Annotated in this window: 104 protein-coding genes, 1 tRNA gene and 1 pseudogene (1 of these 106 running past the window's edge); 71 read left to right on the top strand and 35 right to left on the bottom strand. The window is 44.0% G+C overall.

What is annotated here, in order from left to right:
• The 14 genes from VL525_RS02240 to VL525_RS02175 form a co-directional block, all read left to right on the top strand.
• Positions 1-737, top strand: partial view of a di-heme oxidoredictase family protein gene (locus VL525_RS02240; protein WP_325382858.1) — the 3' portion only. The gene continues 637 nt to the left of window position 1, outside the view; only the last 737 of its 1374 coding nucleotides appear in the window; its start codon lies off the left edge, out of view; the stop codon is at positions 735-737.
• Positions 738-844: 107 nt separating this feature from the next.
• A complete protein-coding gene (locus VL525_RS02235; RefSeq protein ID WP_325382857.1) occupies positions 845-2035 on the top strand; it encodes a carboxypeptidase-like regulatory domain-containing protein in 1191 nt (396 codons plus the stop codon).
• Positions 2036-2166: 131 nt separating this feature from the next.
• Positions 2167-2844, top strand: a complete 678-nt coding sequence (locus tag VL525_RS02230; RefSeq protein ID WP_414684720.1) for a cytochrome c biogenesis protein — start codon at positions 2167-2169, stop codon at positions 2842-2844.
• A 53-nt stretch (positions 2845-2897) separates the two neighbouring features.
• Complete coding sequence (locus VL525_RS02225; protein ID WP_325382855.1) at positions 2898-3107, top strand: CcmD family protein; 210 nt, start codon at positions 2898-2900, stop codon at positions 3105-3107.
• A gap of 156 nt (positions 3108-3263) precedes the next feature.
• Positions 3264-4700, top strand: a complete 1437-nt coding sequence (locus tag VL525_RS02220; RefSeq protein WP_325382853.1) for a Glu/Leu/Phe/Val dehydrogenase — start codon at positions 3264-3266, stop codon at positions 4698-4700.
• Positions 4701-4979: 279 nt separating this feature from the next.
• Positions 4980-5513: a hypothetical protein gene (locus VL525_RS02215; RefSeq protein WP_325382851.1), complete on the top strand. Its 534-nt coding sequence runs from the start codon at positions 4980-4982 to the stop codon at positions 5511-5513.
• Between the two features lie 159 nt (positions 5514-5672).
• The gene (locus tag VL525_RS02210) at positions 5673-6083 is read left to right on the top strand and encodes a cytochrome c maturation protein CcmE (RefSeq protein WP_325382849.1); all 411 of its coding nucleotides are present in this window, start codon (positions 5673-5675) and stop codon (positions 6081-6083) included.
• A gap of 3 nt (positions 6084-6086) precedes the next feature.
• Positions 6087-8543 carry a cytochrome c biogenesis protein CcsA gene (gene ccsA, locus VL525_RS02205; RefSeq protein WP_325382847.1) on the top strand — a complete coding sequence of 819 codons (2457 nt, stop codon included), beginning with the start codon at positions 6087-6089 and terminating at the stop codon, positions 8541-8543.
• A gap of 63 nt (positions 8544-8606) precedes the next feature.
• A complete protein-coding gene (locus VL525_RS02200; RefSeq protein WP_325382845.1) occupies positions 8607-9371 on the top strand; it encodes a Rossmann-like and DUF2520 domain-containing protein in 765 nt (254 codons plus the stop codon).
• A gap of 38 nt (positions 9372-9409) precedes the next feature.
• On the top strand, positions 9410-9742 hold the full coding sequence (locus tag VL525_RS02195) for a 2Fe-2S iron-sulfur cluster-binding protein (protein WP_325382843.1): 333 nt from the start codon (positions 9410-9412) through the stop codon (positions 9740-9742).
• A gap of 24 nt (positions 9743-9766) precedes the next feature.
• Positions 9767-10009, top strand: a complete 243-nt coding sequence (iscX, locus tag VL525_RS02190) for a Fe-S cluster assembly protein IscX (protein WP_325382841.1) — start codon at positions 9767-9769, stop codon at positions 10007-10009.
• Positions 10010-10116: 107 nt separating this feature from the next.
• Positions 10117-10638, top strand: coding sequence for an HAD-IIIA family hydrolase (locus tag VL525_RS02185; protein ID WP_325382839.1), 522 nt, complete (start codon positions 10117-10119; stop codon positions 10636-10638).
• Positions 10639-10713: 75 nt separating this feature from the next.
• Complete coding sequence (locus VL525_RS02180; RefSeq protein ID WP_325382837.1) at positions 10714-11286, top strand: Maf family nucleotide pyrophosphatase; 573 nt, start codon at positions 10714-10716, stop codon at positions 11284-11286.
• 46 nt (positions 11287-11332) lie between these two features.
• Positions 11333-11866 carry a DUF4337 domain-containing protein gene (locus VL525_RS02175; protein ID WP_325382835.1) on the top strand — a complete coding sequence of 178 codons (534 nt, stop codon included), beginning with the start codon at positions 11333-11335 and terminating at the stop codon, positions 11864-11866.
• Here VL525_RS02175 and VL525_RS02170 read toward each other — a convergent pair whose 3' ends face one another.
• A complete protein-coding gene (locus VL525_RS02170; protein WP_325382831.1) occupies positions 11867-13858 on the bottom strand; it encodes a M1 family metallopeptidase in 1992 nt (663 codons plus the stop codon).
• Between the two features lie 143 nt (positions 13859-14001).
• On the opposite strand from VL525_RS02170, the gene VL525_RS02165 reads away from it, so the two are divergent.
• Genes VL525_RS02165 through VL525_RS02150 form a run of 4 tightly spaced genes read left to right on the top strand, consistent with a single transcriptional unit; the run spans position 14002 to position 16769 of the window.
• Positions 14002-14829 carry a prolipoprotein diacylglyceryl transferase gene (locus VL525_RS02165; protein WP_325382829.1) on the top strand — a complete coding sequence of 276 codons (828 nt, stop codon included), beginning with the start codon at positions 14002-14004 and terminating at the stop codon, positions 14827-14829.
• Positions 14822-16222, top strand: coding sequence for a radical SAM protein (locus tag VL525_RS02160; protein WP_325382827.1), 1401 nt, complete (start codon positions 14822-14824; stop codon positions 16220-16222). The genes VL525_RS02165 and VL525_RS02160 overlap by 8 nt, the downstream gene beginning before the upstream one ends.
• Positions 16219-16494: a hypothetical protein gene (locus VL525_RS02155; protein ID WP_325382825.1), complete on the top strand. Its 276-nt coding sequence runs from the start codon at positions 16219-16221 to the stop codon at positions 16492-16494. Before VL525_RS02160 ends, VL525_RS02155 begins: the two co-directional genes overlap by 4 nt.
• 11 nt (positions 16495-16505) lie before the next feature.
• Positions 16506-16769: a hypothetical protein gene (locus VL525_RS02150; protein WP_325382823.1), complete on the top strand. Its 264-nt coding sequence runs from the start codon at positions 16506-16508 to the stop codon at positions 16767-16769.
• Here VL525_RS02150 and VL525_RS02145 read toward each other — a convergent pair.
• The 4 genes from VL525_RS02145 to VL525_RS02130 form a co-directional block, all read right to left on the bottom strand.
• Positions 16766-17692: an exopolyphosphatase gene (locus VL525_RS02145; RefSeq protein ID WP_325382821.1), complete on the bottom strand. Its 927-nt coding sequence runs from the start codon at positions 17690-17692 to the stop codon at positions 16766-16768. The two genes, VL525_RS02150 and VL525_RS02145, sit on opposite strands and share 4 nt — an antisense overlap.
• Positions 17693-17763: 71 nt before the next feature.
• Entirely contained in the window at positions 17764-18990 is a 1227-nt protein-coding gene (locus tag VL525_RS02140; protein ID WP_325382819.1) for an ABC transporter permease, read from the bottom strand.
• 2 nt (positions 18991-18992) lie between these two features.
• Positions 18993-19901, bottom strand: coding sequence for an ATP-binding cassette domain-containing protein (locus tag VL525_RS02135; protein WP_325382817.1), 909 nt, complete (start codon positions 19899-19901; stop codon positions 18993-18995).
• An 86-nt stretch (positions 19902-19987) separates the two neighbouring features.
• Positions 19988-21139: an exo-alpha-sialidase gene (locus tag VL525_RS02130; RefSeq protein WP_325382815.1), complete on the bottom strand. Its 1152-nt coding sequence runs from the start codon at positions 21137-21139 to the stop codon at positions 19988-19990.
• A 70-nt stretch (positions 21140-21209) separates the two neighbouring features.
• Here VL525_RS02130 and VL525_RS02125 point away from each other — a divergent pair, with 70 nt between their 5' ends.
• Positions 21210-22202, top strand: coding sequence for a nucleoside hydrolase (locus VL525_RS02125; RefSeq protein ID WP_325382813.1), 993 nt, complete (start codon positions 21210-21212; stop codon positions 22200-22202).
• Between the two features lie 88 nt (positions 22203-22290).
• On the opposite strand, the gene dnaJ is transcribed toward VL525_RS02125, so the two are convergent.
• The 5 genes from dnaJ to VL525_RS02100 all read right to left on the bottom strand — a co-directional run bounded on the left by dnaJ (position 22291) and on the right by VL525_RS02100 (position 27335).
• A complete protein-coding gene (gene dnaJ, locus VL525_RS02120; RefSeq protein ID WP_325382811.1) occupies positions 22291-23451 on the bottom strand; it encodes a molecular chaperone DnaJ in 1161 nt (386 codons plus the stop codon).
• A gap of 90 nt (positions 23452-23541) precedes the next feature.
• A complete protein-coding gene (locus tag VL525_RS02115; RefSeq protein ID WP_325382809.1) occupies positions 23542-24087 on the bottom strand; it encodes a nucleotide exchange factor GrpE in 546 nt (181 codons plus the stop codon).
• A gap of 150 nt (positions 24088-24237) precedes the next feature.
• The gene (locus VL525_RS02110) at positions 24238-25776 is read right to left on the bottom strand and encodes a GMC family oxidoreductase (RefSeq protein ID WP_325382807.1); all 1539 of its coding nucleotides are present in this window, start codon (positions 25774-25776) and stop codon (positions 24238-24240) included.
• Between the two features lie 3 nt (positions 25777-25779).
• Entirely contained in the window at positions 25780-26157 is a 378-nt protein-coding gene (locus VL525_RS02105) for a hypothetical protein (protein WP_325382805.1), read from the bottom strand.
• A gap of 26 nt (positions 26158-26183) precedes the next feature.
• Positions 26184-27335 carry a DUF5009 domain-containing protein gene (locus tag VL525_RS02100; RefSeq protein ID WP_325382803.1) on the bottom strand — a complete coding sequence of 384 codons (1152 nt, stop codon included), beginning with the start codon at positions 27333-27335 and terminating at the stop codon, positions 26184-26186.
• Positions 27336-27525: 190 nt separating this feature from the next.
• Here VL525_RS02100 and VL525_RS02095 point away from each other — a divergent pair, with 190 nt between their 5' ends.
• Positions 27526-29151, top strand: a complete 1626-nt coding sequence (locus VL525_RS02095; RefSeq protein ID WP_325382801.1) for a glycosyltransferase family 39 protein — start codon at positions 27526-27528, stop codon at positions 29149-29151.
• A gap of 24 nt (positions 29152-29175) precedes the next feature.
• Positions 29176-29667 carry a hypothetical protein gene (locus VL525_RS02090; RefSeq protein ID WP_325382799.1) on the top strand — a complete coding sequence of 164 codons (492 nt, stop codon included), beginning with the start codon at positions 29176-29178 and terminating at the stop codon, positions 29665-29667.
• A gap of 75 nt (positions 29668-29742) precedes the next feature.
• Here VL525_RS02090 and VL525_RS02085 read toward each other — a convergent pair whose 3' ends face one another.
• Positions 29743-29934, bottom strand: coding sequence for a hypothetical protein (locus VL525_RS02085; RefSeq protein WP_325382797.1), 192 nt, complete (start codon positions 29932-29934; stop codon positions 29743-29745).
• 303 nt (positions 29935-30237) lie between these two features.
• Between VL525_RS02085 and VL525_RS02080 the strand changes: the two genes are divergently transcribed.
• Complete coding sequence (locus VL525_RS02080) at positions 30238-30372, top strand: hypothetical protein (protein ID WP_325382795.1); 135 nt, start codon at positions 30238-30240, stop codon at positions 30370-30372.
• Between the two features lies 1 nt (position 30373).
• Positions 30374-30694: a hypothetical protein gene (locus tag VL525_RS02075; protein WP_325382793.1), complete on the top strand. Its 321-nt coding sequence runs from the start codon at positions 30374-30376 to the stop codon at positions 30692-30694.
• 197 nt (positions 30695-30891) lie between these two features.
• On the opposite strand, the gene VL525_RS02070 is transcribed toward VL525_RS02075, so the two are convergent.
• Together VL525_RS02070 and VL525_RS02065 are read right to left on the bottom strand one after the other, a co-directional pair.
• Positions 30892-31599 (bottom strand): DUF4397 domain-containing protein, encoded by a 708-nt coding sequence (locus VL525_RS02070; RefSeq protein WP_325382791.1) that lies wholly within the window; start codon positions 31597-31599, stop codon positions 30892-30894.
• Positions 31600-31678: 79 nt separating this feature from the next.
• Complete coding sequence (locus tag VL525_RS02065) at positions 31679-32194, bottom strand: hypothetical protein (RefSeq protein ID WP_325382789.1); 516 nt, start codon at positions 32192-32194, stop codon at positions 31679-31681.
• Positions 32195-32525: 331 nt separating this feature from the next.
• Between VL525_RS02065 and VL525_RS02060 the strand changes: the two genes are divergently transcribed.
• The 9 genes from VL525_RS02060 (at position 32526) to VL525_RS02020 (ending at position 44152) form a co-directional block, all read left to right on the top strand.
• Positions 32526-34877 carry a PAS domain S-box protein gene (locus tag VL525_RS02060; protein ID WP_325382787.1) on the top strand — a complete coding sequence of 784 codons (2352 nt, stop codon included), beginning with the start codon at positions 32526-32528 and terminating at the stop codon, positions 34875-34877.
• Positions 34874-35296 (top strand): response regulator, encoded by a 423-nt coding sequence (locus VL525_RS02055; RefSeq protein WP_325382785.1) that lies wholly within the window; start codon positions 34874-34876, stop codon positions 35294-35296. Before VL525_RS02060 ends, VL525_RS02055 begins: the two co-directional genes overlap by 4 nt.
• Positions 35297-35303: 7 nt before the next feature.
• Positions 35304-36293 (top strand): response regulator, encoded by a 990-nt coding sequence (locus tag VL525_RS02050; RefSeq protein WP_325382783.1) that lies wholly within the window; start codon positions 35304-35306, stop codon positions 36291-36293.
• Positions 36294-36327: 34 nt separating this feature from the next.
• Positions 36328-37416 (top strand): response regulator, encoded by a 1089-nt coding sequence (locus VL525_RS02045; protein ID WP_325382781.1) that lies wholly within the window; start codon positions 36328-36330, stop codon positions 37414-37416.
• The gene (locus tag VL525_RS02040) at positions 37388-38020 is read left to right on the top strand and encodes a response regulator transcription factor (RefSeq protein ID WP_325382779.1); all 633 of its coding nucleotides are present in this window, start codon (positions 37388-37390) and stop codon (positions 38018-38020) included. Before VL525_RS02045 ends, VL525_RS02040 begins: the two co-directional genes overlap by 29 nt.
• A gap of 359 nt (positions 38021-38379) precedes the next feature.
• Positions 38380-38937, top strand: coding sequence for a hypothetical protein (locus VL525_RS02035; protein WP_325382777.1), 558 nt, complete (start codon positions 38380-38382; stop codon positions 38935-38937).
• A 25-nt stretch (positions 38938-38962) separates the two neighbouring features.
• Complete coding sequence (locus VL525_RS02030; protein ID WP_325382774.1) at positions 38963-39994, top strand: response regulator; 1032 nt, start codon at positions 38963-38965, stop codon at positions 39992-39994.
• A 305-nt stretch (positions 39995-40299) separates the two neighbouring features.
• On the top strand, positions 40300-42954 hold the full coding sequence (locus VL525_RS02025; RefSeq protein ID WP_325382772.1) for a TonB-dependent receptor: 2655 nt from the start codon (positions 40300-40302) through the stop codon (positions 42952-42954).
• 19 nt (positions 42955-42973) lie between these two features.
• Complete coding sequence (locus VL525_RS02020; protein ID WP_325382770.1) at positions 42974-44152, top strand: hypothetical protein; 1179 nt, start codon at positions 42974-42976, stop codon at positions 44150-44152.
• 71 nt (positions 44153-44223) lie between these two features.
• On the opposite strand, the gene VL525_RS02015 is transcribed toward VL525_RS02020, so the two are convergent.
• Positions 44224-45405, bottom strand: a complete 1182-nt coding sequence (locus tag VL525_RS02015) for an AIR synthase related protein (RefSeq protein ID WP_325382768.1) — start codon at positions 45403-45405, stop codon at positions 44224-44226.
• Between the two features lie 62 nt (positions 45406-45467).
• Between VL525_RS02015 and VL525_RS02010 the strand changes: the two genes are divergently transcribed.
• Entirely contained in the window at positions 45468-46886 is a 1419-nt protein-coding gene (locus VL525_RS02010) for a chloride channel protein (RefSeq protein WP_325382766.1), read from the top strand.
• A 17-nt stretch (positions 46887-46903) separates the two neighbouring features.
• Here the strand turns inward: VL525_RS02010 and VL525_RS02005 are convergent, their stop codons facing one another.
• Positions 46904-49078 carry a glutamine synthetase III gene (locus VL525_RS02005; RefSeq protein WP_325382764.1) on the bottom strand — a complete coding sequence of 725 codons (2175 nt, stop codon included), beginning with the start codon at positions 49076-49078 and terminating at the stop codon, positions 46904-46906.
• A 546-nt stretch (positions 49079-49624) separates the two neighbouring features.
• On the opposite strand from VL525_RS02005, the gene VL525_RS02000 reads away from it, so the two are divergent.
• From VL525_RS02000 to fbp, 10 genes are all read left to right on the top strand, one after another.
• A complete protein-coding gene (locus VL525_RS02000; protein WP_325382762.1) occupies positions 49625-49762 on the top strand; it encodes a hypothetical protein in 138 nt (45 codons plus the stop codon).
• 79 nt (positions 49763-49841) lie between these two features.
• Positions 49842-50879 (top strand): porin, encoded by a 1038-nt coding sequence (locus VL525_RS01995; RefSeq protein WP_325382760.1) that lies wholly within the window; start codon positions 49842-49844, stop codon positions 50877-50879.
• Between the two features lie 68 nt (positions 50880-50947).
• Positions 50948-51526 (top strand): DUF4468 domain-containing protein, encoded by a 579-nt coding sequence (locus tag VL525_RS01990; protein WP_325382758.1) that lies wholly within the window; start codon positions 50948-50950, stop codon positions 51524-51526.
• A 117-nt stretch (positions 51527-51643) separates the two neighbouring features.
• The gene (locus tag VL525_RS01985) at positions 51644-52456 is read left to right on the top strand and encodes an energy transducer TonB (protein ID WP_325382756.1); all 813 of its coding nucleotides are present in this window, start codon (positions 51644-51646) and stop codon (positions 52454-52456) included.
• 154 nt (positions 52457-52610) lie between these two features.
• Complete coding sequence (gene purL / locus VL525_RS01980) at positions 52611-54833, top strand: phosphoribosylformylglycinamidine synthase subunit PurL (protein ID WP_325382754.1); 2223 nt, start codon at positions 52611-52613, stop codon at positions 54831-54833.
• Complete coding sequence (locus VL525_RS01975) at positions 54834-55223, top strand: VOC family protein (RefSeq protein WP_325382752.1); 390 nt, start codon at positions 54834-54836, stop codon at positions 55221-55223. It begins immediately after the preceding gene.
• Between the two features lie 3 nt (positions 55224-55226).
• Positions 55227-55940, top strand: coding sequence for a tRNA1(Val) (adenine(37)-N6)-methyltransferase (locus tag VL525_RS01970; protein WP_325382750.1), 714 nt, complete (start codon positions 55227-55229; stop codon positions 55938-55940).
• Between the two features lies 1 nt (position 55941).
• A complete protein-coding gene (locus VL525_RS01965; RefSeq protein WP_325382748.1) occupies positions 55942-56247 on the top strand; it encodes a hypothetical protein in 306 nt (101 codons plus the stop codon).
• Positions 56235-56726 (top strand): metallophosphoesterase family protein, encoded by a 492-nt coding sequence (locus tag VL525_RS01960; protein WP_325382746.1) that lies wholly within the window; start codon positions 56235-56237, stop codon positions 56724-56726. Before VL525_RS01965 ends, VL525_RS01960 begins: the two co-directional genes overlap by 13 nt.
• Before the next feature lie 24 nt (positions 56727-56750).
• Positions 56751-57800, top strand: coding sequence for a class 1 fructose-bisphosphatase (fbp, locus tag VL525_RS01955; RefSeq protein WP_325382744.1), 1050 nt, complete (start codon positions 56751-56753; stop codon positions 57798-57800).
• A 161-nt stretch (positions 57801-57961) separates the two neighbouring features.
• Here fbp and rnhA read toward each other — a convergent pair whose 3' ends face one another.
• Together rnhA and VL525_RS01945 are read right to left on the bottom strand one after the other, a co-directional pair.
• Positions 57962-58432: a ribonuclease HI gene (gene rnhA / locus VL525_RS01950; protein ID WP_325382742.1), complete on the bottom strand. Its 471-nt coding sequence runs from the start codon at positions 58430-58432 to the stop codon at positions 57962-57964.
• A 120-nt stretch (positions 58433-58552) separates the two neighbouring features.
• Complete coding sequence (locus VL525_RS01945; protein WP_325382740.1) at positions 58553-60646, bottom strand: cation-translocating P-type ATPase; 2094 nt, start codon at positions 60644-60646, stop codon at positions 58553-58555.
• Positions 60647-60753: 107 nt separating this feature from the next.
• Between VL525_RS01945 and VL525_RS01940 the strand changes: the two genes are divergently transcribed.
• Positions 60754-60827 (top strand) — tRNA-His (locus VL525_RS01940).
• Between the two features lie 685 nt (positions 60828-61512).
• On the opposite strand, the gene VL525_RS01935 is transcribed toward VL525_RS01940, so the two are convergent.
• A complete protein-coding gene (locus tag VL525_RS01935) occupies positions 61513-62496 on the bottom strand; it encodes a hypothetical protein (RefSeq protein WP_325382738.1) in 984 nt (327 codons plus the stop codon).
• A 669-nt stretch (positions 62497-63165) separates the two neighbouring features.
• On the opposite strand from VL525_RS01935, the gene VL525_RS01930 reads away from it, so the two are divergent.
• Entirely contained in the window at positions 63166-64263 is a 1098-nt protein-coding gene (locus tag VL525_RS01930; RefSeq protein WP_325382736.1) for a fatty acid desaturase, read from the top strand.
• Between the two features lie 80 nt (positions 64264-64343).
• Here VL525_RS01930 and VL525_RS01925 read toward each other — a convergent pair whose 3' ends face one another.
• Positions 64344-64568, bottom strand: a complete 225-nt coding sequence (locus tag VL525_RS01925) for a hypothetical protein (RefSeq protein WP_325382734.1) — start codon at positions 64566-64568, stop codon at positions 64344-64346.
• A 51-nt stretch (positions 64569-64619) separates the two neighbouring features.
• Positions 64620-65258 (bottom strand): RNA polymerase sigma factor, encoded by a 639-nt coding sequence (locus VL525_RS01920; RefSeq protein WP_325382732.1) that lies wholly within the window; start codon positions 65256-65258, stop codon positions 64620-64622.
• A 130-nt stretch (positions 65259-65388) separates the two neighbouring features.
• On the opposite strand from VL525_RS01920, the gene VL525_RS01915 reads away from it, so the two are divergent.
• From VL525_RS01915 to VL525_RS01905, 3 genes are read left to right on the top strand one after another with little or no spacing between them, the layout of a single operon-like run.
• A complete protein-coding gene (locus VL525_RS01915) occupies positions 65389-65775 on the top strand; it encodes a hypothetical protein (protein ID WP_325382730.1) in 387 nt (128 codons plus the stop codon).
• Position 65776: 1 nt separating this feature from the next.
• Positions 65777-66445: an FAD-binding oxidoreductase gene (locus VL525_RS01910; RefSeq protein WP_325382728.1), complete on the top strand. Its 669-nt coding sequence runs from the start codon at positions 65777-65779 to the stop codon at positions 66443-66445.
• Between the two features lie 33 nt (positions 66446-66478).
• On the top strand, positions 66479-67198 hold the full coding sequence (locus tag VL525_RS01905; protein ID WP_325382726.1) for a DUF92 domain-containing protein: 720 nt from the start codon (positions 66479-66481) through the stop codon (positions 67196-67198).
• Here the strand turns inward: VL525_RS01905 and VL525_RS01900 are convergent, their stop codons facing one another.
• The 4 genes from VL525_RS01900 to VL525_RS01885 all read right to left on the bottom strand — a co-directional run bounded on the left by VL525_RS01900 (position 67199) and on the right by VL525_RS01885 (position 70495).
• A complete protein-coding gene (locus VL525_RS01900; protein ID WP_325382724.1) occupies positions 67199-68455 on the bottom strand; it encodes an aspartate kinase in 1257 nt (418 codons plus the stop codon). It lies immediately after the preceding gene.
• Positions 68455-69255, bottom strand: a complete 801-nt coding sequence (locus tag VL525_RS01895; protein ID WP_325382722.1) for a DUF3298 and DUF4163 domain-containing protein — start codon at positions 69253-69255, stop codon at positions 68455-68457. The genes VL525_RS01900 and VL525_RS01895 overlap by 1 nt, the downstream gene beginning before the upstream one ends.
• Positions 69252-69734, bottom strand: coding sequence for a GNAT family N-acetyltransferase (locus VL525_RS01890; protein ID WP_325382720.1), 483 nt, complete (start codon positions 69732-69734; stop codon positions 69252-69254). Before VL525_RS01890 ends, VL525_RS01895 begins: the two co-directional genes overlap by 4 nt.
• A 71-nt stretch (positions 69735-69805) precedes the next feature.
• Positions 69806-70495, bottom strand: a complete 690-nt coding sequence (locus VL525_RS01885) for a YggS family pyridoxal phosphate-dependent enzyme (RefSeq protein ID WP_325382718.1) — start codon at positions 70493-70495, stop codon at positions 69806-69808.
• Positions 70496-70535: 40 nt separating this feature from the next.
• Between VL525_RS01885 and VL525_RS01880 the strand changes: the two genes are divergently transcribed.
• From VL525_RS01880 to VL525_RS01870, 3 genes are read left to right on the top strand one after another with little or no spacing between them, the layout of a single operon-like run.
• Positions 70536-71060, top strand: a complete 525-nt coding sequence (locus tag VL525_RS01880; RefSeq protein WP_325382716.1) for a DUF4296 domain-containing protein — start codon at positions 70536-70538, stop codon at positions 71058-71060.
• Positions 71041-73401 carry an endonuclease MutS2 gene (locus VL525_RS01875; RefSeq protein WP_325382714.1) on the top strand — a complete coding sequence of 787 codons (2361 nt, stop codon included), beginning with the start codon at positions 71041-71043 and terminating at the stop codon, positions 73399-73401. Before VL525_RS01880 ends, VL525_RS01875 begins: the two co-directional genes overlap by 20 nt.
• A 14-nt stretch (positions 73402-73415) precedes the next feature.
• On the top strand, positions 73416-74495 hold the full coding sequence (locus VL525_RS01870; protein ID WP_325382712.1) for an SGNH/GDSL hydrolase family protein: 1080 nt from the start codon (positions 73416-73418) through the stop codon (positions 74493-74495).
• Between the two features lie 60 nt (positions 74496-74555).
• Here the strand turns inward: VL525_RS01870 and VL525_RS01865 are convergent, their stop codons facing one another.
• Entirely contained in the window at positions 74556-75032 is a 477-nt protein-coding gene (locus VL525_RS01865) for a hypothetical protein (RefSeq protein WP_325382710.1), read from the bottom strand.
• Between the two features lie 188 nt (positions 75033-75220).
• Between VL525_RS01865 and VL525_RS01860 the strand changes: the two genes are divergently transcribed.
• On the top strand, positions 75221-75916 hold the full coding sequence (locus VL525_RS01860) for a CoA transferase subunit A (RefSeq protein WP_325382708.1): 696 nt from the start codon (positions 75221-75223) through the stop codon (positions 75914-75916).
• Between the two features lie 109 nt (positions 75917-76025).
• Positions 76026-76682, top strand: coding sequence for a 3-oxoacid CoA-transferase subunit B (locus tag VL525_RS01855; protein ID WP_325382706.1), 657 nt, complete (start codon positions 76026-76028; stop codon positions 76680-76682).
• Between the two features lie 51 nt (positions 76683-76733).
• Here the strand turns inward: VL525_RS01855 and VL525_RS01850 are convergent, their stop codons facing one another.
• From VL525_RS01850 to VL525_RS01840, 3 genes are read right to left on the bottom strand one after another with little or no spacing between them, the layout of a single operon-like run.
• On the bottom strand, positions 76734-77378 hold the full coding sequence (locus VL525_RS01850) for a uridine kinase (RefSeq protein WP_325382704.1): 645 nt from the start codon (positions 77376-77378) through the stop codon (positions 76734-76736).
• Positions 77379-77384: 6 nt separating this feature from the next.
• On the bottom strand, positions 77385-78410 hold the full coding sequence (locus VL525_RS01845; protein WP_325382702.1) for a LysM peptidoglycan-binding domain-containing protein: 1026 nt from the start codon (positions 78408-78410) through the stop codon (positions 77385-77387).
• A 16-nt stretch (positions 78411-78426) separates the two neighbouring features.
• Positions 78427-79179 carry a DUF4905 domain-containing protein gene (locus tag VL525_RS01840; RefSeq protein WP_325382700.1) on the bottom strand — a complete coding sequence of 251 codons (753 nt, stop codon included), beginning with the start codon at positions 79177-79179 and terminating at the stop codon, positions 78427-78429.
• Positions 79180-79317: 138 nt separating this feature from the next.
• On the opposite strand from VL525_RS01840, the gene proS reads away from it, so the two are divergent.
• The 5 genes from proS (at position 79318) to VL525_RS01815 (ending at position 83844) form a co-directional block, all read left to right on the top strand.
• Positions 79318-80790: a proline--tRNA ligase gene (gene proS / locus VL525_RS01835; RefSeq protein ID WP_325382698.1), complete on the top strand. Its 1473-nt coding sequence runs from the start codon at positions 79318-79320 to the stop codon at positions 80788-80790.
• A 92-nt stretch (positions 80791-80882) separates the two neighbouring features.
• Positions 80883-82022 carry a cystathionine gamma-synthase gene (locus VL525_RS01830; protein ID WP_325382925.1) on the top strand — a complete coding sequence of 380 codons (1140 nt, stop codon included), beginning with the start codon at positions 80883-80885 and terminating at the stop codon, positions 82020-82022.
• Positions 82023-82136: 114 nt separating this feature from the next.
• A complete protein-coding gene (locus VL525_RS01825) occupies positions 82137-82901 on the top strand; it encodes a TIGR02757 family protein (protein WP_325382696.1) in 765 nt (254 codons plus the stop codon).
• A gap of 18 nt (positions 82902-82919) precedes the next feature.
• Positions 82920-83459 (top strand): GrpB family protein, encoded by a 540-nt coding sequence (locus tag VL525_RS01820; protein ID WP_325382694.1) that lies wholly within the window; start codon positions 82920-82922, stop codon positions 83457-83459.
• A 22-nt stretch (positions 83460-83481) separates the two neighbouring features.
• Positions 83482-83844: a DUF5655 domain-containing protein gene (locus VL525_RS01815; RefSeq protein WP_325382692.1), complete on the top strand. Its 363-nt coding sequence runs from the start codon at positions 83482-83484 to the stop codon at positions 83842-83844.
• Positions 83845-83859: 15 nt separating this feature from the next.
• Here VL525_RS01815 and VL525_RS01810 read toward each other — a convergent pair whose 3' ends face one another.
• Together VL525_RS01810 and VL525_RS01805 are read right to left on the bottom strand one after the other, a co-directional pair.
• Complete coding sequence (locus VL525_RS01810; protein ID WP_325382690.1) at positions 83860-84918, bottom strand: nucleoid-associated protein; 1059 nt, start codon at positions 84916-84918, stop codon at positions 83860-83862.
• A 28-nt stretch (positions 84919-84946) separates the two neighbouring features.
• Complete coding sequence (locus VL525_RS01805) at positions 84947-85315, bottom strand: hypothetical protein (protein WP_325382688.1); 369 nt, start codon at positions 85313-85315, stop codon at positions 84947-84949.
• 136 nt (positions 85316-85451) lie between these two features.
• On the opposite strand from VL525_RS01805, the gene mnmE reads away from it, so the two are divergent.
• Positions 85452-86816 (top strand): tRNA uridine-5-carboxymethylaminomethyl(34) synthesis GTPase MnmE, encoded by a 1365-nt coding sequence (mnmE, locus tag VL525_RS01800; RefSeq protein WP_414684721.1) that lies wholly within the window; start codon positions 85452-85454, stop codon positions 86814-86816.
• Between the two features lie 17 nt (positions 86817-86833).
• Here mnmE and VL525_RS01795 read toward each other — a convergent pair whose 3' ends face one another.
• Together VL525_RS01795 and VL525_RS01790 are read right to left on the bottom strand one after the other, a co-directional pair.
• Positions 86834-89149: a family 20 glycosylhydrolase gene (locus tag VL525_RS01795; protein ID WP_325382684.1), complete on the bottom strand. Its 2316-nt coding sequence runs from the start codon at positions 89147-89149 to the stop codon at positions 86834-86836.
• A 45-nt stretch (positions 89150-89194) separates the two neighbouring features.
• Positions 89195-91852 (bottom strand): glycoside hydrolase family 2 protein, encoded by a 2658-nt coding sequence (locus VL525_RS01790; RefSeq protein WP_325382682.1) that lies wholly within the window; start codon positions 91850-91852, stop codon positions 89195-89197.
• Between the two features lie 457 nt (positions 91853-92309).
• Here VL525_RS01790 and VL525_RS01785 point away from each other — a divergent pair, with 457 nt between their 5' ends.
• The 6 genes from VL525_RS01785 (at position 92310) to VL525_RS01760 (ending at position 104030) form a co-directional block, all read left to right on the top strand.
• A complete protein-coding gene (locus tag VL525_RS01785; protein ID WP_325382680.1) occupies positions 92310-92927 on the top strand; it encodes an RNA polymerase sigma-70 factor in 618 nt (205 codons plus the stop codon).
• Positions 92928-93033: 106 nt separating this feature from the next.
• On the top strand, positions 93034-94110 hold the full coding sequence (locus VL525_RS01780; RefSeq protein ID WP_325382678.1) for a FecR family protein: 1077 nt from the start codon (positions 93034-93036) through the stop codon (positions 94108-94110).
• A 164-nt stretch (positions 94111-94274) separates the two neighbouring features.
• Entirely contained in the window at positions 94275-97658 is a 3384-nt protein-coding gene (locus VL525_RS01775; protein ID WP_325382676.1) for a SusC/RagA family TonB-linked outer membrane protein, read from the top strand.
• Positions 97659-97663: 5 nt separating this feature from the next.
• Complete coding sequence (locus VL525_RS01770; protein ID WP_325382674.1) at positions 97664-99268, top strand: SusD/RagB family nutrient-binding outer membrane lipoprotein; 1605 nt, start codon at positions 97664-97666, stop codon at positions 99266-99268.
• Between the two features lie 98 nt (positions 99269-99366).
• Positions 99367-102681 carry a VCBS repeat-containing protein gene (locus VL525_RS01765; RefSeq protein ID WP_325382672.1) on the top strand — a complete coding sequence of 1105 codons (3315 nt, stop codon included), beginning with the start codon at positions 99367-99369 and terminating at the stop codon, positions 102679-102681.
• Positions 102678-104030 (top strand): vanadium-dependent haloperoxidase, encoded by a 1353-nt coding sequence (locus VL525_RS01760; RefSeq protein WP_325382670.1) that lies wholly within the window; start codon positions 102678-102680, stop codon positions 104028-104030. The genes VL525_RS01765 and VL525_RS01760 overlap by 4 nt, the downstream gene beginning before the upstream one ends.
• Positions 104031-104139: 109 nt before the next feature.
• On the opposite strand, the gene VL525_RS01755 is transcribed toward VL525_RS01760, so the two are convergent.
• The 3 genes from VL525_RS01755 to VL525_RS01745 form a co-directional block, all read right to left on the bottom strand.
• Positions 104140-106275 carry a glycoside hydrolase family 97 protein gene (locus tag VL525_RS01755; protein WP_325382668.1) on the bottom strand — a complete coding sequence of 712 codons (2136 nt, stop codon included), beginning with the start codon at positions 106273-106275 and terminating at the stop codon, positions 104140-104142.
• A gap of 152 nt (positions 106276-106427) precedes the next feature.
• Positions 106428-106814, bottom strand: a complete 387-nt coding sequence (locus VL525_RS01750) for a response regulator (RefSeq protein WP_325382666.1) — start codon at positions 106812-106814, stop codon at positions 106428-106430.
• A gap of 221 nt (positions 106815-107035) precedes the next feature.
• Complete coding sequence (locus tag VL525_RS01745) at positions 107036-108427, bottom strand: Gfo/Idh/MocA family oxidoreductase (protein WP_325382664.1); 1392 nt, start codon at positions 108425-108427, stop codon at positions 107036-107038.
• Between the two features lie 189 nt (positions 108428-108616).
• Here VL525_RS01745 and VL525_RS01740 point away from each other — a divergent pair, with 189 nt between their 5' ends.
• The 6 genes and pseudogenes from VL525_RS01740 to VL525_RS01715 all read left to right on the top strand — a co-directional run.
• Complete coding sequence (locus VL525_RS01740) at positions 108617-110281, top strand: hypothetical protein (protein ID WP_325382662.1); 1665 nt, start codon at positions 108617-108619, stop codon at positions 110279-110281.
• A gap of 70 nt (positions 110282-110351) precedes the next feature.
• Positions 110352-111458 carry a DNA polymerase IV gene (gene dinB, locus VL525_RS01735; protein WP_325382660.1) on the top strand — a complete coding sequence of 369 codons (1107 nt, stop codon included), beginning with the start codon at positions 110352-110354 and terminating at the stop codon, positions 111456-111458.
• Between the two features lie 126 nt (positions 111459-111584).
• Complete coding sequence (locus VL525_RS01730) at positions 111585-112136, top strand: hypothetical protein (RefSeq protein WP_325382658.1); 552 nt, start codon at positions 111585-111587, stop codon at positions 112134-112136.
• 199 nt (positions 112137-112335) lie between these two features.
• On the top strand, positions 112336-113292 hold the full coding sequence (locus VL525_RS01725; protein WP_325382656.1) for a hypothetical protein: 957 nt from the start codon (positions 112336-112338) through the stop codon (positions 113290-113292).
• Between the two features lie 4 nt (positions 113293-113296).
• Positions 113297-114862 (top strand): phosphatase PAP2 family protein, encoded by a 1566-nt coding sequence (locus VL525_RS01720; RefSeq protein WP_325382654.1) that lies wholly within the window; start codon positions 113297-113299, stop codon positions 114860-114862.
• A gap of 13 nt (positions 114863-114875) precedes the next feature.
• A pseudogene (locus VL525_RS01715) lies at positions 114876-115343 on the top strand (phosphoesterase); the annotation flags it as partial.

Below are 115343 nucleotides of genomic sequence, written 5' to 3'. Positions count from 1 at the left end.
CGGAAAGCCAGATAGTTGCCTATGCCGACCCAAATGATGCTAATGGCGACGGGATCAAGGGCGTAGCCAACTATGTATGGGACGTCACCACAAAATCAATTCAGCTTGGCCGTTTTGGCTGGAAGGCGAATACAGCTTCAATCATTACACAAGTAGCAACAGCCTTTAACCAGGATATGGGGCTTACAAGCAAAATATTACCCGTCGAAAATAGTTACGGCCAGGCGCAGGACGATGGCATGAAAGATGATCCGGAATTACCGGATAGTACGTTGAACGCGGTCAAATTCTATGCACAAACGCTATCTGTCCCTGCGCGCCGCAATGTGACTGATGCGACGGTAAAACGCGGGCAGCAACTTTTCATGCTGGCTAAATGCGGCACTTGCCACCGGCAAACCTTAACCACCGGCATCAATGTAGCCTTCCCGGCCGTCTCCAACCAGGTAATACACCCGTATTCAGATCTGCTTGTGCATAACATGGGTGCTGGCCTGGCCGACAACCGTCCCGATTTTAAAGCCGACGGCCAAAGCTGGCGTACCGCGCCGTTATGGGGTCTTGGGCTGTATGAAAAGGTAAATAATCCCGGCTATTATTTACACGACGGACGCGCACGTACCCTAGTTGAAGCCATCATGTGGCATGGCGGCGAGGCGGAGCAATCCAAAGTTTACTATGCACACCTTTCCAAAGCCGACAGGGACGCTGTGTTGAAATTCCTGTACTCATTGTAAATGATTTATTACAGGCGCTGCATTAAATTGCGGCGCCTGCTTCATTATTTATTCACAATAAATACTTTTCTTCGCGTTATAAATGCCTGTTAAAGTATTTTTGTTAAATGAGCGTAAAAGGGCTTATTCTGATCTTATTTCTTTTCCCATTCATAAGCCGGGCGCAAACTACCACTATTTCAGGTAAAATAACTACCAATGTGTCGCATACCGGTATTGGTAATGTGAGTGTTTTCCTCAGCAACTCATCATTCGGTACAACTACTGCCGACGACGGCACTTTCAGGCTAACCGGGGTAAAGCCCGGGCAGTATACACTGGTTGCCAGTTCCATCGGCTTTGAGGAATTTACCAGGGCAGTTTTAGTGGGAAGCGATCCTATAAATCTTGATATCACGCTAAATCCCAAAGTTAACCAGCTAAGGGGAGTGGTTATCAGCACCCCTGCCGACTGGAAGCGAAATTATGAGATGTTCAGAAAGCAGTTTATTGGCGATGACGAGAACGCCAGGAAGTGCGACGTACAAAACCCCCACGAATTAAACCTGATATACCACGGCAAGAAACTGCAATTGGAGGCATGGACCAACGATTTCCTCGTGATCGAAAATAGGGCGCTGGGTTATCGCGTCAAATTCCTGGTCGACACATTTTCTTCATCCGGCATACAGGATATTACCCAGTGGCAGGGGCAGGTGGTTTTCCAGGAACTTCCGGGCAGCGCATCGCAGAAAAAAGCATGGAAGCAAAAACGTGCCGAAACCTATTATGGGTCATCGCGTCATTTTTTACGTTCGCTGTATAAGAACACATTGGGGCAGGAGGGGTTTATCGTGTATAAACTTAGCCGCGAGCTAAATCCCGACAGGCCGGATGAAGGCGTCATCTTAAACAATATCAAAAAATTTCAGCAAAGTTTCTATCGCGATTCGCTAAATTACTGGATATCCAAACAGAACATGTCCAGGTATTATCACGAAAACCTGGTCAGGCAGCCTTTGCAGCCTTATCAAATTTGTGCCACTACAAGCCAACCCGGTATATTTCTGCTGCATTTTACAGACTGTCTTTACGTGATCTATACCCGCCGGCACGAAGAAACGGATTTTAAGGATGTGTACAGGCCCCTGGATATGGAGAATTTTGAAACAAGCATCTTAACTCTGCACGGGCCTTATGCGGTGTTCGACATGAATGGTGTAATTTTTAAAGATGTTCCGTTAAGTGAGGGTACCTGGTCAAAATCCAAAATAGCCGATCTGCTTCCGTTTAACTACTCACCCGAGGACGATAAATAAGCTTCTGGGCGGAAAGCAGAAAGATCAAAGCTTTATATTTCATTTTACCATTATTTGCTTTCCGCTTACCTTTATCCTTTCACCTTTTACCTTTCGCCACAAAACAGTACCTTTACACCCTCAAATCAAGCATGAAGATCATTTATCAAACCTGGTGGAAAGTATTGGCGGTCGTGCTGATATTTTATACACTTATTGCCGGGTTCCTTATCCCAGTACCCGTATTGCCCATCCTGCACGAGACCATACGAAACTTATACTTCCACGTGCCAATGTGGATCGGGATGATGTCGGTGTTGACCATATCTGTTATCTTCAGTATTATGTACCTCAATACCGGCAAAGAAGAGTACGACCTGGCATCTGTTGAATGTGTAAACGTCGGCTTGTTATTTTTTACGTTGGGATTAATAACAGGAATGATGTGGGCCAGGTTTACCTGGGGCGAATTCTGGAGCGGCGACCCCAAGCAAAATAGCGCGGCTATAGCCTTCCTGCTGTATTGTGCCTACCTGGTGCTCCGCAACTCGATGGACGAGGAGCAAAAACGGGCCAAAATATCTGCCATTTACAATATTTTCGCCTTTCCGGTAATGATCGTGTTGATATTCATTTTACCAAGGCTGACGGATTCCCTGCATCCGGGCAATGGCGGAAACCCCGCTTTCGGTAAATACGACCTGGATAGCCGTATGCGGTTGGTGTTTTATCCGGCGATGGCGGGTTGGGCTATCTTTTCCGTCTGGATCGCAACTATCCGCTATCGTATACGTTTGATAGAGCATAAAAGAAATAACATAGACTTATGATCCTGTTATTGTACAAATAAGTTTTTTGAACCAAATTTGAACCAAGATACCTGATGAAAAAATTATTGATCCTTGTTTTGCTTACCTTATCAAACATTGTTGTTTTTGCGCAGGAAAAAGCCGGGACGGGTATGGCCGACGATTTTTACAAGTCGGGCAGGATTTACGTTGTTATCGCCACGGTTGCCATAATTTTCGCTGGTTTAGCCATTTACCTGTTCCTGATGGACAGGCGATTGAAAAAAATCGAAAAAGGGAATTAGGCAAAAAAATAAGCCAGTTTGATTTAAACACAGGTTTGTGGTAATTATTCAATGGTGTAGCTAAAACACTAATAATTTTAAATTTGCAATATTGGTAATTTTAGTACCAAATTTGTGCACTTTTTTAAGAATCTTATAATTATTCAATTCTAAATTATGGCAAATAATATTCTGCTCGCCGATGAGGAAACCCATTTTTTCGGCGACGTATGTAAGAATTTCGACTATGCGGCACAATTTACCAAACACGATGCCGGGCTATTAGATCAGATAAAATCATGTAACAGTGTTTACCGTTTTCGCTTCCCTATCCGTAAGGGCGATGGCTTCGAAGTGATAGATGCATGGCGTGTTGAACACTCCCAGCACCAGTCGCCAACCAAGGGGGGGATACGATATAGCGAGATGGTGAACGAGGATGAGGTAATGGCCCTTGCGGCTTTGATGACCTACAAGTGTGCTATTGTAAATGTTCCTTTCGGAGGGGCGAAGGGCGGTATTAAGATCAATCCTAAAAATTACACCGTACAGGAATTGGAAAATATCACCCGGCGTTACACGGTCGAATTGATCAGGAAAAACTTTATCGGTCCAAGCATCGACGTTCCGGCACCGGATTACGGTTCGGGCGAGCGCGAGATGAGCTGGATAGCCGATACTTATGCCACCATGAATCCAGGCCAGCTGGATGCGATGGGCGCTGTAACTGGCAAGCCGATTGCCCTGCATGGTATTGCTGGCCGCCGTGAGGCTACGGGCCGGGGCGTAGCTATAGCTATCCGCGAATGTGTGAGCGTGGCCGAGGATATGACCAGGATAGGCTTAACAACAGGCATATCCGGTAAACGGGTTATTGTACAAGGCTTGGGTAACGTTGGTTACCACTCTGCTAAGTTCCTTGCCGAATTTGGCGCTATCATAGTTGGTCTTTGCGAGTTTGAAGGCGCAATTTATAACGCCGATGGCCTGGATGTTGAAGCGGTATTCCAGCACCGCAAAAATACGGGGTCCATCCTGGGGTATGCTGGTGCGAAAAAGGAGTTCAAAAACTCGATGGAAGGGCTGGAGCAGGAGTGCGATATTTTAGTGCCGGCAGCATTGGAAAACCAGATAACGGATACCAATGTAAAAAAAATCAAGGCAAAAATTATTGCCGAAGGCGCTAACGGTCCAACATCCCCTGAAGCGGAAACTATTTTTTACAGTAAAGGCGGGCTTATCATCCCTGATATGTATGCCAATGCCGGCGGTGTTACCGTGTCGTACTTCGAGTGGCTTAAAAACCTTTCGCATGTTGCTTTCGGCCGCATGAACCGCCGTTTCGAGGAAACTGCCAATACCAACCTGGTGAATATGGTTGAAGGTATAACCGGCGTAGCTTTAACTCCTATGCAGCGCTCTACCATTATCAAAGGAGCATCAGAACTTGAGCTGGTAAATTCAGGATTGGAAGATACCATGATCAGATCGTATCACGAGATCAGGGAGACTTACAAAAATACAGAGAAAATTGATACACTGCGCACTGCGGCATTTGTAGGCGCTATCAATAAAATAGCGGTATCCTATAAAAACCTGGGCGTTTGGCCGTGATAATTTTCCACAATGAAACTGGAGGAGGCGGGTATTTATATCCGCCTTTTTTGTTGCGTGTCAATTTTAAGTTATTATAAAATTGATGGGAGATTTATTAAACCTAATTTAATATAGTTAAATTGCACAATGGTTTCCTTATCAACCGATAATGAAGAGCAACCAATTTATAAACTAAACATTATTTAATGGCTACACGTTCAATACGGTAATACGATGTCCGCTATAATTTTTGTGCGCATGTTTAATAAAATATTTATAGTTTGCATATAATTATATATGGAAAGACGTCGGCGAAGGTCAGGACGAACCAGCAGAAAGGTTAGAAAGGTTCTAAAAAAAATAAAGCCTGTCTGGATCATAAAAGCTATTCTTTACGGCCTTGGAGTTTATTGTTTTCTTTATTGTAAAAGGGAATATGCTGTTACGCTGATAAGCTTCCAGTCTGTTGTTGTCACCGGTATTATTTCGGGGCTTATACTTTCCTTTATTATCGAACGACAGTACAAATATTACCTTTTTTCCATCATATTATTCGGCAGCCTGTTTATGGCGGTATTGTTTAAAATTAACCGGAGTTTTGCCAGCAGTAAAGAAGAGAAAATAAAGGCCCAGATACTTAATAAGGCGGTTAAGTCGGCTAAAACCGAAGGCTCAAGGGTTAACATCGAATATAACGATTTTAGCAAGGATATTGATATTGAGCGCATACAGGAATACCTGATGGGCCCGTCTGATTTTATCATCCTGACCGCACACAAAGGCGGCCTCGGATATTATATCATCACCTATAAGGAGCTTGTCGGCCAATAAGTCGCTTTTTTTATATAATCCCCCTTTTATATTTAATTTTGCTTCTTTAAATTGATTCTAAATAAGATTAATGACTTGTAACAGTCATTTTAATGATTTGTATCAATCGTTATTAATATAACGTTTTGTATTTTTGCAGAAACATTTCGTAAACCGCAGATGAAGAAGAGTTCAATATTTGGTATAGTTGTAATTGCGGTGGCGATAGCTGTGATAATAAGCACCTACGCCAGCTCAAGTACTTATGCCTCTTTCCGCGAAGCAAAACAAACAAATAGCGAATTGCATGTAATAGGGCACCTGGATAAGCAAAAGGAACTGTATTACGATGCTACAAAGGACGCTAACTATTTTTCCTTTTATGTAAAGGATGATAAGGGAGACGAGTGCAAGGTTGTATTTACAGGTACCAAGCCCGAAGACTTTGAACGCTCGCAGCAAATTGTGCTTACCGGAAAAATGGTGAATGACGAATTTCACGCATCCAAAATATTGATGAAATGCCCGTCGAAGTACACCCAGGATAAATTAGAAACTACAGAGGTCTCAGCTAAAAAGGCCGATATATAATTAATGGCAATAGATTACAAAGGTGAACACCTTTTCCCGGGGCATTTAGGTCAGATTTTTGTTGTACTTTCTTTCGGAGCGGCACTGCTCTCGCTGATAAGCTATTATTACGCAACTACTGATAAAACAGGAAGCGATAAATCGTGGCATAAACTGGCCCGAATTGCGTTTTTTATCAACTCTGCATCCATCATTGGTGTAGGCAGTTGTCTTTTCTACATTCTGTATAACCATTATTTCGAATACCATTATGCCTGGAACTACACGTCGCGCTCGTTACCGGTTTACTATTTGGTATCGGGCTTTTGGAACGGACAGGAGGGCGGCTTCCTGCTCTGGACGTTCTGGCAGGCAGTTTTGGGTAACATTTTGATCTGGAAAGCCAAATCGTGGGAACGGCCCGTGATGACAGTTATCGCACTTTCGCAGGTTATACTGGCCACCATGATATTAGGGATCGATATTTTCGGGCAGCGCATAGGCAGTTCGCCGTTTTTACTGCTGCGAAACGCGATGGAAGCACCCATCTTTCAAAGCCCCGATTATCTTTCTTTTATAAAGGACGGCCAGGGCATGAATCCCTCGCTCCAAAACTACTGGATGGTAATTCACCCGCCAACGCTTTTTCTCGGTTTGGCATCTATGGTTGTGCCGTTCGCCTATGCAATAGCCGGCCTTTGGCAGCGAAAATATAAGGAATGGATAACGCAGGCTATCCCTTATGCATTATTTGCGGGTATGGTACTGGGTACCGGTATCATAATGGGGTCGTTTTGGGCGTATGAGTCATTAAACTTTGGTGGTTTCTGGGCATGGGACCCTATCGAAAATGCTTCCGTTTTTCCGTGGCTTACATTGGTTGGTGCACTGCACGTTATGATCGTGTACAAAAATACGGGCCATTCTTATATCATGGCTACATTTTTGGTGCTCATCAGCTTTGTATTAGTTTGGTATTCATCTTTCCTGGCACGCAGCGGCATACTGGGCGACACATCCGTACACGCATTTACCGACCTGGGGATGTTCTGGCATTTGGTCATCGGTATTTTGATCTTCCTGATCCTGTCAATTTATCTGCCGGTTATCCGCTGGAAGGAGCTTCCCCGCTCAACCAAAGATGAAGACACCTACTCGCGCGAATTCTGGATGTTCGTCGGTTCTGTTTTCCTGGCGCTTTCATGTTTGCAGTTGGTTGTGGTTACTTCGGTACCGGTGTGGAACGCCATATTCGGCACTAAAATAGCTCCGCCTTCAAACCAGGTGGCGCTATACAATGTTTTTCAGTCAGCTTTCGCTATCCTGGTTACCACACTTGCCGGGTTTACCCAGTTCCTGAAATATAAAAAGACAGATCGTGCCAAATTCCTGGCGCAGGCCATAACGTACCTCATCGTTGCAATATTGGTAGCTGTTATCGTAATATATTTCACGGGTATATACCGGCTCAAGGTCGTTTTCATGTTGCTGATGCTCGGCGCTGTTTATTCTGTTTTTGTAAACGGCAAAGTGCTGGTTGATGCTTTCAAGGGCAAATTCAAACTGGCCGGATCGGCGGTTGCGCATATTGGTTTTGGTTTGCTGATGGTAGGGGCGCTTATTGCAGCAGGTACAAGCAAGGTGATCTCTGAAAATACTACCGGAGAACAATTCAGCCCTGATTTTGCCAAAGAAAGTAATCCGAAGGAAAATGTTATCGTTTACCGTAATGAACCTGTAAAAATGGGCCCTTATACAGTAAGTTACGTAGGCGATTCCGTATCGGCGCCCGATCATTTCTTTAAGATATTATATCAACGGCTGGATAATGCCGGCAAGGTGCAGGAACAGTTTATGTTAAAACCCAAAGCACAGGTAAACAAGCAAATGGGAGGCTTTGCTGCTTCGCCTGATACCAAGCATTATCTTTTTCACGACTTGTACACACATATCACGATGTTTAACGCACTAACCCCTGATGAAAACTCGCAGGGAGACGAAAAACATGGCGAAGACGACGATAAAAATTATGATCCGCCTATACCGCACCAGGTTAAGGTGGGCGATACCATACGCTATCGCGACGGTTATATCGTGTTCAAAGGATTAGGCTTGGACAACAAAGTGGCCAACTTGCAGCTTGGCAAAAACGAAGCTGCCGTTGGCGCCGACCTGGAGGTAGTATCCCATGGTAAAACTTATGCGGCAAGGCCTTTGTATGTTATGAAAAGTAACGGGGTATTCGGTTTTCCTAAAAAGATAGACGAGGCTGGCTTAAAACTGGCCCTTACCAAAATTACACCTGCTACCAAACAAGCCGAGATAACTGTTTATCAGCAGCCGGAGGGCAAAAGGAAATTTATAGTAATGCGGGCTATCGAATTTCCGTATATCAATTTCTTCTGGTCGGGCACCATCATTATGGTCATCGGTTTCCTGATGTCAATATTCAGGAGGAATAAAGAGTTGAAGACAAGTTAAATTCGGCGTACATTTACGAAAGTATATCCGCTGTCTGTGTCTCTACAGACAGCAATTCAAAATATGCGCATCACCATCATCGGTTCGGGCAATGTAGCCACCCATTTAGGGGCAGCCTTCAGAAATGCGGGTCATACCATAGTGCAAGTCTACAGCCGGGATATACAACATGCATCGATACTTGCCTACCATATTAAAGCCGAAGCTATTAATGACTTCGGAAAAATCAACGGCGACACCGACCTGTTCATCATCTCGGTAAAAGATGACGCGATAGGAGGGCTGGCTAAAAAACTTGCCAGGTACGGTAAGCTGCTCGTCCATACCTCCGGTGCTACTTCATTGAACGAGTTGTCGCAATACACTTCAAACGCAGGAGTATTTTACCCCCTGCAAACCTTCAGCAAAACCAAAGAAGTAAATTTCAATACCGTTCCGCTTTGCATTGAAGGTGCCGATGAGCAAATAAGCCGGCAATTAGAAGCCTTGGCGCAATCCATTTCCCAAAGTGTTTACCGGGTTGATTCTGAAAAACGTAAAATATTACACCTGGCAGCGGTATTCGCCTGTAATTTCCCCAATTACCTGTATTACGCGGCCGGCTCCATTATGGAGCAAAATGGCCTTGATTTTGACATGCTAAGACCCCTGATAATGGAAACAGCCTTTAAGGTACAGGGACATTTACCCCAAAATGTTCAGACCGGCCCGGCTATCCGTAATGATGAAAAAACGATGGCCGAACACCTGAAACTATTGCAGGATAATGCCGGTTTACAGCAGGTGTATACCTTGTTAAGTCAGATGATTATCAAAATGGATAAATAGGGTAACCGGGCACAGGTAATTTTGTTACTTTTGCCCAAATGAACATCTATAAAGTTAAGATCAGCTTTGAGGAGAAGGGGCACGAACCGATTGAGTTGCCCATAGCCGAAGGTGAATCTGTGCTGGACGTTTGCCTCGAGAACGGCATTGAGCTTCAGCATAATTGCGGTGGGGTTTGCGGCTGCAGCACCTGCCATATTTACGTGAACAAAGGGATGGATAGCATCCAGGAAATATCGGATAAGGAAGAGGATTTTATAGACCGTGCTGTTAATCCCCGCATTAATTCCAGGTTGGGTTGCCAGTGTGTGGTGATAGACGGTGATATCGAAGTTACTTTGCCCGATCAGTCGAATTTCCTGGGACATTAAAGGTTTATACGTAACATAAATATAATGAACGACAATAAATTTGCACTGCCGATTCACTGGAACGACCACGAAGATATTGCCATGGAGCTTTATGAAAAGTTTGGCGATGACTTTGACGAATCCAAAATATATCGTATCCGTTTTACCGATCTGTTGGAATGGGTGTTGAGCCTGCCAAACTTTGCCGGTACACGCGAGCAATCAACCGAAGGCCATCTTGAGCAGATACAATCGGCCTGGGTGTACGAGTGGCGGGATAATCAATAATTTCAGTTGTCAGGTTGTACGGTTGGAAAGTTCGCAATAACGATTACCAAACGACAATCAAAATCGGTGTAATCATCTAAACCAATCAGTGTAATCGCATATAATCAGTGGAATCGTTCCTAAATAAATTAAAAGATATTTCAACCTTCATCTTCGACGTGGATGGGGTACTGACGGATGGCTCGGTTTACGTAACTGAAAACGGCGAACAATTCAGGCAGTTTAATATTAAAGACGGATATGCTATACAACTTGCCGTAAAAACTGGTTATAATGTTTGTGCCATATCAGGCAGTCGCTCCAAAATATCCATTCATCGTTTAAACAGCCTTGGTGTAAAAGACGTATATGTAGGGGCACATACTAAATCGGACAATTTCAGGCTGTACCTCGAAGAAAAGCATGTGTTGCCGGCAAGTGTGCTTTTTATGGGCGATGATATTCCCGACCTGGAGGTTATGCAGCTTGCGGGTCTTGCTGTCTGCCCTGCGGATGCAGCCGAAGAGATAAAGGCGATAAGCCGCTATATTTCCCCGTTTCCGGGGGGCAGGGGCGCTGTACGCGATGTGATAGAAAAAGTGCTTAAGGTGCAGGGCAAGTGGATGAGCGAACAGGCGTATAGCTGGTAACCAGTTTGCAGTTTTGAGTTTGTAGTTAGTAGCGTTGTAATGCGCAATAAGATCGGAGTAATCAAAAAGTAATCGGTGGAATTGATAAATAAAAAAGTAATTCTTGCATCCAAGTCGCCCCGCCGGCAGGAGCTTTTGCGGCTTATGGGTATTGATTTTCGCATAGTGCTGAAGGATGTAGATGAATCTTATCCCGAAAACCTTACTCCCGAAGAAATAGCTGTTTATATAGCTGAAAAGAAAGCAAGGGCTTTTGATGAATCTGTGGATGATGAGGTTGTACTAACTGCAGATACCATAGTAAACGTGGATGGCAAAATATTAGGCAAACCTGAAACTGTTGAACAGGCCGCTGAAATGTTGCGGATACTTTCCGGTAAAGTGCATAGGGTGGTAACCGGTGTTTGCCTGTTGTACAAGCACAAATACAATTTATTTCATGATGTGTCTGAAGTTTTCTTCCGCAAACTGACGGAGGAGGAGATCAATTTCTACGTTCATAAATATCAGCCGCTCGATAAGGCCGGGGCCTACGGCATACAGGAGTGGATCGGCCTTATCGGTATCGAACGTATAAATGGTTCTTATACCAATGTTGTCGGTTTGCCTACGGAAAAATTATATCAGCAGCTGAAAAGGCTGGGTTAACAGAAATATAATTTTTTAAATTTACGTCGTAACCCTTTATGACACAATGGAAGAGCCAGAAGTTCCAACCGAGCATTTACACGAACATATTCACGAAGCTGCGCACCAGGGCCACGATAAGTGGTCGATGAGGGTAGCTATTTCAACGGCGTTTATGGCTGCGTTTGCTGCTGTAAGCAGTTTGATGGCGGGGCATCAATCAAACGAAGCGCTTATTACCCAGGTACAGGCTTCTGACAAATGGGCCTACTATAACGCCAAGGGTATTAAGGCCGAGGTGGCCGATGCCGTGCTGCAATTGAAAGATGCAAAGCAGCCGGACGATGCTAAAGCCGCCGCTGAGCGGAAAGAAAAGCTAAAAAAGGACCAGGAAAAGATACAGGAAGAGGCCCGGGAACTGGAAAAAGAATCGCAGGAACACTTGGCCGATGACATGGTGCTGGCGCGCGCCGTAACTTTTTTTCAGATCGCCATATCCATATCCGCAATTTCGCTGTTATCCAAAAAGAAACCGCTGTGGTATATTAGCCTGGTGTTGTTCGCCATTGGGATTACACAGTTTATACTCGGCGTTATCTGATCATTTGAACACGAAACCGTTGTTCCCCCTGTTTACGTCCGGCAGCGCCGCGTCCGGGTCCACAACAACGCTTTTAACCTCGCCTGTTGTTGGTACTACAAAGGTTACCATGTTATTCTGCAGCCAGGCCTCAACAGGTATTTTTATGCGTTGCGAAGTTCCGTCCTTTAGTTTTACTTCAACGGTAAATGGCATGGCCATTTGCTCAAGATTGGCAACCGTAACACTAAGGCCCTGCTTCGGGTCGTTGTTTACATATCCGGCGCTAAGCAGTTCCAGATCCAGTTTCAGGTTATTATAAAACCACCCTTTCCAAAACCAGGAAAGGTCTTCGCCTGCGCCATTATCCATCGACCGGAAAAAATCATCAGGCTGAGGATGTTTGAATGCCCATTTGGCAATATAATTCCTAAAGGCATAGTCGAACCTGTCGGGGCCTAATATCTGTTCGCGCAGTAACACCAACCCAAATGCCGTTTTATAGTAGGTGATGGGGTGCCGGTATTTTTCAGGCACAGCATCAGCCGCGGTCATAATCGTGGGCGCATCCGGATCAAGTATGGTTGGAATGATCTCGTCTGCCGGATTACCACCGCCCGGCGCGTATTCGCTATCGCGTTTGGGGGCAAACTCACCGTTGTTAATTACATCAGAGGCATATACGTCAATAAATGTATTAAAACCCTCATCCATCCATGCATAACGGCGCTCGTTCGATCCAACGATCATCGGGAACCAATTATGGCCGATCTCGTGCGCGGTTACCCAAAACAAGTCTTTTCCCTTGTCAGTAATGCCGTCGAATACGATACCGGGATATTCCATGCCGCCCGCTACGCCGGCTTCGTTGACGGCTACAGGATAAGGATATACGAACCATTTTTCAGAAAAATATTCTATCGATTTTTTCAGGTACTCGGTAGCCCTGTTCCAGGCGCTGTCGCCAACACTTTCAACCGGGTAAACCGACATCGCCAGCGATTTCTTACCGCCCGGTAAATTAACCCGTGCAGCATCCCAAACATAAGCCCTTGATGCGCCGAAAGCCACATCGCGCGTATTATTCATTTTAAAGTGCCACATAAGTGTGCCTTTATGTACAGGTCGCGACGCAGGATCGTTCACCTCTTTAGCATCTCGAATCATAACAGTTTTATCGCTTTCACGGGCAGCCGCAAGCCGGTCTATTTGCCTTTGGGTCAATACTTCTTTCGGGTTCAACAATTCTCCCGAACCGGCTACGATCATATCCCACGGAACGGTTACCTGGTAATCTATATCACCGTATTCGCAATAAAACTCCCCGCTTCCCAGGAACGGCAATGTATCCCAACCCTCATTATCGTCATATACACACATGCGCGGAAACCATTGCGCTATTTCGTATATCTTCCCGTTTTTGGTGTCGTTATAGTCTGTCCGGTTACCAAATGTGCCCGGAATGGTGTACCGGTATGTGATGCGCAGCTTTATGCCGCCGCCGTTAGGCTTTATGGCATTCGGCAGGCGCACCTGCATACGGGTATCGGTAACAATGAAGTCAACTTTTCTTACTACATCTCCGTGATCGATAGCAACTGATTCTATCTCGTAACCATTGGTATGCTGTGTTGGTGCCGCATCGGTGTAATAATTAGACCGCGCATCCTTTTTATAAGTATTCTGATCCAGCTGAAGCCATAAATATTGCAGCGCATCCGGGCTGTTATTTACATAATCAAGCGTTTCTGTAGCGGTAAGGGTTTTGGTAGCGGTGTCGATAGCGGCTTTTATCTGGTAATTCACCCTGTTCTGCCAGTATTTAATACCCGGCTCCCCGTTGGCTGCGTGCTGGTCATTTCCGCGCTCCGGATAAAACATTGGCGAAAAAAGATCGGCAGGCTGGTAGTTGGATATAATAGTATCCACGGTTGCAGGCCTGTGTTTGCGTTGTGCCTGGGTTGAAAATATTGTTAATACGGTAAGGCAGGTTAATATAGATCTTAATTTCATAAAGGTGCCGCTATAAGGGTCGCAATATACAAAGGATAGCTGTGATTTGTATTTGATTTAATAACGGCCCAAAGGTTTAATTTTGATAAATCAAATGATATTTTTTAAAGAGTATTGTTTCAAAAAAAATCACATTTCTGCTTTTGTCAAATGAAGATGATGCGACGTCAAAAGGATTTTTTAAATTCGGCATTAATAAATCCACTATCGCCATTTTGCATTTCCCCGTAAATATTCCTTTCGGCCATTCATCTATCCCGCTGCATTTTATTTGCGAAACATTGGCGTATTTTTTAGGGTACCGTTATTATGTTTATCTCCGCCGAAACGAACATGACCTTATTAGCTCAAATGACAGGTTTATAATCTTTATCGGAGCGGCTTTTGGGGCTTTTTTAGGGTCGCACATTGTGGGAATATTTGAAAACCCGACACTTGTTCACCAAATGAGCTTTGTGTATTTTATGGGAAACAAAACGATTGTTGGGGGCATGCTCGGTGGGTTGGTCGGTGTAGAACTAGTCAAAAAGAAAATAGGTATCTCGGTGTCCTCCGGCGACCTGATGGTTTACCCGCTGATACTGGCTATGATTATCGGCCGAACAGGCTGTTTTTTTTCCGGACTGGAAGATGGCACGTATGGCACCCGTTCCGGCTTGCCCTGGGCTATTAACTTTGGTGACGGTATACGCAGGCACCCGACCAATCTTTATGAAATACTTTTCTGGATAGCGTTATGGATAACACTGATGCTTTACGAACGCCACCACCGGTTTACCAACGGCTCGAGATTCAAAATACTTATGGTAAACTATCTTATACTCAGGCTGCTCATCGAATTTATTAAGCCGGATTACTTTTTTAGCTTTGGATTATCAGTTATACAATTGGTTTGTATCGCGGGTATTTTGTATTATTATAAAGTATTTTTTTTCCCGTCAAAATTAACAGAACCTAAGTCGTATGCCTGAACGCCCTTATATCTACTATGACTTTACCCAAAGCATTTGTTCAACCTGCCTGAAAAGGGTCGACGCAAAAATTGTATTTGAGCATGACAAGGTATACATGCTTAAAAACTGTCGTGTACATGGTTTTGAGAAGGTTTTGATTGCTACAGACGTGGCATATTATAGAAACTGCCGTAACTATGCCAAACGCAGCGAAATGCCACTAAAGTTCAATACTAAAACTCATTTCGGATGCCCCTATGATTGCGGGCTTTGCCAGGATCATGAACAGCATTCCTGTCTCACCATAGTTGAGGTGACCGACCGCTGCAACCTGAGCTGTCCTACTTGTTATGCCATGTCGTCGCCGAACTATGGCAGGCACCGCACTCTTGCCGAAATTGAACAAATGCTGGATGTTATAGTAGCCAACGAAGGGGAGCCGGACGTTGTACAAATAAGCGGCGGCGAACCGACTGTACATCCTCAATTTTTTGAGATACTGGACATAGCTAAAAAGAAGCCCATCAGGCACCTGATGGTTAATACAAATGGTATCAGGATAGCCAGGGACGAAGCTTTTGTTGCCAGGCTGGCTACCTATATGCCCGATTTTGAAATATACCTGCAGTTTGATTCTTTCAAAAAAGAGGCACTTGAACAGTTAAGAGGTGAAGACCTGCGCGAAGTGCGGGTAAAAGCGATTGAGCACTTGAATAAATATAACCTGTCGACGACATTAGTGGCGACGCTTCAGAAAGGTTTGAATACAGATGAAATAGGAGCGATCATCGAATATGCGCTAAAGCAGCGCTGTGTAAGGGGCGTTACCTTTCAACCTACACAGCAGGCGGGACGGCTAAAAAACTTTGATACAAACACAGATAGATATACTTTAACCGAAGTTAGATCGGCAATTTTGGAACAAACCAATATTTTTAATGAACACGACCTGTTGCCAGTTCCTTGTAACCCGGATGCTTTAGTTATGGGGTACGCGCTCAAATTGGGCCCGATGGTTTTTCCGTTGACACGGTTCATCAATCCTGACGATCTGTTGGATAATTCCAAAAATACGATTGTATATGAGCAGGATGAAGAGTTGAAACTCCACTTATTGAATATGTTCAGTACGGGCAACTCAGTAGATAAGGCGAGCGACCATTTGAAGTCTATAATGTGCTGCCTACCGCAAATAGATGCCCCGGACCTGGGTTACGATAACCTTTTCCGCATTATAATTATGCAATTTATCGACGCCCACAATTTCGACGTGCGCGCCATAAAAAAATCGTGTGTACATATCGTCAACAAGGATATGAGTATTATCCCATTCGAGACAATGAACCTTTTTTACCGGGACGATAAGGTCAACTATCTTAAACAGATACAAAATGAAATGTCAATGACATGAACGAACCGGAAAAAAATGACGAAATAAAAGCCTCCAACCGGTGGAAGGTAGTGGGTTACAATATGCTCGCATTGGTGGGTTACACAATGATTTGCCGGTTTATAGATGGCGGTATGTTTCTTGACGCGTTTTTCATCGCAGTCCATTTCATGGCAAGCATCGTTACTTCAATAGTAGCGAAGCGATGGGAATGGGTGTTAAGCGCTTTTTTAGTTCTCGCAATAGGCTTTTCGAGTTGCGTTACTTTGCTCGATCTGGGAAATATGCATTAAATGCAATTTTTATGGATAATTCTGATCGCTCGTGGAATTCAAGGAAAATATTTGTTGTTGCCATTAATATGGCGGTAATGATAGCCTATACATTATACACCCGATATGTTGAATCGGGAGAATTAAATATTATTCTCAATGCATTTTTTGTTGGTATACATGCAGTGCTTTGTCTTATACTTGCGATATTTGTATGGCGCAAAGAATTTTTGCTTAGCGCACTGCTTGTGTTATTAATAGGATTTTCCACTTGCTGGGTGATTTTCACCCACTAACCCATCATCCCTGCTAAAACACCCTCCTTCAATGAGTAAGTACACAGCGCGACATGGTTTATCGCAAGCTTTTGCAGGATGTAACGGGTGATCAGCGATGCCACCACGATCATATCAACCCTGACAGGAATGATCAATGGGTTCGCCTCACGTTCGGCATGAGTGGATAATAGTAGTCTATCTGTCACGTCCAGCAATTCTTCGTAGTCAAATACGTAATTTTTGATTTTCTTCAGGTCGAATACATCACTTCTTTTAAAAGCGGCAAGTTCGGCGAATGTCTCAAAAGCGCCGGATGAACCTATAAGGTTGTAAATATTAGTATCCTTTACCGCCTTGAACAGATCGCTAAGGGCATGCTCAAGATAAAGTTCCAATGCTTCGATAGCTGCCGGCGGAATAGGGTCGGCGTGATGGAATTTTTCCATCAGCCGTGCCGCGCCGATCTCAAAACTCTGTTTCCATACCAGGTTTTTATCGTTACAGATAATAAATTCGACACTGCCGCCGCCAATATCCATGATCAGGGAACTTTCCGGCGTAAGGAGCCCCGCGGCTTTAACGCCTTCATAAATAAAGGTAGCTTCCCGCTCGCCGTCCACCACTTCTATTTCGATGCCGGTTTCTTTTTTTACCTCACGAATAAAGTCTTTTCCGTTTGAAGCATTTCTTAGTGCAGAAGTAGCTATTGCTCTGATTTGTTGAACTTTATTATCTCTTATCTGCCGCGTGAAATCTTTCATGGTGTTTATGCCCCGCTCAAACGCGGCACGAAGGATAATGTCTTTATTAATGCCACCTTCGCCCAATTTTACTGCAATGTGCTCATGAACAATTTCCCGGAAGTCATTAATGTTTCCCTCGGCAATAAGTAAATGAAAAGTATTGGTGCCGAGATCCATCACGGCAAAGCGTTTATCCATGCCTCTAAAATAAATAATCCCTCAAATTGTTTAGGAAATGAGGGACTATTAAAAAATTATTAGGATCAGTACTACTCTTTATAAAAGAACCATTTTGCCATTTCTTTAAAGCTGGCTTTTTTGCCATACATCAAAATCCCGACGCGATATATTCTTGCTGCAATGTAAGTGCAGAAAATGAAAGTCACTACCATAAGCCCCATCGATAGCCCCAACTGCCAGCCTGGCACATGAAAAGGCACCCTCACCATCATGGCTACAGGGGCAGTGAATGGTATTATAGATAACCATACCGCCAGGGTGCTGTCCGGTGCCTGGAACAGGTAAGATACCGATAAAATATAGGTAAATAATAAAGGCAATGTTATCGGGAACATAAACTGCTGTGTTTCGGTCTCGCTATCCACTGCCGAACCAACAGCGGCAAAAAGTGCGCTGTACAATAAGAAACCGGTGAGCCAGTAAAAGCCAAAGCAAGCCAGTTCATAACCAGCGCTGGAGGCCATTGTCTGTACAAACTTAAATGTGGAGCTTTGCGATGCCCCATTCTGACCTAACAGCTTGCCAACAAGGTAAGATAAAACGATCCATAAGGCAAATTGCGTAAGCCCTACAAGCCCCACGCCAATAATTTTACCCGCCATTAGCTGGAATGGCTTAACCGATGAGACAATTACCTCAATAATGCGGCTTGTTTTTTCTTCAATAACACCACGCATTACCTGTGCGCCGTAAATAAACAGGGACATATAGATAAGAATGGCCCCTGCAAATGCCAGCGCATAAGCCGAGCCAATATTGGCGCTTTTATCGCCTTCGGCTGTCATTTCGCGGGTTTTTAATACAATATTGCTTTTAACGCTATGCAGCCGGGCTGTATCTATACCCATTTTCACAAGGCTTTCGTTCGATGCGATATTATTCATTTGCTGCTGAATCTCATCAGAAAGAGCAAGTGTGTTCTTCTTTCGAGCAAACAATTCCGCAGTGTCGTTTTTCCCTTCCGGGATCATCAGGACAATGTCGTCATCATTAAGCGACGCCTTGATGGAATCGAGCGGCTTATTAGTGTTTTGAAATTTTAAAGTTTTCGTACTTTTAAATTTATCCTGAAACTGGTGACTGTTATCAATAACGTTGACGATATGAATCGTCTGGTTTTTGTTGTTAGCCAGGTACGAAATGGTGGCAAACATGCCGCCAAATAATGCAGGAACCAGCAAAGTCATGACAATGAATGCTCTTTTCCTCACGCGGGTGGTGTACTCACGCTGGATGATCAATAAAATTTTATTCATGGTCAGGCTGATTTTTTGTTTACAGTTTCAATAAATACCTCGTTCATGCTGGGAATCACCTCCTGCAGCATATTTATCTGGACCTTTGGCAGCAGGTACTTCAGCACATCATTAGCATCGCTGCCGGCTTTAAGGCTGATCTTCATCCGGTAGCGGTCATCGTCGGGCATTTCATCCAGCAACTCAAACGGTTGGGCGATGTTTGCATCGAGTTTCGTACCGGTATATTCAACCAGGTAAGTATTATTACGGTACGAATTGCGGATGGCTTTTACCTTCCCATCCAATATCTTATGCGAAAGGTGTATCAGGGCTATTGAATTGCAAAGTTCCTCAACCGATTCCATACGGTGGGTGGAAAACAGGATAGTGGCTCCCTTCCGGTTCAATTCCAGTATCTCATCTTTTATCAGTTCGGCATTTACCGGGTCGAACCCACTGAAAGGTTCATCCAATATGATCAGGTCGGGCTCGTGCAATACGGTCGCCACAAACTGGGCCTTTTGCTGCATGCCCTTGGACAGTTCTTCGATCTTCTTTTTCCACCAGCTTTCCATTCCCAGCTTTGCGAACCATACTTTCAGGCGGCGTGTGGCTTCCTCGCGGCTTAGGCCTTTAAGCCGCGCCAGGTAAATCATTTGCTCGCCTATCTCCATTTTCTTGTACAGGCCGCGTTCCTCTGGCAGATAGCCGATGCGGTTGATGTGCGATTGGTTCAGCTTTTCGCCGTTGAAATAGATCTCGCCTGAATCGGGAGCTGTGATTTGGTTGATAATGCGTATGAGTGAAGTTTTACCGGCGCCGTTCGGACCTAAAAGGCCGAATATCTGCCCGCTTTCAACTTCTAAACTCACATCGCTTAATGCCTTATGGCCGGCATATTGCTTTTCGATGTGTCGAATACTAAGCATATAAAGGTCAGTTATTTTTAATTATAAATAGGATTACATGAACCGTGATTTGTTACGAATTATCGTCGTTATTATTGGTATGTGGCTTATTTTAATTGATCTAAACTGAACCGGATAACTTCAATAGATTCCTTCTGTCTCGATATAATAACATAAAGATAATTGTTGTAAATGATACTATGCGGGTATCCATACTGCCCGCCTTTCCACAAGCCCTCCTTTTTCAAATGGTATAATTCATCGGCAATGATATAATTTTTGTCAAACAGAACACCATCTTTTGATATGGATAAAACCAGCGGGTTACGGTCATAATGATGCAGCGTGTCGGGAATACCAACATAGTAAAAACGTTTGTCGGGCAGGCGGCCAAAATGGAACTTACTGTCATTATCCGAAAACGCGGTTTCAACCGGGCGCGACCACTTTTTGCCGTTATCTGTGCTTTCGGTGAGCCACAAACGACCTTTCCATCCTTTGCCAGTAACCCTTAGCAGCATGTGAAGTACCTCGTCGTCGGTTTGGAAAAATGATCCCTCACATAGTGGCGGTAAGCCAAGTTTTGCCGCCGGAGCGTAAAAAGTGGCCGAGTTATCCTGCGTATAAAGCGAGTCGGGGTAAAAGCTGCTCATCTTCCAGCTTGATAACCCCGATGGGTCATCGGTATACGGGAATGTAAAGTTGCCGCTAATAATAAGCCTGCCTCTGCTTGTTGCTTCAGGGCCATGGTTGGGTATTAACGGAAGATGTTGGTCTATCGCCTTGCTCCAGTGCAGGCCATCGGTACTTGTTTTAGCCCAAAGGTGGGTATTGGTGCGGTTTTTTGTATATTCCCCGTAGTAAGCCACCAGTTTGCCATTGTGCTGGTATAATCCGGCGGCCGTAAGCACGGTCAATGTATCATGGTCAAGGTGGGGTGACGCCAAAACAGCTGGAGCCGACCAATGGACACAATCCGCGGAAACCGAAAAAACTACGCGCTGCCCCGGCGAATCTTCGTCGATCAGTCCGTTTGACCATATCGCAATAAAATTATTTTTAAAATGAATGACCGACGGGTGGTGATTGTATAGCCAGACTTTCTCTGGCGAATAGATCATCGTTCGCTCGATTTTTAAATGAGGGATGCCGTTTTCGGTTTGATAATTATTTCGGATCGTCGGTGTATTCTGAGCATTCACACGTTGCAATGTGAAAAGTAATAAGGCGATATATGGCAGTAATTTGGTTTTTGTCATTTCTGAGCGGGCGTTTTAAAATTCAACAGCAGGCGGTTAAAAATAATAATTTGATACCTTAGATGTTACGATGAGAAGTTTTATTATCCTGTTTTGCCTTGGCATATTTACTATAAATAGTGCTTGTGCGCAAAAAGTCGCCCCTAAACCCGTCAATATCATATTCGATAGCGATATGGGACCCGATTACGACGACGCCGGAGCCATAACCATCCTGCATGCGCTGGCTGATAAAGGTGAATGCAACATACTTGCTACCATAGCCAGCACAAAATACGAAGGCGTGGCAGGGGTATTCAGTGTATTCAATACCTATTTTAAAAGGCCTGGCATACCGGTAGGCGTACCAAAAGGCGATGCGCTTGAATTGCGCGACTGGCAGCATTGGACAGATACCTTATTGGCCAAGTACCCGCATAAACTTAAAAATAACGCAGATGCCTGGGATGCGGTGAAGCTTTACCGAAAGCTGCTTGCTGCACAACCCGATAAAGGTGTAACCATTGTAACAGTTGGCTTCCTTACCAATCTTTCCAACCTGCTGAATTCAAGCGCCGACAAATATTCAAATTTGGATGGCAAATCGCTGGTTGCCCGTAAGGTAAAACTGCTGGTTTGCATGGCCGGGAAGTTCCCATCCGGGTTCGAATTCAATGTGATGAAGGATGCCAAAGCATCCCAAAATGTTTATCAGAATTGGCCGGGCCAGGTGATATTAAGCGGCTTTGAAATAGGGGCGAAGATACATGTCGGTTTACCGCTCGTTCATAACGAGGCTATAAAAAATGACCCTGCAAAGGATGTGTTTAGTATTTCCATCCCGAAAGCAAAGGAAGACTCCGCTGGCCGGATGAGCTGGGATGAAACCGCTGTTTTAGTTGCCATTAAGGGCTATTCCCAATGGTATAGCCTGCATAGCGGCAGGATGAAAGTAGCGGACGATGGCAGTGATGTTTGGGATGATAACGGCAAAGGTCAGGCTTATTTAGTAGAAAAAGTGGACTATACCGAAGTACAAAAACTGATCGATGAGTTGATACAGCATCAACCGGTTTTGAGGTGAAAGCAGAAAGAAAAAGCCCGAAATCAAACTGATCCCGGGCTTCAATATCTTTCGGACTTATGCGGACTTTCCGCCCTCCGGACTTAACCTATTCAAAGTATTCCTTCATCCGCTCAAAGAAACTCTTTTCGTTCTTTCCCGGGCTTGGTTTGAAATTAGGCGAATCCTGTAGTTTTTCAAGCGCCTCGCGTTCTTCGCGACTAAGCGCTTTTGGCGTCCATATATTGATGTGCACTAACTGGTCGCCACGATGGTAGGAATTTACTTCAGGAACCCCTTTTGATTTCAGCCTTAATATTTTACCGCCCTGTGTTCCGGCGTCTATTTTGATCTTGGCTTTGCCGTCGATGGTCGGTACCTCTACACTGGTGCCAATCGCAGCATCTACAAAGCTGATGTGCAGGTCGTAGATGATATTGTTACCATCGCGCTTTAAGGTTTCGTGCGGTATTTCTTCTATCAGGATGATCAGGTCGCCCGGTACACCGCCGCGGGGGGCCGCGTTACCTTTCCCACTCATGCTCAGCTGCATGCCTTCGCTTACGCCCGCAGGTATGTTAATGCTGATAGTTTCTTCGTCACGCACAACACCATCGCCGTGGCAAACATTACATTTTGCAGTAATAACTGTGCCTTCGCCATTGCAAGTAGGGCAGGTGCTGGTAGTTTGCATCTGGCCCAATATAGTATTGGTCACCCGGCGTACTGCACCCTGCCCGCCGCAGGTTTTACAGGTTTGAACCGACGAGCGGTCCTTAGCGCCTGTGCCGTCGCAGGTTTTACACGCTACCTGCTTGTTCACTTTTATTTTCTTTTCGGTACCGTTGGCAATTTCTTCCAGCGTCAGGCGTACTTTGATACGCAGGTTGCTGCCGCGTTGTACCCTTCGGCCGCTACCGCTTTGACGTCCGCCGCCAAAGAAGCCGTCGAAAGGACTGCCACCACCAAAGATATCGCCAAACTGGCTGAATATGTCTTCCATATTCATACTGCCGCCGCCAAAGCCGCCGCCATTGGCCGAGTGCGCATTAGCCGCGTGGCCAAACTGGTCGTAGCGTTGTTTTTTTTCGGGGCTGCTCAACACCTCGTATGCTTCGGCAGCTTCCTTAAAGTTTTCTTCCGCCTGTTTATCGCCGGGATTTTTATCCGGGTGATATTTGATAGCCATCTTGCGGTAGGCTTTCTTTATCTCATCGGCATCGGCACCTTTCGGAACGCCTAAAACATCGTAATAATCTCTTTTAGCCATTTATATATTCTAATTGTTGAATCATTGATTTACTGAATTATTGAAAATATTGGACTTGATCAGCAATTTGATAATTCGATAAATCAATAATTAATTGCCTACAACCACCTTTGCGTGGCGGGCCACCTTATCATTCAGGTAATAGCCTTTTTCCACTTCGTCAATCACCTTACCTTTCTGATCGTCAGAAGGAGCGGGAATATTGGTTATAGCCTCGTGCAATTCAGGGTCGAAGGCAGTGCCTACGGCCTGCATTTCTTTTAAGCCCTTTTGCCCCAGGATATTTTTTAATTTTTGCTGGATCAATACAACGCCTTCTTTTACGGCATTTACATCGTTTGCGTTATCCATATAGCGTGTTGCACGGTCAAAATCATCTAACACCGGCAGCAGGGACACGATCACATCCAATCCTGCGGTTTGCAATAATTCACTTCTTTCCTTCATCGTGCGGCGACGGAAATTGTCAAACTCGGCGTAAAGGCGTAAATATTTGTCATTGGCCAGCGCTACTTCCTGTTTTAATAATTCTTCAGGGGTCGATTCTGATGTCATGACATCATTTCCTTCAGTAGCGACAGATTCATTGTTATGATCGGTGTTTTCGGTATTCTCCGTCTTTTTTTTCTTTAGCATATCATTAAAATTCATGATTCAACAGTGCAAATCAACTATCCTGCCATTGCAGAAAAAACGACAAGGTGTCAGCCGTTTTCAGTTTGTAGTCTTGAGTTGGCAGTTAGCAGTCGGGTTAATGACAGAAGGTGGTACAGTTGTCAGCAATTGTCATACAAATATGCCGGCTGATTTTTTCAGGTGATCCGATAGCCTTAAAGTGAGGGCTACTAAAGTTAAAGTAGGGTTCGGCGCGGCAGCTGTAACATAATTGGAGGCGCCGGCCGTGAACAAATTGGAAATTCCATGCACCTTACAATTGGCGTCAACCACGCTGGTTTTTAGGTCGGTGCCCATGCGGGTAGTGCCCATGTGGTGCCAGCCGCCGCCTGTAAATTCGGGCCAGCTATTGTCATGCTCGTCGCGCAGATATTCCATTAAACGCACGCGGCCTTTGCCGGCGATGCCTATCTGGCGGCCAATGATCTCGTAGATCGTCCGGATGCTTCGCTTTTCAAGCGGCGTCAGTTCCCAGTGCAGCGTGGCACGTCTCATCCCAAGGGCATCGGTTTCGCTTTCAAGGCTGATCCGGCTGTTTGGGTTGGGCGCCTGTTCCACGCGCGTAAAAAGCTGGTAAGAATTGTGCCCGTCTTTATTTTTTGATTTCTTTTCTGTTTCATCAAATTTTCCAAATGCCTTTTCCCGCTCCTTGGGGTCGCTTGATTTCCAGATATCAATAAATGCAGGCTGATTCCTTGCTGCTTCCAGCGGAGAGAAAGAGGCTGTGCCATTCAAAATGCGGTGTTCACGCTGTTTCCCGGCGGTAATGGCAAGTTCGGCCCGTACCTTCGTTTTGCCGTAATCTATCGAATATAATTTTAGCTGTTCGGGATCAGGAAACCACATTTCTGCTGATTTTATCTCAATATGCTCCATAAAATAGCGCCCAACCACGTCATGGTCATTCCCCAGGCCTTTCGGCGCCTGTTTGTTCGATGCCAGCAAAAGCCGCGCGTTTTGCATGGAACAACATGCAAGCACAAAACATTTGGCCTTTACAGTATGCTGTTTACCTGCCAGGTTTTTTATGGTTACCTGTTTAACAGTAGATGCGTGTTCGTTTGCCGTAATATCGGTAACGTTGGCATAGGTGTACAGGTAGATATTGGGAGCATTAACTATGGTATCTTTATATTTTGTGCCGAAACGTGTAGGGGGACTGAACTGCCACATTTTGTTAAAAACAGCATCCGAATCGAATGGCAGCGATACCAGCGATGGGTCATTTTCCCGCCAGTATTCATAACTATATTCGTATGGCCCAAGGTCGAGGTTTCTTTGTGCGCGAACGTAAAACGCATCCAGGTCGCCGCGTTTAATAGGCCAGCCGCTGTAGGGCACCCAATCGCGTTTTTCGAAATCTATAGGATCAAATACTGAACAGAAGCCCGCCCAATGCCCGGTGGTACCGCCAAAATAATGCAGCCTTGCAGATTCAAGCGGGTAATAGCGCTGACCGGTAGTTTTGCCACGGTACAGGTCTTGCATAGCTGGTTCATAATCAAAGCCGCCGCCTTCAAGCAAGATGACGTTATAGGGAGTATTGATCCATTCCAACGCCATGCTGATGCCTGCCGCGCCGGCACCAATAATGCATATATCGCCTTCAATTACGGAATTATCAGGTATTAGTTTAGCGTCAATATGCATGATTTATGTATTAAGTATTGAAAATAAAGCACATTGACGGGCCTCGGTTACCGACATTACCCAACCGGCTGCCATAACAGTTTTGGCTGACCGGAAATCGTCTTTTACCTGTTTGTTTAAAAGCGATGTTAATACTTTGGCATCTGTTGTCGGCTTGCCTTCAGACAGGATTTGCCGGAGTGCCGTTGCCTCATTTTCATGCGGCGCCAATTTGCGATAGGCCATACCCGCCTCGCGTATTGTTTTTACGTCGGCGATCCGTGAAAAAAGAAATGGCTGGCTCAACGGATCATTTGGATTTTTCTTGCATCCATCGGCTAATGGCATAGCAAGCGCCAATGCCGTGTAAGCCGATAAACGAACGAAAACTCTTCTCTCCATAGGTATTCAAATGTAACGACCGGTACTCAGACCCGCAAAAACACTTTCTTTTTATACATGAAATGCAAAAACAACCATTTAATCAACAACAGGCAAACGGCAAATACTACCGCCCCCCAGGGGGTCCCAACCCATTGTATCAGCCATTTGAAAAAAGCATTGGTGGTGTATTCCCACTTTATGAATTTCCCGGACATATAAATAAGGATGGAATTCATCCCGATCACCCGAAAAAAGAAAGCCCATTTCTGATAACCAAGCACGTCGATCACATAATAAAACAACGACATCAGCAATAAACTAATACCGCCGACCAATAACACAAATGAACTTGTCCAAAGGTTTTTATTGATAGGAAAATCAAAGTTCCAGATCAGGGCCAGTATAATAAAGATCACACCGACGATGGCCATTCTGCCCGTCTTCTGAATTTGCGTCAGGGTATGTTTCTTTAGCGTGATGCCTGTAAGGATACCGAGTAAACCAGTGCTGATAGCGGGAATGGTAGAAAAAAGACCTTCAGGATCGTGCATGTTAGGTCTCCCATCGGGAAAAGGCACATACAAATGACCCGGCAATATGGTACGGTCGATATAGGAAGCAAAATTACCCTCCGGCGTCAGGTCGCCTGGGTGAAAGCCCGGAGCTGACGTGAATTTAAGCAGAAGCCAATACCCAATAAGCAATGCCCAAAACCATATCATCTGCGCTATTTCCTTCGAGTACAGGTAAATAATGTTGGCAAGCATGTATGCAATACCTATCCGGCCTAATACTGAGGGGAAACGTATATCGGCAATAGACCTGAGCTGCAGCCCGTTGTTGGCGATCAAGCCAAGAATTACCAAAATCAATCCGCGTTTGACAACACGTAATAAAAGCTGGCTGCGGGTTTTGCCCTTTTCCAGTTCACGACCTACCGAAAATGGTGTGGATACACCGGCCATAAAAAGGAATAGCGGGAAGATAAGATCGTAAAAATGAAACCCGTTCCAAAGCGGGTGTTCCAGTTGATCGGCTATTGCTTTTAAGATGCCCGAATTTGGGGCAGCTTCGTGCAAACTCTGGAATAAAGCATCGGCCCCCATTATCCAGAACATATCAAATCCGCGCAGAGCGTCCAGTGAATAGAGCCGGGTAGGGGTCTGCTGAAAATCATCAGCCTGGGTTTGTGCCATGTTATTAAAAAATTGAAAAAAGTGTGTGAGGTTTATAAATAATAAAGCTAAGTATTTCCGTTAATAATCAAAGTAAAATTAATGTGGCAATTGTCTTGAACGCAAATGGATCAATTTGAACGAATCCATGCATTAGGAACTTTATAAAATAATTGCTCATTTTGCACATCAGAAACATCCACCACAGCTAATGAGAAAACTAACCGAGGCTAACGCAGCCTTTTACACCACCATCCTGATATTAATCACGTTTCTCATTCGCTTATGGCTTGCAGCTTACACCGGATTGGGCATAGGCGAAGCTTATTATTTTCGGGGCGCTGTGCATTTGGAGTGGAGTTATTTTGATCAGCCTCCCTTATTTTTCTGGCTGAGCGGCGCAAGTATTAAAATATTCGGGCTGACGAATCTCGGGTTGAGATTTCCCGCTGTTTTGCTTTTTGCAGGTACGAGCTGGCTTTTGTTTGTCATCACCAGGCGGTTGTTTACTGCAAGGGCCGGTTTTTGGGCGGTGGCAGTGATGAACCTGAGTGCTGTATTTACCGTAGCCATAGCCTGTTGGTTTCAGCCCGACGCGCCATTGATGTTCTTTTGGCTGGCAAGTGTTTATTTTATTGTTGAACTGATGTTTGCCCCGGGGGCAAAGGACACCCGGAGAATGAGAAGCAGCCGGCGCACCTGGCTGCTATGGATCATGACGGGTATTTGCCTTGGCCTGGCGACTTTAAGTAAGTACCATGTGTTGTTCATTTTTGTGGGTGTATTCCTGTTTATGGCGACCAATAAAGATCAGCGCCATTGGCTTTGGCACCCCGGCCCTTATATAGCGATACTGATCACAATCCTGTTTGCATTCCCTGTTTTGTGGTGGAACTACAATAACAATTGGGCATCATTTGTTTTCCAGGGCTCGAGAGCGGGTACAGGTTCAAAATTTCAACTGCATTTCGATTGGTTTTTCCGCAGCATCGGCGGGCAGGCCTTATGGCTGCTGCCGTGGATATGGTTCCCAACAGTGCGGCAGCTTTTTAAATCATTTTTACTCAGGAAAACCTCGGAAGTTTATAGTTTCTTTTTTTGGCTGGCGATATTGCCTATTGTTTTTTTTACCGTAGTTACCCTTTGGTCCGATCTGCAATACCATTTTCACTGGCAGGCGCCCGGCTATATGATGCTGTTTATGCCACTCGGTTTTGCCATTGACAAAAGCCTGGTGAACGACATAAAATGGACAAGGCTTACCCGGCGATGGCTCGTGTTTTCAACATGGTTTACCATTATTACCATCGGTGTGTTAAGCCTGCACATGGTTACCGGTTTTTGGACCTGGTATGGGCCTAAATGGATAGTTCACAGATTTCATGGCGATAATGTGGACCCGACCATACAGGGTGTGGATTATGACGACATTGGTACCCGCTTCGCTAAAGAGGGATGGACGCAAAACAAACACCTGTTTGCGGGTAGCACCCGTTGGTGGCTTACCGGTAAAGTTGACTGGGCATTGAAAGGACAGAAAGAAGTAATCAGCTTCACCAATGATCCACGCAACACCGCGTTCCTGATCGACCCTAAAACGGTTTTGGGTTATGATGCGGTTATCATAGCGCAGGATCAGCAGCAAAGCGTAATAGATGATGTTAAGCCATACTTTGATGACGTGAAACAGCTACCCGATATAGCGATCATGCGCAACGGTGTCGACGAGTTGCATTTGCAGGTTTACTACTGCAAAAATTTTCATCAATCCAGCAAGCCAAGGCCGGATATGCCCCTGTACCGCCAGTTGAACGGTTTGCCGCCATTCGGAAAATAGTTGTGAATTTTAAAACTGTAATCTATGAAAATGATCATCTTGCTTTCTTTTGCCATCCTGGTGGTTTCATGCGGCCAGGGAAATGATAATGATACAGCGAAACTTCAGCAACAGGTTGACAGTTTGCAAAAGCAGCTTAACGGCGCCTACAGACCGGGCCTGGGCGAATTTATGATGGGTGTGCAGGAGCATCATGCCAAACTTTGGTTTGCCGGTATTAATCAAAACTGGCCTTTGGCCGATTTCGAAGTTCATGAAATAGGCGAAACCGTGGACGATATTAAAAAGTATTGTACCGACAGGCCCGAAGTAAAGAGTATTGGTATCATCGATCCGGCTATTGGCAGCATAAATGCCGCTATCAAACAAAAGAGTACAGAACAATTTAAAAAAGCATTTACCGATCTTACCAATAGCTGCAATAATTGCCATAAAGATAATCAGCATGGCTTTAATGTGATCACAATACCGTCCGGGTTGCCGGTTGAAAATCAAAAGTTCAAACCGGGTAAATAATTGGACAATAATTCCCATTTACGACAAAGGCCCCGGTGTTTACCAAGGCCTTTGTCGTTTGTAAAGCAGTATCGTTTAGTGCCTGATCTTGATCGGGTGGCTATTGTGTTCTATTTCGGTATAGGTCTCTAATTCCCCCTTTTCATTTATAACCCAATCGCTTAAAGCTATATAACCGCGATTTTTCTTTTTCCTTGGGTCTTCAAATGGAAGTATCAGGCTTATAAGCACGGCACTTACTTTAAGCGCCCAATATATGGTTATCATTCGTTGCTGGTTTGAATAATAGATATGAAGCAATTTTGTTGCCAAAATTTTAAAATGGATAAAATAAACGCCGCAAAATGCTTTTTGCCAATATTTTATAGCTACCTTTAGAAAAACGCAAAATACTCCTGCGTACAATTCTCCTTCACTTGGGCATTGCCTGCCTCTATTACAGGTAATATTTGAGCAATAAGCAATACAATTACGGCTGAAAAGCAGCCTTACTGATCGTTAAACTATCCCGCCATTTTTTATGGTCAATAGTTTAGTATCTGAAAGAACAAACATTTAAAGAAACAAATCATGAGCAAAGACAAAGGCAGCAGAGAGAAAAAAAAATTACCCGACCCTGCGGGAAAAAAGGGACAATCAGACTACCAGGCCGGCAAAAAATCGGCATCACAAAGTGAAATATTTTCAAACGGAAAAAAGAAGTAAGATGACAAACAAAATAGTTGATTTCCAGGCTAAAGTTTATGTATACGATCTGAATAATTGTGCCAGGGAATTTGGTTTTAAAGACGACGAAGGATGGGAATTAAGTTTAGCTACCCAGGATGAAAGAAAAGCGCTCGAAAAGAAATATTATCCAATTGTTTCAACTAAAGTTTTACCTGAGATACTAGTCGAACTATTCGGACTTGTGAAAGACAAACTTGAGCAGGCGAGATCCAATATCCAAAATCAACTGGACGCAGGCAATAAGGCCGACAGTAACATGCAATATTTGGTTGCATTTAACCCTAAGCGGCACAGGTAATAAAAAAGCAGTGACCGGCAATTAGCGGGCCGCTGTTTAGTATGATCAGAAGCCTTACGTGATTTGCATCGCAATGCATGGTATTTATCAGATACTGGTAAATACAACCGGGGCAATACGGCACCACAGCTATTTGACCGACCTGGTTTAATAATCAATAAAGGCGGATAATTAATACTAACCGCCTTTATTCACCTTTAGTAATACCTGGCGTTCGTAACAATAAAAGCTTTTAATTTATCAGCATTTGTGGTGCCAGCCGAAAGCCCGGTAAAGATTATTGTATAAACTCCGCCGTTAGCTATACTAACATTGTCCAGTGTAGCCAGCACTGTGCTTGTACCTTTTTGCAGAATGGTAAAAGTGTAGTTTTTATCGCCCGGCATTGGTGTAAACGATGTGTATTGCTTGTAATTTTTATTTGTAATAAAAGCGGCACTGTCTTTTACGGCCACATCAACAGCAGGAGCATCAGGGCTTAGATCTATAAAACGAATGCTTGCTCTGCCGCTTGCAGGCTTCTCAACGGTATCATTTAGTAAAACAAGTTCCTGGTGAGTTTTTGGACCTGCCAAAAACAGGGAATATATATTTCCGTCTTTAAATGATAGCGTATCCGAAAACTGGCTGTCCATTGTCGAAGGCAGGTAAAAGTTGGCTGTGCGTTTACTTGCAAAAGCTCTGAAATAATCTACTCCGTCGCCATAGTTGATCGGCCCCCAGTTTACTTTATTGTTATCGAGGTAAAAATCCAAAGCAGGGTCATCGGGAGCCGCCTGGAAAAAAGATACCAAAGCAATGGGTGGATTGTAGTTGTTGTTTTTGTCTTTTAAACACGAAGATAAAGACAGCAGGCCCATCACACCGATAACTGCTGCTGCCGTTTTTAATAAATAGGTTTTCATAATCGTTTGCACTTTTCTACATATACGCAACAAAACAGGCAAGCGATACAGATAATGCAGTAAAATAAAGGGTACTGCTTTAAACGCCCGAAGGATTAACTTGAGGAGGCGCTTTTTTTCCACGCTTTTTGATCTTTACTACCTGGTAAATTACGCCGAAAAGGTAAAGCACAAACAAGACAGTCAGGCTGTTTTTTAAGATTGGATCGTCTGGTCCGGCGGCAATCGGGTGGCTGATTGGCAGCCTGGTTAATGTTTCCACTATAGCAGGTACCATTGATAGGAAAAGCGTAGTAGACATGGCAACTACCTGGACGTATTTGCCAGCTTTCCCAAAAAAACGGTTAGCATATATACCTATCGGTAAGAGTATCAATATAATGATAGCAACATAATGCCCCGGTGTTAAATGTCCTGTTTTCATAATGGGAAACCCTGTGACGCAGGTAAGTATCGTGAGGATGATATATGATTTTCCCGAACCTGATGTCGGGTCGATTTTGCCTGAACGATACAATGCATAGTAAGCAACCAGTAAAGCAATGATGCTGATGGCTGTGTGAATAATTCCGAGGGCTGACAGGTGATTGGGCATGGTTGAAGTTTAACGGGTGAAAAGCAAATATTACAACTAACTTAGTAAAATATTCTGCCTTATCAAACTTATTTGCTTCACTGTTAAGATTTTAATAGGCCAACCGGGCATAATGAAAGCATGCCTTTGGAAAATGAAAATTAACTTCAGCTTAAAAACGTATCGTTACGAATTAAATACAGGCCTTAATTATTGCGAAAATACCGTTAAAACACGGGTTGAATATTAACTATTAATTGGCAATATTTACAAAAAGCCTCATTTCTGTAAAGGTTAATTAACAACCGTCAGGAATGTCGCGAATTGATCCATTTCTAAACTTATATTCGTTATGCCAAAAATTCTCACAAAGGGCGATCCGGTTAAAAGGCCGACTGAAAAACCTGGTGAAGGTTGGGGAGTTAATGGCGACCGTCTCCACTCGCCAAACGACCAGGTTGTGCCCGGCATTGTGAAAATATTGATGATCGAAAACAACCCCGCCGACGTTGAATTCACGCAAAATGAATTGAAAAAAGGGGACATTTCTTACATAATTAAAGTTGTTCAAAACGAAAACGACTACCGGGTTGCAATTAGCGAGTTTATACCAGACATTATCCTTTCCGATTTCGCGCTTCCAAAATTTGACGGAGATACGGCGTTCAAAATCAGGAACGACTTAATACCTGATACCCCATTTATCTTTATTTCAGGGACAATCGGAGAAGAAAAGTCTGTTGATTATATGAAAGATGGATTAACAGATTATGTACTCAAAGATAAGCTGTATACGCTGGCTTTTAAAGTCAGGCGGGCGCTTGACGATGTTGCAGCAAGACGAGAAAAGCATAAAGTTGAAGAAGAGCTAATTCGGAGCGAAATGCGCTTTCGCGCCCTTATTGAAAAGAGCACAGAAATGAAAACGCTCAGCAGCCCCGATGGTAAATTTCTTTATGCCAGCCCGTCGGTCACAATTACGCTTGGTTATGACACGGACGAGTTATTACATAAATCTATTGTTGACCTTCTTCATGAAGATGACATGCCTACATTTCTTAACAACAGAAAGGGGGTAATGCATGTGCCGGGTAATTCGGTTTTCAATGAAGTTCGCCTGCGACATAAGAACGGAAATTGGATATGGTGCGAAGGTTTTACTACCAACATGCTGCATGAGCCGGCCATCAATGCTATGGTGTCGAATTTTATTGATATTTCTGATCGTAAGCTGATACAGGAAAGGATCAGTGAAAGTGAGCGTTTTATCAAAACTATAACAGACAATTTGCCGGCCATGATATCTTATTGGGATGCCGGTATGCGTTGCCTGTTCGCCAACAGAACATGTGTAGAATGGTTTGAAAAGCAACCGGCTGAAATGCTCGGCATTGGTAAGAAAGAACTTTTAGGTGACAGTGAATTCAAACTGCGCGAAGATCATATCAAGGAAGTTTTGAACGGAAAGGCTCAAAGATTCGAGCATACTTTTCATCGCGCAGACGGCAAAGTAATTAACACCGATACGCAATATCTACCCGATAAAGAAGGTGACAGCGTTAAAGGCTTTTATTCCCTTATCTATGACGTTACAGAAGTAAAAAAGGCTGAATTAGCGGGGATACGAGCCCTCGAAGAAAGAAATACGATACTTGAAAGCATCGATGATGCATTTTTTGCTGTTGACAAGGATTGGGTTGTTACTTATTGGAACAATACAGCGGAGGAAGTGCTGAAGACACCTAAAGCTGCCATTATAAATAAGAATTTATGGGACGTTTTTGCTACGGCCGTAGGCTCGCAATCGTACAAATGTTATCATGAGGCAATTCAAACACAACGTGCACTGCATTTCGAAGACTTCTACCCGCCTTTAGATAAATGGTACGAAATTAGTGCTTATCCTTCGGCCGCAGGGTTGTCGGTATATTTTAAAGATATTACCGAAAGAAAAACCTCAGAAGCCCGCCTGAAAGAACTGAATGAAAACCTAAAAAAGCGCACAAAGGACCTTGCCGTCTCCAACGCCGAATTGGAGCAATTTGCTTATGTGGCGTCGCATGATTTGCAGGAACCACTTAGAATGGTAACCAGTTTTCTTACCCAACTTGAAAGGAAATATGGTGATATAATAGATGATAAGGGACGCCAATACATACATTTTGCTGTGGATGGAGCCAAAAGGATGCGCCAGATCATACTCGATCTGCTTGATTTTTCCAGGGTAGGCAGAACGGAAGACGACCTGGAAACAGTAAATTTTAACAAGGTTATTGATGAATTACTGGCTCTTTACAGGCGGCATATAGAGGAACTGCAAGCGGTTATTGTTGCTGAAAAACTTCCAATACTTCAAACTTATAAAACCCCGGTAAGACAAGTGTTTCAAAATCTTATCAGTAACAGCTTAAAGTATCATAAGCCGGGTAGCGCACCTGTTATCAGGATATCGTGCAGTGAAAATAATACAAACTTTCAATTTTCGGTAATGGACAATGGAATAGGGATAGCCCCTGAGTATTTCGATAAGATATTCGTCATTTTTCAGCGGTTGCATAATAAAGATGAATATTCAGGTACCGGTATGGGGCTGGCCATTGCCAAAAAGATTATTGAAAACCTCGGTGGAAAGATATGGGTTGAATCGGCAGAGGGTGAAGGAAGTACATTTTACTTCACGCTCCCCAAAAATTTAAGAAAATGAAAGAAATAAGTATTCTGTTGGTGGAAGATAACGAAGGCGATATCTTACTTACAAAAGAGGCCCTTGAGGATAGCAAGATAATCAATAAGATCAGCGTGATTAAGGACGGAAAAGCGGCGATTAGTTTTTTTGAATCCATAACGGCTAAGGACGAAATACCTGACCTTGTGCTTTTGGATATAAATCTGCCAAAAATTAGCGGCCATGAGGTATTGATGTACATTAAAAACTCCGAAAAATATAGGGGGATACCTGTCATTGTACTCACCACTTCTTCATCGGAAAAGGACATTTTAAAAAGCTACGATAACCACGTAAACTGTTATATAACCAAACCTATAGATGCGAACGATTTTATGAATGCCATGATAAAAATTGAAGATTTTTGGATAAATATAGTTTCTATCCCTGTTAAATGACCTTGTTATGCCCAATAAAGGCAGTCATAATTTTTTGATCATCGAGGACAACCCAGGCGATTTTGCCCTGATTGAGGAATTCCTTTTTGAGCAAATTGAAGCCCCGGTGGTTGCACATGCATCAACTTTTAAACAGGCATGTGCAATTTTGTTTACAAACACGCCCCTTTTTGATATTATACTGCTTGATCTTTCATTACCTGATTGCACGGGTATTTCCTTAATAAAAGAAATAGTAGCAATTGCTTTGAATGCGCCAGTTATTGTTTTGACCGGTTATGCTGATCTGAATTTTGGGGTACGATCACTTTCATTAGGCGTTTCGGATTATTTGCTGAAGGATGAATTAACATCAATAACACTGTACCGGAGTATTGTTTATAACCTTGAACGAAAAAGAACAATTTTAGAGCTGGCAGAGTCGGAAAAGAAATATAGTCAGTTATTCCATCTGAGCCCATTGCCTATGTTCGTTTTTGACTGGGAGACATTGATTTTCTTAGATGTGAATGATGCATTTATAAAAAACTATGGTTACGCCAGGGAAGAAATTATCGGGCTGAATTTAGAAAAGATCAAGCCTTGTGAAGCGACAATAATGCCTGAAACCATGCCTTTGAATGGAGCTCAATATCAAGAAAACAGTTCGGGTATATTAAAGCATTTAAAAAAAAACGGAGATGTTATACAGGTAGATATCCAAAGCAATTTTATTCAATATAAAGGTAAAAGAGCAAAGATCACTATCGCGACCGATATTACGGAGAGATTGAATTACATACAAGCAATTGAACGACAGAATGAAAAACTGCTGGAAATATCCTGGATACAGTCGCACATAGTCAGAGCACCGCTTGCCCGGATTATGGGACTGGTACAAGTTATAAAAGAATTAAAGGATGATGACAAAGAAAAAGAGATGACGTTAGATTTTTTGTTGTCATCTGCAAATGAACTGGATGAGGTTATAAAAAAAATCACGGATAAAACACAGTAGATGATGGTTTTACACGTAGGCAACAATAACGGCAATGCCCAATAAAGGTGATTATAATATTTTAATTATTGAAGACAATCCGGGCGACCTTACCCTGGTTGAGGAGTTCCTTTTTGAACAAATTGAATCCCCGGTATTATCACATGCTTCGAGTTTTGTTGAGGCCAAAGACATCCTCACCAATACTGCCCTGCCATTTGATATTATACTTTTAGATCTTTCATTGCCAGATAAAACAGGAATTCCCCTCATCGAAGAAGTAATGGAAATCGGCTCAAATACGGCTGTGATTGTCTTAACCGGTTATTCGGATTTGAGTTTTGGCGTAAAATCGCTTTCACTTGGCGTATCTGATTATATTTTGAAAGATGAACTTACCGCTTTATCACTTTACAAAAGTATTGTTTACAGTACCGAACGCAAAAGGATCGCCCGGGCTCTTGAAACCTCAGAAAAGCGCGCCAGGCGATTTGCCAAACAATTAAATAGTGTGGTAGAAGAGGAACGATTACGAATTGCCAGGGAGATACATGATGAGTTTGGCCAGCAATTGTCGGGACTGAAAATGTCAATGTCCTCATTGAAAAAAAATAATGGGGTTAGTTCCGATTTACAACCGGTGATCGAAGCCATACTTAGCGACGTAGACAACAGCATACAAACCTTGAGACTGATCGCGAATGAATTGCGACCTGCATTATTGGATAAACTGGGGCTATTTGCAGCAATTGAATGGCTTGTAAGCGAATTTGAGCGAAAAACGGGTATTAAGAGTAAAATATACGCTGAGATAGATCAGCCTTTGATCGACAGGACCACAGGAGTTAGTATTTTCCGGATATGCCAGGAGGCTTTAACCAACATTGCTAAGCATGCAGCGGCTTCGCTCGTATCGATAAGATTAGAAAGCGGGCCGGAAATGATCAAAGTTTATATATCGGACAATGGGAAAGGAATTGACACCCGTACTTTACAAAATTCCTCGTCGATGGGGTTACTTAATATGCAGGAGAGAGCAAGCCTGATAGGGGCGGAACTTAATATAAATAGTGTGCCCGGTAAAGGCACCAATATCGAACTTAAAATAAAAACAAATGGCAACGAAGATATTAATAGCCGATGACCACTCAGCAATTAGAATTGGTGTCAGGCAAATTTGCACCGGCGAATTTCCGTTTGTTCAATTTGGCGAAGCAACCAACTATGCGGAAGTTTTTCAAAAATTAAAGGAATCAGACTGGGATATCGTGATACTCGATATCGATCTGCCCGGCCGCAACGGGCTGGATGTCTTGAAACAAATAAGAGCAGATAAACGCAAAGTGCCGGTTTTAATGTTCAGTTTCCATGGGGAGGAGCAAATTGCTCTTAGGGCGTTAAAAATGGGGGCTTCCGGTTACCTGTCAAAAGACACTGCAGACCAGGAGCTTATAAAAGCCATTAATAAGATACTGGATGGTAAAAAATATGTATCGCCGGCGGTTTCAGAGAAATTTCTTGAGATGATGGATGACGATGCTATGAAAGAACCACATGAATTATTGTCCGACAGAGAATACCAGACACTCCTGCTTATTGCTTCGGGAAAAACTGTTTCAGAAATTGCAGATATGCTTTATTTAAGTACCCCCACCATAAGTACCTATCGCGCCCGCATCCTGGCGAAAATGAAACTGAAAAATAATGCCGAGCTTACCAATTATGCCATCAGCCAAAGGTTGGTGTAAGTTATTTCCTGTCACCGAAACAACTACAAAGGTTTCATAATCACAACTATAAGTAGTCTGCGGCTTGTTTAACAACTTTGAATAGTTAAAATCAAAGCCGATGGATAGGTCTGTAGAATGTTATTCCCTGTATTGCATGAACCTGCAATGCCAAAATTCAATTTACCATAATATAATGGATGTTCAAATGCCATTATCAGAAGATAGCCTGTTATCAACGCATAACTGCACACACTGCAAACGGCCTCTTGTTTCTGCAATTGACCTCGAAATAAATTATACGCTGACGAATTTGAATATGATAAAACCTGAGTTGAAAATTAGATGAGAAATCAGGAAGCACTTAAACTATAAATATCATGAAAGCATTAAATTTAGTATTAATAGCCGCAATTTTACTTGCCGCATGTAAAAAGGAAGCGCGGGTAGCACCGGAACCTAAACCACTCGCAACAGCTACGGCAGCCGTTGCGGCTATGGACAAGGATACAATACCTGACAAATCTGGCTTGAAACTCAGACTATACCAGGACAGCACAATTTCTGACGAAACTTTTATAATATTCAATCATGTTTCGAGTCCGGATTATGTTTTTAATGAGGATGCCCCTTATTTAAATGGTTTTGGACATGTTAATATAGCAAATATCTCGCGCGACGGAACAGATCTGGCTATAAGCAGTTTGCCATATTCTACAGGGATGTCCATTGGTTTGGATATACACACTAAATCGAGCGGCTCGTTTTTTTTGAGGATAAGTGGATTATATAAGATGCCGGCCGATAAACAAATATGGTTGAAAGATAATTTGCAGAAGGATAGCATTGACCTTAGGTTAGGTAATTACGGTTTCAAAGTCGATGAAGCTGATATTAATTCATTTGGAAAAAAACGATTTGTGCTTATAATAAAATGATAAATGAATTTGGCCCTTTAAGCGCATGGAAATAGTGAATGAGAAAAAAGAGCTCAATATTTTAGTTGTAGAAGATAACCCTGGCGATTTTGCCCTTATTGAAGAATTTCTATTGGAGCAAATGAAGCAGTTAAATTTAACGCATGCCAAAAATTGCCGTGAAGCAAGAAGTATTTTAACGGGCAGGTGTGAACAATTTGATGTGATACTTCTTGATCTTTCATTACCTGATAAGACCGGGGTACCATTGATCAGCGACATAACGAAACTGTGTATGAATACTCCTGTTATCGTATTGACGAGTTATACCGATTTTGCTTTCGGAATAAAGTCTCTTTCCCTTGGCGTTTCGGATTATGTACTGAAAGAAGAGCTAACCCCCATATCATTATACAAAAGTATCGTTTACAGCCTCGAACGCAAAAAAGCAACATTGGAACTGGAAGATTCTGAAAAAAGATACAGTGACCTTTTTCATTTGAGTCCGCAACCGATGTGGGTTTTTGATATCAACACATTTTATTTTCTGAATGTTAACGATGCTGCCATAGTACAATATGGGTATAGCAGGGATGAGTTTCTGTCTCTTACAATAAAGGATATTAGGCCGGCCGGGGAATTTGCGAAAATAAAAAAGATAATCGATTCGGCCATGCTAACGGGCCGACTTGAGTGCCAATGCAATAACATACACAGAAAGAAGAACGGAGAGCTGATGCGGGTTGACACTAAAAGCAAACTGATAGAATACCAGGGAAAAAAAGCCGTGGTTACCCTGGCAATTGATGTTACTGAGAGACTGAATTATATCAAGGCTATTGAATTGCAAAATCAAAAATTGAAAGAAATATCATGGATACAATCTCATATAGTGCGCGCGCCGCTGGCCAGGATAATGGGGCTTATCAACGTATTTAATGATATGCCAACTGCTGATGAAAAGGAAAAGGCCCTGAGGTATATATTGCTTTCGGCAAATGAATTAGATATTGCTATAAAGGAAATCACCAATAAGTCAAATATAGATATCGAATCGAGCTCGTCCCAAAGCTGTTAGTCTTTTTGGTGACTTGTCTTACAGCTTGGTTGAAGCAGGCCGGGAACCTGTTCTGAAATTAAAAATGCCTGTGATTCACAGGCATTTTTAATTTCAGACTAGTTTAATTCATACTTGAATTTAAGGAAATTAAGACGAAAATAACGTAAAAGGACATGCTTTACTATAAGTTAAAAAAGCAACAATCCTGTTACGAAAGCCATTTTCAGGCCAGTCAGGCAGGGGTTAACAATAATTTAATATTAAGGAGCCTATCTTTGAAACACGTTTCTTAAGCAATAATTAACAAAAAAAAACTCCAAACTATGAGGAAGCATTTACTTATTTTTTTAATCGCAACATTTGCTATAAACTGCATTGCCCTTGCCCAAGGCAACGAGAAAACAGTTAAAGGTAAACTGATTGATGCGCAAAATAAGGAGCCATTGATAGGCGCCACTGTGCTGGTAAAAGGCACAACTAATGCGACATCTGTATCACTTGACGGTACTTTTAAGATAAAAGTACCTGCCGAAGGCACTACGACACTTGTGTTGTCCTACATCGGATATATTTCCAGGGAAATACCAGCCGACAAAGACGATTTAGGTACGATCACACTCGACCCAACCTCAGCTTCAATGAAGGAAGTCACCATCACCGCCAATCAGTCAATAGCTATTGCGCGGCAAACGCCTATCGCTGTTTCGTCGGTAGGGAAGGTGTATATAGAGGAAAAAGGCGCGGGAGCAGAATTTCCGGAATTACTAAAAGCCACACCGGGCGTGATGACCAGCCGTTTAGGTGGTGGCTACGGTGACTCAAGGATCAATATTCGCGGTTTTAGCAGCAATAACGTCGCTTTATTGATCAATGGCTTGCCTGTTAACGATGTGGAAGCCGGTAAAATATACTGGAACGACTGGGCCGGCCTGGCCGATGTTACAACATCTATGCAGGTGCAGCGTGGTATCGGCGCTTCAACTGCGGCGGTGCCTTCATTAGGTGGTACAATTAACATCACCACTATGAGCACTGAACCTACGCCAAGCGGCACAGTATTACAATCAGTAGGGAGTTATGGTTCCCTGAAAACACTGGTTTCGTACTCGACGGGTTTGAGCGATAAAGGCTGGGCTTCTACCTTTTTGTTATCAAAAAGTACAGGTGATGGTTATGCCGAAGGGTTGTATTACACAGGTTACAGCTATTTCGCCAATATTTCGAAAATTTTAAGTCCTTCGCAAACCTTGTCGTTCAGTATAATGGGCGCATCGCAAAATCACGGGCAGCGTTATACTTATAATACAATAGCAACATACAGAGCGGCACCACAGGGCATCCGTTATAATTCTGACTATGGTTACCTGAACGGTCAATTATACAGCGCCGAGCAGAACTTTTATAACAAGCCACTGGCTTCATTAAGCCATAACTGGAAGATCAATCAAACTTCATCTTTGTCAACGCAATTGTATGCCTCTTACGGAACAGGCGCCGCAGTTTATTTGGCCGCGCCTGCAGGCGGTTCGTCGCCGGTGCTAACTACCGGAAGCACCTCGGCAAGTGCCGTACCACGTACCGGCAACATTTACTCGCCGATAGATTTTAACCAAATAACTAAAAATAACCTGGCTAATGCCGATGCAAGTTCCAGTTTATTTATGCAGAATGCACAAAACGATCATAAACAATATGGTTTGTTAAGTACCTATAAAAAAGCTTTTGGGGATTTTCGTTTCCTTGCAGGCGCCGACTTAAGATACTACGAAGGTGAACATTATAATAAAGTAAACGACCTGTTAGGTGGCACCTATATAGTCGATGCCAGGAACAACAGTCTTACATCGCCTTACGGCAATATCAATAATCCCGGCGCCCATATTGCAACTGATGGGAAATTTAACAACGACTATCGTTATAAAATAGCCTCCGAAGGTTTATACGCCCAAACAGAATATGTAAAGGATGATCTTTCGGCCTTTGTTGCCCTGGCCGGAACTAATACCAGTAACCGCAGGGTCGATTATTTTAATTATTTAAATGATGACCCTAATCAGACAACCAAATGGGTCAACTTTTTAGGTTACCAGGCAAAAGGCGGTGTCAACTATAATTTAGATAATCAGAGCAATATTTTTGCCAATATCGGTTATATTCAGAGGGCGCCCCTGGTTGCCACTGTATTCCTTAATAAAAAGAACGACATTAATCCGGATGCCAAGCCCGAAAAATTGCTTAGCTATGAATTGGGTTATGGTTTCAGCAGCTCACTTTTCAGTGCTAACATAAATCTTTACAGGGCCTCGTATAAAGACCGTGCAAAAACAAACACGTTCTTAAATAACGACCAAACTCTTTCCACCGTTAATGTTTCGGGTATCGACGAACTGCACCAGGGTATAGAGCTTGATGCTAAATTCCGCCCGGTAAAGGATGTCGTATTGAGTGGTATGTTATCTATAGGTGATTATCATTATACTGCCAATACCGGCCCCGCGCAGGTGACATCTGATAACGGACAAACCCAAACTTACCCATCATTATTGCTTAAAGATAAGAAGGTGGGTGAATTTGGTACGGCCAGTACAGGCGCACAAACTACCGCCGCTTTAGGTTTGGATGTAAACGTATTGCCGCAGGTAAAGGTAGGCGCAAACTATAATTATTATACCCGTTACTATGCATCGTATGATCCTACTAAAATGCAGGTTTCGTCAACTTTCGATCCTACGGCTTACAAGCCCTACGAGATACCAAGTTTCTCAACAGTTGACATGAACGTTGTTTTCAGGTTTAAATTCGCAGGATTGGATGCGTCATTTATAGGAAATGTTTACAACGTATTTAACACAACCTACCTGGCAGATGCTTTTGAAAACGCACCGTCGAACGCTGATTTTGTGACGCGTACAAAAGCCCTTGGAGTTTGGTATGGTTCGGGCCGGCTTTATATGACAACACTGAAAGTTAAATTCTAATAAATTTAAAAAGGATTTCATGAAAAAGATATATTATTTATTCGCTTTTATTGCAGTGGCAACAGCGCTCAGCGCTTGTCATCCGCTTGACGAAACATACAAAAAATTGGGACCGGTGCCTGCGCCAACCGCGCCTATACCGGCACCTATTACAGTTGACCTGACATTGGCCCCTGCCGATTATACTTTACTACCTGCGGATAATTACGCACACACCTCATTATCGTTTAAAACAAGCGACGATGCTAAGGAAGACATCCCCACTATTTTGTCATCAAAATACCCTACAGCATCTGACAAATCGACGTTGAATGTGATCTACGCAAATTCGCCTGCAACTATCACCGTGGCCGATACGCTTTTTACAGATGTGGCGTACACCCTTACGGATGCTGATTATCTATTGTTGCCTAATAATAAGTATACCGATTTCAGTGCTTCGCAAATTTTGAGCTGGTTGCCCTATAAATACCCAACTCCGCTTGATAATCAGTTAGCCCTGCTTACTTTTACTTATTATGAAAGTGGCGTTACCAGTACCGCAACGCAATCATTTTTATACCTGAACGGTGCATGGAAAAAAATATATACCATATCCCAGGCCCAATATCAGTCAGTTGGTAAAGGCGGCACTTTTAATGATTTTAGTGCGGGTGATGCATCTAATCTGCCTAATTATTTTAATACCTTTTTAAAAGCCGACGCCGGTGTGGCGGCGACTGCTAAAAAGTATGATATACAATACGTTAGTTTTAAATATTTTGCAAGTAAAAACTGGCAGCGCGTTATTCCTGTAACGTTTGATGGTGCTAATTGGGTAACCACGCCCATCAATGTAGGCTCTCCGCTCACCTTTTTAAAGACTGATGGCATGTGGGTCGCCGATAACACGGTTTATTATACAGCGACCACTGCCGATTATAAATATATCGGAACCCAAACTACAGCAGGTTCGCAATCTGCAAGGGATAATGTGGCCCAGTACGGCGACTTTAACATCAGCGCAGCTACTGACGCAACTTACTGGAGCGATACGGATATTCAGAATGCATTTATTGCATTACTGGCGCATGATTTCCCAACAGCTGTGGCCAATCAGAAATTTGTAGTTACCTATGAAGCCTACAATAAAGGTGCTACTGTTAATGTAACCAAAACTTTCCAGTACAACGGATCTGTTTTTGTATTTGTACAGTAACATAAGCAAGTGCCATTTAACAAAAAATGCCCCGGTTTTTTCCGGGGCATTTTTTGTTATGACAAATCGTTTCAATGATAAATAAACTCGCCGTTTTCGGAAGTGATGGTTACCTGCTTTTTTTCAGATGCTTCAACATGACCGATGATCTTGGCATCAACACCATAGCTTTTTGAAATACTGATTATATCCGTTGCTATTTCTTCGGGCACATACAATTCCATACGGTGGCCCATATTAAATACCTTGTACATCTCCTGCCAATTTGTTTTTGATTCTTCCTGTATCAGTTTGAACAAAGGCGGAACAGGGAATAACTTGTTTTTTACGATATGAAGGTTATCCACAAAATGCAGCACTTTGGTTTGCGCCCCGCCGCTGCAATGCACCATGCCATGTATTTTTTGTCGGTATTCTTGCAGAATGGTCTTTATTATAGGGGCATAGGTACGGGTAGGTGAAAGTACCAGTTTGCCTGCGGTTACAAAATCACCACTGCCAATATCGATCTTATCCGTCAGCTTTTTGGAGCCTGAGAATACAAGATCATAAGGTACGCCGTGATCATAGCTTTCAGGATATTTTTCGGCGATGCTTTTATTGAACACATCGTGCCGGGCCGAGGTGAGGCCATTCGAACCCATCCCGCCGTTATACTCTTTTTCATAACTGGCTTTGCCGTAAGATGCAAGGCCCACTATAACGTCACCAGGCCGTATGCGGTCATTCGAGATCACATCACCGCGTTTCATCCGGCAGGTAACGGTCGAATCTACTATAATAGTGCGCACCAGGTCGCCAACATCGGCAGTTTCGCCCCCGGTTGAATAGATGCCGATACCGGCATCCCGCAATTCGGCAAGTATCTCTTCGGTACCATTAATAATGGCGGCGATCACTTCGCCCGGTATCAAATTCTTATTGCGGCCGATGGTCGATGACAGCAATATATTATCGATGGCCCCAACGCAAAGCAGGTCGTCCAGGTTCATGATGATGGCGTCCTGTGCTATTCCACGCCAAACGGATGTGTCGCCGGTTTCTTTCCAGTAAGTATATGCCAGCGATGATTTCGTCCCTGCTCCATCGGCGTGCATAATGTTGCAGTAAGCCGGATCGTTGTTTAAAATATCAGGAATTATCTTACAGAAAGCCTTAGGAAAAATGCCCTTGTCAATGTTTTTTATAGCGTTATGAACATCATCTTTCGAGGCCGAGACGCCTCTCTGATCGTACCTTTGCGAAGAAATCATGGGCAAATATAGTGTATAATGAGGTTTAAACGTTATTTTTGCATTTTCTTATCTATCAATCGATGTCAAACAATATACTGTCTAAAATCCGCCTTCACCTTAAACATAGTTTTGACCGCCTTAACAATGAACAACTAAAAAAAAATGTACTTCAGGCAATTCCATTCTGGATAGCATCAGTAATAACCGGTTTGATAGCCGTTGTGTATGCAAGGCTTTTTTTTTATGCCGAAGACCTGACTGCTAAAGTGTTTCACTGGCACGCCTGGCTGTTATTTATATTAACCCCCGTTTGCTTTATCGCCGCCTGGTGGATAGTAAAGCGGTTTGCTGCTTATTCACGCGGGAGCGGTATACCGCAAGTTGCCGCAGCGATAGAAATAACCGGTCCCAAGACAGATGACAAGGTCGACAAGCTTTTGAGTATAAAGGTGATAGTGGTTAAAGTGATATCCAGCCTCGTGCTGGCAATAGGTGGCGGCGCCATAGGAAGGGAAGGGCCTACCATACAAATAGCTGCATCGGTATTTAGAAAAGTAAACCAGATTTTGCCGGCCTGGTGGCCAAAAGTTGCAAAAAGGAACATGATCATAACAGGTGCAGCCGCCGGACTTGCCGCAGCCTTCAACACCCCGCTCGGGGGAATAGTTTTTGCCATTGAAGAACTAACTAAAACACACTTCAGCTATTTCAAAACAGCCATTTTTTCGTCGGTTATCATAGCCGGTTTAACAGCACAAGGGATATTGGGCCCGTATCTTTACCTTGGTTATCCCAAGATCGACAGCCTTTCGACATTTATATTTCTGAGTGTTGCGCTCGTTGCAGCTATTACTGGTTTGTTAGGAAGCGCTATGTCTAAATTCATACTGGTCATACTCAAGTGGAAGGCTAAGTTTCGATTTCAGCGTGAACATGTGATCTACCTGGTTTGTTGTGCGCTTATCATGGTGACGTTTGCATATTTTGTCAATTTCGCAGCGCTGGGATCTGGGAAGGATGTGATGCAACGCGTGCTGTTTACTTCAGATAAATACTCTGTATGGTATATGCCGGTGTTTCGCATTATCGGTCCCGCGTTATCATTTACAACCGGCGCGGCAGGAGGGATATTCGCGCCTGCTCTCGGAGCCGGTGCAAGCGTGGGGTCGTTTGTGGCAAGCTGGTTCAATTTCTCTGAAGCTAACACCAACATGCTTATTTTAGCAGGCATGGTTGGCTTTTTAACAGGTGTTACAAGGTCGCCTTTTACATCAGCTATCCTGGTATTGGAAATGACCGACCGTAACAATGTTATTTTTCACCTCATCCTGGCCGGCATGATAGCAAGTTTGGCGGCGATGTTGGTGGACAAACATTCTTTATACGATCATCTTAAAGTTCAATACATGATCGACCTCAAGGCTGAGGAGGAAAATGAGAACGCACAGGACGAGCCCAAACCGATAATAGAAACGGTAAAAAACGAAAGCCCGGCTTAGTATTATTTATGTCTGCCTTATTTTATAAACAATAATTCGCGGAATTTAGGCAAAGGCCAAAGCGAGTCGTCTATTAGCTGCTCCAATTTATCCACGTGATAGCGGATCGGCTGAAAGAAAGCTTTCACTTTTTCGTCATAAGCAATAGCTTTTTCACGTATATCTTCGATACCATTGGCCTGTTTACGTTCGGCGATCATATAACCAACGTTCGACTTGATGAAATTGACATGCTCCGATATCTTCGATATAATATCAAGCTGCGCCGCATAGGTGCCGCTGTCAAGCCCGATATCTTTAAGCCCCTTTACATTCTCTATCAAATTGCTTTGGTAGGCTATAGCTGTGGGTATGATAACGTTGGTTACAAGCTCGCCAATTACGCGCGCTTCTATCTGCAGTTTTTTATAAAAGCTTTCCAGCAAAACTTCATGGCGGGCATGGGCCTCGCGCTGACTGAAGACGGCAGTGTCTTCAAACAAAATTGCCGATTTTTCGGCTAACAAAGCATCCAGAGCTTTAGGGGTTGTTTTGAAATTGGATAGCCCGCGCGCTTCTGCTTCTTCTTCCCATTCGGGGCTGTAACCATTGCCTTCAAAACGTATATTTTTCGACTCCTTGATGTACCGTTTTATTACCATCAGTATCGCCACGTCCTTTTTCTCGCCTTTTCTCAGTATCCGGTCAACGTCGTATTTGAATTTCTTGAGCTGCTCGGCCATGATCATGTTCAGGATGGTCATGGGATAAGCCGAATTAGCCGAAGAACCAACGGCCCGCAGCTCAAACTTATTACCGGTAAAGGCAAAAGGCGAGGTTCGGTTACGGTCGGTATTATCCTTTAATATCTGTGGTATTTTGGGGATGCCCTGCCATAGCAAAGCATCGTCTTTTATTTTTTTGCTGATACGTGAAGTTTCTATTTCGTCAAGTACATCGCTCAACTGGGTGCCCAGGAAAATCGATATAATAGCCGGAGGCGCCTCGTTAGCGCCCAGGCGGTGGTCGTTATTAACAGACGCTATAGATGCCCTTAACAAATCTGCATGTTCATATACCGCTCTGATGGTATTCACAAAAAAGGTAAGAAACATCAGGTTGTTTTTTGGTGTTTTACCGGGCGACAAGAGATTTCTGCCCGTGTTGGTGATCATCGACCAGTTATTGTGCTTGCCCGATCCATTGACACCTGCATAAGGTTTTTCATGCAGCAGTACTTTAAAGTTGTGCCTTTTTGCAACCCGGTCCATCAGGTCCATCAGCAGTTGGTTATGGTCAATAGCCAGGTTTATTTCTTCGTATATAGGTGCGCATTCAAACTGCGAAGGTGCAACCTCATTATGACGTGTTTTAAGAGGAATGCCCAGTTGCAAAGCTTCTGTTTCCAGGTCCTGCATGTAGGCGTACACCCGCTCGGGTATCGAGCCAAAGTAATGATCCTCCAGTTGCTGGTTTTTTGCCGACATGTGCCCAAAGAGCGTACGGCCTGTTAAGTACAGATCGGGGCGTGCGTTAAATAAAGCTATATCGACCAGGAAATATTCCTGTTCAATTCCTAACGACGCGTTAACCTTTTCTATGCTTTTATCAAAATAATGGCAAACATCGACGGCCGCCCTGTCTAATGCATTCAACGCTTTCAGCAGCGGAACTTTATAATCTAAGGCTTCGCCGGTATACGAGACAAATACAGTAGGTATGCACAGGGTACGTCCCATAATAAAAGCAGGGGACGAAGGATCCCATGCTGTATAACCGCGCGCTTCAAATGTGTTGCGCAGCCCTCCGCTGGGGAAGCTTGATGCATCCGGCTCCTGTTGTGCCAAAGCATCACCTGAAAACACCTCGATCGCGCCGCCATCGGGGGTTGGTTCAAAAAAAGCGTCGTGTTTTTCGGCAGTGGTACCGGTAAGCGGCTGAAACCAGTGCGTATAGTGCGTAGCGCCTTTGCTTATCGCCCATGCTTTCATAGCCGAGGCGACCTGGTCGGCCATGTCACGGGGGATCGGCTCGCTCTTCTCAATCGAGCTAACAATTACCTGGTAGGCATCTTTGGAAAGAAACTCCTTCATTTTTTGCTTATCGAAAACATTCGAATTGAAATAATCAGAGATTTTGTTTGAAGGAAGTTTTATTTCCGGAATTGATCTGTCGAGAACCGCCTGCAGAGCCTGAAACCTGAAGTTTGACATTATTATTGAACTTTTTTACGTGATTTACTCCAAATGTATAATTATCCTCAATAAAACAATTCAATATTTCTTCAAAATATCATATTGATCAGGAAAAGTGATGATCAGGCGAGTTTTATGTATAACTGTAAATGATAAAGTTTTAAATCGTCCTTCACATTTATTTTACCCCGGGCATGGCGCCAAGTGGCTTCAGATTGTAATAACTACACGAATAAAGGTGTTGTTTAACCTTAATTTTAAAATCTTGATGAATTTTTAGGGCTTTAGTAAGTTTTTTGATTGAAAATTATGCAAAATCAGTGTTAAATTTTAGTAAATATTTATGAATTTGATAATTCTTATCAATTTTATATGATTTTTGATATTAAAAATTTGTTTTGTTATGAAAACATTCATAATTTCATGAAAAAATTAATAAAATTGTATTTATAAATCAAATTTATATGATTTTATTAATCAAAATATGATGATTTACTCTTGTAATTTGTCTTTTATAATAATTGAATGTGATAATTTTATCAAAATCAAATTAAATTCCACTATATGAATATTAGTTTTACTAAACAGCTATTATCGGCCCTGCTAAAAAAGCTTTTACCGGAAAAACCCAAAGCTGCCTGGGTTAGTTGCCGGGTTTACAATGGAGAAAAGCCCGGCAGGCGGCCCCTGGTCGAAGTATAGGGTCGTGAATAACAAATAAATCAACTTAACTAAATAATAATCAATCAGTCAATCAATCAAATTAACCAAAACACTAATCATGAAAAAAAGATTTTTACTTTTATTCGTCGGTGTCGTTGCATTTAGCTTTGCTAAAGCGCAGGATACTGTAAAAACTACTTCAGATGCCCCTTTAGTTATCTTCGGTTCGGTAGATACCTATTACAAGGATGATTTCTCTGGTCATGCCAACATCCCTACCTATTTCGCTTCAGACAATAACTCGATCTCTATCGGTATGATCGATTTAGGCTTGAAGAAAACAGTAGGTAAAGCCTCTTTCGTGGGCGAGTTGGGATTTGGACCGCGGGGGCAATATCAGTCTACTCCAAACGGCGATGGCAGCGCCGGAAATGGAAATAATTCATTTCACATTCAGAATTTGTATGTTAACTACGCCGTAACCGACAAGTTTAGCCTTGCCGCCGGTTACATGGCGACTTTCGTAGGTTATGAAGTAATTAGCCCGACAGGCAACTTTAACTACTCAACCTCATACCTGTTTGGTGCCGGCCCGTTCCAGAATGCTGGTTTCAAAGCAACCTACGCTTTTTCGGACAAAGTTAGCCTGATGGCCGGTATATTTAACGATAACTGGAATGTGTACACCTCAACTCATGATGTGTCAACCTTTGGCGCCCAGTTAATGGTTGCGCCTGCAAAGGGCTGGACCGCGTACTTTAACCTGGCTACAGGTCCTACATCGGGTACTATATTTGACCTGACCACTGCTTACCAGATCACTGATGCATTTAAATTGGGTTTAAACGCTGCAACATTTACCCCTGCCCATGGCGGTGGTGGATATGACGGTGTTGCGCTTTATCCACAGTTGGCCGTATCTAAAGCAGTTACTTTTGGTTTAAGAGGCGAGTATTTCGAAACCAAAGCGATCGGCACTAGTCCAAAAGCTCATGTTACCGGTATTACTGTAACTTCAAACATCAAAGCGGGTCCGTTGACTTTCATTCCCGAGATCAGGTTTGATAACGGTGGTGACGAGATATTTACCGACAGCAATGGCGCGCCTACAAAATCCGCATCACAATTTGTATTAGCTGCAGTTTACGCGTTTTAATAATACCCCGGTTAAATTTAATTTCAAGCCGCTCTTCAATTACCGGAGAGCGGCTTTATCTTTATGTTATGAAAAGGATATTGCTTTTGTTTACCTGCCTGCTTGTTTTTCAGTTGGCCCATGCTCAAAAAAGTTTGTTATCGCTTAACGAGCAAAATAAATATATCTATTACCAGGTTGTTGATCTGCCCGGCGCGGGCGCCGATAGCTTAAGTAAAAAAGCAGCAGCTTTTGCAGCCGATAATAAACTGAAAGGAAAATTAACGGCGGATACCACGCTTGTTATCCACGATAAATTTCTTACCCATTCCAGTCTTTCGTTCTCCAAACACGAAAATGGCGAGATCACCTGCACGTTTACCATACAATGTAAGGACTCCAAATATCGGTTCTGGTTTACTGAATTTGTGTTTATCCCCTATGAAAGAGACCGCTACGGTGCTTTTGTGCCTGTGAGTGGCAAACAAATCGAACTGGACAATGCTTCATCAAAACTTGAAAAAAAAGAATTGAGCGGTTATCTCGATCAGGCGGGCGCATATTGCCAGCAATTAGGCGCAAAATTGAAAGAATATATGTCGCAAAACCATTCTGTGAAAAAAACCGCTGCCCCGGCGGTGAAAAAGATCGTTACGGATAAGTGGTGAAACTGTGCCGCTCAAAATTTTATTATAGAATTTAACAGGCATACAAAATTTTATTTTGCAGTCGCGCAATATTAAATATTGCTATTGCGTTATAAAGTAAAATTAAATTTTGAAAAAATGCCTATCACAGAATTAGATTTATACAAGTCCGGGTGGCTCGAACTTGTATTTGACGACCGTAACAAAGCCTACGGCGCTTACGACCTAAGGAAGCACTATGCAGACAACCTGCTCAAGGCGTTGGGTTTCACCATTGGGGGCTTTGTAGTGCTAATGCTGGTTTGCAGCTTTTTTATGACCAGGAACCCGTATGTGAAGATAACGGAAGTTATAACGGATCCGCGTATTGTCGCGCCTCAAACAGTGAAACCGCCGGTTACTCCGCCAAAGCAAAGGGTTGAACCACCGGCTCAACGTAGTACGGTACGGTTTCCTCAACCAACGCCGGTACGTGATGACCAGGCTGAAAATCCACCCAAAATAGAAGACCTCCAAACTGTCGACCCAGGACAGGAAACTGTTAAAGGCGATGGCGGTATTTCTATTCCTGAACTTTCTTCCGGTAAAGGAGGTGAGGTGGCAAAAGCGACTGAAGACAACGGTATTCACGAAGTTAACACAATTGAAGTAATGCCGCAGTTTCCTGGTGGTGAAGCAGCCTGGGCAAAATTTCTTCAAAAGAACCTTCGTTACCCCGGCCAGGCCCAGGAAAATAATATCAGCGGTAAGGTTTGGGTTAGCTTTGTGATAGAGAAAGACGGACACCTGTCAGATATAAATGTTATAAGGGGAGTTGGTTATGGATTAGATGATGAAGCGGTGCGGGTTTTAAAACTTGCCCCTGCATGGAAGCCAGGTATACAAAATGGCCAGGCGGTGCGCGTCAGGTATAATCTGCCCTTCAATTTTCAAATTCCGCCTTCGGACTAAGGCACACGTTAACTGATCTATATAAAGTAGGGCGATTGGGCTAAAATCCATCGCCTTTTTCTGTTTTTTGTGCTTTTTGGCTTTAAGCTTTTTCCTTTCTGCTTTTCACCTTTTTTCCTACTTTTGTGCTTCCTTTCAACAAACGATAATTGCCTTGGAGACCCTGGAATTAACCACCCCCGAAACAGCTAAAGATTTAGGTTTACTACCCGAAGAATTTGAACGAATAAAAGAGATATTGGGACGCGTTCCCAACTTTACCGAACTGTCTATTTTTTCGGTGATGTGGAGCGAACATTGTTCATACAAAAACTCCATTACCTGGCTGAAAACCTTGCCGAAAGACGGCCCGCGTATGCTGGCCAAAGCAGGCGAGGAGAATGCCGGCCTGGTGGACCTGGGCGATGGCATTGGTTGCGCTTTCAAGATAGAGTCACACAATCACCCCTCAGCTTTGGAGCCTTACCAGGGCGCTGCTACCGGTGTTGGCGGTATTAACCGCGATATATTCACAATGGGCGCAAGGCCGATAGCGCAGTTAAACTCGTTGCGCTTCGGTGATTTGAGTCTCGACCGTACCAAATGGTTGATCAAAGGCGTGGTGAAAGGTATCGGCGACTATGGTAATGCCTTTGGTATCCCCACTGTGGGCGGTGAATTGTTCTTTGACGAGTGTTATAATGTGAACCCGTTGGTGAATGCTATGTCCGCCGGTATTGTTAAAGCAGGTGAAACGGTTTCCGCTACCTCGTATGGTGTAGGTAACCCGGTTTACATCGTAGGCTCGGCAACAGGAAAGGATGGCATACATGGAGCGGCGTTCGCATCAAAAGATATCACAGAAGATTCGGTAAACGACTTGCCTGCAGTACAGGTAGGCGACCCTTTCCAGGAGAAATTGTTATTAGAGGCAACGCTTGAAGTGATCAAAACAGGCGCCGTGGTAGGTATGCAGGATATGGGCGCTGCCGGTATCATCTGCTCCAACTCCGAAATGTCAGCGAAAGGCGAACACGGTATGCGCATCGACCTGGATAAGGTACCAACCCGCCAGGAAAACATGAAGCCGTTCGAAATATTGCTTTCCGAATCGCAAGAGCGTATGCTGATCGTGGTCCATAAAGGCCGTGAAGCGGAAGTTGAGGCCATATTTGATAAATGGGACCTGAACTGTGCCATTATCGGCGAAGTAACCGATACCAAACGCCTGTTATATTATATGCACGGCGAATTGGTAGCCGACGTGCCTGCCGACGACCTGGTATTGGGCGGTGGCGCACCGGTTTACACACGCGAATACCGTGAGCCGGCTTATTATAAAGAAAATCAGAAATTCAGAATAGAAGATGTTAAGGAACCTGCCGACCTGGTAGCTGTTGCAGAGCATTTAATATCTCACCCGAATATTGCTTCAAAACGCTGGGTAACCCGTCAGTATGATTCAACCGTTGGAACATCAACCATGACCACTAACCGTCCATGCGATGCAGGTGTAGTCGGCGTTCGCGGAACGGATAAAGCCATCGCCTTGACTGTTGATTGTAACTCGCGCTACGTATACGCCGATCCGCAAAAGGGCTGTGCCATTGCGGTTGCTGAAGCGGCCCGTAATATCACCTGCGCCGGCGGCGAACCGGTTGCCATAACCAACTGCCTTAATTTTGGCAACCCGTACAAGCCCGAAGTTTACTGGCAGTTTGTGGGTGCTATTAAAGGCATGAGCGAAGCTTGTACCAAATTTGAAACCCCGGTTACCGGTGGTAATGTGAGTTTTTATAACCAGTCATCAGACGAAGGCCCGGTGTTCCCGACACCTACCATTGGTATGCTGGGTGTACTGGATGATATTTCGACCATAACCACATCAGATTTTAAACAGCCCGGCGACTTTATTTATTTGATAGGCGAGTCGGTGAATGATATTGCTTCATCACAGTACCTGGCATCCTATCATAAGATTCTGGCTGCTCCAGCCCCTTATTTCGACCTGGATAAAGAGTATGCGATGCACCAGGTTGTTAAAGAACTGATCAAACACAAAGTTATCCAATCAGCTCACGACGTTTCCGACGGCGGTTTGTATGTGACCTTGGTAGAATCGGCTTTGCCAAATGAATTAGGGTTTGAGATAGCTTCTGATAACTCTGTCCGCAAGGATGCTTTTCTTTTTGGTGAAGCGCAAGGCAGGGTAGTGGTAAGCGTATCGGCAGAAGAGCAGGAGCGCTTTATCGAACTGATGGCGACCAGCGAAGTTGAGTTTAGCCTGCTTGGTGCTGTCACCGACGGCTATATGACGGTTGATGAAGAATCGTTCGGGCATATAACCGATACTAAAATGGTTTACGATAATGTTTTGTATTCTATCTTAGGCGATTAAATGCTTAAACTTAACCGTGTACATCATATCGCCATTATTTGTTCGGATTATGAACGGTCCAAACAGTTTTATACGCAGGTGCTCGGTTTAAAAATAGTGCGCGAAGTATTTCGCGCCGAAAGAAATTCGTACAAACTCGACCTGGAAGTAAACGACTTATACCAGATCGAACTTTTTTCATTCCCTAATGTTCCTGCCCGGCCGTCACGCCCTGAAGCAGCTGGTTTACGCCACCTGGCTTTTGAGGTTGACAATATTGATGAAGCTATCGCGGAAGTTCAAAAACATAGTATCGTTGTTGAACCAATAAGGGTGGATGAATATACAGGCAAACGTTTCACGTTCTTTGCCGACCCGGACGGCTTACCGATCGAATTTTACGAAATTTGAGCCATGTCCGGCGTTTTTAAATTCAAGCAATTCGAGGTCGATCAAGCCGGCTGCGCCATGAAGATCAATACCGATGGTGTATTGCTGGGTGCATTGGCTGATGCTGATCAACCTAAAAATATTCTTGATATCGGAACAGGCACGGGTGTTATTGCTCTGATGCTGGCGCAGCGGTTTGGGACGGCGGAAATAGATGCGGTGGAGATCGACAGGCAAGCGGCTGAAACCGCAGGGCGCAATTTTGATAATTCGCCTTTTGCGGCAAAGTTAACCACATATCCTATTGGATTTGAGCAGTTTTTTGCCGAAAATCCTGGAAAGAAATATGACCTGATCGTATCTAACCCACCGTTTTATATTAATTCGCTTACGTCGGCTCAGAAAAATAGACAGGTTGCTAAACATTCGGATATAGATTTTTTTAAAACTTTGATCGGGCAAGTATCAAGGCATCTTCACGAGGTAGGCATCTTTTGTATGATATTGCCTTTAGACACAGCTGAAGAGTTATTGCCCTTGTATCGTAAATATGACATACATCAACAAAAATTAGTTTATATACGCTCGTTCCCGCTATCAGGACCGCATAGAGTGATGGTTTGCCTTGGCTTGCAAAAAACAGAAATCAAAGAGGATAAGTTTTTAATTTACGAGTCGAAGGATAGTTATTCATCGGAATATATTAAATTGCTGCAACCTTATTTTATCGCTTTTTAGTATGAAAACAACATCGATTGTATTCACCGTGCTGCTGATTATTCCCCTGGGAGGCATCTTATTATCTGCACTTAGTGCTTTAGCAGTTCAACATCCGTTTGAATCTGCAGACGGGCGACGTTTTTTGTTGTGGAGCTTTGCAAGCGCAGCAATAGTTTACTTTATATTTTTAGTTATCGCTCTTGTGCTTAATATCATGAGAAGATATTATGAAAATAGTATTATGTGCGCTACGCTTATCCTTGGGTATATTTTGGAATTGGTGATGCATTTCGGCACAAGCTTTCTTCTTCAATGGTCAAGATAGGCCTCCTTTCCGACACTCACGGCTATCTTGATGACTCCGTTTTCAAACATTTCGAAAACTGCGATGAGATATGGCATGCCGGAGACTTCGGCAATATAGAGCTGGCAGATAAGCTGGCTGCGTTTAAACCCCTGCGGGGAGTTTATGGCAATATCGATGGGAAAGACGTCCGGATAACTTACCCGGAACACCTGCGTTTTAATTGTGAACAGGTAGATGTCTGGATGACGCATATCGGCGGGTATCCCGGTCATTATAATCCGTCAATACGACAGGAAATTTACACTAAGCCCCCTAAATTATTCATTTGCGGGCACTCTCATATTTTAAAAGTTATCTACGATAAAAAACTTGGTTTGTTACACTTAAACCCTGGAGCGGCAGGGAAACAAGGTTGGCATAAAATACGTACAATGCTTAGATTTTGCATTTCTGAGGAAAAAATACATACCTTAGAGGCCATAGAATTGCAAAAATAGTAATGTATTAAATACACTAAGTAAATGAAGATAGCTAAAACTTTAGGCCAGTTCATTATTGAAAAGCAGGCTGACTTTCCGTACGCTAAGGGTGAACTTTCGAGACTGCTGAGAGACATCGGTATTGCCGCTAAAATTGTCAACCGCGAGGTGAATAAGGCAGGCCTTGCGGATATATTGGGGGAGAACGGAACCACCAATATCCAGGGCGAAGGACAAAAGAAACTGGACGTTTACGCCAACGAGCAATTCATTTCTGCCCTGAAACATGGCGGGGAATGCTGCATTGTGGCGTCGGAAGAAAATGATGAGTATATTCATCTTGACACCGATGTTTCCACCGACGCAAAATATATTGTCGCCATCGACCCCTTAGACGGCTCGTCAAACATCGACGTAAACGTAGGTATCGGCACGATATTTTCTATCTATCGCCGTAAATCGACCAAGGGCCGTGCTGTTTTGCAGGACGTACTGCAACGTGGCGTTGAACAGGTGGCCGCGGGCTATGTAATTTACGGATCGTCAACCATGCTGGTTTATACTACGGGTAAAGGGGTTAACGGCTTTACGCTCGATCCGTCTATCGGTGAGTTTTGCCTTTCGCACCCGGAGATGAAAATTCCTAAAGATGGAGTGATCTATTCAATTAATGAAGGCTATTATGTTCATTTTCCTGATGGGGTGAAAAAATATATAAAATACTGCCAGGTTGAGGATGATAAGACCAAGCGCCCCTATACTTCGCGCTATATCGGCTCGATGGTGGCGGATATCCACCGTAACCTGATCAAAGGCGGAATATTTATTTACCCGATAACGGCCAGTGCGCCCAAAGGCAAATTGAGATTGGTTTATGAGTGTAACCCGATGGCCTTTATCATAGAGCAGGCCGGCGGGAAGGCCAGCAATGGTTACGAACGTATACTTGATTTGGAAGTAACTGAATTACACCAGCGTTCGGCCATATTCATTGGCTCAGAAAATATGGTGCTTAAAGCCGAAGAAATGATGGCTTATTTTTCTCCGCAGGTAACCAAAAAAACTTTTGAGGGCTTAGTGGCGATACAGTGATTTTATGGTTTACACCTGTTTTAAGTAAGGTATTGATAGACAGTAAATTAACTACAAAATACCCTGAATTGTGTTAACCGTGTTAACCCGGCACTACCCGTTCCGTAAGATCGGGCGAAATACAATCAGAATTTGTGCCGATTTTCTGGTGTCCGGACTAATCACAACAGGTTAGTCCGCGCTGCCTCAGCTTCAAAAACGGAATCTATCAGCAAATCTTTCTGTTTTGCCGCAGCTACTGCCAGTTCATCGCAGCGCTCATTTTCGGGGTGCCCTGCATGCCCGCGTACCCAAACGAATTTGATCTGGTGAAGCTTACTTACTTCGAGATAACGAAGCCACAGATCTTTGTTCTTTTTATCCTTAAAGCCTTTTTGCAGCCAGCTATATACCCATCGTTTTTCGATAGCGTCGATCACATACTTAGAGTCAGAGTAAATAGTAACGGATTGATTGAGGCTTTTCAGCGCTTCCAGGCCCTTGATCACAGCTAACAATTCCATGCGGTTGTTAGTGGTTTTACGGAAGCCCTGGGAAAGCTCCTTATAATGTTTGCCTGAACGCAGGATAACGCCGTAGCCGCCCGGTCCCGGGTTCCCGCTTGATGCGCCGTCAGTAAATATTTCGATCATTTGTTAGTTCGTGGATCAATGGTTAATAGTTCATGGCGACTTGCATATCTATTATCAAAGTCCGATCTGCCAAAATTATAAAATATTACAGGCTATGATCTACTAACCATCAACTATGAACTAATTAATTTTCTTCACCTTCAGCCTCAGCGAATTGCCAATGACCACCACATCGGAAAATGCCATGGCAAGGGCGCCGAACATCGGGTTGAGAAAACCAAATGCAGCAATAGGTATGGCAACAATATTATAAGCGAATGCCCAAAACAGGTTTTGCTTAATGGTGATTAACGTGTGCCTGCTTATCTGCAGAAATTTTACCAGCGAAAACAGGTCGGTGTTTAGCAGGATGACTTTGGCCGACTGTATGGCCACCTGGCTCGAGTCGTTCATCGACACGCCTACGTCGGCCTGGGTGAGGGCGGGTGCGTCATTAATGCCATCGCCTACCATAATAGTTTGGCCCTTCTTTTTATAAATGTCGATAACAGTTAACTTTTCTGACGGTAGTTTTTCTCCATGAACTTCTTTGATACCTAATGCTGCGGCAACTTTTTCACACCTGCTCTGCCTGTCGCCGCTTAACAGTACAGGTTTAACGCCCATACTTTTCAACTGGCTTATCAAAGCAGCTGCTTCAGGTTTTATCTCGTCATCTATTTCTATCTGCGCCATTAGCACCTGATTTTTATACAGCGACACATTAAATAAAGCGTCTTGATTATTGCCTTTTGAAGCCCCAAGGAAATAATGGTTCCCATCCACATCCCCGGCACGCATACCTAAGCCCTTTTCCTCGGTTACCGATCTTAATATCAATTTTTGTTGCGGAAGGTCCCTGAGGCCATCCACCAGGGAACGTGCGATAGGGTGATTAGACCGCTCTTCAATAGCTGTGATCGTTCCCCTTATTGATTCGATATCGAATCCTGCTTCGGCTTTTACATTGTTTATCCTGAACTTTCCGGTAGTTAAAGTGCCGGTTTTATCAAAAACAATGTATTTTGCCCGGGTTACCGCCTCAACAGTATCGCCGCCTTTGATCAGGATGCCATTTTTTGCCGCCCGACCCAGGCCTACCATAACGGCAGTTGGTGTGGCCAGTCCCATGGCGCAAGGGCAGGAGATAACCAATACCGCTATAGCATTCATCAGGGCATGTTGTAAGCCGGCATGACCCACCAACCAGGTTAGTATAAAGGTGACAATGGCAATAATGATAACGGCCGGCACAAATATGGCTGCTACCTGGTCGCCCGTTTTCTGAATTGGTGGCTTTGCACTTTGCGCTTTTTTCATTAATTCGATTATCTGCGCCAAAACGGTGTTCGAGCCCACCTTAGTAGCCATCATGGTGATATTGCCATGCTCTACGATAGTGCCGCCTATCAGTTTATCATATTTGCCCTTTTCCACCGGGATGCTTTCGCCCGTCAGCATGGATTCGTTGACAGATGCATTACCCGAAAGTACATCGCCGTCGACGGGTATTTTGTCTCCGGTATTCACCTGTAACGTATCTCCCGCACGCACTTCTTTCGCATTAATTACCTCTATCTGCGCATTTATTATGCGATTCGCACTAACCTGTTGTATCCGGATAAGGTCCTTTACGGCCGAGGTGGTTTGCGTAACTGAACGCTTTTCGAACAGGTTGCCGAGCAATACCAGGGTGATAATGGTTGCACAGGTTTCGTAAAACTGGTAGCGCATTCCCAAATGCTGCAGGGTGCCGATCAGGCTATAAATAAATGCGGACGACGAACCGATAAATATCAGTACATCCATATTGGGTACACCGCCTTTAACCGAATGCCAGGCGCTTTTACCGAAATGCATGCAGCCCACAGTAAAAACGGGCAGGCACAATGCAAACTGCGCCCATGGATCGGATAAAAAATGCCAGGGAAGCAACATCGAAATAAGAAGGGGTACGGTGAATAGCGCACAAAAGATCAGTTTGTTTTCGAGCTTTTCATAAAACCTTTCCTGGTGTGTTGCTGCATCATCTAAAACTTTATAGCCTAAACCCTCGATACCTTTAATGGCATCCTTAACCGCCGCATCATTATCAGCCGAAAATTTTACCTCCTCGGAGGCGAAATCCACCAGGATATCATGGAACCCCTTTTTCTCCAGTAATTTATGAACCGAAATGGCGCAATTGTTACAATGCATCCCGGTCACGTTCAGTTCAACTAATTGCTCAGCCATAAATACAAATTTCGGCAATAAATAACCGCCCGCCCGTAAGTTGAATGTAATATTAAAAATTTGCTTGACTTTAGGCCGTAATTATTTACATTTGCAACCTCAAAACGGTAGATGTAGCTCAGTTGGTTAGAGCACTAGATTGTGGTTCTAGGGGTCGTGGGTTCGAGCCCCATCATTTACCCTTCGTGGGACGAAATCTTTACTAAAGATTCTTCGTCCCATTTTTTTTGACCGTAATTTTCCTTTTTCAGGTTGGACCAATAGTGAATAGTCAGTAGTGAATGGTCAATAGTCAATAGTCAATAGTCAATCAAAACACTCACTATTCACCATTTACCACTCACCACACTAAGCGTTCACGCAAAAGCCGCTTTCCGCGCAATATTTTACTTTAATAAGTTGATAAATAACATATTATTTGACACACTAAGTAGTAAAAGTGACCCATTTTTGCACTTTCCGTGAACACCCTTGATATTACCTCCTAACTATAAGTCTGTTAGATATGGTCCACTTTTAAAACAAAAGCACGCGTAAAAAACTAAAAAACCCATTCAGGTCGTAATAAAGCAACTTTGTTACCACTTCAGGCAAAATAATGCCGTTTATTTATGCTTCGTGTATCGGTGTTTTGTGGGTTTTTTAATTTATTTTTTTGGCTTTGTGACACTTAGTGTAACTTTTTATATCCGGCTAATTAGTTTAAACCCGTGAGGGGGAACCTTGCAGGAGCGAGGTGCTATATGTCACGAGCAGCCTTTACGCGCAGGCCGTTCCGTCATTCTTGCGCCGGTTGGGAACCCTTATTTTAGGCGTTTGATTTAAGTCGCCCTCGAAAGACTAAACTAAAGGGGGTACAAATATTTTTAATCTCTGCCAAAAATCATTTTATTAAAAAAAACATTTAGGTTTTTATCGCTATCGGTAAACTCCTTATGATTAACAGTAATAACCTTAGTTAGAATTGCTCTCATAAGCCCGTCAATCTCCCTTGCCATGTCAGATAATACAACGTCGGAATAGTCTTTGTGGTCAATCTTTTGTCCGTGAAAATACTTTGAACGTAAGGTATAAGAATTCTTTATATTTCGCATAATATCCATTCTTGAATCAAAACTATCACCTATATAAAAAGCTGCCCTTTCTGATATTTTATGAATAATATCGCCATGACTTGTATCCGAAAATAAGCATTCCAAAATGTTCATATACAAGGATATTTTCATCGGTTTGAACGCGGCCTGCCTTGCTGTTAATAAGAATAATATGGCACGTTCAACTCTGTTCCTAAGTCCATAACTTAACTTATGAACGAATGTCATAGTGGTGTTTGGATCGATGTTTTCAACCTTGTAATAATCTTGCTGTTTAACATACTTGTTCGCACTTGAAAGTTCCTTTGCTGCATTCATTATTTTCGCTGCTTTAACTATTTCTGATGCTGAAAATTGAACTTCGTTAAACCCCCCATAACAATTTGAATAATTTGTCACTTTATCCATAAAGATTACTTGTTCTGGCTCGGGTAGATAAGCAAACAATTGGTGAGCATTACAACTATTATCCTTCACAAACCACAAAAAGGCAATTAATTCCTGAACAGTCGCTAAGCTCTTATTTGATATTTCGTATAGTTCACTGTGATTTTGTCCTGTTTTATTTGAAAAAAAATAAGGATTATTTCGCAATGCACTGAAACTATGAATCCCTAATATTTTTTCGAAATCCAATGCAAAGTTTTTCTTTATTATGCCATCACCTTGTGTTAATAAAAACTCTTGAAAATCAACAAGTGAATCGTCTGAAATTAGTCTAAGTCCGGATGTCGCGCATATCAATTTAGCTTGCATAAGGTTTTTTTATGCAATATCCGAAAAATTATCCTCGCTGGCACACACGTGTCTCGTTTGCTTAACAGACTATTATAACAGGTAAACATGGCAAAACTTATAAATATAATCCTTCCTTTATCCTTGAACTTTTATTTTCCGCCATATTTTAAAGCTACAACAATTTACCAAAAGTCACATGCCGCACGCCCGTGCGTACCGACAGACGCAGTCACTCTGATAACTCTTAATGGACAACCAGGACTATAATCCACGTATAATTTCCCAGTACATCTTTTTGGAGTTAAAATAAGTTGCAACAATTGTCAGTTTTACGTAAAAAAAATTTACCTTTAGTACGTTCCACTCTGGGTCATATTTCTTAGACTTTGCCTGTTTCGTTTTGGTGATCTTTAAGCTTAATACCAAAGCAGGCAAATAAATGTTATTTCAACAATTTTTATAAACGATATATGCAACGGAAGCCGGTGCGGCCCCGCGATTGTTGTGTGCTTATTAACAACAACCGGTATGGAAGGGCATACGCCGGAGGGGCGGGCTAAGCTATATGTGGCGGCTATTTTAAGCGGCCAATTAAATTATATCGCAGCCATTGACAGTCAAATGCTGCGCTTAACGTATTGAACCAATTAATAAACCCTAACTAATAAACTCTAATTATTTAATTAAATGGCATTTTTAGACCATGTATTACAACCACCTGCATACGGATGGAAGGATAGTGACGGCGACCTGGTAAAGCCGAAAGTCAGTCAGATACTTGCAGAATTTTTTTCGAGGCTTAATGTTTTCAGCAACCGTAAAAACTGGTTGCCCTTTTTTAGCTGGTTTAAGGTATTATGCCTGGTGCCTTTTTTCCTGCTATACCTTTTTAAATATATGGACCCATGGATGTTGCTGATAGGTTTCCTGTATAGCATGATCATCCTCGGCACCCACGGTACCATCTGGCATCACCGGTATTGCACGCACGGCGCTTACCAGTTTCGCAACCCTTTCTGGCGGTTTTTTACCCAAAATCTTACCATCAGTATCATACCCGAGGAGATATACGCCATATCCCATCACGTTCATCATGCTAAGTCAGACCAGCCCGGCGACCCATACAATGCCGAAGCCGGTTTTTGGTATTGTTTCCTGGCCGATGTAAACCACCAGCCTATAGCCAAGGACCTTTCAGCCGATGATTATTGCCGTGTCAAGTCGCTGATGAAACATACAGGTGTAAAGGCAAACACCTATGAGCAATATCAAAAGTGGGGTTCGTATGTAAATCCATACCGGGCAGTAATGTCATGGGTGCTCAACTGGTCTTTCTGGTACCTGGCCTTTTATTTGATTGGCGGCCATGCGCTTGCTTGCAGCATATTTGGCTCGGCCGGCTTTTGGGCCATTGGCGTGCGGACATTTAACTACGAAGGGCACGGTAAAGGCAAGGATAAAAAACGCGAAGGGGTAGATCATAACCAGAAAGATAATTCCATTAACCAGCTTTGGCCGGGTATTGTAGCCGGCGAATGGCACAATAACCACCATTTATACCCTAAAAGTGCGCGAAGCGGCTTCAGGCCCCACCAGGTAGATACTGCCTGGTATTACATCAAGTTTATGAGCATGATAGGCGCCGTAAAATCATACAAAGACTCAAAAAAGGATTTTTACAAGCAATATCACCAGCCTTACCTGGAGAGTAAAAGGAAAACAGAGACCAGCAGCGCCCTGTCCGTTAACACCGCTGAACTTAGCAGCCGGATAAAAATAGGCTGATAAGTTTATCGCCGCATAAACAAAAAGGACATATCCACAAGGATATGTCCTTTTTGTTTATAAAACGGAAATTTGTTAAATTATTTTTTTGCTGTTTTATCGTTTGTGGCTATGAAAAAGAAAATAACACCTACAAACGTGGTAAGGATACCAATAAACAAGGGCCACTCAGACGTCATACCGCCTTTAGGGTTAATGGTCATAGGGTCAGAATCAACGACATTCAGCGCCGGCCTGAAATAAATAAGGCAAGTTATCAGGATAGCTATGCCTGCAAGAGTGATGAATATACTGGTTGCTTTCATTTTGTATTAATTTGGCACAAATGTAAAATAATTTTTTGTCTGTGGCGTCAATTATATCCTGTCCATTACAAAATTTACCACCCTGTCGCAGCGTGTAAGATGAAAATCAAAAAGCTGCTGCGATTTAAATTGGGTGCTCAGTTCATTTCTCAGCATTTCTTTGGCGCGATTCAGCCTTATTTTAACATTTGATTCACCGATGTTTAGCACATCCATTGTCTCGCAGGTGCTCATATTCTCTATTTCACGCATTACAAATACCAGCCTGTATTTTTCCGGTAAGGTTAGTACGGCCTTTTCCAGTATGTTTTTCAATTCCTTGTTCATAAGACTGTTTAACGGGGTATCGTTATGGGATTCTATAATTTCCTGTTTGCTTAATATTTCCTGCCGCCTTAATCGGCGTTTTTTATGAAGCAGGCTCTCGTTTATCAATATTCGTATCAGCCAGGTACTAAAAGCCGATTTTCCGGTGAAAGAACGAAGTTGCTGGTAAGCACTGATATAAGCGGTTTGCATAATATCTTCTGCGTCCATATCATCATTAATGATAGACATGCTGATCCTGAACATACGCGAGTTGTATTTCCGCATAAGGTTTTCGTACAGGTGTTTTTCACCAGCTAAAATTCGTGCTATAATTTCTTTGTCTTCGGTAGCCGGCGTTATTACTTGCTGCTGGGGCATCATAAAACAGATTAATACTATTAATGTTATTAATAGAGTATCAATAAAGTGAAAGGGTTACATTTTATTGCAAATTAGATTTTGTAACCCTTGTTTTCCGACTTCTCTCTAATAATAAAAATCAAATTTAATCATGGACGAGAAAATGAAAACGATCAGCGGCGTTCAGACGCTTTTGAAATTCACCTACGGGTTGATACCTATTGCAGCCGGTACAGATAAATTTACCAATTTACTTACAGACTGGGCAAAATATTTACATCCTTCCCTGGCATCAGCATTGCCCTTTAAACCATCGGTTTTTATGATGATAGTGGGAGTGATAGAAATAGTGGCTGGTATAATTGTATTGGCAAAGCCCGCCAAAGGAGCATACATAGTTTCCGCGTGGCTGATACTCATCGCTTTAAGCCTGTTAGCAAGCGGCAATTACCTGGATGTAGCTGTGCGCGACCTGGCAATGGCTATTGGTGCATTCTCGCTGGCAAAGCTTAGTGCAGTAACTGATCAAAATAAATAAAATGGAAAAACATATCGTAAAAGTACTTGCAACACGCCCTGTTACGCATAATGTAAAGCAGTTCGATTTTGAAAAACCTAAAGGTTACAAGTTTGTTCCCGGCCAGGCTACAGACGTATCGCTAAACAGGACAGGGTTGAGGGATGACTTGCATCCCTTCACATTTACGTCGTTGAACGATTGGGACAACCTGCAGTTTACCATTAAGCTATATACCGATCATGATGGAATGACCAATAAGCTGCAGGATATAAACGCCGGCGACGAACTTATAATCCACGATGTTTGGGGTGCCATCAATTTCAAGGGCCCTGGTTTATTTATTGCGGGCGGGGCGGGGGTAACGCCATTTATTGCCATCCTGCGCCAATTATACAGGGATGGAAATATTAAAGGCTGCAAACTGCTGTTTGCCAATAGATCGGCAGAAGATATTATCCTGCGCGACGAGTTCGAAATGATGCTCGGCGACAACTTTATCAATGTCCTGGATAAAACCGATGACCCAAAATTCCTCCGGGGGCATATCGATAAACAACTGCTTCAAAAATATGCCGCGGACGACACGCAATATTACTATGTATGCGGCCCCGATAAGTTTACTGAAGCCATGGTAGGATTTCTGGAGGAAATGGGCAAAACAAAAGATCAGATCGTAATAGAAGAATAATCCTTATAAATTTACGGCCATTCCCATCACAAAATGGCTGTATACGACTATTTGTTTGTAATAATTTTCCTGGTTGTTGCGGCTGCTTTGGCGGTAAAGGCAGGCAAACTAACACCGGGTGGGGGTACAGCAGGCGCAATAGTGGGATTGCTGGTATTTGCCGGCGGCAGGTACATCGGTTTAGGTATGCTTTCGGCCTTCTTTATACTTGGCACCCTGGCAACAAGCTGGAAAAAGAACGAGAAATCACCTTTTAAGGCGATAACCGACCGGTCGGCCAAACGCAATGCATGGCAGGTACTTGCTAATGGCGGTGTAGCTGCTGCAATGGCCCTGCTGGCGTTCCTTTTTCATCATTATGCTGATATATTCAGGCTGATGATGGCCGCGGCATTATCTGCCGCAACGGCTGATACGTTATCGTCAGAACTTGGGATGGTTTACGGGCGACGGTTTTTCAATATCGTAACTTTTAAAAAGGAGGCTAAAGGACTTGACGGCGTTATCAGTATCGAAGGGCTGTTGATAGGCATGCTTGGTTCTGCGGTAATTGCAGCTATAGTGATGCGGAGCCATGTGGGCCACCCATGGTTCATGATGATCGTTCTCACGGGTACCATTGGTAACCTTGCCGATTCTTTCCTTGGCGCCCTTTTCGAGCGGAAGAAGTACATCGGGAACGATACAGTTAATTTCCTGAATACGCTGGTAGCGGCCCTTGCTATGCTGGTATGGATAGTGCTGGCCAGGTGATCATTTCACCACCATTTGGGCAGTATTCCGGCTTATCTGCTCCAGTAATACAGTTTTGCCTGCAACCAGGTCGCGCAGCGCGCCGAGTTTGTAATGACGTACGGTTATCAGCGAGATATCCTCGTTATATTTTACTTTAAAACTGGGGGCAAGCGCAACCAAAAGCTTTTCAAAGCGCTCATATTTCAGATCAAAGCACACACTAAAGCTCAAAGCCGACGTTTGCATAATATTTACCTTAACCTGGTTTTTGGCGAAAAGGCTGAATATTTCGCTCAGATGCATCTCGGAAATAAATGAATAATCTTTCGCTGAAATAGACAACAATACCTGGTTCTGCTTCAGTATGATCACCGGCTTTTCAAACGTGGTTTCAGCAGTTTCTCTGATAATTGTTCCCGGCTCGTCGGGGTGGTTGAATGACTTTACGAGCAGCGGTATTTTGGCATTTTGCAGCGGCTTAATAGTTTTTGGGTGGATGACGCTTGCACCATAATAGGTCATTTCAATTGCTTCGGTATACGATAATTCGTCGAATTTGACGGTATCGTTAAAAAACTTTGGATCGGCGTTCAGAATCCCGGGCACGTCTTTCCAGGTAGTAACCGATTCGGCCTGCAGGCATGAGGCAAATATGGAAGCCGTGTAATCAGAGCCCTCACGACCCAGCGTAGTAGTGAAATTCTCCGACGTTCCGCCTAAAAATCCCTGCGTCACTACAATGCCTTTTTCCAGCAGTTTAGGAATGTCGTTTTGGATAGACGTCCTGGTCTTCTCCCAGTCCACATTTCCTTCCCGGTAGTTGTTGTCGGTATGGACATAGCCGCGCGCGTCGGCCCATTGCGTTTTAATGCCTGAATGATTAAGATAGGCCGCAACTATTCGGGTCGATACCAACTCACCGATCGAGACGACCTGGTCGTAAATAAAATCATAGTCGTCGTGCGGTTCGTCCTCTATCATCCAGTCGATCTCGACAAAAGTATTCGCGACTTCATTAAATATAGCGTGCGAGGGATCGAAAAGCTGTTTTGCTATATTGAAATGATAATCCTTGATCTCAAAAAAAATGTCGTGAAGTTCATCCGAGCCATCCACATAAGCTTTGGTAAGCCGTTCGAGCGCATTCGTTGTCTTGCCCATTGCAGAAACTACAATGAGCAATTGCCGGCCGGAATATTTTCTGACGATCTCTGAAAGGTTTATCACCCCGGCGGCATCCTTTACCGATGCCCCTCCAAATTTGAATACAAGCATTACCTGATATATTGGCTTATCACAGTACCTGGCCGCAATAAGGATTTAATTTGTGAATAAGGTATTAAAAGGGTTGTCTGACCCTCCGAATATGGCTTTATCTCATATTCATTATACAAAAAACTGATACCGATAGGAGTTATCAGGAAATTATTGTTGAGGGCGAATTTGGAACCCGTAAAAGAGTAGCTGGTAAACGGGCCTGTATCGCTTAACTTCTCCTGCTTCCTGAATATTTTCTCGGCAATAATTCTTAATTTCTCCTCATTCCCGGGCGACAGGACATCGCCGAGCCTGATCGTTTTCGCAGCCTTTATATCCCAGTTAATAAAGCCGGTATAATCGCTTCCGTGTGCACCACCGTCGTAGGTGTACCTGTCTATCTGCAATGTGACAAGGCTGGAGTCCTGCCTAACCACAGTTGCACTCGATTCCAAAGTATAAAACACATTCGGGTGGTCGGCGTTGCGGGTAGTATCATAATTATAAAACTGAATAAATTTTTGAACCTGCTGCTGCAAACTGGTATCGGGTTTGTCACCGGTATAATAAGCGCCGAGCAATCTTCCAACCACCGTGTCATTCAGGATTTTCTGTTCCGGAAAAAAAGGGTAGGTCACTTTTGCAACCGTACAGGAGGTGTCTGCTTTATCACCGCAGTCCGGGGCCCGTTGCTTAACAACTTTATACGTATACAGCAACGTGTCGTTTGCCGGTGCCGACTGGCCCTTAGGCGCCGACCTATGGCACGAGCATAAACAAAATACAGCAACAACCAACAAACTTATCCAGCGATTCATACCTTATAATTTTTAATTTGCTCTTTCGAAAGCGAGCCGTTCAGCCAGCCATCTTCAATGGCGGCTTCGTATTTATTATAAAATTTGATAGCAGGTTCGTTCCAGTCTAGTACCTGCCAGGTCATGCCGTTAAAGCCCATTTCCTGTGCCTCTTGTATTATCTTGTCAAATAATAGCTTGCCAACACCCTTACCCCGCCAGCTTTCAGTAACGATCAGGTCCTCGAGGTAAAGACGGCAGCCCTTCCAGGTGGAGTAACGCACATAATAAATAGCGAAACCGACAATGAACCCTTCCCATTCAGCAACATAAGCTTTCCAAACCGGGTTGGCGCCAAAACCGGCCGCTTCAAATTCTTCAAGGCTTACGCTAACCTCATCCGGAGCCCGTTCAAATAGCGCAAGTTCATTTACCAGCTCCATCAGTCGCGGGCAGTCCCCGCGTTTTGCAATTCTTAATTGTATTTGGTTATTGCTCATTTGTCAGTGATGACCGGGCCATTGTTTGATGACCCGGATAAAATGTAATTGATTAATGCCTGAATGCTGTATTAATTATTTTTCCAGTGCTTTATCACCCGCTGCCCGAATACCGTGCTCCCCAGCCGCACCATATTGCTTCCCTGTTCGATAGCGATCTTATAATCGGATGACATGCCCATCGATAAGGTATCAAAACTATTTTCCTTTCTGAAATAGCTTTGCTTAATGCCGTCGAAAAAAGTCTTCAACTCGTAAAATTCTTCCTTTATCTGCTTTTCGCTTTCCGTGTTGGTCGCTATGCCCATCATGCCGCGTATCCTGACGTGTTTTAAGGCAGCGAATTCTTCGGAACGGAGCAATTCGATCACTTCATCGAAACCCAGGCCATATTTGGTTTCCTCATCAGCTATATACACCTGCAGCAGGCAGTCGATCACCCGGTTATTTTTTTGCGCATGCTTATCAATTTCCTGTAACAGTTTAAGGCTGTCGGCAGATTGTATCATTGTTATGAACGGTGCAATGTATTTTACTTTATTGCTTTGCAGATGACCGATCAGGTGCCATTGGATATCTTTCGGCAACGATTCGTACTTTTCTACCAGTTCCTGCACCATATTTTCGCCAAATAAACGTTGTCCTGCATCATAGGCCTCCATGATCTCGTCGTTTGATTTGGTTTTGGACACGGCTATGAGCGTTACATGAATGACCGACGTTTCGTTTTTTAAGCTTTTGATGTTATCTGCTATGCTCATTTATCCGTAGTTTTGCTTATTAATGCCGCTAAAATAAAGAATGCAAAAATATAATATCCTGTTTTTTTCACTATTGCTTTTCTGCGGGGCTTGCGGTGGCGACCGCGTACCCGACAACATCATACAGCCCGACAGGATGACCAGGCTGCTGACCCAGATACATATTACCGATGGCAGTATGTATAATATAATGCAGGTGCCAGATAGCTTATATAAATATGGCACGGCCAAATATCTGTTGGTGTTCAGGAGTTTTCATACCGATTCCAATCAATTCAAAAAAAGCCTTCAGTATTATTCGCAAAACCCCGAATTACTTGTGAAGATGTATGAACAGGTATCGGATATGTTGAAAAAGAAGTCGGATTCGCTCAATAAAGTTAATCAGCAGCAGATAGCGGCTGATGCAAAAAGAAAGGCCGACTCTCTTAAAAAATTGCCCAAACAGCCGGCGGCGCAAGTAAAACCAATTGATACGCCAAAAACCCAACCGCGTACCCAGCCGGCCCCTATCAAACGATTTATACCCTTTAAGCGTAAGCCCAATGCTCATCCCATCAAATAGTGTTGAAAAGCTTGGCTTTACCGAGATAAAGGAACTGATAAAAGCACATTGCCTGAGTGTTATGGGCCAGCAAATGGTCGATAAGATACAGGTGATGAACAATTACGACCAGATCCTGAAATTTTTAAGCCAGGCCAACGAATTTAAAAATATACTGGAAAATGATGAGGCATTGCCTATTCATCACTTCTTCGATATTAAGTCACTCGCCAACAAGGCGAAGATAGAAGGCGCGTTCCTAAGCGAAGATGAATTTTACCAGGTGCAGGCTTCGTTATCTACCGTTTTTGCTGTTATCGCTTATTTCAATCAGCGGGAGGGGTTGTATCCTAACCTGGAAGCCCTGTTTGAGCATCTGCCCATTGAAAAATCCATTCTTAAAAAAATAGAGGCCGTTATCGACCAAAAGGGAAAGATCAGGCCGAACGCCTCCCGCGAATTGGCTGATATAACAGCCGGTATAGCCAAAGCCGAACAGGAAGCCAGGCGCAAGATCGATCAGATATTTAAAAATGCCACGGCTAACGGATGGACAGCCGATGGTTCGCTGACTGTGCGGGATGGCAGGCTATGCATACCCTTGCTTGCCGAAAATAAGCGTAAGCTGAAAGGTTTCATTCATGATGAATCTGCCTCTGGTCAAACGGTCTATATCGAGCCCGAAGAGGTATTTTCGCTGAATAACAACATCCGCGACCTTGAATTTGAGCGCCGCCGCGAGATAGTAAGGATATTGACGGCGCTGACCGATGAATTACGGCCTTATGTGCCCTTGCTGTTATCCTATCATGGCTTATTGACCAAAATAGATTTCGTTCGCGCCAAAGCTTTGTTTGCCATCGATATTGAGGCGGAAATGCCGATTTTGGTAAATGATGCTAAATTAAAATTGCAGGATGCCCGCCATCCTTTGCTTTATTTAAGCTTCAAAGCCGAAAAGAAAACGGTTGTGCCATTAAATGTGACTATTGATGGAGAAACCCGCATTGTTGTAGTATCGGGGCCTAATGCTGGTGGCAAATCGGTTTGTATGAAAACCGTGGGACTGCTGCAAATGATGGCCCAGGCAGGGTTGTTGATACCGGCCTCGGATGTAAGTACCGTGGGGGTATTTAAACAAATGTTTGTCGATATTGGCGATGATCAATCTATTGAGAGCGACCTGAGTACCTATAGCGCACATCTCTCCAAAATGAAAAATTTTGTTGATATGGCCAATGGTAAAACTTTGGTGCTGATTGATGAATTTGGTACAGGTACCGATCCGCAGTTTGGCGGCCCGATAGCGGAAGCTGTTTTGGAGACGCTGAACCAAAAGCAGATCCGTGGCGTTATCACCACGCACTATTCAAACCTGAAGCTTTTCGCCAGTAACACACCGGGTATCGAGAATGCTTCCATGTTATTCGACAATGTGCAAATGCGGCCTTTATATATCCTTGAAGTTGGCAAGCCGGGTAGTTCCTATGCTTTTGAGATAGCCCAAAAGATCGGCCTGCCAAAGCAAGTGCTCGACCTGGCACGAAATAAGGTCGGCGTCAATCAAAAGAAAGTAGATACTTTGCTGGTCGACCTGGAGCGGGAGAAAAAAGAGATATTTGATACCAAACTAAAGCTGGATAAGCAGCAGAGGCAAATGGACAGTTTGCTGACCGAGAATGAAAAGCTGAAAAACTATTTAGAGGAAAATAAAAAAGCGCTCATCCGCGATGCAAAACAGGAGGCGAAGAACATTATCCTGAATGCCAACAAGCTGGTTGAGAATACCATATCAGGCATTAAAAGCAGCAATGCCGATAAAGAAAAAACGCGCCAGTTACGTGAAAACCTGAGCCGGGAGCTGGAAAAGAACACGGCAAAAACAGAACCAGCCAGGCCCGCAAAGGCAAATGAAGGGCTGAAACCCGGCGATTGGGTGAAGCTTACCGGTTCGGAGACTACCGGGCAGGTGATGGAAATAGTTAAGGAAAATGTGATCATCGCTATCGGCGATCTGCGCACCGTGGCGAAGAAGGGCCGGGTTCAAAAAGTATCCAAAAAGGAAGTGCCGAAAGAGATACGGCGAAGCTTTAGCGCCGGCACTGGAGATGTAGCGAATTTTAGTCCCGAAATAGATGTGCGCGGAAAAAGGGGAGAGGAAGCGCTTTATGAAATTGAAAAGCTGCTGGACAGGGCGCTGATGATGGGTATTGGCAGCCTGAAAATATTACATGGAAAAGGTGATGGTATTTTGCGTAAATTGATTCGCGATTACCTGAAAAAATATGATGCCGTAGGGCGTATGGAAGATGAACACGCCGACAGGGGCGGAGACGGCATCACTTATGTATATTTGAAGTAAATACCTAAAACCAAATGAGAACCAAATACCTGCTCACCTTAATTATTGGCGGGGCATCCCTTATCTGCCGCGCGCAAACTGTTGTTATCCGCAGCCACGACCCGCATATAAAATACATGGGCCGTGTTGTGATGCAGGATGAAGCTACCGAATTGTCGTGGTCGGCCTCAAGCGCGAGCATCAATTTTACAGGAACGGGTGTAAAAGCTACTTTAAAGGACGAACATGCAGGCAACTTTATCAACGTGATCGTCGACGGTAAGGTGATATCCGTGCTGCAGGCCGATAGCGTAAAAAAAGAATATACCCTGGCCTCGGGTTTACCGGCCGGTAAGCATACAGTCGAATTGTTCAAACGCACCGAATGGACAATGGGCAAGGTATGGTTGTACCAGTTTGCCCTGGATAAAGGTTCATTAACATTAGCTGCGCCACCGGTTAACAAACGTAAAATAGAATTTTACGGTAATTCCATTACCTGCGGTTACGCAGATATTGATACCACAGGGCAGGACAGGGGCACGGCGCCTTACGAAAATGGCTATTTGAGTTATGCTACACTAACGGCTAAACATTTTGATGCCGAATTTAACGTTATCGCCCGCAGCGGTATCGGTATACTGGTTAGCTGGTTCCCCCAGATCATGCCGGAAATGTATGACCGCAACGATCCGACCGATTCCGAAAGCAAATGGGATTTCTCTAAATATACACCCGACCTGGTGGTTATCAATTTGTTCCAAAATGATGTATGGATAACCAAAATGCCCGATAACCCGCAATTTAAAGCACGGTTTGGCGACAAAGCCCCTACCGAAGAGCAAATTGTAAAAGCATATAAGGAATTTGTGAAGTCAATCCGGAACAAATACCCCAGGACTAAGATCATTTGCGCCTTAGGCAGTATGGATGCGACAAAAGAAGGATCGGCGTGGCCGGGCTATATTACCAAAGCTGTGGCGCAAATAGGGGACAAAAATATATTGACCTATTTTTTCCCTTATAAAAATACGCCCGGGCACCCCAGCGTAAAAGAACAGCGGGTAATGGCCGACGACCTGATCGCATTTATCGAGCAAAACATTAAATGGTAAAACACGAACACACAGTCGCTGGATTTAACGATTTGACAAGATCATATTTGATCGCTTAAATCATTCAATCGTGTTTTTATCTTCGCCTACTTTCTGCTGATCCGGCAATTCATTTGGGCCGGGTATATTAGTTTGCTCATCACCCTTGCCGTCATTATCGGCCGTGCCTTCCTGGTAAGTGTTGGCTTCCTTTCCCGGTTTAAAATTGGAATTTTCAGGATGCTCCTCGGCTGGTTGTGTACGGTTGAAATAGGCGTTGCCCGTCCCTGCGGTTTGCGATGGGTTATCCTTATCATTACCTGATGGTGTCAGGTTATTTTGGCCGAATGCCTGTCCACCCATGCCTTGCCCTTCCATGCCCGGAGCATTTGGGTCTTTCATTTTGCCGTCACCAAACAAGTAATGCGTTTTAAGGTCTTTTTCATCCAGGTTCCTATCATCCTCAACACGGTAAGCATTGGGTTTAACTGAATTTTCGTTGTGTTGCGCATCGTGTTCGTCCCGGCCAGGATGCGGCGTTTCATTTTCTTTTAGCATATTTTTAAAAATTAGCACTATTAATACAATCGCTGATATTTTTAATTGTTTTAAAAACCACCGGTTAATTATTATGCATGCATAGGATTTATTTTCTTAGTTTTATCCGGCCAATTTTTATGCAAATGATTTAAGTTCATCATCAGGAGGCATCTTGCTGATCCCTTAAATTACTAATCGTGTTTTATATGAACAAAGTTGTTAGCAATGCTGACGAAGCTGTGCGCGATATACAGGACGGAATGACGCTGATGCTGGGCGGGTTCGGTTTGTGCGGGCTGCCCGAAAAATGTATAGCGGCGCTGGTAAAGAAAGGGGTAAAAAATCTTACTTGTATCTCCAATAATGCCGGTGTTGACGACTTTGGCATTGGCTTGATGCTGAAGCAGCGGCAGGTTAAAAAAATGATCTCATCATATGTGGGCGAGAATGCCGAATTTGAACGGCAGCTATTGAGCGGCGAACTGGAAGTTGAGCTGATTCCACAAGGCACTTTAGCTACCCGTTGTATGGCTGCCGGTTATGGTATGCCGGCAATTTTTACGCCTGCAGGTATTGGTACCGAAGTAGCCGAAGGAAAAGAAGTCCGCAATTTTAACGGGAAGGATTACCTGATGGAATTGGCCTTTGAGGCCGATTATGCTATTGTAAAAGCGTGGAAAGGCGATACCATGGGTAACCTTGTCTACCGGTCTACCGCCCGTAATTTTAACCCTGTAATGGCGATGGCGGGAAAGGTTACAATAGCCGAGGTAGAGGAATTGGTGGAGCCCGGAGAATTAGATCCGGATAACATACATACCCCCGGCATTTATGTGCACCGGATATTCCAGGGAAAAGATTATGAGAAACGGATAGAACAACGCACTGTAAGGAAAAAATAACGCGCAGTCATGGCGAGCGATAGCGCGGCCATCTCTGCACATGCAAATCGGCAACGCCTGTCCGTTCAGAGATCGCTTCGTTACTCGCGATGATATAGTTTATAATTTTATGTTAGACAAAGAAGGAATAGCAAAGCGGATTGCCAGGGAAATAAAGGATGGCTATTACGTGAACCTGGGTATCGGTATACCCACGCTGGTGGCTAATTACATCCCGGAAGGAATGGATGTGGTATTGCAATCGGAAAATGGGCTGCTGGGTATTGGGCCGTTCCCGTTTGAGGGCGACGAAGACCCCGATACGATCAACGCTGGAAAACAAACGATAACTATTTTGCCCGGATCGGCTATTTTCGATTCCGCCTTGAGTTTTGGGATGATCCGCGCGAAAAAGGTAAACCTGACCATACTGGGCGCAATGGAAGTGGCCGAAAATGGGGATATAGCTAGTTGGAAAATACCCGGCAAGATGGTTAAAGGCATGGGCGGGGCGATGGACCTGGTGGCATCGGCCGAGAATATCATCGTGGCTATGCAGCATGTTAACAAAAACGGCGAATCAAAGCTGTTGCCCAAATGCACGCTGCCGCTTACCGGCGTCAATTGCGTAAAAAAGATCGTAACCGAGCTTGCTGTACTGGATGTATTGCCCGAAGGCGGCTTCAAATTATTGGAACGCGCACCGGGTGTAAGCGTCGATGAAATAAAGGCAGCCACAGCCGGGAAGCTGATGATAGAAGGAGAAGTGCCGGAAATGGCGTTATAGCATATTCTTCATAAATCATGGTTCATTTTGCTATGAACTATCAACCATGAACTATTTGCTGTCAAGTACTTTCTCCCTCAACTCTTTCGAAATAGTTTCCGTCACTAAAATGATCTCATCCGCCTGCTGCGTGTTATTAACGATGATCTGGTGGCTCTCATCCCGGTAGGGGAATAAGAATTCATTGTAGGCAGGCATCACGTGGTTTACCCATCTATACATTACATCTTCGCGCGAATATCCCCGTTCTTCAAAATCGCGTTTGATGCGGCGTTTTAGTGCGATTTCTTCTTCAGCCTCGATGAATATCTTCAGGTCGAGTTTTTCTGCGATGCCCTTAAAATGAAAAATGAACAAACCCTCCACGATCAATATAGGCGCAGGTTTTATCTCAAGTATTTTTGGAACAGCGTTAAGGTTATTAAAAGTGTATTCTTTTTTATAAACCGTCTCGTCATTCATCAGCTTCTCTATATCGCTTAAAAAATGCTCGTGATCGATAGTTTGTGGCAGGTCGAAATTGTAAAGCGCGATCTCTTCGGCCGTCATACCCTGGGCTACCGGGTGATAATAATCATCCTGCGAAACCAGGCAAACTTCATCAGTTGTAAAATGCTTTAAAAAACATTTCAGAAAGAAAGTTTTACCCGACCCGCTGCCCCCGGCTATCCCAATTATGAACGGCTTTTTTCCCATTAAAAACTACTGCTCGTTTGGAACACCATAGCTTAGCGTCACCTGGAAGCGTTTGTCCAGCGCCCCTAATGATTCAGCCACATTTTTGGTCATAACGATGATCACATCTTTGGTTTGTTCGTTATCGGCAAAGCGGCCCACTACCTTGGCAAAGGTGGTGCGGTTGGTCATGATATTGGTGATACGGATAACCGTACCTATTGGTGCTGTACGGTGCAGCACCAGCTTTTTGTTAGGGTCCAGGTTTTCGTCATCTATCCAGGTTGCCGCACCTCTTTCGTCTTTTTCGAATATGCCGAATTTATTGGCACTGGCGTGGTAGGCCTCAATATTGCTGCTGTCCTGTGTCGAAACAACCATGGTCGTTGAGTCGCGTTTGGCAACAATACTATCGGTTGTATTGGAGGCCTGGGCGGGAGCAGCAGTTGTTTGGGTTGTAACAGCCGCGGCCGGCGCTCCCTGCACGTTGGCTTTAACATTTAATATCTGGCCCGGCTGGATGTTATTAGAAGTCAGGTTATTCAGCTTCATGATGTCATCTACGGTCGTATTAAAACGTTTAGCTATGCTGTAAAGCGTCTCCTTTGGCGATACTTTATACTGTGTTGGCGGTGTATTGTCAACCGGCGGGGCCTGCTGCTGCGGTTGTGGCTGTACAGGCGCCGCGTGTTGAACTACTTGTTGCTGTTCAGGTTGTTCTTCTTCGGCGGGTTGTTCCTTACCTTTCTTTTTATGTTTCTTTTCAGCGGCTGCAGTTTCGTGTTTAGTCTCCTTAAATGGCCTGTCGGTAGGTACTTTGATAGTATGCCCGATAGTCATTTTGGCATTGTCATTATATTCCATAACCGCCTTGGGGGTTACATGGTAACGGTGGGCAATGGCATAATAAGTATCTTTCTTTTTGATTTTATAGATGATCACCTTTTTCCCGTTGTGATTTTCAACACCGATCGAATCGGCTACGGGACGGGCAAAAACATTGATTGAAAATAATAGAAGGGTAGCGGTTATAAATAACAGTTTAAATTTCATTGTGCTTAGAAGTAATTTATAAGTTCAAAACTTTTAACTGTGAACGGTTTTTCAGGTAGATCAGTTTATCCTTATGCATTAGGAACGATTCGGGCTGCAACTTTTGTATATCATCATTCAACAAATCTTCATAAACCACCTCACTGCTCTTCATAATATACAAATGCTGCCGCAGTGTCCCTTCTGCAATCGCGTGCAAAGATACAATTCTCAAATTATTGTGATCAAGATAATGAACTGTATTTTCCAAAGGATGCAGGGGCAGATGGAATGATAGTACTAATTCAGGTTCAGCTTCAGTTGGGAAAGCAAGGTTAGTCAACGGTTCAAGGTCTGCCATAGCTTCGTACTTTCTTACCTGTTTACCTGTTTTTATATCTACCAACATCAATTTCGGGGGCTGAAAGCGGGTATCATATACCACGGGCCCATTGATAGTCAGACGGTCGAAAGCGGAATTGAAATCCTGCCATAATAACGCCCCGTTATGTGCGTCCAACGCGATCAGACCCTTATGTGTTGGCCCCGATTCCGACTGATAATTATGCAGCACCACCACGCCGTTATAAGCACACTCGATCCCTGTGAGCCATCTTTCTTCGGTTTGGAGGTCTTCAAAGTTCACTTTCCCCGTTTCCAGGCTGATGGATGAGAAATAAACCTTCTTATCGCCCGGGTCGCGCGTTTCAATAAACAGGGTATTGGTCAGGCTGTCTATTTCCAGGCGCCATACCTCTGCTTTAAACTGATGATGGATAAACGGCATCATTTTGCAAATATGGCATTTACGTGCTTAGGTTTATGCAGAAAATAGCAGGGCTGTTAGCTTAAAATTTATAAATTTGGCACCTGTTAATAAAGTATTCTCTGTTGGAGAGGATTTATATGAGCCATTTACAAAATTTATATGAGCAAAGGGATAATAAGCAAAGAAGAAGACTACTCGCAGTGGTATAACGAGTTAGTGATAAAAGCTGACCTGGCCGAATACTCGCCGGTTAGGGGCTGCATGATCATTAAGCCGTATGGTTATTCCATTTGGGAGAAAATGCAGTCGGTATTGGACGGGATGTTTAAAGAAACTGGTCATTCCAACGCCTATTTTCCGCTTTTTATCCCGAAATCCTTCTTTTCAAAAGAAGCCAGTCACGTCGAAGGTTTTGCCAAAGAATGTGCTGTGGTCACCCATTACCGCCTTAAGAATGATGGCGACGGTAATATTATTGTTGATGAAGATGCCAAACTGGAGGAAGAACTGATCATCCGCCCAACGTCAGAAACCATTATCTGGAACACCTATAAAGGTTGGATACAATCCTACCGTGATCTGCCAATTTTGGTTAACCAATGGGCCAACGTGGTAAGATGGGAAATGCGTACGCGCCTGTTTTTGCGTACCAGCGAATTCCTGTGGCAGGAAGGGCACACCGCCCATGCGACAGCCGATGAAGCTATAGCGGAAACCGAGCAAATGCTGGGCGTTTATGCCGATTTTGCTGAGAACTGGCTGGCGCTGCCTGTGGTACGGGGCCGCAAAACTCCTAACGAGCGTTTTGCCGGTGCGCTGGATACTTATTGTATCGAGGCGTTGATGCAGGATGGTAAAGCATTACAGGCGGGGACCTCGCACTTTTTGGGGCAGAACTTTGCCAAAGCATTTGATGTGAAATTCACCAATAAAGAAAATAAGCTGGACTATGTTTGGGCAACTTCCTGGGGGGTATCAACCCGCCTGATCGGTGCGCTCATCATGTCGCATTCGGATGATGCCGGGCTGGTTTTGCCGCCAAAACTGGCGCCGATACAGGTGGTAGTTGTGCCTATTTACAAGCACGATGAAGAGCTGGAGAATATCTCGTCTTACGTTAAAACGTTGACCAAAGAATTAAAGGCAAAAGGCATCACCGTTAAGTTTGATAACCGCGACACACACCGCCCCGGTGCTAAATTTGCAGAGTATGAATTGAAAGGTGTGCCTTTGCGCGTAGCTATCGGAAGCCGTGATATGCAGAACGGTACGGTTGAACTGGCGCGCCGCGATACAAAAACAAAAGAAACTGTTAACCAGGACGGTTTGGCCGGCGTAATTGAACAATTACTTGAAGATATTCAGCAGAATATTTACAAAAAGGCGCTTGATTTCAGAGCCGAAAATACCCGCGAGGTAAACGATTACAATGAGTTTAAGCGCCTGCTGGATGACGAGCCAGGTTTCCTTTCGGCCCATTGGGACGGCACCGCCGAAACCGAGCAGCTGATCAAGGATGAGACCAAGGCAACCATTCGCTGTATACCGTTAGATAATAAACAAGAAGAAGGCAAATGCATCCGCACCGGCAAACCGTCGGCACAAAGGGTGTTGTTTGCGCGGGCCTATTAGGCCCAACCCAAATCCTCCCCGGTAGGGAGGACTTTTAAATATTGAAAAAACTAAAAAGCCCCTCTCTACCGGGAAGGGGTTGGGGTGAGGCTATGAAATTCGCAACTAAAGCTATACATGCAGGGCAGGAGCCCGATCCTTCGACCGGCGCTATTATGACGCCTATTTATCAAACTTCCACCTACTGGCAAAAGTCGCCGGGAGATAATAAGGGGTTTGAATATTCGCGCGGTACAAACCCAACCCGCAAAGCCCTGGAAGGTTGTTTGGCAGCTTTGGAAAATGCCAGGTATGGTCTTGCGTTTTCAAGCGGCATGGGAGCTACGGATGCGGTGATGAAGCTGCTGAAGCCGGGTGATGAAGTGATCACAGGCAACGACCTGTATGGTGGTTCGTACCGGATATTCACCAAAGTATTTGCCAATTACGGCATTAAGTTTCATTTTCTTGATCTCTCAAACCCCGCAATAATCAACGAATATATCAATGAGAATACCAAATTGGTTTGGATAGAAACACCGACAAATCCAACTATGCAGGTAATTGATATAGAAGCTATTGCGAACATCACCAAAACAAAAGGTTTATTGCTGGCTGTGGATAATACCTTCGCTTCGCCATACCTGCAAAATCCTATGGATCTGGGTGCGGATATCGTGATGCACTCGGTTACCAAATATATCGGCGGTCACAGCGATGTGGTGATGGGCTGCCTGATGCTGAACGATGAGGACCTGTACAAAAAGCTTTGGTTCATCTACAACGCCTGTGGCGCCACACCCGGACCAATGGATAGTTTCCTGGTATTGCGTGGTATCAAAACACTGCACCTGCGCATGAAGGCGCATTGTGAGAACGGGCGCAAAGTTGCCGAATTTTTAAAGACACATCCCAAAGTGGATAAGATATATTGGCCGGGCTTTACCGATCACCCTAACCACGACGTGGCTAAAAAACAGATGCGCGATTTTGGCGGGATGATCTCTATTACGCTCAAGGGCGCCGACCTGAAAGAGACTTTTCGTGTAGCATCATCATTTAAGGTATTTTCCTTAGCCGAGTCATTAGGCGGTGTCGAATCGCTCATTAATCACCCAGTAACTATGACACATGCTTCAATCCCCAAAGAAGAACGCGAGAAAGCTGGTGTGGTGGATAATCTGTTGCGCTTAAGTGTAGGAGTGGAGGATATTGATGATTTGATCGATGATTTGAAACAGGCTCTTTCTTAATTTTACAAAACGTGTCATTGCGGATGCTGAATGGTACCGCCTTCGTTATATTCGGTGGTATTTCTGCGATGGGATTGCTTCGTTGTTCATCCACCAATGACAAATAGGTAAAACATGATAGAAAACCTCAAAGCTTTTCTCGATTCCAAAGTTGCGCAATACAACCAGCCCGATTTTATTAAGAACGACCCGGTATCTATTCCGCACCTGTTTAGTAAAAAGCAGGATATTGAGATCATGGGGTTTTGGGCAGCAACCTTAGCCTGGGGGCAACGGGTTACCATCATCAATAAATGTAAGGAACTCATCCGCCTGATGGATGGTGCACCCTATGATTTCATCATGAATCATGAGGAACCCGACCTTAAGAAGCTGCTGCATTTTAAGCACCGTACGTTTAATGATATCGACACGCTGTATTTTATCTCGTTTTTCAGGTATCATTACGGCAATTACAACTCACTGGAGGATGCGTTTATGCCCCCTGGCCATTTAAAGGGAGTGGAAGCGTCACTCAACCATTTCAGGAACTATTTCTTCTCACTGCCAGATCATCCAAACCGTACCAAAAAGCATGTGTCCGCCCCGTCGCAGAAATCAACCTGCAAACGGTTGAATATGTTCCTGCGATGGATGGTGCGCAAGGACAATTGCGGAGTCGATTTCGGTATTTGGAACAAGCTAAAACCTGCCGGCCTGGTCATGCCCTGCGATCTTCACGTGGACCGTGTGGCGAGAAAACTAAACCTCATAACCCGTAAACAAACCGATTGGCAAACAGCGGTTGAACTGACCGAACGCCTAAAGGAATTTGATCCATTGGACCCAGTTAAGTACGATTTTGCATTGTTTGGGCTAGGCATAGAGGAAAAGTTTTAATTTTAAGATTTTGGTACATTGGCACAGGAAAATTGGCCCGTTTGGGCGACAGAAGCAGTTATTATTGAAGATTACAACTCTGCCTGGCCTGGAATTGCGGCTAAGCTGATAGCTGAATTAGCTAACTTATATCCCTTCGATCCCCATTTAGTTGAACATATCGGCAGCACCTCGGTCCACGGTTTGTCCGCCAAGCCAATTATCGATCTGATAATCCCCATCGTTAATTTTGATAGTATTGAGGCCATTGTTGACGTGTTGAGGCCAGCGAACTGGAATCTAATACCGCCCGAACTCGATGGTCGTGATTATCGGCGAACGTTCGTAAAAGTGGTTAACAATAAGCGTTTTGCACATTTACACCTGGTATTGGCCAATAGCAAAGAACTTAAACAGCACACCGATTTCAGGGATATCTTGATTCGTCATCCCGAACTGGTTGCAAGCTATGCCCAATTGAAAAAAAAGCTGGCAATGCTTTATAAAGATGACCGGGAAAAATATTCTGATGCCAAAACTGATTTTATAAAGGCAGCATTAGCCAGATATTTATCTTAAATTGGAGTTTAAATTAGACAATATGATCATCGATGAACCCCACGAGCTTTCTCATTTCCTGGCCGGCAAATCTGAACATACTTTGGCTTTGTTCGATCATTTCATCAATGAATTCCAAAAAATAGGCCCTGTTACCGTACATCCGGCAAAAACCATGATCGGTTTGGCTAATTCCCATAAACGGGTAGTTTACATCACGCAGTTAGGCAAGAATTTTATTCATGTCGTGTTTCCGTTCAAGGAACGTTTCGAAGATAACCTTTGCTTCCAGAAGATAGCCCAGGTGCCGGGCGATGTGCAATGCAATCATCATTTCAGGATGCTGCATCAAGATGATGTGAACGACGAGGTACGAAAGTTTATGAAACTCGCCTACGAAAGCTAATCAACGAAATCCCAATTAAGCCTCCTCCTTGAAATAAACCTTATAGTAATTCATCGACTTCCCCTCATCAAAACCTTTTTCTATCAGTTCCTTATCACCGTGAATATAAATGTGAAAATTCCTGTCTAACTTTAATACACTTTTGTAAACCCGTTGCTGCTTTTTTACGGCATTGGACGATATTTCGAAAACATCCGCAATAGGCGACTCAAATTCCTGCTCGTACTGGCTCTTATAGTTTCTGAACGACTCGATCGCCTGCGGATTACCGATCACTTCGCCGGTAAATTCGTCCATATCAAAAGTGTCCTTCTCCTTAAAATATTTCATGGATTTATTCAGCAGGTCGATCTTATCTGCTTTGCTCAGCTCGAACTCGTCGTCCAGTTTTTGGGTGACAAAATTTTTGTAGATACCCAGCGCATTATTGGTTTGATTAAAACTGTCGTTCCTTATCTTGAGCTGCAGAAACTCGTCTTTCCAATAAGCCGCTGCTTCCTGTCCGCGGCTGGTATGATCGACCACTACAACTTTGTAACCATTCTCCTTTTCAATGTTAAAGATCAGAACACCCTTATCCAGTTTATTGATATTGATGGCATTCTCCTCGTAGTCGATACCAAAGCCGCCTTTATCTGGGTAAACTTTTAAATAGGTTTCCTTATTCTCCGATTTAAAAATGCCTATGGCGTCCAGCAAATTACCTTCTATCTGGACCTGGCTGAAATAAGCGACATACAGTTCGCCTGGCTTGATATTAGGATGATTAGAAACGTTATATAGATGTTTCGCGATCTGTTCGGACACTTCATGAAACTTGCTTTTATCCTCAAATGCCTGCGTTACAAAATGGTGTACTTCATTCAGGGCAATATCGCCGCTGCTGTGCATCAAATGGTAAACCTCGGTGGCTTTTTCAAACGGCTTCAGGAAATACTGCTTCAGCAATTGAGGTATTAACTCATCTTTAAAAGCCAGCGCTTCAGCAGATAAAGCATAGAATTCGTTTTGCGACTGGTTGCCGATGTGATGAACGCAGGCCGTATCCAGTGAGGCTTCAAAATAACTTACCATAACGCAGGCGAAAGTAAGTAAATATGCTTCAGAGTGGCGCCTTTTTGGTCAATTTTCCTATGCGTGGGTCGCCGTGCGCTATTAGCTCACAAACTTTTATTGCTGCCTCCTCAAAATCGTCACGGTCATCTTTGATGAGCCTCCAGTTCGATTCATACATATCGCCGTTATCCAGCACATAACCTATCATAGCCGGTATGTCGTTTTCAAGGCTTTGGTGATGTTCTTTTGCTGTTGCCACCCAAACGCCGTTCATATCCAAATCCTTAGCAGACTTACGAAGCATGAGCATCAGTTTCCTGCCCAGGTAAATGTATTGCATCCCGAACATAGATTTGGTAACCACATTACGCGGCAGGTAATCAAATACAAAATCGAAAGGGACAGTTTTTGGCATATACAAAGTTACGCCATAACATTTTACATTAAACGAATAAAAAGATTGCTATAAATGGCGACTTTTGCCGTTGGTTCATGGTTAATAGTTCACGGCAGTTTTTTGCTATGATCGATAAACTATGAACTATAAGCTAATGAATAAAGAAGAAACTATCGTTGCCCTTGCTACTCCGAACGGTGTTGGTGCTATTGGTGTTATCCGCCTTTCGGGACCGGATGCAATAACTATAGCCAATAGTGTTTTTAAAGGCAAGGACCTGGCCAATCAGGAATCGCACACCATCCATTTCGGGCAAATAGCCGATGGCGATATTGTGCTGGACGAAGTTTTGGTTTCTTTGTTCATCGCACCCAGGTCGTACACCCGGGAGAATGTGGTGGAAATTTCATGCCACGGGTCGGGCTATATTATTGAGTCCATTATCAAATTGTTGATAAAAAGCGGTGCACGCGGTGCAAAACCCGGCGAGTTCACCCTCAGGGCATTTTTAAATGGTCAGCTCGACCTTTCGCAAGCCGAGGCGGTTGCCGACCTGATCGCGTCAAACTCCAAAGCATCGCAGCAAGTAGCTATGCAGCAATTGCGCGGAGGGTTCAGCAGCCAGTTACAGCAGCTAAGGGATCAATTGGTGCAATTTGCATCCCTGGTCGAACTGGAGCTGGATTTTTCGGAAGAAGATGTAGAGTTTGCTAACCGCGGGCAACTAAAACAACTCATCATTAATATTAACCAGGTGGTAAGCCGGCTCATCGAATCTTTTGAGTTAGGCAATGTTATCAAGCAGGGTGTCAATACGGTTATTGCGGGCAGGCCCAATGCCGGTAAATCCACCTTACTAAACGCGCTGCTTAATGAAGAACGCGCCATCGTGAGCCATATTCCGGGCACGACAAGGGATACAATAGAGGAAGTGCTGAACATCAATGGTATTAATTTCAGGCTGATAGATACTGCCGGAATACGCGAGGCCACAGATGCGATTGAAAAGATAGGGGTGGAGCGCACCATGGAAAAGATCAGCCAGTCGGCTTTACTGATCTATGTTTTTGATGCTGTGGAGATCACCATTGAGCAACTAAACAGCGATCTTGAAAGTTTGCAAAAACCGGGCATAACCATGTTGGCGGTAGCCAATAAAGCCGACCTGTTGACAGAAGAGCAATTGCTATCCCTGCCACACACCCAAAGCGCTATTATTATTTCAGCGAAACAGAAACGCCATATCGACGAGTTGAAACATAAGATATACAATTCGGCTGTAAAACGCCAGCTAAGCGGAGACGAAACCCTGGTGACCAATATCCGCCACCTGGAAGCCCTCCAAAAAACAACAGCATCCCTCGCTCGCTTGTTAACCGGTATCGATACCCAGGTAACTTCAGATTTCCTGGCAATGGATATTAAACAGGCCCTGCACTATCTCGGCGAAATCACGGGGGCAGTTACCACCGATGATTTACTGGATAATATCTTTTCGAAGTTCTGTATCGGAAAATAAATAGCTAAAAGACATTGTTAATTTTTAAACCAATCTGATGGGACTTCTTTAGGCTCCGATCCGTTGATACTGTATTTTAATTTAAGTGTAAAGCCACCACCGCCTTCAATAAAATCAAGTGCAAAAGGCTGTAATCCGCGACTTAGGGCAACCTGACCATTTTTTTCAATGGCAGAATGCAAACCATCGTTGTCTACCACTGTCCGGTCGGCGATTTTTAAAACGCCGCCGTCGTCACAGGTAAGGTAAAAGCTATATACCCCGTCGGCGGGAATGTCAATATACCCCCTGTAGGTTATGGCAAATGATGGAGCTTTTACTGTTTCGGGTACCGTTATCGTATTGGTAACAAACGTGCTATCGCTTTTAGCGGCGGCTATTAGACTGGTTTGTTTGAAAAAAGCTTTGTAGTAGTTGCATAGTAAACCGGGCTTTGCGCTGCTTTGTTGCATAGTCGGTGCATAATCCTGTTTTTTATAATTCAATGTGTAAATATCCCCGCGCAAACCATTCGGCATAAAAGCAGCCAGTTTGATCACTTGAGATCGCTTGATGATAAGCGACCCGGTTAACTCTTGCGATGTGGTTTTTGGGAGAGTGCCGTCCGTTGTATAAAAGATCCGCATTTGCGAAAGCGGTTTTTTTACCGTAAGCGTGTCAGCATCTGTAAAAACATTCTCGCTGATTATTCCGGGCAGGTCGGGTAGCCGGTAGTGAACATTTAATATATCAAGGCGTTTATAATTTCGTTGCAAACGTTCCAGGTAGGAGTCATAGTAAGCTTGTTTATTGGTCCAAAGCAATTCGGCAAGCGCTGTCATCCTTGGCATATACATGTAATCGGTCCGGTTTTCAGACGGCAGGTTCTCCGACCAAAGCTCCGCTTGTGCGCCGATTATATTTTTGGCTTCCTGGCCGTCCAATTTCGCGGGGACCGGGTTAAAGTGATATATCTTATAAAGCGAATACTGATCGGGCTGGTTGTCAAAATAAAGTGGCTCCCCTGGCGCCATAATCACTGTGTTGCCATTTTTTACCGCTTTTATGGGTGCGTCCGGCACCCATCCGCGCCAGTACATGATGATAGCTGTCGGGCTTATCCCACCTTCAATCACCTCGTCCCAGCCAATAAGTTTACGCCCCTTTGAATTAAAGAACTTTTCCATCCTGTTAATGAAATAGCTTTGGAGTGCCGGCAGATCTTTAATACCCTCGCGCTGCATTAATGCCTTGCAGGCATCTGATTTTGCCCAGTCAGAGCGGTCAACTTCATCGCCGCCGATATGGATATATTTGGAAGGGAAGATGTCCATGATTTCCGAAAATACATTCTCGGCAAATTCAAAAGTGCTTTCGTTGCAAGGGCAAATTGGTTTCGAAAAAAGTTCGCCAAATTTATTTTCTCCATTGCAGGTAAGGAATGGGTATGCAGTTATGGCAGCCATCATATGCCCGGGCATATCAATCTCCGGAATAATGTCGATATGCCTGGCAGCGGCATAAGCAACCAGGCCTTTCATTTGCTGCTGCGTATAAAACCCGCCATAAAGTGTTTTCCCATCTCTATGAATAATATGCTCCGGATCTATCGCAAAATCAGGATTGTCCTTTGACCGTTTTATGCAGGCCGAATCATTTTTGTCAAATGTGCGCCAGGCACCCTGTTCGGTTAGTTTTGGATATTTCTTTATCTCGATACGCCAGCCCTGGTCGTCGGTTAAATGCAAATGCAGCTTGTTCATTTTGTAAAGGGACATCACGTCAATAAACTTCCTGAGGTAACTTATCGAGAAGAAGTGCCGCGAAACATCCAGGTGCATACCCCGCCATGCATACGTTGTATAATCGGCGATGCTTAAAGCAGGCAAGGTTACACTTTTTAATTTCTTCCCGGTCTTATTCTCAATTTCAGCCGGAAGAAGCTGCCTTATTGTCTCTGCCGCCCTGTACACCCCGACACTTTCTTTTGCAGAAATAGTTACCAGTTTATTAGTTACCGTAAGCGTATACCCTTCGGGTCCGGTAATTAAGGGGTCGTACTTTATTTGGATAGCATTAGTTTGTGTCTTTTTAGCCGATTGCTTTAACGGTGAGCCAAAAGCTTTTATAAAGAGATTATTTAATTGGGTTATCTCCCGGGTAAATTGATGTTTGTCGTCAGGGATAATTGTTGTAGCCCGGGTTACCCTGAATGATCCGGTGCCCGCAACAAGCGATTGAGGATAGGGGATAAGGTCATATTTTGTCCCGCCTGTTTGCCCCTGAGCTATCTTAGGCGCCGCAAGTACGGCGCACAGTAAAAAAAGAATAACGGCTTTTATTGTGTTTTTCATCAAGAAGTGTTGTTATGTTAATATTGCCCGGCTGTTGATGATAAATTAGTTGGTTTCGATAGGTATTAGCCGTTGCCCGGTATTCCAACCGTTTATAGCTATTGCCGAATTGCTTTTACCGCCGATGTTTTTGCAATCTATGATTATCGTTTTTTTCTTACCCGGTAATACCGTTACGTAATTATCGCTGTAAAATACAGGAAGCAGCCGCGATTGTGTTCCCGCATCCACCAACGATATCCTGTTGAAGAAAGCAGGCGGATTATTTTCGCGATTTTCAAGGGTTACTTCCACCATTCTCGCCTGTGTCCATCGTGCTTTAACAAGCAGATCGCTTTGCTTCATTTTCTGTAAGCCTGAATAGTTTCCGCTGCGGTCCGCTATCCAATACAGGTTTTCGGTAATTGGTTTTTTTTCTTCATCAAGCAGCTGAAGCGAAAGGAATACCCCTTCGTTGGCTGCCAATTTGTCTATTTCGTTCTTTATTGAAAAATATCTTTTGCTCGTAGTTGGGCCGATGTCTGCAAAAACCTGCGTCAGCAGGTTTTCTTTACCAGCCATATCATAAGTTTTCACCACCAGCATCATGCTTCGTCTTGCCTTAAAGGTATTGTTAACGGCCGTTACCATACCAGTTACAGGGTTGTACATGATATGTAATGGCTCGCTGCCGTTATGCAGGCCGTATAAGCAGGCATTGGGGTCTAAGTAGTAGTCGTACATTTGCCCGCGCATGGCTGTCCAGGGGTTCTGTGTTTTCCAGATAATAAAGCCCGTATACCAATCCCACATGTGAGAACTGAACCCTTCAGCCAGGCCCCGGTACTGGTCAAAGTTTACCAGTTGCGCTTTGAATGCAAAGTCTTCGGCATTTTTAGCTTTTCCGTATTTATTTATACTGGTATCGTAGCCAATGTATTTATGATAATCCCATACCGAATCGGTCGTCGTTTTCCCGGTAGCCTCATCAAAAACGGGTGGGATAAGGTTATTTGCAGGAATAAATCTTTTAAGGGATTCATAATCGCTTAATCCAACTGATCCTACTTCGGAATTGAAAGGAAAGGTGCGGTGCTCCCAAAAAACAGATAAAGGCTGTATACCGTAAGGCCCGTCCCCATTTCCGCCGAATGTATTATGCGACATGCTGTCGGAATTGGAATAATCTACAAACCAACGCGTATTGTCCAGATGTGGCAAAATGGTATCACGCAGCGACGTCAAGATATCCTCGGGCGGCGTTATCTCGTTACCTCCGCACCAGATGGCCAGCGAAGCATGGTTGCGTACCATTTTTATTTGATCCTCTGCCGACCGGAGAAATAATTGATGATCGTCCGGGTATTTACGCCGGGTCCATTGATCGTCCAGTTTCATTGGGTCCTGCCAGCGCCCGTTGCAATCGCCCGAGCCCCAAAGGTCCTGGAAAACCAGTAAGCCGTATTTATCGCAGGCATCGTAAAACTCGGGGCGTTCTATCATAGCACCGCCCCACACCCTTATCAGGTTAAGGTTCATATCCCTGTGGAAACGTACTTCGGCGTCGTACCGCGCGTCTGACAGGCGCAGCATCTCGTCAGATATGATCCAGTTGCCGCCTTTTATAAAAATCTTTTGGCCATTTACCTCAATCTGCCGGCTGCCGGTATGTTCGTTAAATTCAGAACTTAATTGCCGTACCCCGATCTTAAGGACCCGCTGGTCGGATACCCTTTGACTATTGGTTACAAAACTTATTTTGACATCGTACAAATTTTGCGGCCCATAACCATTTGGCCACCAAAGTTTAGGGTCCTGTAGTTTATGATCCGCGAAATTTATTGTTTGCGATGTGCCCGGCCCTAACGTAACTTTTTTTGATATAGTTTTACCGGCGATATCATATTTTACCGTGCCGGCAATTGTAGCAGCGGTCGCATTTTTTAGTTCTGCCGAAACTTGAATTAACGCGGGTTTCTGTGGCCCGTCGGGCAGCCTTGTACCGGGTACCAAAGTAACAATATGTGTATCCGCTATTTGAACCGGACCCGTCTTTTGGATAGTAACTTTATCCCAGATGCCGGTGTTACGATCCCGTACAGGCTGTATCCAATCCCACCCGGCGGTATATTGCAACCCAACGTTACGGGCGATAGTTCCGTCGCCACCCTGGCCGCCATTTGGGTTACCAGCTACATCCGTAGGGTAAACCAAAACAGCAAGGCGATTGTTGCCATTTTTTGTTAAATAGGGTGTAATGTTATAATTAAACCGTAAAAACATGCCTTTTTGTAATGTTTTATTGAGTTTGTGACCGTTCAGGTATATGTCGCATGAGTAATTTACTCCTCTGAAGTTCAGGTACACCTGGTCGCCTTTTTGAGTAGCCGCTTCCCTGAAATCTTTAATAAACCAGTAGGTGTAATACGCAGGTCCCGTTTTATATATGTCGGGTATTTTTTGATTATTCATTCCGAAAAAGGGGTCGGGCACTTTTTGATTGTACAGGAGCGTCGTCAATACGGTTCCCGGTACTACCGCAGGCATCCACGCGGCCGTATTAAATTTTGCGTCCGAAAGTTCGTACCCGTTTTTCTCCACGCCGCCTGCCTGAGCGCATTTCCAGCCGGTGTTTAGTTCATAACTGGTTTGAGCGTAGCCGGCTGACACACTTAGGGTAATAAGAAAAATGATAAGAATTGATTTTAACTTGTTAAGTTTCATAAATATTTGACCGGGAAGTATTAGCATAGCGTGGGTTGGTAATTTTTTAGTGGTGAAGGGTAGATATAAGGGTATCGTTTAATAATCAGACAGGTACAAGTTAAAACGAAAGCACTTAGTGTATTTAAAACACCAGTATTAAAACAGGAAAATCCGGTTCCCGGGGAACGATTTTCCGTAATTCCGGGCAAAAAAGCGTTTAAATTGTTTCTCGTTGACATGTTACAGGCCGCCGGACCAAAAATGAACCTTAAGAAATGAGTTTTATGTTCTTACTGGACAATTTTTCGAGCCAATTTGCCTACACGGTCTATAAATAATCTTTTATAAATGTTTTATTAACATTATTTTTTATAAAGTTGGAAATATATATTAAATTTTGTTGCAAAGTTGTTACATTGCATCGCAATTAGATTGCATAGCAAAGATTGTTTGGGGCATGTAAATTGGTTGTTTCTTGAAAATTGATAAAACAAATACTTTAAGCCTGTGGAAAAAGGTGTGTTTTGAGAACGATCTCAAAGCATTTGAGCTATTGTTCCATATGCTCAATACCCGTCTTATCAAATTCTGTGTGTTTTATATAGGGCAGAAAGAAACAGCAGAAGAAATTGTATCCGATATTTTTGTAAAGTGCTGGAACAACCGAAAAGAGCTGGTTAATATTGACAATCCCGAGACCTACCTGTTCGTTGCGGTGAAAAATCAGTCGTTTAATTACCTTAAAAAATTCTCGAACATTCACCTGGTCCAAATAGAATCATCAGACAGGGTTGAATTCATAAACACTTTCGACCCCGAAAAGGAAATGGAGCGAAAAGAACTTCATTTTCAGCTCGACCAGGCGATCGCATCATTGCCGCAACAGGCCTGCATCGTTTTCAGGCTTATCAAAGAAGACGGCATGAAGTACAAGGAAGTAGCGGAAATTTTAAATATTTCGCCACGTACTGTTCAAACACAGCTTTTTAGGGCTATCAAAAAGTTAAGTGTAATCCTTGCGGCCCATCAGTCAACATCGAGGCCAGCCGCCGAACCAACGGCAAGCGTGCCTTTTATCGGGTTGACATCTTAATAACTTCTGATAGCGGTAACGCAAACCATCAAAAAAATATTTTTTTAAATCTTGTAGGCAATTTGTAATAAAATTTTGTCCCAACTTAAAACAGGCATTCCATTTAATGGTAAACGATAGATTTATTGAGCTACTCAGTAAAAAACTTTCAGACGAGACCGATGAAAGTGAATTGGCAGAATTAAATCAAATTCTGGCTGAGGACGAGGAATGCAGGAAGCAGTACAATTTCTTTAAAGGGTATTGGATACAGGACCAGGAAAAATACTCTAACGATGAGCTGATATTTCAACGGATAAAAAGCCGTATTGATATAGACGAAGTTGAGGATGAGCCTGTGCAGGATGCCGCCCGTGTGACAAGAATGCCGTTTATATGGCGTAGCATCGCGGCGATATTATTGTTAAGTATTTGCGCTTTTTTGTATCATTATTATTCCGCTTATTCTTATAAAAATAGTTTAACACCAACTATAACAGTTACTAAAACGCCGAGCCGTTCAAAGTCGAAAATTTATTTGACAGACGGCTCAGTGGTGACGTTGAACTCAGAAACAGTTTTGAAGTATCCTTCTGCTTTTACCGGACCAACCCGCGAGGTGTATTTGAGCGGCGAGGCTTTTTTTAACGTCGCTAAGGATCATACGCATCCGTTTATTGTGCATGCCGGTAAAATGAATATCAAGGTGCTGGGGACGGCATTTAATGTTAAGTCGTATTCAAACGATAAGAATATTGAAACTACCTTGATAAGAGGGGCGATAGAGGTGACCTTATCTGACAGGCCGTCTGACAGGATCATTCTGAAGCCTAACGAAAAACTGATATTGAATAACACAACTTTTCAAAAGGAGGGGAAGAAAAGATTGACCCCGCTGCCTGAAGAGGTTAACACCAATTATTCGCTTACCCGCTTAACTCATTTTAAATCAAACGACACAACTATTGTAGAAACTTCGTGGGTAAATAATGAGCTTGTGTTTAAGGATGAAGCATTTAGCGACCTGGCCAACCAGATGGAAAGATGGTATGGCATAAAATTCAAATTTAAAAATGACGATACCAGGGATTATCATTTTACAGGTGTGTTTGTGAAAGAGAACGTGTTTGAGGCGTTGAACGCACTGAAATTGATAGAATCTTTTAATTACAAGTATAAAAACGAAACAGTTTATATCTATTAACCCTAATTAAATTAAGAGCATATGGATTGAAAAAAATACTCAAAAACAGGAACGGGAGCTACTGATAGTAACTCCCGTGAAAGATGAAAATCCGATAATTAATCACGCTACGGTCTCTGGAACCGACTGTAGCTATTTAATCATTCACCTTTAACAGTAAAAGTATGAAATATTTTAAACACCTGAAGGGTGTAAGAGATAAATATTGGCTATTTAAGTCTCTATTGATAATGAAATTGATATTTGTGTTTTTGGTAATATTCAACCTGCAATCATTAGCTAATGTTTATTCCCAGCAAAAAGTAACCATTAATCTGAAATCGGCTGATTTTAAAAAGATCATCTCTGCCATTCAGGATCAAACGAATTACCATTTCGTTTTTAGTGAACGTAAGATCCCACCTGCGAAAAACATATCGATCAATGTACAGAATGAGAATGTCACTTCTGTTCTTGACCAGTTACTCGCAAACTCTGAGTTCACTTACACTCAGTTAAGCAACAACCTGATCGTTATTACCGGTAAAAATGACGTTGTTAACAACAAAGTAGTTACCGGTAAAGTAGTCGACGAGCAGGGCGTTTCGTTACCCGGCGTTTCGGTTAAGGTAAAAGGGACCACCACCGGGACAGTCTCTGACATTAATGGTGCCTTTTCCATTAACGTACCCGATGACGCGGTATTGGTAATTTCCTACCTCGGCTACGAGACCCAGGAAGTCCCGGTAGGTGGTAAAACATCTATCACCGTAACACTTGTTGCATCAAGCAAAAGCCTCAACGAAGTTGTGGTGACAGCTTTGGGTATCAAGAAAGATGAAAGGAAATTGGGTTATTCTGTATCGACCGTAAATGGCAGCGATCTGGATAAAGCCAAAGAATCGAACGTAGCCTATTCACTAGAAGGCCGCGTTGCCGGTTTAAGTATCAGCGGTACCAACGGCGGCCCTGGTTCATCAGCCCGTATTTTATTGCGTGGTGTAACCAGTTTCAGCGCAGGTTCTCCTTTATTCGTTATTAACGGTGTGCCTATGGACAACACCCAGAGAGGTGCATCGGGCGAATGGGGCGGTGCCGACTATGGTGACGGTATTGCTAACATTAACCCCGACGATATTGAAAGCATGACCGTTCTGAAAGGACAGGCTGCTTCGGCATTGTACGGTTCGCGCGCTGCCAATGGCGTAATTCTGATAACCACCAAAGGCGGTAAGAAAAATTCTAATTTCGGTGTTGAATTTAACACCAACTACCAGGCAGATAAACCGGTAGATAATACTGATTTCCAAACTTCTTATGGTCAGGGGCAATTTGGTAATAAACCATTGAACGCCGCAGATGCTTTGAACGATGGTAGCCTGGCGTGGGGTGCTAAACTGGACGGATCTATGGTACCACAGTTTGATGGTAAGGATCATCCGTATTCATTGCCTTCAAAAAACTATATCGGTTTTTACAGAACAGGATACACTTTCACCAATACTGCTTCGTTTACAGGCGGTAGTGAAACCGGTGCCTTCCGTTTATCAGTATCCGACCTGAATAACCACTCTATTGTACCTAATAGTGGCCTGGACAGGAAAACATTCAACTTCAATGGCTCTCAATCAGTAACCAAGAAGTTCGATGTAAACGTTGTAGCAAACTACATTGTTGATAATGAAAATAACCGGCCTGGTTTGAGCGATGGTCCGGGTAACCCGAACAACGTTCAGTTTTTAGCTCCGAACGAAGACTACCACATCCTGGCGCCAGGTTATGACGCTACAGGTAAGGAAACCTCGTTTACCAACGACATCTACGTTACCAACCCTTACTTTGCAGCTTACAAATTCTCGAGCGTAACAAGCAGAACGCGCCTGATAAGCTCATTATCGGGTAAGTACAGCATTCTTAACTGGTTATACCTGCAAGGCCGTTTGGGTTATGACAACATCAACGATAAGCGAATTGATATTACACCGACCGGAACAGCTTATGTAAGCGGTAACGGAAGCATATCACAAACTAACAGCCAGATCACCGAGTTAAACTCCGACGTGCTGATCAATGCAAAGCACGACCTGATCAAAAACTGGGTTAATTTGGACCTGTCTGTGGGTGGTAACATTCGCAAGAATACCGTGGATGGTACGAATATCAACGGCGGTAACTTTATTATTCCGTACTTCTATAGCTTAACAAACCTTCCAAGCAGGAGCAGCGGATATTCGGGCACACCTGGTCAGCTTCAAACAAATTCAGCTTACTATACGGCCGACTTTGCTATTAAAGATTATCTGGTGTTAAGTACAACAGGTCGTTATGATGTATATAGTACTTTGCCATCCAGCAACAGGAGCATATTCTCGCCATCTGTTTCAGGTAGCTTTATCTTCTCTGACCTGTATCACATCAATGGCCTTGACTTTGGTAAGATTCGTTTATCTTATGCACAAACCAGCGGTCAGCCTGCAAACCTGTATGCAACAGCTGTGTATTATAACATTAATAACTCCATCAATGGTATCCCTGCAGGCGGTTTCAGCCAGCAATTGCCAAACTTGTTCCTGAAGCCATACACGCTGAACGAGATTGAGGCTGGTACTGAAATGAAATTCTGGGGCGACCGTTTTGGAATTGACCTGACTTATTTTGCGCGTAAAACGCACAATGAGATCATCAACGGCAGCATCGATATTTCGAGTGGTTATACCAATCAGTACCTTGGTACCGGATCAACTCAAAACAGGGGTATCGAGCTTGAAATTCACGGCACACCATACAGGACGTCAGATTTCAGCTGGACACCATCATTTAACTTTACCTACGTATCCAACAAAATTTTGCACACCGATGTGCAGAACAATAACGTAGGTTTCGGAACCTATCGTCCGCTGAACGCCAGCCTGGCGCTGGTTGTAGGTATGGCAGGCCCGCAGGTAATGGCTAACGATTACAAGCGCGATGCATCGGGCCAGATCGTTTATGATTCCAGCGGTTTGCCTGAAGCAACCGGGTTAAAACCAATGGGTAGCACAGTGCCGAAAATTTATGGTGGTTTGAATAACAGCTTTAATTACAAGCAATTCAATTTATCATTCCTTGTTGATTACCGTTTTGGCAACAAAATATTATCGGCAACCAACTATTACGCTATTTACCGTGGTTTAGACAAAATGACCCTTCCGGGACGTGACGGCGGTGTTGTAGGAGCAGGTGTTACTGAGTCAGGTTCGGCAAATACTACAAATGTTGATGCGCAAACCTATTATCAGGCTTTGGCCCAAAGAGTTTCGGCTCTGAACGTCCTGGACGGCAGCTTTATAAAACTGCGCCAGGTAACTTTTGGTTACTCATTGCCAAAAAGCTTTATGGTTGGAACACCATTTAGCACAGTTCAGCTGTCTTTCGTAGCTCGTAACCTGTGGACCATCATGAAGCATACTGATAATATCGATCCGGAATCCGGCTTCTCTCCTGACATCAGGTATGCCGGTATTGAAGGTACCAGCCTTCCATCTGTACGGACCTTTGGTTTAAACTTAAACTTCAAATTTAAAAACTAAAAGACATGAAAAAACGACTTATATATAGTTGCCTCGTAATGGCGGGCGTTTCTCTTAGTGTTGGATGTACGAAAAACTTCGATAAACTAAATACTAATCCAAATGCTACGAGCTCCAGCCTGTTCAATCCAAACTTCCTGATGTCGCAGGCGCAAATACAGTTCTCAAATACCGGTTATGACCAATTGTTGTATCAAAGTATGTGGTCGCAATCACTTGCCGGTACTTACAACTACTATAGCAACGGCGATAAATATGTGTACGGCGGAAGTTTCCAGGATTATAAAAGCCGTACCTGGAATACGAGTTATGGTGCTGCTTCGCTGGTTTATGAAATGAAGAATTTAGTGGCAGGAAATGCAGCTTACAGTAACCTTGATAATTGCGGCAGCATATTGCTGGTGATGATGTTTGAACGTATTACCGATGCATACGGCGATATCCCGTATTCGCAGGCGTTACAGGCAAAGGCAGGCGTATCGCAACCAGTATTTGATACACAGGAGAGCATCTACAAGGATATGTTAGATAAACTTGCCACTGCTACTGCTGCGCTTGACGCCACCAAAGCTGCGCCTACGGCCGACTTGTTCTATGGCGGCGACATATCAAAATGGAAGAAGCTGGGTTACTCTTTGATGCTTCGGGTTGCCATGCGCTTAACTAAGGTTGATGCAGCAACTGCTCAGAAATATGCTGAAATGGCTTATGCCGGCGGGGCTATGTCTTCAGTTACTGACGATGCTAAAGTTTATACCGACTACACCAATGGTAACGGCAACTCAGATGCTGCTGCTTTATTGGTTACAGACGACTTTAGAGAAGTTCGCTGGTCGGCAACGTTGATGAACTATCTACAGTCAACAAACGACCCGCGTATAAGCGCAGTTGGTGAAGTATCGGCCGGCACCGGCAAAGCTGCCAACCAAAATGAAGCGCCTGGTGTTAGCACAGCAGCTTTACAAATTGGTATGCCGAACGGTTACGACCAGAACGGTGGCGCTACAGATATATCACATGCGCCAAATTATCCAGGCACAAGCCCGGCAGACCCTGCTGTAAGCGGCGACGCTGCGGCACCAGATGGTAAGTATTCACGTCCACGGTTTGCGGTTTACGACGACCGTAACAGGGCGAATTATATCATTACCTATGGCGAAACTGAGTTGTTGTTTGCAGAGGCAGCTACGCTGGGCTGGAATACCGGAACAGCAGCTACGCACTATGCTAATGCACTTACTGCTGATATGCTGACGCTTGCCCAGTTGAACAAGACTGCACAAGCCGTTGTTGATCCTGCCGCTATCACGGCTTATGTTGCTGCCCACCCGCTGGTGCCTGCAACTGCGCTGCAGCAGATCAACATGGAGTATTTTGTTGAAACATCAACTACTTTCAATTTCAACGAAACCTGGGCCAACTGGAGAAGGTCGGGCTTCCCGGTACTCACTCCTGTGACTTACCCGGGACAGTTCACCGATGGTAGTATCCCAAGAAGGATGGAATATCCTGTTAGCCTGCCATCAACCAATGGCGCTAATTACAACGCTGCGGTTGGTAAACTTACCGGCGGCGATCTATTTACCTCCAGGGTTTGGTGGGATAAATAAAACGATCTAATTACCAGGGAGGGAGACAACATTGTCTCCCTCCTTATTTTGTTAAATTTACAGACGTTTTCTTCTTTTATAAATCAGATCAACAGGTTATGATGGGTGCTGCTATTTCAACTTTTTCCAGGTATCTTTTCAATATCATTTTAATCCCTGCATTTCTAGGTTTAAACAGCATTGCTGCGTTATCCCAACAGCCCTTATTTAAGCTCCTTCCATCAAAAGAAACCAATATTAAATTCAGCAACGACATCAATGAAACGGAGTCGCTTAACGTATTGTCCTATGAATATTTTTACAATGGCGGCGGAGTTGCAATAGGGGATATAAACAACGATGGCCTGCCCGACATATTTTTTACGGGCAATATGGGCGCCAATAAGCTGTACCTTAACCAGGGTCAGATGAAGTTTAAGGACATAACGAAAGAGGCCTGCCCCGAACTTTCCGGGCGTAGCGGAAGCTGGAAGACAGGCGTAACTATGGCCGATGTAAACGGAGACGGCTTAATAGATATTTATGTTTGCTATTCGGGTAAGACGAATGATGATACCCGGCGGAACCAATTATTTATCAACCAGGGAAATAATAAATTTAAAGAAGAGGCGAAAGCCTATGGCCTGGACGACCCCAGCTATAGTACCCAGGCCGTTTTTTTTGATTATGATAACGACGGCGACCTGGATATGTTCCTGTTAAATCATAACATAAAAAAGATCGACAACATGGAACTGGCCAGGTATAAGGATCAGACCGACGCTCTTGCAAGTAATAAATTGTACCGTAACGATGGCGGGCATTTTACAGATGTTTCCAATAAAGCGGGTATCGTTCAGAACCCCCTCACATTTGGCCTTGGTGTTGCCATAGCGGACATCGATAAAGATGGCTGGCCGGATATTTATGTTACTAACGATTATAACGAGCCGGATTATTTATATATCAACAATCACAACGGTACTTTTACCGAAAAATCAGAACAACTATTCAGGCACATGTCTCACTTTTCGATGGGTGTGGATATAGCCGATTTTAATAACGACGGGTTGCCGGATGTAATGACACTGGATATGCTGCCGGAGGATAATCACCGTCAAAAATCACTTCAGTTAGAGGAAAACTACGAGTCCTTTGCCTTAATGCAAACGCAGGGACTGTATAAACAATATATGCGGAACATGCTGCAGCTAAACAATGGCGACGGCACATTCAGCGAAATTGGGCAACTTGCCGGCTTATCCAATACCGATTGGAGCTGGTGCCCGCTTATTGCCGACTTTGATAATGACGGGTATAAAGATGTTTTTATCAGTAACGGCTATTTAAGAGATTATACCAACAAAGACTTTTTACGTTATTGGGGCGATTATAAAATAAAGAAGGCGATAGCCGGTGAGCCCTTTTTACTGATGGACCTGGTTAAGGCAATGCCCTCGACATCATTGCCCAATTATATTTTCCGGAATAACCATGATCTTACCTTTTCAAATAAACAGGCCGAGTGGGGTTTGAAAGACGCGTCAATTTCAAACGGCGCCGTTTATGCTGACCTGGACAACGATGGCGACCTGGACCTGGTGATCAACAATATAAATCAGCCGGCATCGGTGTACCAGAACATGAGCCGCGAGAATAACCATACCGCTTACCTTGCGGTGAAAGTGAAGGGGACCGGAAAAAACACCAATGCTGTAGGTGCAAAGGTTTATGTATATACACCAAAAAACCTGCAGTACCAGGAAGTTAACCCCAACAGGGGATACCTGTCATGCGTTTCGACCACGCTGAACTTTGGATTAGGAAATAATAAAACCGTTGATTCCGTTCGCGTTATCTGGCCCGACCAAACTTCCGAACTTCTGAGTTCTGTCAAGACCGATGAATTGGTAACCATTGCCTATCCTGCTGCTTCAAAACCTTATGTGCCGGCAGCCGCCGCAATTAAGCCTGTATTTAAACATTCGGAGGCCCTGATCGGCTTTAAGCCGGAAGATATAACGATTAACGACTTTAAACGCCAGTTGCTGATGCTGTTTATGTATTCGAAAACGTCGCCGGTCATCGCTAAGGCCGATGTAAATCATGATGGGTTAGAGGATCTGTTTATAAGTGGTGAGCAGGATAGTCCGGGCAAAATATACTTACAACAACCGGGTGGAAAATACAGCATTGTAAAACTTAACCGTGGCAGCAATGAAAATATCGGTTCAGTATCAGCGGCTGTTTTTTTTGATGCTAACGGAGATGGGAACCCTGATCTGTACATAGCCAAAGGCGGATATACGCTGTATGAGCCCAATACACCTGAACTGCAGGATGAGCTGTACCTGAACAATGGGCAGGGCGGCTTCATATTATCGTCAAACGCATTGCCGGTGATGAATGCTGGCAGTAAATCGTGTGTAAGGCCATACGATTTTGATGGAGATGGTGATATTGATCTTTTCGTAGGCGGCAGGGTTATACCCGGGCAATACCCGGCTGCACCCGAAAGTTACCTGCTTGTAAACGACGGTAAAGGAAAATTTACCAAAGCAACAACAGCTTTTGATAAAATTGGCATGGTTACCGATGCGCAATGGGTAGACCTTAACAAAGATGGCCGCAAAGACCTGGTTATCTGCGGCGAAATGATGCCCATATCGGTATTTGTTAATACGAGTGCCGGTTTCCAGGATAAAACAAGCGATTATTTTGGCAAGCCACAAAGCGGCTTTTGGTTTTCAATGGCATTTGCTGATGTAAATGGGGATGGGGAACCTGACCTTATTGCCGGCAACCTGGGGTTAAATTCCCAGATACGGGCTTCGCAAAAAGAACCCGCTGACCTTTATTTTGCTGATTTTGATAACAACGGCTCTATCGACCCATTCTTCAGCTTCTATATCCAGGGTAAAAGTTACCCGTTTGTAAGCCGCGATGAGCTGAATGAACAAATGTATTCGATGCGAAAAAAATTCCCTTCGTACAAGGCGTATGCCGACGCTACGATCAGCGATATTTTTAGTTCTGACGAACTTTCGAAGGCCGGCAAATTGGTTGTGAATACGACTGAAACCACGCTGTACATCAATCATGACGGAAAGTTTACCCAGGCAGCATTGCCAGTTGAAGCGCAATTTTCACCGGTTGGCCAAATAGTTACTGGAGATTTCGATCATGACGGTTTTACGGATATCCTGATGCTCGGCAACCACTCCGATAACCGCCTTAAGCTGGGAAGTTTCGATGCCAATTACGGCTGCCTGTTAAAAGGCGACGGAAAAGGAGGGTTTAAGTACATTGAGCAGCCTGCGTCCGGATTATCGGTTATTGGGGACGTAAAATCAGCGGTTGAAACCAATATCGGCAATGTCACCTATTTACTGATCGGTCTGAGCGACGGGCCACTGCAATTTTATAAAGAATGAAAACTTGTTTTAAATTAATATTGATCACTGTTTGGGCCACCCTGTTAACGCCTTGTTTTGCCCAGGACGATCAAAACGCATATCCCGATTATTTAAGACCCGATCACGCCATTAACTCCAACACGATGGTGATGATACATGATGTGACCAGCCCGCCCGTTGCTGCACGTTATTATGCTTATTGTATGCAAGGGGCCTACAATATTGTAAATGCCAACAATAAGCACATTCCGCCTTTGCAAAGTTTTATCACAAGCTATCACCCTGATAATACATTGGATACTATAAGCTATAAATATGATTATCGCATAGCTGCTTATTACAGCATATTGGAAATTGGCAGGCAACTGCTCCCTTCAGGTTATATGCTGAAAGATGACCAGGATAGTTTTATCGAATTGCTTCAAAGATTAAGGATAAAACAGGATATTATTGACAATTCGATAAAAGTAGCAAAGCTGGCTACCGTATCTGTCGTCAATTTTTCGAAAACTGATCATTACAACAAGCTTAGTACACTTAAAAGATATACGCCGCTAAAGGGCGATGCTTACTGGTATCCAACCCCGCCGGGATATTTTGAAGCTGTTGAACCAAACTGGAAAACTATTAAGCCGATGCTTATCGATTCGGCAAACCAGTTCAGGCCGGCCGCGCTTACGCCTTTTAGCAAAGATACCGCGTCGGTTTTTTTTAAACATGCCAGGGACGTTTATGATATATCCAAGCATCTGACTACCGAACAAATTAACATAGCCTTGTTTTGGGATTGTAACCCGTTTGCGATCACTACATCGGGCCACATGATGATCGGGTTTAAAAAGATAAGCCCGGGAGGGCATTGGATGAATGTCACGGCCTTAGCTTGTCGGCAAGCAAAACTTAGTTTCGACCAAACCGTTGAGGTGTTGACGATTGAAGGCAGTACAATTATGGATGCCTTTATTAGCAGTTGGGACGAAAAATATCGGAGTAACCGTATTCGGCCGGAAACCTATATTAACCGGTATATGGACGTGAAATGGCAGCCTATTTTGCAAACGCCACCATTCCCGGAATATACAAGCGCACATTCTGTTATATCGAATGCCTCGGCCGAGGTGCTTACGTATTTATTGGGCGATAATTTTTCGTACACCGACGTCACCGAAATTCCCTTCGGAAGCGGGCAGCGCTCGTTCAAATCTTTCCGCGATGCAGCCGCCGAAGCTTCGGTCTCTCGCTATTACGGCGGTATACATTATTTAGAAAGTGTGAACAGCGGTGTAACCGAAGGCCAGTGGGTTGGAAATTACGTTGTTTCGAAAATAAAGAAGGCTGGTATTATGCCACAAAACGAAAAAAAATAAGTGGGAAATTGCCGCATAAAGACACTTCTGGTCGTGAGAAACCTGAGGTTTAGTTGATAAGGAACCCCGGCATTACCGGGGTTTTCTTTTTATAATTACTAACAAAAACTCACCTGTATTTTTTTATACCCTTGTCGCCACTCGTGGCTGGTTTTATACTTATTGCTGCACCGCCTCCTTTGGCAAGTTTAAGGTTAAGCCTTGTATCCGCATCAACAAGATATTTACTGATCTGGTAAGCTTCAGGGTTTTCCTTCCAGTCGGCGTTGCCGGCATCTGCATATATGGTGGCTACGTATTTGGTTCCCTTATCAAGGAAATCAAGCAATATGGTGCTGCTTCTGCTGTTTTCGTCCGTCACCGCACCGATGTACCAGTCCGGTGTGCCTTTTGCTTTGCGCGCTGTCGTAATGTAATCGCCGGGTTCGGCTTCCAATATTTTGGTATCGTCCCAATCAACTGCCACATCTTTTATAAACTGAAATGCATCCATGTGCGCAGCGTAATTCTCTGGCAGGTCAGCCGCCATTTGAAGCGGGCTGTATAGTACAACGTATAACGCCAGTTGTTTTGCCAGGGTGGTATGCACCTGCCTGCCCGGCACGTCGGAATAACCCTTTATTTTAAAAATTCCGGGCGTGTAATCCATGGGGCCGCCTATAAAGCGGGTAAAGGGCATTATGGTCTCATGTTCCGGAATATTGCCCTCAGCGAATGCGTTGTATTCATTTCCGCGACCGGCTTCGCTTGCGAGCCAGTTAGGATAAGTGCGTTGTAAACCGGTTGGCCGCACGGGTTCGTGCGCGTCGAGCATAACGTGATAGTCAGCGGCTTTCTGTGCAACACGGTTGTAATGGTTTATCATCCATTGCCCGTCGTGGTGTTCGCCGCGCGGAATAATTTTGCCTACGTATCCTGTTTTGACCGAAGTATAACCAAACTTGTTCATAAAGCGGTAGGCTGTGTCCGTTTGCCTTTCATAATCGGTTGCCGAGCCCGAGGTCTCATTATGCATAATGATGTGGACGCCTTTTGTGGCAGCGTAACGGCTAAGTTCGCTAACATCAAAATCAGGGTAGGGGGTCACAAAGCTGAACACATGTTCTTTCCAGTTGCCAAACCAGTCCTCCCAGCCCGTGTTCCAGCCTTCAACCAATACACCGGGTATACCGTTTGCAGCGGCGAAATCTATATACTTTTTTACGTTGTCCGTATTAGCGCTATGCCTGCCATTGGGTATCAAGCGGCCATTTGCATCCAGCGTGTCTGCGTCGTTAGCATAGTTCCAGGTGCCCTTCCCGGTTTGCATTTCCCACCAGACGCCAACAAATTTCATGGGTCTTATCCACGACGTATCCTTAATTTTTGAAGGCTCGTTAAGGTTCAGTATCAGTTTTGACGAGAGTATATCCACAGCCTTATCACTTACTATTATCGTACGCCACGGCGTTTTGAAAGGCGCGTGTACATAAGCCTTGTTGCCAACAGCATCCGGAACAAGGTTTGCAGTAAGGCTGTAATTGCTCCGGTCGACATGCAATTGCATAGCCGGAAAATCGATCAAAGCAGCCTCATGGATATTAATGTACAAATCGTCGGCGCTTTTCATCATCAATGGCGTTTGTACAGCATAGCGGTCAGGCGCAACCCGTACGGCTATGGATGTTGCTGCATCCACTACCGGTTTATTATCAACCTGGCTTAATTTGGATGTGGTATACAGGTATTCGTTGCTGTCGTAGTCGCCCGGTATCCAAAAGGTTTTGTGATCGCCGGCCATGTTGAACGTGGTAAGCTCGTTCGAAATAATGAAATATTTTAAGCCGGGCTGCCGCGGAAATTCATACCTGAAACCAACTCCATCTGCAAATACCCTGAAAATGATATTCATGAGCCTGTTCGATCCTTTCTGCTTAAGATGAACAGTAAGCTGGTTATAATGATCGCGAATATTGCTCACTTCGCCCCAAACGGGCTTCCATGTCTCATCAAACGACGACGTTTCCGAGCCGGTTATTTCAAAGTTTTTGTCTAAGCCGGCACCTTCGGCGAGCGTAAAACCCATTGCCGACGGTTTAATAATATCCTTATCAGCGTAGTAAACCGCATAATAAGGGGCGCCTTCGGCGTTAAGGGTAAATTCGAGACGTACTTTTTCCAGTTTCGTTTTTAATGACGGGTTATCCTGTGATTGTACATTGTACACTAAGGTAAGCGATAACAAAAGGGTGCAGATCAGTTTCATCAAGCAGATGTTAAACAGTTAAATGGATTCGGGTTACTAAAAAATGTAAGCTTGGTTTGTTATCGGAACGCTAAAATAGGAAATTATTCAGTAAAAACTATTGGCCCGAATAAGTTGGCATAAAAGCAGAAAAACAAAGAGCCGGTTGGGTTTCAGGCCATACTGATGCCGTCAAACACCTCTTTCATCACAGGTTTTGAAATAAAAGTTGTGGCGAATGGATACGTTTTGGAACGGTCGATATCCCTGGGGTCTATCGAAGAGGAAACTATATAGATATTAACGTTCTTTTTCAGGTTTTGATAGATCTTTTGGAAACGGTTTAAAAAATCCCATCCGCTGAAACGGGGCATGTACAGGTCGATGAAAATGTAATCGGGCAATGAGGTGGTTTCAGAACTTTTCTCTTCAAGATAATCCAGCACTGCCTCGCCATCCATGCTATAAGTGGCCTTGTTTGAAAGTTCGCTATGCTTAAGTGTCATTTGAACTATCTTATGAAAGATAGCTTCATCGTCTATCAAAATCAGCTTGCTCATAGTTCATTTAATAGGGTAAGGTAAATACGAAAATGCGACACTAAGTTAAGTAATTAAACATCAATAAGTTAATAAATATTTATCAACATTTTTTAACTCTCATGAAAAAATTGAACCTGAACGGATTACGGTGCTTATATAAAGTATATGTGACGTAAAATATGTATAATAAATGTGTAATATTGATTTAACCTGATCCTGTTTTCCGATAATAAGCGGTATCAGATCAGTTTCATATTTACCGGGTCCCAATGGATCACCTTATTCTGGAAATAGCTTTCGTTACATGCCAATGCGGGCGCAGCCGCCCTGAAACCGAACACCGCATCTTCAACTACGGGCTTGCCTGTGCGCATGGAATCGAAGAAGTTTACAAAATGATCGTGGGAAGAATCTGAACCTTCGGGCTGATGGTACGTAGTAGTTTCAGATTTTGGCGATTGCTTGTCAGCATCTGAATATTTTTTATTGTAGTCGTCGGCTATAGCCTGCTGCATCGCTTTTGGGTAAGTATCGAAGGAATCCCATCCGCCATAGCCCGGTGCTGCAGGCATTTTGCTCGTATGTATAGTGAAACCGGTATCATCCGAAATATCGATGACACCTTCGGAACCAACAAAGCGTGTATAACCAACTTCACCTTCGCCACTGATAAAATTAACCTGCAGCGACACCTGGAAAGCGGGATGTTCCGCACTATCCGGATAGTGGATGATAGCATTCATGACATCCGGTACATTGCGACCGTCTTTCCAGTAAACCAGGTCGCCAACAGAATATATCTTGTCGGGTCCTTTGGAATTGGTTATAAAATGTATGCCCGAGATCAGGTGCACAAAAAGGTCGCCGGCAACGCCGGTGCCATATTCCCTGTAATTTCTCCAGCGGAAGAACCTGTTACTGTCGTAAGGCAGTTTTGTGCCCTCCGGAGCCTGGAAGGTATCCCAGTCGACCGTTTGCGGCGATGCATCCAAGGGTATGGTGTACTGCCAGGCACCCAGGGCGCTTTGCCGGTTAAATGATGCCTGGATACTGTTCAGCTTCCCGATGGCGCCTGCCTGGTAAAGTTCTTTGGCTTTGGCGAATGCCAGGCTGCTTACCCTTTGGCTGCCTACCTGGAAAACCACTTTTGTTTCCTGTTGCACTTTTATTTCGTTCAGCCCTTCGCTAAGCAGGTGCACCATAGGCTTTTCGCTATACACAGCTTTGCCCTTGCGCATAGCGGCTTCAGCTATACGGCTGTGCCAGTTATCACTGGTGGCTATCACTACTGCGTCAATATCTTTGCGGTCGAGTATTTCGTGAAAATTCCGGGTAGTAAACAAATCGTTGCCGTAAAGTTCCCTGGCGCGTGCCAGCCTGCCGGTATAAAGGTCGCAGCACGCCGCCAGCTCGACGCCGGGTACGCTTAAGGCAGCGCGGGTATCATTAAAACCCATTATACCCATGCCAATTGTAGCGATCCGGATCTTGTCATTGGGCATGATACGCTTTTGCGCCTGTAATATCCTGCGTTCGTGCTCTTCCTGCGCGGCCAGTGAGCTGAGGCCGGCTGATGTAAGCACTATTGTACTGCCTAATTGTTTCAAGAATTTCCTGCGGTCGGATGCCATGATTTTTTATTTGATTAAAACCCGTAAAATTTATAATTGGTAATGCTTTGCCGTGGGGCATTGGTGTGCGTTTAGCTAAGCAAACGCAATATATAAAGTTTGCAAATGCCTTTTCCAAATTAATTAAATTTAATTTGCAAGCAAAAGATTTACCGATTTTGTTATTTTCACCTGCCAATTTTACCCCTGATGAACAGACGCCATTTTGTAAGAATTTCCACCATAACCAGTGCTGCGCTCATTTTCAATCGTTTAACAAGTTATGCAGGCAGTAATCTGCCCGTAATTAACATGCCCGACGAAGTTTGGGCGAAGTCAGGCGCCGAATGGTTTAAGCTCAAATCATCCAATGGGTCGGTATTTACTTACAAGGATATCCAGGTTAAATTGAAGCACAACGGAACTGTGTTGTCAACCTATGTTTCCTCGCCGGTCAGGCAACTGAACGCCCTGCGTGTAAAATGGCGCCACCACGAAGCGCCTTTGGTAAAAGTATTGGGCGACCATTGGGAACGCTCGTACGGCGACCTGCAGTGGACCCTGAATTACATTACGAAAAAGTGCCCGTGGTACATGATGATCAATGACGGCAAATCGACAACGGGATATGGCGTAAAAACCGGCTGCAACACAATATGCCGGTGGTCACTCACCGGTAACACCATCGAGCTGGTATTGGATACTGCTTCGGGCGGGGTAGGCGTGCAGTTGGGGCAGCGCGAGCTGCACGCGGCTGATATCATCACCACGAAGAGCGCGCACCATGAGTCGCCTTTTGAAACCACGCAGCGTTTTTGTAAAATGATGTGCCCTAACCCCAGGTTGCCCCAAAAACCTGTTTATGGCATTAACGATTGGTATTTTGCTTACGGGAACAATTCGGCAGAGCTGATCAAAAAGATCACCGGGCTGATGACCGGCCTGGCGACAGATACCGATAACAGGCCATTTTCGGTGATCGACGCAGGGTGGGCAACCTACTCGCCTTTGTTACCGGGCGATGGCGGCTTTATGGATGATTTTTCGAAACCGAACGACAAATTCAAAGACATGGCCGTTATGGCCGATGATATAAAAAACCTGGGGATGCAGCCAGGCTTATGGACCCGCGTGCTTTGCGCAAAACATGATGACCCGAAGTCTTACCTGTTGCCACCGATCCCCGGCAGGGACGACCCTAAGTCGCCCATACTCGATCCGACCGTTCCTGAAACCATTGAGCGCCTTAAGCAAAATATTTCGCTATATAAACAGTGGGGCTATAAGCTGGTAAAGCATGATTACACTACCTATGATATTATGGGTAAATGGGGTTTCCAGATGACGGATGCGCTTACCGCGCCGGACTGGAGTTTTCGTGACAAAACAAGGACTACCGCCGAGATCATGAACGACCTCTACGGCGCCATACGCGAAGCGGCTGATGACATGTATGTCATTGGTTGTAATACCGTGAGCCATCTTTCGGCCGGAGTATTTGAGTTGAACCGAATAGGCGACGATACCAGCGGAAAGGAGTGGGAGCGAACCCGAAAAATGGGTGTGAATACACTCGGTTTCCGGATACCACAGCATAATGCATTTTATGCTACTGACGCCGATTGTGTGGGCCTTACCAACGATATTCCCTGGGAAAAGAACAGGCAGTGGATGCAGTTGGTTGCCGAAAGCGGCACGCCTTTGTTTGTTTCGCCCGACCCAGCAGCACTGCATGAGGAGCAAAAAGCTTTTATCAAGCAAAGTTTTACCCAGGCAGCTAAAGTGCAGCCTGCCGGTGAGCCGCTGGACTGGATGACCAATCAATTGCCTGCAAAGTGGAAACTGAACGGGAGGGAAGTTGATTTTGAATGGTAATAAAAAGATTTCGACTCACTTTTGGGTTTTGATCAGTAAGTGATTATCTATCTTCGGCTATCAACCAACAATGGAAGCCAGGCAAAATACTTCATACCGTAAGATCATCCATATCGATATGGATGCGTTTTATGCGTCGGTTGAGCAACGGGATAATCCGGAATACCGGGGCAAGGCCATAGCGATCGGCGGTTCGCCAGAGGGGCGGGGCGGCGTGGTGGCAACAGCAAGTTATGAGGCGCGGAAGTTTGGGGTACGGTCGGCCATGTCATCCAAAAAAGCATTGCAGCTTTGCCCGCATATCCTTTTTGTAAAGCCAAGATTTGCGGCATATAAAGAGGTATCCCAAAAAATAAGAGAAATATTCAGGCGCTATACCGACCTCATAGAACCGCTGTCGCTGGACGAAGCTTATCTTGACGTAACGGAAGATAAACAAAATATCGGTTCGGCTATTGATATTGCGAAACTCATCAAACAGGCTATTAAGGACGAATTGCAACTTACGGCATCAGCAGGGGTATCTGTCAATAAATTTGTGGCTAAGATCGCGTCCGATATCAATAAGCCGGATGGATTGACCTTTATCGGCCCGTCATCGGTAGAAAGCTTTATGGAAAAGTTGCCGGTAGAAAAATTCTTTGGCGTGGGTAAAGTTACAGCTGATAAAATGAAAGGGATGGGCCTGCACACGGGTGCCGATCTGAAAAAGCTGAGTGAGGACGAAATGGTAAAGCACTTTGGTAAAGCCGGTCGCTTTTATTTTCAGATAACACGCGGTGTTGATAATCGGGAGGTGCAGCCTAACCGTGAAACCAAATCGATAGGAGCAGAGGACACTTTTCCATACGACCTCACCGATATAGACGAGATGTATGCAGAACTGGATAAAATTGCTAAAACGGTTGCCAACAGGGTACAGCAATACGAACTGAAAGGACGGACAGTCACGCTGAAAATAAAGTATGGCAATTTCAGGCAGATCACACGGAACCAGTCGTTCGCACAGCCTATAGGCGACCTGGCAACCATAAGTGAGACCGCAAAAAAACTATTGCTGAATACCCAGCCCGAAGATGCGGGGATAAGGCTTTTGGGCGTTACCTTATCCAATTTCGGAGAGCCGCAAACCAGGGAAAGGAATACAGAAGATCCGGATCAGCTTCGCTTATTCTAAGCTTTCCCGGTGCCATTGAAACTGCCCCTGCCTTCAGAAATATTGGCAAATTGTAACAAATTACTTGCATTTAAGTTTTTCATTCCATATTTTCACCGTCAAATAACGATTGATTATAAATTTTTCTTGAAAAAACTGGTTGCCATAATACTCCTCGGAGCCCATCTTTTTATGCTGGGTGGTTACACTTTGGTGTTCCAGTATTTCATACAACGCTCCGATGTCGAGATCGTAAAACAGATGTATGATAACAAGGAAAGTTCTGCAAAACTTATCGAACTGAAGGTGCCTGTTCATATGCCAACCATACAGGATTGGGCTGATTACGAGCACGTTACCGGACAAATTCAGTTAAGCGACGGCTATTACAATTACGTAGGCATAAAAATGACAAGGGACACCATGTCGTTGCTTTGTTTGCCTAACCACGTTAAAGATAAACTGGTAAAAGCTAACCTGATCATAGCTAAAGATATTAACGACGTACCCTTGAGTAAAAAGGGCGCAGCTCCGGTTATGAAAAAAGTGATCGAGTTATACAACGAACCTTACCAACTGTTAAAAAACGACAAAAGGTCATTTACAGAATTGGCCAAGCCTGTTGTTTATTCTTCAATACAGCATCCCGACCATCCTTATATTGAGTCGCCCGGCAAACCGCCAAATACATCCTGCTGAAACTGCTGTTAGTTCCAACCTCTTTCGTTTACCTTTTTAAGGTAAGCAGCATATTGTTTATATTATATCGCGAAAGTAACCTGGTATACGGCAGTTCCCATTTACAACGATCTTTTGTGGTGTGCCCTTATCCGGCGCATCCCGACCATTGATTCCAATAATCCATTTCTATAAATTCCGATACTAACTAAAAGATAAAATGAAATCTTTTTACAAGCATTTTTATAAATGCACCGCAGTTTTTAGCTGCATCTTACTATGGTGTCATTCCGCATCGGCCCAGATGGAAAACGACGGGATCATGATACCTAAAAACTATATCTGTGCCGGAGTATCCTACAGTACATCCAATTGGACAAACTATTGGGAAGGTACTTTTAAACGAGACAACGGTAACATAGGCACGCTTAACACCCAGGTTATTGGCATTGGGGCCACCTATGGTATCACTAACAATGTTATAGCCACCTTAAGTGTACCATATATTACCACACATGCATCCGCAGGAACCCTTCATGGTGAAAAAGGGATACAGGATCTGTCCCTCAACGTAAAATGGAAGGCCTATCAGTTCAAGTCCGGCAGTAATAAATTGACCTTTTTTGCCAGCATAACAGGCTCTATCCCGGTTAATAATTACCAGGCTGATTTTCTTCCGCTTGCACTGGGCAGTCATAGCAAGAATTTCACAAGCCGTTTGGTGGTAGACTATATTCATGGCAAGGCATTTTTTACCGGTTCAGGCGCCTATACAACAAGGAGTAACACCACCATCGACCGGAACTCTTATTATACCACGCACCTTATTTACAGCGACCAGGTTGAGTTACCTAATATGAGCGACTATAATTTCAGGGCGGGTTATCGCAGCAAATATTTTATTGCAGAAGCTGTTGGGGATATCAGTACATCATTGGGCGGTTTTGATATCCGTAAAAACGATATGCCTTTTCCAGCCAACAGAATGAATATGACCAGTGTAGGGGTAAATTTTAGATTCCGGTTGAAATCTTTCTATGGACTCGAGCTGACTGCCGGGGATCAATACGTGACCAACGGCAGAAATGTCGGCCAGAGTAATGTGATACATAGCAGCCTCACTTACATATTCGGTCTATCAAAAAAACAACCGCAGGTTAATTACAATAAAAACTAAAGCGATGAAAACAACTTTACGATATTCAATTATTTTGATCCTTGCGGCTGTGGTATCCTTTTACTCTTCGTGTAAAAAGGATATTGTTGACCGCACTACGGTATACCCGGCTCTTGCTCCGTCGAACCTTGACCTGAATGCAGATACCTGGAAAACAGTACTTATAACCGACCCGGAAGCTTTCAGCGTTCCTGCGCCGGATGCGGTTAATTCACCGGCGTATATCGCTGATCTGAACGAGATAAAAGGTTACCAGAGAAACCTGACGAGCGATCAACGCGCAATAATCCAGTATTGGAGTGCCGGGGCTGTATTGAGGTGGAATCAGATATTGCGTCAATTGGTTGCAAAGTATAATCTTGCACCTTATCAAAATCCCGATGGTACCTATCCGGCCCCAAGCTCAGCTAATCCGTTTAATTATCCTCAATTCCCGTTTTCAAACCCGCCTTTTGCAGCGAGGGCCTACGCTTATGTGAGTGCAGCGCAATATGACGCTTTAATAGCAGCATATCACTTTAAGAAGCTTTATAACAGGCCCGCGCCTTATAAAAATGATGTGGGTATCCAGGCATTGATCCCTCAGTCGGACCTGCCTTCGTACCCAAGCGAGGATGCTGTAGTATCTGGCGCTGCCGTTGAAATGATGAAGCTCCTTTTCCCTACGGAGATAGCTTACATCGAACAAAAAGCTGCCGAAGAGAAGCAATACCGCATTATGGCAGGTGCAAATGTAAGGGGCGAACTGGATGCAGGCGAATCGTTGGGTAAACAGGTGGCTGATGTGTTTACGGCGCGTGCGCGCACTGATAAAGCAGGCGCAGCGATTGGTACTCCGGCTTATTGGGCTCAATTAGCTACACAAACCACCGCAAAGGGCGAAATAGCCTGGATAAGTTTGGAAAGCCCCAAAAGGCCGCCGATGCTTCCACTATTTACGAAAGTAAAGCCATTTTTATTTGACACACTGACGGTAGTTGCGTTAAGACCAGGGCCGCCACATGCCACCGGTTCGGCAGAGTTTAAAAAGGATAATGATGAAGTTCTAAGTTATACCAACCATGCTACAAGGGCCAATAAAGACCTGACAGCATTTTGGGCAGATGGCATAGGTACCTATACGCCACCGGGGCATTGGAATGCCATTGCTGCCGATGAATTTGTAAAGCAGAATTACAGTGAGGTTCGTTGGGCCCGGAATTTTGCCCTGCTTAATATGGCCGAAATGGATGCCGCTATTGTTTGCTGGGACACCAAGTATTACTATTTTAATCCGCGCCCGACCCAAATAAATGATCAGATAAAAACACTGACGGGCATACCTAATTTCCCTTCGTACAGTTCGGGCCACTCCAATTTCAGCGCTGCAGCGGCTACCGTGCTTACCTATTTATTGCCCGACCGTGGTAATAAGTTTACCAATATGGCTCAACAGGCTGCACTTTCAAGGCTTGTCAGTGGTATCCATACACGCCAGGATATTGAAGCAGGCCTTACGACAGGTGCAGAAGTAGGTCAGTATGCGGTACAGAGAGGACAATCAGACGGAGCGGGAATAAGTGGTAATTAATGATTATTTTGAAATGAACAGTTTAAGGAAAATAGGATTATTGATTATTTGTGCAGTTCTGAGCTCCTGCACCCATAAGAGCCCATTACCGGCTGAAGCCGATGTGCTGCACGCCAACGAGGACGCCCTGACACAAGTGATCATTTATGACGTGTTCAGTCCGCCGGTAGCCAGCCGCATTTACGGCTATACCAACCTGGCCAGCTACGAAGCCATGCGTTATGCCGACCCGAAACTGGCCTCGATAACCGCACAGCTGCGCGACTTTGACAAAATGCCGGAACCGCAGAAAGGCAAAAGCTACAACTATGTGCTGGCAGCCACCAAAGCCTTTTTTACCGTGGCCCACAAAGTCACCTTTTCGCTCGATACGCTGAAAAGATACGAGGATAAAGTCTACGGACAATATAAAGACGCCCTGCCGGATTCTACCTACAATAACTCGGTAGAGCTGGGCGAACAGATCGGCAACACGGTGCTG

The organism is Mucilaginibacter sp. (genome assembly GCF_035492695.1).
In the GTDB taxonomy this organism is placed as follows: Bacteria; Bacteroidota; Bacteroidia; order Sphingobacteriales; family Sphingobacteriaceae; genus Mucilaginibacter.
Note: the sequence above shows the minus strand (reverse complement) of the source record. Positions and strands in the feature narration are given on the sequence as shown.

What these genes read in the sequence shown, in the direction of transcription:
- VL525_RS02235 (WP_325382857.1), top strand. Translation starts at nt 845, where the DNA reads ATGAGCGTAAAAGGGCTTATTCTGATCTTATTTCTTTTCCCATTCATA.
- VL525_RS02230 (WP_414684720.1), top strand. Translation starts at nt 2,167, where the DNA reads ATGAAGATCATTTATCAAACCTGGTGGAAAGTATTGGCGGTCGTGCTG.
- VL525_RS02225 (WP_325382855.1), top strand. Translation starts at nt 2,898, where the DNA reads ATGAAAAAATTATTGATCCTTGTTTTGCTTACCTTATCAAACATTGTT.
- VL525_RS02220 (WP_325382853.1), top strand. Translation starts at nt 3,264, where the DNA reads ATGGCAAATAATATTCTGCTCGCCGATGAGGAAACCCATTTTTTCGGC.
- VL525_RS02215 (WP_325382851.1), top strand. Translation starts at nt 4,980, where the DNA reads ATGGAAAGACGTCGGCGAAGGTCAGGACGAACCAGCAGAAAGGTTAGA.
- VL525_RS02210 (WP_325382849.1), top strand. Translation starts at nt 5,673, where the DNA reads ATGAAGAAGAGTTCAATATTTGGTATAGTTGTAATTGCGGTGGCGATA.
- ccsA (WP_325382847.1), top strand. Translation starts at nt 6,087, where the DNA reads ATGGCAATAGATTACAAAGGTGAACACCTTTTCCCGGGGCATTTAGGT.
- VL525_RS02200 (WP_325382845.1), top strand. Translation starts at nt 8,607, where the DNA reads ATGCGCATCACCATCATCGGTTCGGGCAATGTAGCCACCCATTTAGGG.
- VL525_RS02195 (WP_325382843.1), top strand. Translation starts at nt 9,410, where the DNA reads ATGAACATCTATAAAGTTAAGATCAGCTTTGAGGAGAAGGGGCACGAA.
- iscX (WP_325382841.1), top strand. Translation starts at nt 9,767, where the DNA reads ATGAACGACAATAAATTTGCACTGCCGATTCACTGGAACGACCACGAA.
- VL525_RS02175 (WP_325382835.1), top strand. Translation starts at nt 11,333, where the DNA reads ATGGAAGAGCCAGAAGTTCCAACCGAGCATTTACACGAACATATTCAC.
- VL525_RS02170 (WP_325382831.1), bottom strand. Translation starts at nt 13,858, where the DNA reads ATGAAATTAAGATCTATATTAACCTGCCTTACCGTATTAACAATATTT.
- VL525_RS02160 (WP_325382827.1), top strand. Translation starts at nt 14,822, where the DNA reads ATGCCTGAACGCCCTTATATCTACTATGACTTTACCCAAAGCATTTGT.
- VL525_RS02155 (WP_325382825.1), top strand. Translation starts at nt 16,219, where the DNA reads ATGAACGAACCGGAAAAAAATGACGAAATAAAAGCCTCCAACCGGTGG.
- VL525_RS02150 (WP_325382823.1), top strand. Translation starts at nt 16,506, where the DNA reads ATGGATAATTCTGATCGCTCGTGGAATTCAAGGAAAATATTTGTTGTT.
- VL525_RS02145 (WP_325382821.1), bottom strand. Translation starts at nt 17,692, where the DNA reads ATGGATAAACGCTTTGCCGTGATGGATCTCGGCACCAATACTTTTCAT.
- VL525_RS02140 (WP_325382819.1), bottom strand. Translation starts at nt 18,990, where the DNA reads ATGAATAAAATTTTATTGATCATCCAGCGTGAGTACACCACCCGCGTG.
- VL525_RS02135 (WP_325382817.1), bottom strand. Translation starts at nt 19,901, where the DNA reads ATGCTTAGTATTCGACACATCGAAAAGCAATATGCCGGCCATAAGGCA.
- VL525_RS02130 (WP_325382815.1), bottom strand. Translation starts at nt 21,139, where the DNA reads ATGACAAAAACCAAATTACTGCCATATATCGCCTTATTACTTTTCACA.
- VL525_RS02125 (WP_325382813.1), top strand. Translation starts at nt 21,210, where the DNA reads ATGAGAAGTTTTATTATCCTGTTTTGCCTTGGCATATTTACTATAAAT.
- dnaJ (WP_325382811.1), bottom strand. Translation starts at nt 23,451, where the DNA reads ATGGCTAAAAGAGATTATTACGATGTTTTAGGCGTTCCGAAAGGTGCC.
- VL525_RS02115 (WP_325382809.1), bottom strand. Translation starts at nt 24,087, where the DNA reads ATGCTAAAGAAAAAAAAGACGGAGAATACCGAAAACACCGATCATAAC.
- VL525_RS02110 (WP_325382807.1), bottom strand. Translation starts at nt 25,776, where the DNA reads ATGCATATTGACGCTAAACTAATACCTGATAATTCCGTAATTGAAGGC.
- VL525_RS02105 (WP_325382805.1), bottom strand. Translation starts at nt 26,157, where the DNA reads ATGGAGAGAAGAGTTTTCGTTCGTTTATCGGCTTACACGGCATTGGCG.
- VL525_RS02100 (WP_325382803.1), bottom strand. Translation starts at nt 27,335, where the DNA reads ATGGCACAAACCCAGGCTGATGATTTTCAGCAGACCCCTACCCGGCTC.
- VL525_RS02095 (WP_325382801.1), top strand. Translation starts at nt 27,526, where the DNA reads ATGAGAAAACTAACCGAGGCTAACGCAGCCTTTTACACCACCATCCTG.
- VL525_RS02090 (WP_325382799.1), top strand. Translation starts at nt 29,176, where the DNA reads ATGAAAATGATCATCTTGCTTTCTTTTGCCATCCTGGTGGTTTCATGC.
- VL525_RS02085 (WP_325382797.1), bottom strand. Translation starts at nt 29,934, where the DNA reads ATGATAACCATATATTGGGCGCTTAAAGTAAGTGCCGTGCTTATAAGC.
- VL525_RS02080 (WP_325382795.1), top strand. Translation starts at nt 30,238, where the DNA reads ATGAGCAAAGACAAAGGCAGCAGAGAGAAAAAAAAATTACCCGACCCT.
- VL525_RS02075 (WP_325382793.1), top strand. Translation starts at nt 30,374, where the DNA reads ATGACAAACAAAATAGTTGATTTCCAGGCTAAAGTTTATGTATACGAT.
- VL525_RS02070 (WP_325382791.1), bottom strand. Translation starts at nt 31,599, where the DNA reads ATGAAAACCTATTTATTAAAAACGGCAGCAGCAGTTATCGGTGTGATG.
- VL525_RS02065 (WP_325382789.1), bottom strand. Translation starts at nt 32,194, where the DNA reads ATGCCCAATCACCTGTCAGCCCTCGGAATTATTCACACAGCCATCAGC.
- VL525_RS02060 (WP_325382787.1), top strand. Translation starts at nt 32,526, where the DNA reads ATGCCAAAAATTCTCACAAAGGGCGATCCGGTTAAAAGGCCGACTGAA.
- VL525_RS02055 (WP_325382785.1), top strand. Translation starts at nt 34,874, where the DNA reads ATGAAAGAAATAAGTATTCTGTTGGTGGAAGATAACGAAGGCGATATC.
- VL525_RS02050 (WP_325382783.1), top strand. Translation starts at nt 35,304, where the DNA reads ATGCCCAATAAAGGCAGTCATAATTTTTTGATCATCGAGGACAACCCA.
- VL525_RS02045 (WP_325382781.1), top strand. Translation starts at nt 36,328, where the DNA reads ATGCCCAATAAAGGTGATTATAATATTTTAATTATTGAAGACAATCCG.
- VL525_RS02040 (WP_325382779.1), top strand. Translation starts at nt 37,388, where the DNA reads ATGGCAACGAAGATATTAATAGCCGATGACCACTCAGCAATTAGAATT.
- VL525_RS02035 (WP_325382777.1), top strand. Translation starts at nt 38,380, where the DNA reads ATGAAAGCATTAAATTTAGTATTAATAGCCGCAATTTTACTTGCCGCA.
- VL525_RS02030 (WP_325382774.1), top strand. Translation starts at nt 38,963, where the DNA reads ATGGAAATAGTGAATGAGAAAAAAGAGCTCAATATTTTAGTTGTAGAA.
- VL525_RS02025 (WP_325382772.1), top strand. Translation starts at nt 40,300, where the DNA reads ATGAGGAAGCATTTACTTATTTTTTTAATCGCAACATTTGCTATAAAC.
- VL525_RS02020 (WP_325382770.1), top strand. Translation starts at nt 42,974, where the DNA reads ATGAAAAAGATATATTATTTATTCGCTTTTATTGCAGTGGCAACAGCG.
- VL525_RS02015 (WP_325382768.1), bottom strand. Translation starts at nt 45,405, where the DNA reads ATGATTTCTTCGCAAAGGTACGATCAGAGAGGCGTCTCGGCCTCGAAA.
- VL525_RS02010 (WP_325382766.1), top strand. Translation starts at nt 45,468, where the DNA reads ATGTCAAACAATATACTGTCTAAAATCCGCCTTCACCTTAAACATAGT.
- VL525_RS02005 (WP_325382764.1), bottom strand. Translation starts at nt 49,078, where the DNA reads ATGTCAAACTTCAGGTTTCAGGCTCTGCAGGCGGTTCTCGACAGATCA.
- VL525_RS02000 (WP_325382762.1), top strand. Translation starts at nt 49,625, where the DNA reads ATGAATATTAGTTTTACTAAACAGCTATTATCGGCCCTGCTAAAAAAG.
- VL525_RS01995 (WP_325382760.1), top strand. Translation starts at nt 49,842, where the DNA reads ATGAAAAAAAGATTTTTACTTTTATTCGTCGGTGTCGTTGCATTTAGC.
- VL525_RS01990 (WP_325382758.1), top strand. Translation starts at nt 50,948, where the DNA reads ATGAAAAGGATATTGCTTTTGTTTACCTGCCTGCTTGTTTTTCAGTTG.
- VL525_RS01985 (WP_325382756.1), top strand. Translation starts at nt 51,644, where the DNA reads ATGCCTATCACAGAATTAGATTTATACAAGTCCGGGTGGCTCGAACTT.
- VL525_RS01975 (WP_325382752.1), top strand. Translation starts at nt 54,834, where the DNA reads ATGCTTAAACTTAACCGTGTACATCATATCGCCATTATTTGTTCGGAT.
- VL525_RS01970 (WP_325382750.1), top strand. Translation starts at nt 55,227, where the DNA reads ATGTCCGGCGTTTTTAAATTCAAGCAATTCGAGGTCGATCAAGCCGGC.
- VL525_RS01965 (WP_325382748.1), top strand. Translation starts at nt 55,942, where the DNA reads ATGAAAACAACATCGATTGTATTCACCGTGCTGCTGATTATTCCCCTG.
- VL525_RS01960 (WP_325382746.1), top strand. Translation starts at nt 56,235, where the DNA reads ATGGTCAAGATAGGCCTCCTTTCCGACACTCACGGCTATCTTGATGAC.
- fbp (WP_325382744.1), top strand. Translation starts at nt 56,751, where the DNA reads ATGAAGATAGCTAAAACTTTAGGCCAGTTCATTATTGAAAAGCAGGCT.
- rnhA (WP_325382742.1), bottom strand. Translation starts at nt 58,432, where the DNA reads ATGATCGAAATATTTACTGACGGCGCATCAAGCGGGAACCCGGGACCG.
- VL525_RS01945 (WP_325382740.1), bottom strand. Translation starts at nt 60,646, where the DNA reads ATGGCTGAGCAATTAGTTGAACTGAACGTGACCGGGATGCATTGTAAC.
- VL525_RS01935 (WP_325382738.1), bottom strand. Translation starts at nt 62,496, where the DNA reads ATGCAAGCTAAATTGATATGCGCGACATCCGGACTTAGACTAATTTCA.
- VL525_RS01930 (WP_325382736.1), top strand. Translation starts at nt 63,166, where the DNA reads ATGGCATTTTTAGACCATGTATTACAACCACCTGCATACGGATGGAAG.
- VL525_RS01925 (WP_325382734.1), bottom strand. Translation starts at nt 64,568, where the DNA reads ATGAAAGCAACCAGTATATTCATCACTCTTGCAGGCATAGCTATCCTG.
- VL525_RS01920 (WP_325382732.1), bottom strand. Translation starts at nt 65,258, where the DNA reads ATGATGCCCCAGCAGCAAGTAATAACGCCGGCTACCGAAGACAAAGAA.
- VL525_RS01915 (WP_325382730.1), top strand. Translation starts at nt 65,389, where the DNA reads ATGGACGAGAAAATGAAAACGATCAGCGGCGTTCAGACGCTTTTGAAA.
- VL525_RS01910 (WP_325382728.1), top strand. Translation starts at nt 65,777, where the DNA reads ATGGAAAAACATATCGTAAAAGTACTTGCAACACGCCCTGTTACGCAT.
- VL525_RS01905 (WP_325382726.1), top strand. Translation starts at nt 66,479, where the DNA reads ATGGCTGTATACGACTATTTGTTTGTAATAATTTTCCTGGTTGTTGCG.
- VL525_RS01900 (WP_325382724.1), bottom strand. Translation starts at nt 68,455, where the DNA reads ATGCTTGTATTCAAATTTGGAGGGGCATCGGTAAAGGATGCCGCCGGG.
- VL525_RS01895 (WP_325382722.1), bottom strand. Translation starts at nt 69,255, where the DNA reads ATGAATCGCTGGATAAGTTTGTTGGTTGTTGCTGTATTTTGTTTATGC.
- VL525_RS01890 (WP_325382720.1), bottom strand. Translation starts at nt 69,734, where the DNA reads ATGAGCAATAACCAAATACAATTAAGAATTGCAAAACGCGGGGACTGC.
- VL525_RS01885 (WP_325382718.1), bottom strand. Translation starts at nt 70,495, where the DNA reads ATGAGCATAGCAGATAACATCAAAAGCTTAAAAAACGAAACGTCGGTC.
- VL525_RS01880 (WP_325382716.1), top strand. Translation starts at nt 70,536, where the DNA reads ATGCAAAAATATAATATCCTGTTTTTTTCACTATTGCTTTTCTGCGGG.
- VL525_RS01875 (WP_325382714.1), top strand. Translation starts at nt 71,041, where the DNA reads ATGCTCATCCCATCAAATAGTGTTGAAAAGCTTGGCTTTACCGAGATA.
- VL525_RS01870 (WP_325382712.1), top strand. Translation starts at nt 73,416, where the DNA reads ATGAGAACCAAATACCTGCTCACCTTAATTATTGGCGGGGCATCCCTT.
- VL525_RS01865 (WP_325382710.1), bottom strand. Translation starts at nt 75,032, where the DNA reads ATGCTAAAAGAAAATGAAACGCCGCATCCTGGCCGGGACGAACACGAT.
- VL525_RS01860 (WP_325382708.1), top strand. Translation starts at nt 75,221, where the DNA reads ATGAACAAAGTTGTTAGCAATGCTGACGAAGCTGTGCGCGATATACAG.
- VL525_RS01855 (WP_325382706.1), top strand. Translation starts at nt 76,026, where the DNA reads ATGTTAGACAAAGAAGGAATAGCAAAGCGGATTGCCAGGGAAATAAAG.
- VL525_RS01850 (WP_325382704.1), bottom strand. Translation starts at nt 77,378, where the DNA reads ATGGGAAAAAAGCCGTTCATAATTGGGATAGCCGGGGGCAGCGGGTCG.
- VL525_RS01845 (WP_325382702.1), bottom strand. Translation starts at nt 78,410, where the DNA reads ATGAAATTTAAACTGTTATTTATAACCGCTACCCTTCTATTATTTTCA.
- VL525_RS01840 (WP_325382700.1), bottom strand. Translation starts at nt 79,179, where the DNA reads ATGATGCCGTTTATCCATCATCAGTTTAAAGCAGAGGTATGGCGCCTG.
- proS (WP_325382698.1), top strand. Translation starts at nt 79,318, where the DNA reads ATGAGCAAAGGGATAATAAGCAAAGAAGAAGACTACTCGCAGTGGTAT.
- VL525_RS01830 (WP_325382925.1), top strand. Translation starts at nt 80,883, where the DNA reads ATGAAATTCGCAACTAAAGCTATACATGCAGGGCAGGAGCCCGATCCT.
- VL525_RS01825 (WP_325382696.1), top strand. Translation starts at nt 82,137, where the DNA reads ATGATAGAAAACCTCAAAGCTTTTCTCGATTCCAAAGTTGCGCAATAC.
- VL525_RS01815 (WP_325382692.1), top strand. Translation starts at nt 83,482, where the DNA reads ATGATCATCGATGAACCCCACGAGCTTTCTCATTTCCTGGCCGGCAAA.
- VL525_RS01810 (WP_325382690.1), bottom strand. Translation starts at nt 84,918, where the DNA reads ATGGTAAGTTATTTTGAAGCCTCACTGGATACGGCCTGCGTTCATCAC.
- VL525_RS01805 (WP_325382688.1), bottom strand. Translation starts at nt 85,315, where the DNA reads ATGCCAAAAACTGTCCCTTTCGATTTTGTATTTGATTACCTGCCGCGT.
- mnmE (WP_414684721.1), top strand. Translation starts at nt 85,452, where the DNA reads ATGAATAAAGAAGAAACTATCGTTGCCCTTGCTACTCCGAACGGTGTT.
- VL525_RS01795 (WP_325382684.1), bottom strand. Translation starts at nt 89,149, where the DNA reads ATGAAAAACACAATAAAAGCCGTTATTCTTTTTTTACTGTGCGCCGTA.
- VL525_RS01790 (WP_325382682.1), bottom strand. Translation starts at nt 91,852, where the DNA reads ATGAAACTTAACAAGTTAAAATCAATTCTTATCATTTTTCTTATTACC.
- VL525_RS01780 (WP_325382678.1), top strand. Translation starts at nt 93,034, where the DNA reads ATGGTAAACGATAGATTTATTGAGCTACTCAGTAAAAAACTTTCAGAC.
- VL525_RS01775 (WP_325382676.1), top strand. Translation starts at nt 94,275, where the DNA reads ATGAAATATTTTAAACACCTGAAGGGTGTAAGAGATAAATATTGGCTA.
- VL525_RS01770 (WP_325382674.1), top strand. Translation starts at nt 97,664, where the DNA reads ATGAAAAAACGACTTATATATAGTTGCCTCGTAATGGCGGGCGTTTCT.
- VL525_RS01765 (WP_325382672.1), top strand. Translation starts at nt 99,367, where the DNA reads ATGATGGGTGCTGCTATTTCAACTTTTTCCAGGTATCTTTTCAATATC.
- VL525_RS01760 (WP_325382670.1), top strand. Translation starts at nt 102,678, where the DNA reads ATGAAAACTTGTTTTAAATTAATATTGATCACTGTTTGGGCCACCCTG.
- VL525_RS01755 (WP_325382668.1), bottom strand. Translation starts at nt 106,275, where the DNA reads ATGAAACTGATCTGCACCCTTTTGTTATCGCTTACCTTAGTGTACAAT.
- VL525_RS01750 (WP_325382666.1), bottom strand. Translation starts at nt 106,814, where the DNA reads ATGAGCAAGCTGATTTTGATAGACGATGAAGCTATCTTTCATAAGATA.
- VL525_RS01745 (WP_325382664.1), bottom strand. Translation starts at nt 108,427, where the DNA reads ATGGCATCCGACCGCAGGAAATTCTTGAAACAATTAGGCAGTACAATA.
- VL525_RS01740 (WP_325382662.1), top strand. Translation starts at nt 108,617, where the DNA reads ATGAACAGACGCCATTTTGTAAGAATTTCCACCATAACCAGTGCTGCG.
- dinB (WP_325382660.1), top strand. Translation starts at nt 110,352, where the DNA reads ATGGAAGCCAGGCAAAATACTTCATACCGTAAGATCATCCATATCGAT.
- VL525_RS01725 (WP_325382656.1), top strand. Translation starts at nt 112,336, where the DNA reads ATGAAATCTTTTTACAAGCATTTTTATAAATGCACCGCAGTTTTTAGC.
- VL525_RS01720 (WP_325382654.1), top strand. Translation starts at nt 113,297, where the DNA reads ATGAAAACAACTTTACGATATTCAATTATTTTGATCCTTGCGGCTGTG.